This window comes from Fontibacillus phaseoli (assembly GCF_003337355.1).
GTDB classification, from domain to species: Bacteria; Bacillota; Bacilli; order Paenibacillales; family Paenibacillaceae; genus Fontibacillus; species Fontibacillus phaseoli.
The window spans coordinates 1,032,256-1,147,598 of record NZ_QPJW01000001.1 but is presented as its reverse complement, the minus strand read 5'-3'; the positions used below and the strand labels follow the sequence as shown (position 1 = coordinate 1,147,598).

The 115,343-nt window shown below is 48.7% G+C and carries 108 protein-coding genes (2 of these 108 only partly in view); 23 read left to right on the top strand and 85 right to left on the bottom strand.

Annotation, left to right across the window (positions count from 1 at the left end):
- The 3 genes in view from DFP94_RS05660 to pdhA are tightly spaced (at most 44 nt apart) and all read right to left on the bottom strand, a layout consistent with a single transcriptional unit that may run on beyond the window.
- Positions 1 to 716, bottom strand: partial view of a dihydrolipoamide acetyltransferase family protein gene (locus DFP94_RS05660; RefSeq protein WP_114495411.1) — the 5' portion only. It extends 607 nt beyond the left edge of the window; 716 of the gene's 1,323 nt are visible here — the first part of the coding sequence; it begins with the start codon at positions 714 to 716; its stop codon lies off the left edge, out of view.
- Between the two features lie 44 nt (positions 717 to 760).
- Entirely contained in the window at positions 761 to 1,741 is a 981-nt protein-coding gene (locus DFP94_RS05655; protein WP_114495410.1) for an alpha-ketoacid dehydrogenase subunit beta, read from the bottom strand.
- A 36-nt stretch (positions 1,742 to 1,777) separates the two neighbouring features.
- Complete coding sequence (gene pdhA / locus DFP94_RS05650; protein ID WP_114495409.1) at positions 1,778 to 2,845, bottom strand: pyruvate dehydrogenase (acetyl-transferring) E1 component subunit alpha; 1,068 nt, start codon at positions 2,843 to 2,845, stop codon at positions 1,778 to 1,780.
- Between the two features lie 254 nt (positions 2,846 to 3,099).
- On the opposite strand from pdhA, the gene DFP94_RS05645 reads away from it, so the two are divergent.
- Positions 3,100 to 3,828 carry an alpha/beta hydrolase gene (locus tag DFP94_RS05645; RefSeq protein WP_114495408.1) on the top strand — a complete coding sequence of 243 codons (729 nt, stop codon included), beginning with the start codon at positions 3,100 to 3,102 and terminating at the stop codon, positions 3,826 to 3,828.
- A 79-nt stretch (positions 3,829 to 3,907) separates the two neighbouring features.
- Here the strand turns inward: DFP94_RS05645 and DFP94_RS05640 are convergent, their stop codons facing one another.
- Positions 3,908 to 4,543: a trimeric intracellular cation channel family protein gene (locus tag DFP94_RS05640; protein WP_114495407.1), complete on the bottom strand. Its 636-nt coding sequence runs from the start codon at positions 4,541 to 4,543 to the stop codon at positions 3,908 to 3,910.
- 130 nt (positions 4,544 to 4,673) lie between these two features.
- Between DFP94_RS05640 and DFP94_RS05635 the strand changes: the two genes are divergently transcribed.
- Both DFP94_RS05635 and DFP94_RS05630 read left to right on the top strand, forming a co-directional pair.
- Positions 4,674 to 5,315: a thiamine diphosphokinase gene (locus tag DFP94_RS05635; protein ID WP_114495406.1), complete on the top strand. Its 642-nt coding sequence runs from the start codon at positions 4,674 to 4,676 to the stop codon at positions 5,313 to 5,315.
- Positions 5,316 to 5,610: 295 nt separating this feature from the next.
- Entirely contained in the window at positions 5,611 to 6,120 is a 510-nt protein-coding gene (locus tag DFP94_RS05630) for a C40 family peptidase (RefSeq protein WP_114495405.1), read from the top strand.
- Positions 6,121 to 6,217: 97 nt separating this feature from the next.
- On the opposite strand, the gene DFP94_RS05625 is transcribed toward DFP94_RS05630, so the two are convergent.
- From DFP94_RS05625 to DFP94_RS05510, 24 genes are all read right to left on the bottom strand, one after another.
- Positions 6,218 to 6,895, bottom strand: coding sequence for a response regulator transcription factor (locus tag DFP94_RS05625; RefSeq protein ID WP_114495404.1), 678 nt, complete (start codon positions 6,893 to 6,895; stop codon positions 6,218 to 6,220).
- 132 nt (positions 6,896 to 7,027) lie between these two features.
- The gene (locus DFP94_RS05620) at positions 7,028 to 8,059 is read right to left on the bottom strand and encodes a thiazole biosynthesis adenylyltransferase ThiF (protein WP_114495403.1); all 1,032 of its coding nucleotides are present in this window, start codon (positions 8,057 to 8,059) and stop codon (positions 7,028 to 7,030) included.
- Between the two features lie 280 nt (positions 8,060 to 8,339).
- Complete coding sequence (locus tag DFP94_RS05615) at positions 8,340 to 9,329, bottom strand: hypothetical protein (protein WP_114495402.1); 990 nt, start codon at positions 9,327 to 9,329, stop codon at positions 8,340 to 8,342.
- Positions 9,316 to 9,870 (bottom strand): hypothetical protein, encoded by a 555-nt coding sequence (locus DFP94_RS05610; RefSeq protein ID WP_114495401.1) that lies wholly within the window; start codon positions 9,868 to 9,870, stop codon positions 9,316 to 9,318. The genes DFP94_RS05615 and DFP94_RS05610 overlap by 14 nt, the downstream gene beginning before the upstream one ends.
- 16 nt (positions 9,871 to 9,886) lie before the next feature.
- Positions 9,887 to 10,330 (bottom strand): hypothetical protein, encoded by a 444-nt coding sequence (locus DFP94_RS05605; protein WP_114495400.1) that lies wholly within the window; start codon positions 10,328 to 10,330, stop codon positions 9,887 to 9,889.
- A gap of 14 nt (positions 10,331 to 10,344) precedes the next feature.
- Positions 10,345 to 10,836, bottom strand: coding sequence for an ABC transporter permease (locus DFP94_RS05600; protein ID WP_114495399.1), 492 nt, complete (start codon positions 10,834 to 10,836; stop codon positions 10,345 to 10,347).
- Between the two features lie 16 nt (positions 10,837 to 10,852).
- The gene (locus tag DFP94_RS05595) at positions 10,853 to 12,931 is read right to left on the bottom strand and encodes a hypothetical protein (RefSeq protein ID WP_114495398.1); all 2,079 of its coding nucleotides are present in this window, start codon (positions 12,929 to 12,931) and stop codon (positions 10,853 to 10,855) included.
- Complete coding sequence (locus DFP94_RS05590) at positions 12,921 to 14,732, bottom strand: ATPase, T2SS/T4P/T4SS family (RefSeq protein ID WP_114495397.1); 1,812 nt, start codon at positions 14,730 to 14,732, stop codon at positions 12,921 to 12,923. Before DFP94_RS05590 ends, DFP94_RS05595 begins: the two co-directional genes overlap by 11 nt.
- Positions 14,733 to 14,738: 6 nt before the next feature.
- Entirely contained in the window at positions 14,739 to 15,557 is an 819-nt protein-coding gene (locus DFP94_RS05585; RefSeq protein ID WP_114495396.1) for a hypothetical protein, read from the bottom strand.
- The gene (locus tag DFP94_RS05580) at positions 15,554 to 16,231 is read right to left on the bottom strand and encodes a hypothetical protein (protein WP_114495395.1); all 678 of its coding nucleotides are present in this window, start codon (positions 16,229 to 16,231) and stop codon (positions 15,554 to 15,556) included. The genes DFP94_RS05585 and DFP94_RS05580 overlap by 4 nt, the downstream gene beginning before the upstream one ends.
- A gap of 11 nt (positions 16,232 to 16,242) precedes the next feature.
- Positions 16,243 to 17,148: an SAF domain-containing protein gene (locus DFP94_RS05575; protein ID WP_245954590.1), complete on the bottom strand. Its 906-nt coding sequence runs from the start codon at positions 17,146 to 17,148 to the stop codon at positions 16,243 to 16,245.
- A 9-nt stretch (positions 17,149 to 17,157) separates the two neighbouring features.
- The gene (locus DFP94_RS05570) at positions 17,158 to 18,678 is read right to left on the bottom strand and encodes a serine/threonine-protein kinase (RefSeq protein WP_114495393.1); all 1,521 of its coding nucleotides are present in this window, start codon (positions 18,676 to 18,678) and stop codon (positions 17,158 to 17,160) included.
- 183 nt (positions 18,679 to 18,861) lie between these two features.
- Positions 18,862 to 19,935: an SAM-dependent methyltransferase gene (locus DFP94_RS05565; protein WP_114495797.1), complete on the bottom strand. Its 1,074-nt coding sequence runs from the start codon at positions 19,933 to 19,935 to the stop codon at positions 18,862 to 18,864.
- A gap of 13 nt (positions 19,936 to 19,948) precedes the next feature.
- A complete protein-coding gene (locus DFP94_RS05560; protein ID WP_114495798.1) occupies positions 19,949 to 20,290 on the bottom strand; it encodes a cyclic-phosphate processing receiver domain-containing protein in 342 nt (113 codons plus the stop codon).
- A gap of 35 nt (positions 20,291 to 20,325) precedes the next feature.
- The gene (locus tag DFP94_RS05555; protein WP_114495392.1) at positions 20,326 to 21,180 is read right to left on the bottom strand and encodes a deoxyribonuclease IV; all 855 of its coding nucleotides are present in this window, start codon (positions 21,178 to 21,180) and stop codon (positions 20,326 to 20,328) included.
- The gene (locus DFP94_RS05550; RefSeq protein ID WP_114495391.1) at positions 21,170 to 21,988 is read right to left on the bottom strand and encodes an Fpg/Nei family DNA glycosylase; all 819 of its coding nucleotides are present in this window, start codon (positions 21,986 to 21,988) and stop codon (positions 21,170 to 21,172) included. The genes DFP94_RS05555 and DFP94_RS05550 overlap by 11 nt, the downstream gene beginning before the upstream one ends.
- Before the next feature lie 32 nt (positions 21,989 to 22,020).
- Positions 22,021 to 22,830, bottom strand: coding sequence for a TIGR01457 family HAD-type hydrolase (locus DFP94_RS05545; RefSeq protein WP_114495390.1), 810 nt, complete (start codon positions 22,828 to 22,830; stop codon positions 22,021 to 22,023).
- Positions 22,831 to 23,061: 231 nt separating this feature from the next.
- The gene (gene rnz, locus DFP94_RS05540; protein WP_114495389.1) at positions 23,062 to 23,994 is read right to left on the bottom strand and encodes a ribonuclease Z; all 933 of its coding nucleotides are present in this window, start codon (positions 23,992 to 23,994) and stop codon (positions 23,062 to 23,064) included.
- Positions 23,995 to 24,106: 112 nt separating this feature from the next.
- Positions 24,107 to 27,544: a methionine synthase gene (gene metH / locus DFP94_RS05535; RefSeq protein ID WP_114495388.1), complete on the bottom strand. Its 3,438-nt coding sequence runs from the start codon at positions 27,542 to 27,544 to the stop codon at positions 24,107 to 24,109.
- Positions 27,545 to 27,913: 369 nt separating this feature from the next.
- Positions 27,914 to 28,327, bottom strand: coding sequence for a FixH family protein (locus DFP94_RS05530; protein ID WP_114495387.1), 414 nt, complete (start codon positions 28,325 to 28,327; stop codon positions 27,914 to 27,916).
- A 59-nt stretch (positions 28,328 to 28,386) separates the two neighbouring features.
- Positions 28,387 to 29,181, bottom strand: a complete 795-nt coding sequence (locus tag DFP94_RS05525; protein ID WP_114495386.1) for an HAD family hydrolase — start codon at positions 29,179 to 29,181, stop codon at positions 28,387 to 28,389.
- A gap of 52 nt (positions 29,182 to 29,233) precedes the next feature.
- Entirely contained in the window at positions 29,234 to 29,770 is a 537-nt protein-coding gene (locus DFP94_RS05520) for a hypothetical protein (protein WP_114495385.1), read from the bottom strand.
- A gap of 54 nt (positions 29,771 to 29,824) precedes the next feature.
- On the bottom strand, positions 29,825 to 29,998 hold the full coding sequence (locus DFP94_RS05515; protein WP_114495384.1) for a DUF896 domain-containing protein: 174 nt from the start codon (positions 29,996 to 29,998) through the stop codon (positions 29,825 to 29,827).
- A 147-nt stretch (positions 29,999 to 30,145) separates the two neighbouring features.
- The gene (locus DFP94_RS05510; RefSeq protein ID WP_245954496.1) at positions 30,146 to 30,394 is read right to left on the bottom strand and encodes a LysM peptidoglycan-binding domain-containing protein; all 249 of its coding nucleotides are present in this window, start codon (positions 30,392 to 30,394) and stop codon (positions 30,146 to 30,148) included.
- Between the two features lie 295 nt (positions 30,395 to 30,689).
- Here DFP94_RS05510 and lexA point away from each other — a divergent pair, with 295 nt between their 5' ends.
- Together lexA and DFP94_RS05500 are read left to right on the top strand one after the other, a co-directional pair.
- Positions 30,690 to 31,316: a transcriptional repressor LexA gene (lexA, locus tag DFP94_RS05505; RefSeq protein ID WP_114495796.1), complete on the top strand. Its 627-nt coding sequence runs from the start codon at positions 30,690 to 30,692 to the stop codon at positions 31,314 to 31,316.
- Positions 31,317 to 31,725: 409 nt separating this feature from the next.
- Positions 31,726 to 32,274 carry a glutathione peroxidase gene (locus DFP94_RS05500; RefSeq protein ID WP_114495382.1) on the top strand — a complete coding sequence of 183 codons (549 nt, stop codon included), beginning with the start codon at positions 31,726 to 31,728 and terminating at the stop codon, positions 32,272 to 32,274.
- Between the two features lie 36 nt (positions 32,275 to 32,310).
- On the opposite strand, the gene DFP94_RS05495 is transcribed toward DFP94_RS05500, so the two are convergent.
- The 21 genes from DFP94_RS05495 to DFP94_RS05395 form a co-directional block, all read right to left on the bottom strand.
- Positions 32,311 to 33,141: a nucleotidyltransferase domain-containing protein gene (locus DFP94_RS05495; protein WP_114495381.1), complete on the bottom strand. Its 831-nt coding sequence runs from the start codon at positions 33,139 to 33,141 to the stop codon at positions 32,311 to 32,313.
- Between the two features lie 619 nt (positions 33,142 to 33,760).
- On the bottom strand, positions 33,761 to 35,089 hold the full coding sequence (glnA, locus tag DFP94_RS05490) for a type I glutamate--ammonia ligase (RefSeq protein ID WP_114495380.1): 1,329 nt from the start codon (positions 35,087 to 35,089) through the stop codon (positions 33,761 to 33,763).
- Positions 35,090 to 35,107: 18 nt separating this feature from the next.
- Positions 35,108 to 35,518: a MerR family transcriptional regulator gene (locus tag DFP94_RS05485; protein ID WP_114495379.1), complete on the bottom strand. Its 411-nt coding sequence runs from the start codon at positions 35,516 to 35,518 to the stop codon at positions 35,108 to 35,110.
- A 176-nt stretch (positions 35,519 to 35,694) separates the two neighbouring features.
- Positions 35,695 to 36,948: a methionine gamma-lyase family protein gene (locus DFP94_RS05480; protein WP_114495378.1), complete on the bottom strand. Its 1,254-nt coding sequence runs from the start codon at positions 36,946 to 36,948 to the stop codon at positions 35,695 to 35,697.
- A gap of 68 nt (positions 36,949 to 37,016) precedes the next feature.
- Positions 37,017 to 38,327 (bottom strand): GTPase HflX, encoded by a 1,311-nt coding sequence (hflX, locus tag DFP94_RS05475; protein ID WP_114495377.1) that lies wholly within the window; start codon positions 38,325 to 38,327, stop codon positions 37,017 to 37,019.
- A 13-nt stretch (positions 38,328 to 38,340) separates the two neighbouring features.
- Positions 38,341 to 39,318, bottom strand: coding sequence for an AAA family ATPase (locus DFP94_RS05470; RefSeq protein WP_114495376.1), 978 nt, complete (start codon positions 39,316 to 39,318; stop codon positions 38,341 to 38,343).
- Between the two features lie 141 nt (positions 39,319 to 39,459).
- The gene (locus DFP94_RS05465; protein WP_245954492.1) at positions 39,460 to 40,068 is read right to left on the bottom strand and encodes a YdcF family protein; all 609 of its coding nucleotides are present in this window, start codon (positions 40,066 to 40,068) and stop codon (positions 39,460 to 39,462) included.
- A 52-nt stretch (positions 40,069 to 40,120) separates the two neighbouring features.
- Complete coding sequence (locus DFP94_RS05460; RefSeq protein WP_114495374.1) at positions 40,121 to 40,696, bottom strand: ribonuclease FAU-1 family protein; 576 nt, start codon at positions 40,694 to 40,696, stop codon at positions 40,121 to 40,123.
- A 181-nt stretch (positions 40,697 to 40,877) separates the two neighbouring features.
- Complete coding sequence (locus DFP94_RS05455; RefSeq protein ID WP_114495373.1) at positions 40,878 to 43,505, bottom strand: transglycosylase domain-containing protein; 2,628 nt, start codon at positions 43,503 to 43,505, stop codon at positions 40,878 to 40,880.
- Between the two features lie 163 nt (positions 43,506 to 43,668).
- Positions 43,669 to 43,908: an RNA chaperone Hfq gene (gene hfq / locus DFP94_RS05450; protein ID WP_114495372.1), complete on the bottom strand. Its 240-nt coding sequence runs from the start codon at positions 43,906 to 43,908 to the stop codon at positions 43,669 to 43,671.
- A 25-nt stretch (positions 43,909 to 43,933) separates the two neighbouring features.
- Positions 43,934 to 44,908, bottom strand: coding sequence for a tRNA (adenosine(37)-N6)-dimethylallyltransferase MiaA (gene miaA / locus DFP94_RS05445; RefSeq protein ID WP_114495371.1), 975 nt, complete (start codon positions 44,906 to 44,908; stop codon positions 43,934 to 43,936).
- A complete protein-coding gene (locus DFP94_RS05440; RefSeq protein WP_114495370.1) occupies positions 44,898 to 45,677 on the bottom strand; it encodes a class I SAM-dependent methyltransferase in 780 nt (259 codons plus the stop codon). Before DFP94_RS05440 ends, miaA begins: the two co-directional genes overlap by 11 nt.
- 16 nt (positions 45,678 to 45,693) lie before the next feature.
- Entirely contained in the window at positions 45,694 to 47,766 is a 2,073-nt protein-coding gene (mutL, locus tag DFP94_RS05435; RefSeq protein ID WP_114495369.1) for a DNA mismatch repair endonuclease MutL, read from the bottom strand.
- A 625-nt stretch (positions 47,767 to 48,391) separates the two neighbouring features.
- Positions 48,392 to 51,313, bottom strand: a complete 2,922-nt coding sequence (gene mutS, locus DFP94_RS05430; protein WP_114495368.1) for a DNA mismatch repair protein MutS — start codon at positions 51,311 to 51,313, stop codon at positions 48,392 to 48,394.
- 80 nt (positions 51,314 to 51,393) lie between these two features.
- Complete coding sequence (locus DFP94_RS05425; protein ID WP_245954491.1) at positions 51,394 to 52,866, bottom strand: putative amidoligase domain-containing protein; 1,473 nt, start codon at positions 52,864 to 52,866, stop codon at positions 51,394 to 51,396.
- A gap of 166 nt (positions 52,867 to 53,032) precedes the next feature.
- On the bottom strand, positions 53,033 to 53,578 hold the full coding sequence (gene cotE, locus DFP94_RS05420) for an outer spore coat protein CotE (RefSeq protein WP_114495367.1): 546 nt from the start codon (positions 53,576 to 53,578) through the stop codon (positions 53,033 to 53,035).
- 162 nt (positions 53,579 to 53,740) lie between these two features.
- The gene (locus tag DFP94_RS05415; RefSeq protein WP_114495366.1) at positions 53,741 to 54,709 is read right to left on the bottom strand and encodes an aromatic acid exporter family protein; all 969 of its coding nucleotides are present in this window, start codon (positions 54,707 to 54,709) and stop codon (positions 53,741 to 53,743) included.
- A gap of 354 nt (positions 54,710 to 55,063) precedes the next feature.
- Positions 55,064 to 55,810: an ABC transporter permease gene (locus tag DFP94_RS05410; RefSeq protein ID WP_114495794.1), complete on the bottom strand. Its 747-nt coding sequence runs from the start codon at positions 55,808 to 55,810 to the stop codon at positions 55,064 to 55,066.
- 102 nt (positions 55,811 to 55,912) lie between these two features.
- Positions 55,913 to 56,698 carry an ABC transporter ATP-binding protein gene (locus DFP94_RS05405; protein ID WP_245954490.1) on the bottom strand — a complete coding sequence of 262 codons (786 nt, stop codon included), beginning with the start codon at positions 56,696 to 56,698 and terminating at the stop codon, positions 55,913 to 55,915.
- Positions 56,699 to 56,732: 34 nt separating this feature from the next.
- A complete protein-coding gene (locus DFP94_RS05400) occupies positions 56,733 to 57,758 on the bottom strand; it encodes an ABC transporter substrate-binding protein (protein ID WP_114495365.1) in 1,026 nt (341 codons plus the stop codon).
- A 181-nt stretch (positions 57,759 to 57,939) separates the two neighbouring features.
- Positions 57,940 to 59,457 (bottom strand): carboxypeptidase M32, encoded by a 1,518-nt coding sequence (locus DFP94_RS05395; RefSeq protein WP_114495364.1) that lies wholly within the window; start codon positions 59,455 to 59,457, stop codon positions 57,940 to 57,942.
- A gap of 134 nt (positions 59,458 to 59,591) precedes the next feature.
- Between DFP94_RS05395 and DFP94_RS05390 the strand changes: the two genes are divergently transcribed.
- From DFP94_RS05390 to DFP94_RS05365, 6 genes are all read left to right on the top strand, one after another.
- Positions 59,592 to 59,915, top strand: coding sequence for an iron-sulfur cluster biosynthesis family protein (locus DFP94_RS05390; protein ID WP_114495363.1), 324 nt, complete (start codon positions 59,592 to 59,594; stop codon positions 59,913 to 59,915).
- 30 nt (positions 59,916 to 59,945) lie between these two features.
- Positions 59,946 to 60,509, top strand: a complete 564-nt coding sequence (locus DFP94_RS05385) for a beta-class carbonic anhydrase (RefSeq protein WP_114495362.1) — start codon at positions 59,946 to 59,948, stop codon at positions 60,507 to 60,509.
- A 93-nt stretch (positions 60,510 to 60,602) separates the two neighbouring features.
- Positions 60,603 to 61,781: a MalY/PatB family protein gene (locus DFP94_RS05380; RefSeq protein WP_114495361.1), complete on the top strand. Its 1,179-nt coding sequence runs from the start codon at positions 60,603 to 60,605 to the stop codon at positions 61,779 to 61,781.
- Between the two features lie 139 nt (positions 61,782 to 61,920).
- Positions 61,921 to 63,009, top strand: a complete 1,089-nt coding sequence (locus DFP94_RS05375; RefSeq protein WP_181873025.1) for a glycosyltransferase family protein — start codon at positions 61,921 to 61,923, stop codon at positions 63,007 to 63,009.
- Positions 63,010 to 63,042: 33 nt separating this feature from the next.
- Positions 63,043 to 64,092 (top strand): glycosyltransferase WbsX family protein, encoded by a 1,050-nt coding sequence (locus tag DFP94_RS05370; RefSeq protein WP_114495359.1) that lies wholly within the window; start codon positions 63,043 to 63,045, stop codon positions 64,090 to 64,092.
- Between the two features lie 189 nt (positions 64,093 to 64,281).
- The gene (locus DFP94_RS05365; RefSeq protein WP_114495358.1) at positions 64,282 to 65,130 is read left to right on the top strand and encodes a lipase family protein; all 849 of its coding nucleotides are present in this window, start codon (positions 64,282 to 64,284) and stop codon (positions 65,128 to 65,130) included.
- Positions 65,131 to 65,200: 70 nt separating this feature from the next.
- Here DFP94_RS05365 and DFP94_RS05360 read toward each other — a convergent pair whose 3' ends face one another.
- From DFP94_RS05360 to DFP94_RS05345, 4 genes are all read right to left on the bottom strand, one after another.
- Positions 65,201 to 67,270 (bottom strand): ABC transporter permease, encoded by a 2,070-nt coding sequence (locus DFP94_RS05360; RefSeq protein WP_114495357.1) that lies wholly within the window; start codon positions 67,268 to 67,270, stop codon positions 65,201 to 65,203.
- Complete coding sequence (locus tag DFP94_RS05355; RefSeq protein ID WP_220270893.1) at positions 67,267 to 68,025, bottom strand: ABC transporter ATP-binding protein; 759 nt, start codon at positions 68,023 to 68,025, stop codon at positions 67,267 to 67,269. Before DFP94_RS05355 ends, DFP94_RS05360 begins: the two co-directional genes overlap by 4 nt.
- A gap of 79 nt (positions 68,026 to 68,104) precedes the next feature.
- Positions 68,105 to 69,085, bottom strand: a complete 981-nt coding sequence (locus DFP94_RS05350; RefSeq protein WP_181873024.1) for a sensor histidine kinase — start codon at positions 69,083 to 69,085, stop codon at positions 68,105 to 68,107.
- A complete protein-coding gene (locus tag DFP94_RS05345; protein ID WP_114495355.1) occupies positions 69,066 to 69,743 on the bottom strand; it encodes a response regulator transcription factor in 678 nt (225 codons plus the stop codon). The genes DFP94_RS05350 and DFP94_RS05345 overlap by 20 nt, the downstream gene beginning before the upstream one ends.
- Positions 69,744 to 70,348: 605 nt before the next feature.
- On the opposite strand from DFP94_RS05345, the gene DFP94_RS05340 reads away from it, so the two are divergent.
- Positions 70,349 to 70,807 carry a MarR family winged helix-turn-helix transcriptional regulator gene (locus DFP94_RS05340; RefSeq protein ID WP_114495354.1) on the top strand — a complete coding sequence of 153 codons (459 nt, stop codon included), beginning with the start codon at positions 70,349 to 70,351 and terminating at the stop codon, positions 70,805 to 70,807.
- Complete coding sequence (locus DFP94_RS05335; protein WP_220270892.1) at positions 70,800 to 71,705, top strand: hypothetical protein; 906 nt, start codon at positions 70,800 to 70,802, stop codon at positions 71,703 to 71,705. The genes DFP94_RS05340 and DFP94_RS05335 overlap by 8 nt, the downstream gene beginning before the upstream one ends.
- A gap of 480 nt (positions 71,706 to 72,185) precedes the next feature.
- On the opposite strand, the gene DFP94_RS05325 is transcribed toward DFP94_RS05335, so the two are convergent.
- A complete protein-coding gene (locus tag DFP94_RS05325; RefSeq protein WP_114495352.1) occupies positions 72,186 to 73,202 on the bottom strand; it encodes a S66 family peptidase in 1,017 nt (338 codons plus the stop codon).
- Between the two features lie 318 nt (positions 73,203 to 73,520).
- Between DFP94_RS05325 and DFP94_RS05320 the strand changes: the two genes are divergently transcribed.
- On the top strand, positions 73,521 to 74,054 hold the full coding sequence (locus DFP94_RS05320) for a CDP-alcohol phosphatidyltransferase family protein (RefSeq protein ID WP_220270891.1): 534 nt from the start codon (positions 73,521 to 73,523) through the stop codon (positions 74,052 to 74,054).
- Between the two features lie 42 nt (positions 74,055 to 74,096).
- Here DFP94_RS05320 and DFP94_RS05315 read toward each other — a convergent pair whose 3' ends face one another.
- From DFP94_RS05315 to DFP94_RS05260, 12 genes are all read right to left on the bottom strand, one after another.
- Positions 74,097 to 74,660, bottom strand: coding sequence for a GNAT family N-acetyltransferase (locus DFP94_RS05315; protein ID WP_114495351.1), 564 nt, complete (start codon positions 74,658 to 74,660; stop codon positions 74,097 to 74,099).
- 57 nt (positions 74,661 to 74,717) lie between these two features.
- Complete coding sequence (gene ybaK, locus DFP94_RS05310) at positions 74,718 to 75,203, bottom strand: Cys-tRNA(Pro) deacylase (protein ID WP_114495350.1); 486 nt, start codon at positions 75,201 to 75,203, stop codon at positions 74,718 to 74,720.
- A gap of 14 nt (positions 75,204 to 75,217) precedes the next feature.
- Positions 75,218 to 76,390 (bottom strand): alanyl-tRNA editing protein, encoded by a 1,173-nt coding sequence (locus DFP94_RS05305; RefSeq protein WP_114495349.1) that lies wholly within the window; start codon positions 76,388 to 76,390, stop codon positions 75,218 to 75,220.
- Positions 76,391 to 76,550: 160 nt separating this feature from the next.
- A complete protein-coding gene (locus DFP94_RS05300) occupies positions 76,551 to 77,414 on the bottom strand; it encodes a carbohydrate ABC transporter permease (RefSeq protein WP_114495348.1) in 864 nt (287 codons plus the stop codon).
- A 13-nt stretch (positions 77,415 to 77,427) separates the two neighbouring features.
- Positions 77,428 to 78,312 carry a carbohydrate ABC transporter permease gene (locus DFP94_RS05295; RefSeq protein ID WP_114495347.1) on the bottom strand — a complete coding sequence of 295 codons (885 nt, stop codon included), beginning with the start codon at positions 78,310 to 78,312 and terminating at the stop codon, positions 77,428 to 77,430.
- A 30-nt stretch (positions 78,313 to 78,342) separates the two neighbouring features.
- Positions 78,343 to 79,665: an ABC transporter substrate-binding protein gene (locus DFP94_RS05290; protein WP_114495346.1), complete on the bottom strand. Its 1,323-nt coding sequence runs from the start codon at positions 79,663 to 79,665 to the stop codon at positions 78,343 to 78,345.
- Between the two features lie 168 nt (positions 79,666 to 79,833).
- Positions 79,834 to 81,039, bottom strand: coding sequence for a response regulator transcription factor (locus DFP94_RS05285; protein WP_114495345.1), 1,206 nt, complete (start codon positions 81,037 to 81,039; stop codon positions 79,834 to 79,836).
- Positions 80,997 to 82,709 (bottom strand): sensor histidine kinase, encoded by a 1,713-nt coding sequence (locus DFP94_RS05280; protein WP_114495344.1) that lies wholly within the window; start codon positions 82,707 to 82,709, stop codon positions 80,997 to 80,999. Before DFP94_RS05280 ends, DFP94_RS05285 begins: the two co-directional genes overlap by 43 nt.
- A gap of 257 nt (positions 82,710 to 82,966) precedes the next feature.
- The gene (locus tag DFP94_RS05275) at positions 82,967 to 85,984 is read right to left on the bottom strand and encodes a glycoside hydrolase family 2 TIM barrel-domain containing protein (RefSeq protein WP_114495343.1); all 3,018 of its coding nucleotides are present in this window, start codon (positions 85,982 to 85,984) and stop codon (positions 82,967 to 82,969) included.
- A gap of 121 nt (positions 85,985 to 86,105) precedes the next feature.
- Positions 86,106 to 87,257 carry a galactonate dehydratase gene (gene dgoD / locus DFP94_RS05270; protein ID WP_114495342.1) on the bottom strand — a complete coding sequence of 384 codons (1,152 nt, stop codon included), beginning with the start codon at positions 87,255 to 87,257 and terminating at the stop codon, positions 86,106 to 86,108.
- A 13-nt stretch (positions 87,258 to 87,270) separates the two neighbouring features.
- A complete protein-coding gene (locus DFP94_RS05265) occupies positions 87,271 to 87,915 on the bottom strand; it encodes a bifunctional 4-hydroxy-2-oxoglutarate aldolase/2-dehydro-3-deoxy-phosphogluconate aldolase (RefSeq protein ID WP_114495341.1) in 645 nt (214 codons plus the stop codon).
- Between the two features lie 11 nt (positions 87,916 to 87,926).
- Complete coding sequence (locus DFP94_RS05260) at positions 87,927 to 88,880, bottom strand: sugar kinase (protein WP_114495340.1); 954 nt, start codon at positions 88,878 to 88,880, stop codon at positions 87,927 to 87,929.
- Positions 88,881 to 89,142: 262 nt separating this feature from the next.
- Between DFP94_RS05260 and DFP94_RS05255 the strand changes: the two genes are divergently transcribed.
- Positions 89,143 to 89,832, top strand: coding sequence for a FadR/GntR family transcriptional regulator (locus DFP94_RS05255; RefSeq protein WP_114495339.1), 690 nt, complete (start codon positions 89,143 to 89,145; stop codon positions 89,830 to 89,832).
- Between the two features lie 901 nt (positions 89,833 to 90,733).
- Complete coding sequence (locus DFP94_RS05250) at positions 90,734 to 91,069, top strand: antibiotic biosynthesis monooxygenase family protein (protein ID WP_114495338.1); 336 nt, start codon at positions 90,734 to 90,736, stop codon at positions 91,067 to 91,069.
- A gap of 71 nt (positions 91,070 to 91,140) precedes the next feature.
- Here the strand turns inward: DFP94_RS05250 and DFP94_RS05245 are convergent, their stop codons facing one another.
- The 8 genes from DFP94_RS05245 to DFP94_RS05210 all read right to left on the bottom strand — a co-directional run bounded on the left by DFP94_RS05245 (position 91,141) and on the right by DFP94_RS05210 (position 100,517).
- Positions 91,141 to 92,388, bottom strand: coding sequence for an MFS transporter (locus DFP94_RS05245; protein WP_245954489.1), 1,248 nt, complete (start codon positions 92,386 to 92,388; stop codon positions 91,141 to 91,143).
- Positions 92,389 to 92,456: 68 nt separating this feature from the next.
- A complete protein-coding gene (locus tag DFP94_RS05240) occupies positions 92,457 to 94,064 on the bottom strand; it encodes an alkaline phosphatase family protein (RefSeq protein WP_114495337.1) in 1,608 nt (535 codons plus the stop codon).
- Positions 94,065 to 94,174: 110 nt separating this feature from the next.
- Complete coding sequence (locus DFP94_RS05235; protein WP_114495336.1) at positions 94,175 to 95,278, bottom strand: ABC transporter permease; 1,104 nt, start codon at positions 95,276 to 95,278, stop codon at positions 94,175 to 94,177.
- Positions 95,278 to 96,552 (bottom strand): ABC transporter permease, encoded by a 1,275-nt coding sequence (locus DFP94_RS05230; protein WP_114495335.1) that lies wholly within the window; start codon positions 96,550 to 96,552, stop codon positions 95,278 to 95,280. Before DFP94_RS05230 ends, DFP94_RS05235 begins: the two co-directional genes overlap by 1 nt.
- An 11-nt stretch (positions 96,553 to 96,563) precedes the next feature.
- Entirely contained in the window at positions 96,564 to 97,496 is a 933-nt protein-coding gene (locus DFP94_RS05225; protein WP_114495334.1) for an ABC transporter ATP-binding protein, read from the bottom strand.
- Between the two features lie 152 nt (positions 97,497 to 97,648).
- Positions 97,649 to 98,287 carry a response regulator gene (locus DFP94_RS05220; protein ID WP_114495333.1) on the bottom strand — a complete coding sequence of 213 codons (639 nt, stop codon included), beginning with the start codon at positions 98,285 to 98,287 and terminating at the stop codon, positions 97,649 to 97,651.
- Positions 98,284 to 99,435: a sensor histidine kinase gene (locus DFP94_RS05215; protein WP_114495332.1), complete on the bottom strand. Its 1,152-nt coding sequence runs from the start codon at positions 99,433 to 99,435 to the stop codon at positions 98,284 to 98,286. The genes DFP94_RS05220 and DFP94_RS05215 overlap by 4 nt, the downstream gene beginning before the upstream one ends.
- Positions 99,436 to 99,452: 17 nt before the next feature.
- A complete protein-coding gene (locus DFP94_RS05210; protein ID WP_114495331.1) occupies positions 99,453 to 100,517 on the bottom strand; it encodes an ArsR/SmtB family transcription factor in 1,065 nt (354 codons plus the stop codon).
- Positions 100,518 to 100,698: 181 nt separating this feature from the next.
- Here DFP94_RS05210 and DFP94_RS05205 point away from each other — a divergent pair, with 181 nt between their 5' ends.
- On the top strand, positions 100,699 to 101,481 hold the full coding sequence (locus tag DFP94_RS05205; RefSeq protein WP_114495330.1) for a hypothetical protein: 783 nt from the start codon (positions 100,699 to 100,701) through the stop codon (positions 101,479 to 101,481).
- Between the two features lie 51 nt (positions 101,482 to 101,532).
- A complete protein-coding gene (locus DFP94_RS05200; protein ID WP_114495329.1) occupies positions 101,533 to 101,907 on the top strand; it encodes a PfkB family carbohydrate kinase in 375 nt (124 codons plus the stop codon).
- An 86-nt stretch (positions 101,908 to 101,993) separates the two neighbouring features.
- On the opposite strand, the gene splB is transcribed toward DFP94_RS05200, so the two are convergent.
- Positions 101,994 to 103,022 carry a spore photoproduct lyase gene (gene splB / locus DFP94_RS05195; protein WP_114495328.1) on the bottom strand — a complete coding sequence of 343 codons (1,029 nt, stop codon included), beginning with the start codon at positions 103,020 to 103,022 and terminating at the stop codon, positions 101,994 to 101,996.
- The gene (locus DFP94_RS05190; protein WP_114495327.1) at positions 103,019 to 103,282 is read right to left on the bottom strand and encodes a transcriptional regulator SplA domain-containing protein; all 264 of its coding nucleotides are present in this window, start codon (positions 103,280 to 103,282) and stop codon (positions 103,019 to 103,021) included. Before DFP94_RS05190 ends, splB begins: the two co-directional genes overlap by 4 nt.
- 218 nt (positions 103,283 to 103,500) lie before the next feature.
- Here DFP94_RS05190 and DFP94_RS05185 point away from each other — a divergent pair, with 218 nt between their 5' ends.
- The 3 genes from DFP94_RS05185 to DFP94_RS05175 all read left to right on the top strand — a co-directional run bounded on the left by DFP94_RS05185 (position 103,501) and on the right by DFP94_RS05175 (position 105,229).
- On the top strand, positions 103,501 to 103,698 hold the full coding sequence (locus DFP94_RS05185) for a helix-turn-helix transcriptional regulator (RefSeq protein WP_114495326.1): 198 nt from the start codon (positions 103,501 to 103,503) through the stop codon (positions 103,696 to 103,698).
- A 2-nt stretch (positions 103,699 to 103,700) separates the two neighbouring features.
- Positions 103,701 to 104,117 carry a hypothetical protein gene (locus DFP94_RS05180; RefSeq protein ID WP_114495325.1) on the top strand — a complete coding sequence of 139 codons (417 nt, stop codon included), beginning with the start codon at positions 103,701 to 103,703 and terminating at the stop codon, positions 104,115 to 104,117.
- Positions 104,118 to 104,284: 167 nt separating this feature from the next.
- Positions 104,285 to 105,229, top strand: a complete 945-nt coding sequence (locus DFP94_RS05175) for a serine hydrolase domain-containing protein (RefSeq protein ID WP_114495324.1) — start codon at positions 104,285 to 104,287, stop codon at positions 105,227 to 105,229.
- Here the strand turns inward: DFP94_RS05175 and DFP94_RS05170 are convergent.
- Both DFP94_RS05170 and DFP94_RS05165 read right to left on the bottom strand, forming a co-directional pair.
- Positions 105,212 to 106,102: a MerR family transcriptional regulator gene (locus tag DFP94_RS05170; RefSeq protein WP_114495323.1), complete on the bottom strand. Its 891-nt coding sequence runs from the start codon at positions 106,100 to 106,102 to the stop codon at positions 105,212 to 105,214. The two genes, DFP94_RS05175 and DFP94_RS05170, sit on opposite strands and share 18 nt — an antisense overlap.
- 206 nt (positions 106,103 to 106,308) lie before the next feature.
- Positions 106,309 to 106,995 (bottom strand): MOSC domain-containing protein, encoded by a 687-nt coding sequence (locus DFP94_RS05165; protein WP_114495788.1) that lies wholly within the window; start codon positions 106,993 to 106,995, stop codon positions 106,309 to 106,311.
- 147 nt (positions 106,996 to 107,142) lie between these two features.
- Between DFP94_RS05165 and DFP94_RS05160 the strand changes: the two genes are divergently transcribed.
- On the top strand, positions 107,143 to 108,333 hold the full coding sequence (locus tag DFP94_RS05160) for an oxalate decarboxylase family bicupin (RefSeq protein ID WP_114495322.1): 1,191 nt from the start codon (positions 107,143 to 107,145) through the stop codon (positions 108,331 to 108,333).
- Between the two features lie 95 nt (positions 108,334 to 108,428).
- On the opposite strand, the gene DFP94_RS05155 is transcribed toward DFP94_RS05160, so the two are convergent.
- The 6 genes from DFP94_RS05155 to DFP94_RS05130 all read right to left on the bottom strand — a co-directional run bounded on the left by DFP94_RS05155 (position 108,429) and on the right by DFP94_RS05130 (position 113,869).
- Positions 108,429 to 109,244, bottom strand: a complete 816-nt coding sequence (locus DFP94_RS05155; protein ID WP_114495321.1) for a DUF2935 domain-containing protein — start codon at positions 109,242 to 109,244, stop codon at positions 108,429 to 108,431.
- 160 nt (positions 109,245 to 109,404) lie between these two features.
- Positions 109,405 to 110,163 (bottom strand): CPBP family intramembrane glutamic endopeptidase, encoded by a 759-nt coding sequence (locus tag DFP94_RS05150; protein ID WP_114495320.1) that lies wholly within the window; start codon positions 110,161 to 110,163, stop codon positions 109,405 to 109,407.
- A gap of 23 nt (positions 110,164 to 110,186) precedes the next feature.
- Positions 110,187 to 110,669, bottom strand: a complete 483-nt coding sequence (locus DFP94_RS05145; protein WP_114495319.1) for a hypothetical protein — start codon at positions 110,667 to 110,669, stop codon at positions 110,187 to 110,189.
- A 159-nt stretch (positions 110,670 to 110,828) separates the two neighbouring features.
- A complete protein-coding gene (locus DFP94_RS05140; RefSeq protein ID WP_114495318.1) occupies positions 110,829 to 111,932 on the bottom strand; it encodes a GIY-YIG nuclease family protein in 1,104 nt (367 codons plus the stop codon).
- 188 nt (positions 111,933 to 112,120) lie between these two features.
- The gene (locus DFP94_RS05135; protein ID WP_114495317.1) at positions 112,121 to 112,915 is read right to left on the bottom strand and encodes an ABC transporter ATP-binding protein; all 795 of its coding nucleotides are present in this window, start codon (positions 112,913 to 112,915) and stop codon (positions 112,121 to 112,123) included.
- Positions 112,916 to 113,050: 135 nt separating this feature from the next.
- Positions 113,051 to 113,869: a hypothetical protein gene (locus DFP94_RS05130; protein WP_114495316.1), complete on the bottom strand. Its 819-nt coding sequence runs from the start codon at positions 113,867 to 113,869 to the stop codon at positions 113,051 to 113,053.
- Between the two features lie 345 nt (positions 113,870 to 114,214).
- On the opposite strand from DFP94_RS05130, the gene DFP94_RS05125 reads away from it, so the two are divergent.
- The gene (locus tag DFP94_RS05125) at positions 114,215 to 114,874 is read left to right on the top strand and encodes a M23 family metallopeptidase (RefSeq protein WP_245954488.1); all 660 of its coding nucleotides are present in this window, start codon (positions 114,215 to 114,217) and stop codon (positions 114,872 to 114,874) included.
- A gap of 204 nt (positions 114,875 to 115,078) precedes the next feature.
- Here the strand turns inward: DFP94_RS05125 and DFP94_RS05120 are convergent, their stop codons facing one another.
- On the bottom strand, positions 115,079 to 115,343 hold the 3' portion of the coding sequence (locus DFP94_RS05120; RefSeq protein ID WP_114495315.1) for a VOC family protein. Its footprint extends 149 nt past the window's final position; only the last 265 of its 414 coding nucleotides appear in the window; its start codon lies beyond the right edge, outside the window — the gene reads right to left on this strand; the stop codon is at positions 115,079 to 115,081.

The window sequence follows — 115,343 nt, the reverse complement described above, 5'->3', positions numbered from 1 at the left end:
ATGATCGTTACATGAGGAGCCGTGTATGCGGATTTCACCATGGCGTTCGAAATCGCTTTGCGGATACCCTTGAACGGTACGCGTTCTTCTTCTGCGCTTACGCTGACTGCCGAAGCTGCCGGTGCTGTTGTTGCAGTCGCTGCTTCATCTTTGCTGCTTGCAGCTGCAGGCGCTGCTGCCGCGCCGCCGTTTTTGAAGCCTTCCACGTCTTCACGGGTAATCTTGCCGGCGTTGCCTGTGCCGGTTACTTGTGCAATATCGATGCCTTGCTCGCGGGCAAATTTGCGTACGCTAGGCGTAGCAAGCACTTCACGGTTCGGAGCAGCTGGTGCTGCCGCGCCGTTTGCGCCGCCTTCTTTAGCATCGGCCGGGCTGGAAGCTGCAGGAGAATCCTTCGTATCGGCTCCGCCCTTAGCTGCATCGGCTTCTTGTGCGTTAGCTTCTTCATGAGCCGGTTCCTGTTCAGGAACGTCGCCTTCTGCATCGATAACCGCAACTACTTGACCTACGCGGAATACGGCACCGTCGGAACCGAACACTTCGAGCACCGTACCGTTTACCGGACAAGGTACTTCAATGACCGCCTTGTCGTTCTGTACCTCCATCACGATATCTTCGTCTGTAACTTTATCGCCGGCTTTGATATGCATTTTGATAATTTCGCCTTCATGCAAACCTTCGCCCAGCTCTGGGAAGCGATATTCAAATTTTGCCACCTGGAAGACCTCCTGTTATCCATAGTTTTAAAAGTAAGAGTCAATTAAAATTCAAGAACTTTGTTTACGCCGTCAATGATGCGGGCCGGAGTAGGAAGCCATTGATCTTCGATTTGCGCGAACGGATAAACGGTATCCGGAGGCGTAATGCGGAGAACCGGCGCTTCCAAATGAAGAATTGCCTTTTCATTGATTTGAGCGATGATTTCAGCTGCCATACCGGCGGATCTTTGTGCTTCTTGCACGACGATCGCGCGGTTTGTTTTCTTGACGGATGTCAGAATTGTATCGATATCCAGCGGTACCAAGGTACGAAGATCGATGACTTCGGCTTTGATGCCTTTTGTTTTTTCAAGTTCTTCCGCAGCTTTTACAGCGGTGTGAACCATCATGCCGTAAGCGATGATCGTCACATCGGAACCTTCGCGAACCACGTTGGCTTTGCCCAGTTCGACGGTATATTCGCCTTCCGGCACTTCGGTGCGGAATGCATGGTACAGATTAAGATGCTCCATGAAGAATACTGGATCGTTGTCGCGGATCGCGGAGATCATGAGGCCTTTGGCATCATACGGGTTCGAAGGGATTACCAGTTTAATACCCGGAGTTTGCGCAATCAAACCTTCCAGGGCGTCCGTATGCAGCTCGGCCGCTTTTACGCCGCCGCCGTAAGGAGTACGGAACACGATCGGCGCATGGTAACGGCCGCCGGAACGGTAACGCATCCGTGCCGCTTGCACCAAAATTTGGTCCAAAGCCTCGAAGATAAAGCCGACGAACTGGATTTCGGCAACAGGACGGAATCCTTGAATCCCGAGGCCCACCGCCATCCCGCCGATGGCGGATTCGGCCAGCGGCGTATCGAATACGCGATCTTCGCCGAATTCTTTTTGCAAACCTTCCGTTACGCGGAATACCCCGCCGACATTACCTACGTCTTCCCCGAAAAGCAGGACGTTTTGATCCCGATTCAACTCTACGCGCATACCATCGCGGATTGCTTCTTTCATATTCATTTGTGCCATTGCTTCATATCCTCCTCATTAGAACTTCTTCAAGGCTTATTTAAAATCGGCTTTTTGTTCTTCAAGATGTTTAGGCGTTTGTTCGAACATGCTGTCAATCAGACCGGAAACGCTCATTTTCTCGGTTTGTTCGGCCTTCTTGATTTGTTCGTTGACTTTCGCCTTAGCTTCTTCTTTAACACGAGCCGTTTCTTCGTCGGTCCAGAGGCCTTTCTTCTCCAGATATTTGGCAAGACGGGCAATCGGATCTTTCTCGCTCCATTGTCCTTCTTCTTCTTTCGTCCGGTATTTGCTTGTATCATCGGACAAGGAATGCGGACGGAAACGGTAAGTGACCGCTTCAATCAAGGTAGCGCCTTCTCCGTTGCGGGCACGTTCAGCCGCTTCTTGAACCGCGCTGATGACCGCGAACACGTCCATCCCGTCGATTTTCACGCCACGGATCCCGGCAGCAATCGCTTTGTGGGCGATCGAAAGAGCAGCCGTTTGTTTGGAGAATGGAGTCGTGATGGCATAACCGTTATTTTGCACAAAGAAAATAACCGGAAGCTTGAATACTCCAGCATAGTTCAGCGCTTCGTAGAAATCGCCTTCGGACGAACCGCCGTCCCCTGTGTAAGTAATGGCGACTTGTTTTTGTTTCTTCAATTTATAACCCATGGCGATCCCCATGGCATGAAGAACTTGAGCGCCGATAATAATTTGAGGCATAAGTACATTGACGCCTTCCGGAATTTGGCCGCCGTGTTGATGACCGCGGGAATATAGGAATGCTTGATAAAGCGGAAGACCATGCCATACGAGCTGCGGCATATCGCGGTAACCCGGGCAAACGAAGTCATTCTTGTCCAACGCAAATTCACTGCCTACCATCGTAGCTTCTTGTCCGGAAACCGGAGCATAGAAACCGAGGCGTCCTTGACGTCCCAGGTTAATGGCACGCTCATCCCAAGTACGGGTAAATACCATACGGTACATTAGTTCTTTCAATTGATCATCTGTCAAGTTCGGGACTTTATCTTTGTTTACAATTTCACCCTCCGGCGAAAGGACGGACAAAGCCTCGACTTCCTCCGTATATACTTCATAAGGAATCTTGCTCATTTTCTTCACCTCGACAAAATATTTGATTATCATGTTCCGCTGTTATAGAATTATTATACATCTGTTGCAGTCATTTAGTCAAAGGAATTGCGCTGAAATGACTTGATTATTTATTTTTGTTTGTATAACAGACAGAACATAATTATGTAACACAATTTCCGTATTAAAAGTGTATGCGTTTACCTCTCCAACGGTTATCTTAACTTAATAAGAGGTCAAAAGCAAAAATAGAACCCCAAGGAGCGTGCCAAAATATGACGGATTCCCGGTATTTGAAACGGACGATCATTAGAGAGGAAGTGGAGTGCAATAGCTTGGGAGAAAAACGGAAGTTGCGCATTTATCTGCCTCCCGGCTACAACGAAATTTTGAGTTATCCTGTCGTTTATTGTCAGGACGGAGAAGAATTTTTCAACTTCGGCCGCATCGCCACTCACGCGAACCGGCTGATTCTGGACGAAGGAATCGAACCTTTCATCATCGTCGGCATTGAAGTCGATACTTCCATCCGCACAGAAGAATACGCTCCTTTCGGCAATCGGTTTGAGGCCTACTGCACCTGTATTACTGAAGAAATTATACCCTTTGTAGAGCGCAATTATCCGGTTCGCCGCGAGCCGGACCAGCGCGTGCTTGCCGGGGATTCTCTCGGCGGATCGTTTTCGCTTCATCTCGCTATGAAAAACCGGAAGCTGTTTTCCAAAATCATCAGTTTGTCCGGCGCATATTACAATGCGTCCCTTGAGCTCATATCTTCCGAGGAGGATTTATCGTACCTTTCCCTATATATGATTGTAGGATTACAGGAACAGCAGTACACCACCGATACGGGAACTTACAATTTTGTGGAATTAAATCGCCAGGCCAAGGAATTATTGGAGGAACGCGGAGCCAAAGTGAAATACTTCGAAAAAGACGGTAAACATCTTTGGGGATTTTGGCAGCAGGAGTTGCCGGATGCGCTTGTTTATTTCTTGGATTAAAATTTAAAGAGGATACGGGTCTAAATCAGGCCCGTATCCTCTTCTTTTTCTATAGAAGTAATTTATAATAATATTGTTTTTATCCGTTTTCCGATTTCGTACCGATATTTCCGGTTCTAAGCGAACGGCTGGGGAGTTTCCATTTGTAATGAACGGACAGCATGCGGAAGAACACGACCAGAATAAACAGCAGCAAGAGCCCGACGGTGGAAGTAAGAATGCCAAGCCCGATGACAAGTCCGGCAATGATAGCCCATACGGCATAAATTTCATCCCTCAGGACAAGCGGTTTTCGTCCGGCCAACAAATCCCGGATAATCCCCCCTCCGATCCCGGTCAAAACTGCCGCGACCAGAATCGCGCTGATCGGATGTTTCATTTCACTTGCATAAAGTGCCCCTTGAATCGCGAAAGCCGACAAACCGATGGCATCAAAGAGTGCCTCCGTCTTCTTCCAATGGTGAATCCAGGACAGCGGCAGCACGAACGCCACCAGTACGGACAATACCGCCAGCAAAATTAAATCGCCCTGACTCCAAAGCGTCGTTACCGGAACGCCGATCAGTACATTTCTGACGATTCCTCCTCCGAACGCAGTGACGAGCCCCAGAACGAGAACTCCGAGAATGTCGTATTCCTCTTCCATCGCCACAAACGCCCCCGACATGGCGAAGGCGATTGTTCCTATAATACTGAATATATCGAATAAGTGCATTCTCTTGTTCCCCTGTCCTCTCTCTTCTGTTGATGTGTCCATTGTATTCCCGACCCCTTCAATTGTGCAAGCCCAAAAACTGAACTATACTGGTAATAACCGGGCTTTTGAACAGAAAGGGAGTTATTGCATGGAAGGAAATCGAGTGCTAATTTTTGCCGGGGGTAATATTGACCCTAAATTCCTTAAGGATATCCGCCAGGATGACATGATTATCGGCGCTGATCGAGGAGCCTTATTTCTGGTGGAACACGGAATCTCCCCCGACATATCGGTCGGGGATTTCGACTCCGTCAGTCCTCAAGAACTTGATCATATTAAAAACAACAGCAAAGAAATAATCGCCTGTGATGCCGTAAACAAAGATCTGACCGACACCGAGCTGGCGTTCGATCTGGCGATCGAACGGCACGCCGCCGATATCGTAATGATCGGCGTGCTTGGTTCAAGACTCGACCACACTTTATCCAACATACAGATGATGCTTCGGGGCATGCAGCATCAAATTAATAGCGCAATTTGGGATACCAACAACTATGTCACGCTCACCGGAACGAGTTGCGAAGTCGAAGACCGGGGCTATACTTACGTGTCCCTGCTCCCGCTAACACCTGAAGTCACCGGCATTCATCTGGAAGGCTTCATGTACCCACTGGAGAATGCGACGCTGAAAATGGGACAGTCCCTTGCTATCAGCAACCGGCTGACCGATAGAAAAGGAACCGTCCGGATTGAAAGCGGCCTGTTGCTCATCATTCAGAGTAAGGACTAAAGATACAAAGTTTATTAAAAATAAAACATTTTTGTAATCTCTTCGTTACGACTTGGTTACCGTACAAAAAATGAAAGAACCCTTGATATTCCAAGGGTTCTTTCATTTTTTTTTACATTGGAAAATCTGAATTTCTTACTTTTTTGTAAACTTTAATCGTTTTTTAATAATTGCAGTCAAACCCTTGCGTACCAAGAGATTGAGCACCTAATCCCATATTTTAGGAAGTTTTAAACCTGTTATACTTCATTTCGAACCGGTCAACTAAAACAAGAACTTTGGAGGTAAACACAACATGAGAATGCAACATCTATTCCAAAAAGTATTGACGGTAGGTCTCGTCTCAACTATCGGATTCAGTTCCCTGCTCGCCAGCGGCGCTGGAGCTGCACCGGCCCAAGCAGCAGAAAGTGTAGCAACATCCAAAGGAACCCAGGTCGTAAACTACGGCAAAAAATATATGGGTGTTCCTTACAGATTCGGCGCATCGACATCAACTACGAGAGTGTTCGATTGCTCGTCCTTTATGAAGCACATCTTCAAAAAATATGGTGTGAATCTACCGCGGACTTCTTCCGCTCAATCTAAAGCAGGATATGCCGTTTCCAAATCGAATCTCAAAGCCGGCGATCTCGTATTCTTCTCGAGCGGCAGCCGCGCTAACGGCAGAAACGTAACGCATGTAGCTGTTTACATGGGCAACGGTAAAATTTTGCATACTTACGGCAAACCGGGCGTAACGATCTCTAACCTGAACTCCGGCACATGGAAAAGAACGTACCTGAAAGCCCGTCGCGTCCTTTAATTCATCCAATGAAATCATTTTTACGTCTACTACATTATTAACTAATCTAACCCGATAGCCTCTCTATCGGGTTATTTTATTTTCCGTCTGTTGCAACTCACCGAATCAAATACCCTGTTCCCCTAACCGTATGAATCAACTTACGCGATTTTCCTTTGTCGATTTTTTTTCTTAAGTGACGAATGTAAACATCCACAACATTGGTTCCGGTCGAAAAATCATACCCCCAAACTTCCTGCAGGATGTCCTCCCTTTGGCAGACCTGTTCCGCCCGCTTTACCAAATACCGGAGCAAATCGAATTCTTTCGGGGTCAGCTTGATCAATTCATTTCCACGGTATGCCCTCCGCCCCTTCAATTCAATTCGGAGGTCCTCATAAGTTAACTCCGTGAGGTAACCGTCGGCAAAACGTCTGTAGAGGCGGATCAAGCTGCGAATCCGGGCTTCCAGTTCCTCGGTTGGGACGGAATCGCCCACAACCTCATTAACGCCGGCATCCAGAGCGGCCACCACCTCATCGGTATGCCATTTCTGCAATATCACCATGACGGGAAAAGGCAGATGTTCTCCCGCTCTTTCCAGCAGTTCAAATACAGTCCGGCTATACGGCTCCGGGCTCAACACCAGGATCCCCGGAATTTCCTCCTCCAGTACACCGACGGCATCCTCAATTCCGCCAAAAAGAGTAACCTCAAATCCGGCCTGCTCCAATAAAATTTTCCTTTGGGAGCCTGCGGCGTCCTTCTTTTGCACCAGCAGCACGCTGTCCTTCATTTCTTTCCCGCCTCTGCCCTGTAATCTCCGAACCATCGTACTCTTAAGATGGTCAAAATAAAAACAAACCATTCTGCAACCTGCGTGAATGGTTTGTCTCATTATTCCGGACAAAAGCGTCGAACTGATAATTTAACCCAAGTACCGGTCATACATCGCTTTAGCTTCTGTAATATCCTTTGTCCCATGAATCAGCGCCCTTCCATCTTCAAACAAAACCAGTCTTTGCTCCCTGAGCGAAAAAGATAGCAAGAATGGATTGCACTCTACCTTCCCTTCGGACAAACGTTCCAACTTCTCGGCAATTTCCGGCAGTTGCAGTTTTCGTTTAACGGCGGGACGGATCTGGACCGTGTTTCTCCCGCAGAGCACCTCCGATTTACGGTGATTCGCCGCCGACAAGAATGGATACGTGCGGTGGTTTCCGCAGGACAAGCAGTCCTCCCGTTTGGCAGCGCCAACCTTCATCGAGGTTTGTTCGTTCCGCCACAAATCGAAGGTCAGCAAAGTTCCGCGCAGCGCCTCAAAATGTCCGGTCAACAGCTTTAGAGCCTCCGTGACCTGATGGGCGACGACGATTTGTACCGCAGGGGGAATGACGCCCACGGTATCGCACGTATCGCCGCCTAGCGGGATCGTCCCCAGAAGGCAGTTCAGGCAAGGTGTTTCGCCTGGAAGTATTGTATAAGTCATGCCGTAGCTGCCGACACAACCTCCATAAATCCAAGGTATACCATACTTTTGCGAAATATCATTGATCAATAAACGGGTGTCGAAGTTATCCGTAGCATCCATTATTAAATCAGCCTCTTTGGCCAGCGCTTCGATTTCCTCGATGGTTACGTCCATGACATGGCTTTCTATTTTGATCGTGCTGTTAACCGCCCGAAGACGCTCTCCGGCAGCCACGGCTTTCGGCAACCTTTGCAAAGCGTCCGCTTCAGTATACAACTGCTGACGCTGCAGATTGCTCCACTCCACATAATCCCGGTCCGCCAGGACCAGACGTCCCACACCCGCACGGGCAAGAGTTTCTGCGATTCCCGTCCCCAAGGCGCCCGCACCGATGATCAGGACGCTTGATTCGGCCAGCTTTTGTTGTCCTGCCGACCCTATCGGCGTAAACAGCACCTGCCGGGAATAACGGTCTTCATTAGCACTCATCCTTGCTTCACGATCCTTCCGCGGAATATCTCTAGCGGGATCCGGCTTGTCGGATCTCGCTTGTCTGTTTATCGTTATACAAGAACTTATTCTAGCATACGAAAGAGACTGTGGTAACCTCTCAGGACCAAATGTTATGAAGCTTGTATGACTACCGCAAAAAGTAGATTGCAACCTATGGAGCAACCGCTCGGAAACCGGGGATGCGTACTTGCTCCCAGCACTGACCGAACCCGTAATAAATCGGTGAAGAGTCGCAAAGTACGATTATGCTCGAAGTTCAAGGAGCTTCTTCTCTGCACACTGCTTCGAAATAACCGGCCGCCGCCGCATCTCTGGCGTTCCCGAACACTTCATCCTGAAGATATGGGAGCTGACAGCTTTTCTCCGAAGCATATTTCACCCCTGAGTCCGGATTCTTTCCTCCGAAAACCGGCTTATTCTTTACCAATCTTCCCCCGCCAAGCGCGTAGTTATTATAGTACTTGTTTCCCGCCGGAATTCCTTGCAGAAAGACAAGTATGCCTACGTCGTCGATCGTATTGTTCCAATCTTCCTGCGGGATCACCGGCAACGTGAACGTATAGTGAACCCCCAGTTTGCGAGCTACCCGATTATGAGTGTTGATGACCTCTCCCAATTCATCCTCGATGCTATGAACAATAGTGGTCCTTCGCACCTGTTCAAAGGTGTCAGCGTTTCGAAGCAGCGGGATCGACAAACTGGAAGCAAGCGTATTACGCAATCCGCTTACCCGCTCCCCGGTGACCGGATCAATGACGGTGATCTGCTGATCCAGCGTAAAAGCTAAGCTGTTTCCGTCCGAATCCCGGTATATGAAGGGTTTTTTGGGCCGCCAGCGGTGCTCCTCGACATGATCTCCGTCTTCTCCCGTCGACTCTTCCATGGCATAGATGAAATAGCCGTCATAGTCAATAACGACAACCGCGGGTATGTAGAGCATCAACGCTTTAAGCGCAAGAGGGTCGTCGATGATTCCGAAGTTTATGCCCAGCGTGTTCATCAGAACCGAGAGGGCGGCCTCCTTGTCGGCTCGCATAAATTTGTCAGATCGGTAACCGGATTCGTACGCTTGCAGTTCATTCCGGTTCAAACTGACTCCCGCATCCTGTGCCGCAGTCCTTAATGACGCAGTATAACGGATTTGCAGCCGATTAGCTTCCCTGAGATGTTCTGTATCCCAACTGGAAATCCACAATAGAGGTCCTACGATCAGCACAAAGATAATTGCCCAATCAGTAATCTTCATTAAGCACCATGCCTCCATAAACTAAAGCCTGAGTATGACCGTTGCCGGGAAGAAAGCCGGAAATAAAACCGGATAATGCATCGAATGCGGTATGGGATCGCTTAACCAAGGTTACGTTCACGAAGTCACCGGCTTCCAGCTTATACTTGCGCAAAGTGGAGTCACCCACCGGTAAAGATGACGGATACATCTCCTCAAGGAATGCCGAGGTGAAATAGGAATCGTAAACTACACTGAAGTCCTCCTTGAATGTCGCGGGATCCGCAGGATCTTCGTATTCAGGATGATATTTCTTATGACGGTGTTCCAATTCAATATCATAAATGGCTCCGGTCGATTCCAGTTCGCGCGAAAAGTCTTCATACATAACCGGCGAAAGATAACCTTTGATCCGTATAGCATCCGTAAACTGAACGAGACAGTTATACGCCGCCAATAACCGAAGATCCTCCTCCCGCTCAGCATATTGAAACGCCGGAAACAGATACAGCAGAATGACCGCCAACAGCGCAGCCGTTATTTTGGATAATGCATTGCTCATGCTCTGCTCCACCTCATCATCTCAAGAAAAAAGACAGTTTTGATATTCGACCTTGTCCGTCAAGCAAAGTAACCGCCTCGTAATCTCCTTGTAAATCAAGCAAGGTTAGCGCAAACCGCAAATCTTGATCATAGGGTTCCCCTGGCTTCTCCGCGTTTTCATCCTCGGGAGGGATTAATGTACCATTTACGCTTACCTCTGCCCCTTCTGACGTCCAACCCCGAAATCCATGCAAAATTTGCAACCCGCTATATGTATTTGCAGCCTTATTGATTCCAACCTCATTTCCTGATATACCGCCTACCGACGAAAGGCTGACTTTTTGATTCTGAACAAAAGGAATCATATTATTTACAGCCGTTTCATAAAGGCGATTGGAATCCAATGTAAACCAGACAGCTCCCAGACAAAATGAAACAGCGGTACATAACCACATCAGATTTTTTAGGTTATCCAGCATCTCAATTGCCTGTTCTAGGGGGTGACTGTAGTCTGCGTGAAGATCAGTCCCCGAACCACATTAGAATTGTCCTTAATGACTGCGGCTTTAAATTTACCGCTCGGATTCACGTATTCATTCAGCTTTTCGTTCCAGGTGTTGGCGATATTCGCCAGACTGGAGCCGCTAACCGAACCGTATTCCTCATTTGTCAGCGTCCCGCTGATCCGCAGAATGTCCCCGTACCATTGGCCGGTGCTGTTCTTACCGGTCTTGATCTGAATGCCGAACTCGCTCCGGTCTTTGAATTTTCTCAGTGCATTCGTCACCTGGGAGCCGCTCACGGTAGTGTCGTCGTATACCGTAAATGAAGCCTGTGAAAGTTCGGTTTGAATATCCGAGAAATTGTTCTGGGCCGTCTTAGTGGCTTCCTGGGCCGAAACAAACAAAATAACGACGATAGTAATCAAAGCGATTGTCAAAAAAATTCCCGCCGCCACCTTAAGTGCGGATGATGCGTTATTCATAAATTACTTCCTCCTTTTAGATGTGTTGAATTTGTTCAAAATAAATGCTCATTTGCTGAAAGCTCATCCAGACCAGCGGAATGACCAGATAGGCAAACACAAGGCAATACATCGGTGCAAACCCTATGAACCTTCCAATGCCAGCTTTGTTATCCAACGATTTTTCATAATCGATCCGCCTCCGTTCAAAGTGGTAAGCCATCTCGTTCTCCAGCTCGTCAAAAGCGTCGTAAATCGTGATTTTCTCGGCAGCTAGCAGCAGCTTGTCCGCCAACTGACGGAACTCGTCAAGCCCTGCCTCCTCCTTCATTTGCCGCAATGCCTCTTCTCCTCCATGTCCGTAATGAAGCAGACATTTCTGAAGCGGTATTTTAAATATGACGGCGTACGAATGCAGCCATTCCAAGATTTCCTCGACCGATATCCGTTCGAGTTCCCGTAAAATGGTAAGCATATTTTGAAACTGGTATACTTCATGCCGCATGTCCATAAGCCGCATTTTCCGCTGAAACATCAAGACCCATAATGGCGCGTAATACCCGATTACTCCACCAAACAGCGCAAGCAGCAGTTCCCACCATTTCGTATATTCATTATTACTCCGGTCCAGCTTGCCCTTGATCCTTTCAACTATTGAGGCAAGCATACTCTTATCCTTCAGACTGCCTGTTTCTTTCCATGCTTCCGTTACATTTGCGGCAATCATGTCAATATCGCTCGCCTTGGTCTTTCCGATTGTCCGCATCACCTGCTTGTCCAGTTCGACTGCCTTAGCAGCCTCCTTTGCATCTTCCTTTGACATGGTGCCGAAAAAAACATAACTGGCCGGGGGTTCATTCATGATCCAGTTGATGCTTTTCCAATGAAGGAAATAAAGCGTTCCGGACACGACCAGCGTGCAGAGCACGAACATGGCAATCCGCCTAATCTGAAAAAATTCTACGCTCAATTGTTGATTCGTATCCTTCAGCAACCGTTGTACTGAACCATAAGCAGACGAGGAAGGTCTGGGTGCAAACCTCAATGACAGTTTACGCACGAATATCCAGCGGTTTACTCTAATTTCCCACGGCACCTTGCTATTCCCGGCGCGGTAAGCCGTTTCTTCCTCTCCCTTCATCTTTTGGAGCAGCATATAGCAAACCAGGATAATCAGAACCAGTCCGATTTTTATCATCACACCGGCTTTGCTCAAATAAAACTGATCCATGAGCGGAAAATTTCTCCGCGCCCAAATCTCGATCGGTTTCGTAAAAAAGAACGGAACTAGTGCAATCAAATTTAATCCCTTGAGCAAATGGTCGAGCTTGCCGCGGCGGATCAACTCAAGCTGAATTTCCCCCGTCAGACTGGAAAGTCCCCGTAAGTAGAGGGAGCCTTTTTCTTTTTTTCTGTCCCCGAACTCCATTACCATCCGGGATATCCCCGCGAAAGCTTTCAAAAAACGATTGGGTGCAGTTTCATAGTATCGTTCCAATGCCTCGTCCGGTTTTCCGTCACTCAGGGCTTCATAAATCATTGTCGCATGCAAGGCGATTTCCGGCGGGAGCCCTTCTATCGATTCCTCAATAGCATCGCTTACGATGCCATGCCTGTGATAGGAGAGCCTCACGGCGGTGAACAAGTCAAGCATTTGCTCCAGCAGCTTCTTCTCTAACCGGTTTACATATCCGTCAAGCAGCAATCCTTGAATGACGGCCGAGGCGATCAGAAGCGATAAAAGAAAGAATAGGCCGGGGTTCATTGCCGTAAGTACGGCGATAACCGATACAAAAGATCCAGAGAGCAGATAAACGAACTTCATCGTTTCTTTTCTCAGTTCAAATTCATCGTAGACATGAAGAGCGGCTATGCGAAACCGTACTTTTACCACATAATAACGAAGCGGCGGAATCTTCATCGAAATAGCATACGACCTGTGCAGAAATGCCGTAAATTTACCTCGAATCCATTGAATCGTCGTACGGCTACCGCCAGCAACCGGACTCCCATGCTGCTCCTCGCGGCTGGCCATGTAACGCCCGAAGCCGTACAGCAAAACGAAGCCGCAGAGCGAAAGGCCGACAATCAAGAAGAGAAAGTTTTTAAGCTCCAATAGCCTCCCTCCAATTCACGCCCAAAAACTTTTCAAAGTTTGCTGCATCTCCAGGCGTCATGTCTCTGATCATTTCATTCACGCTCCTTGATGATACCGGCTCGACGGGAACGTACGCACCGTTTCTATATTCGACTATCACGCGCTCTCGGTACCCCTCATCCAAACGGTAGCACTCCGTGATTCGCTCGATGTATCTGTTTCCGGATGGATCCTTGCAGAGATGGATATCAAAATCAATTACGCTCGCCACCTGCTGCTCGGCAATCTTTTCATCCCGGAACATGCCGACCTTCAGCAAGGAATTGCGCAATGATTCGATCAAGTCGCGAAACGTTTTCGCATGGTGAGTAAACAGCGTAAACAAACTGGCCACTTGGGCCATCTGCACCATCCAGGCTGCGACTTCGTCGGTCGCCACCTCCCCGAGAATATTCACGGTTCCGTCCGTTTTTTTCTGCAAATCCAGCCCGGCTTGACCGGACACGTATTCCGTTTCGCGGAACGTCAATATGTTTCTCGCGCTATATAGCCTTCGCAAATGAAGTTCAAATGACATCTCCTGAACCCGCAATGTATAAGAAGGATATATATGTTTGACCATGGCCATAAGCAGCGTCGTTTTGCCTGACCCTTGCGAACCCGTAATCGATGTAATCCGGCTTCCTTTCATCAAATATTTCAGCAGCATTACCGGCAAACCGGCATTTCTTCCTTGGATCAACCCTTCCAAAACCGCGCTCTTCACGTCAAACTTGCGGATGAAAAACGCCCAGGTCTCCGCAAATGGAGGGCGCACTACGACAACCCGGGAGCCGTCTTTCATCTCATTTACTTTAAACCCGTTAGCTTCGGACAACTGACCCGGTAAATTGAATTTGTAAATATTTTGGCATACCCGTTTTAATTCGGCCTCACTGCCAAAGGACAAGAAAGATAGACGCAGACTCTTTCCTTTATAAAAAATCCAGACGCTGTCCCAGGAACGGGACAATTCCCTGCCGTCTTGATCCAGTGCAATTTCTTGCCCCCCTGTCTCGCCGGGCTCCTCCATTTGCTGCCAGATGGAACTGTTTCCGGGAATTCCGCTGACGCCGCCGCTCACGCCATCGATGTTCTGTTCCCTAATCGTATCGATAACTGAAAAGCCTTTATACATTTGGTAAACACGTTGAACGACCAAATCTAGCTTTTCCGTAAAAGACAGCAGGCGATATTCCCGGTAGAATACCATGTCTACATCATCGGAGTTTATTTCATAAATCCCGGTGCCGGCTTCCTCCTCACCGGACAACTCCTTATGCTGATCAAGGCCGTAGTCCTCAATCAAAGCGGACAACGCCATACAGCCATGCCTTAGTTCATATAAATAAAGCACGATATCAAACCTATCTCTTGCCGTAAGCCGCTCCCGGTCCTGAAACGGGATGATCCGGCCGATATTCTCCTCCGTAATTCCGTACCCTTTCATCAATAAATCGCGAATGTAGGACTTAACGTATTGTTTATCCTGCTGATCGCCGGATGTACAGCCTCTAAGCGCCTGCCTAAGCTCAGCCCTTATTTTCACCTTTCTCATCCAGGCATCTTCACTCATTCCCCATTCATTGACAGGATTGCGGCTCAGTTCATGAATTTCGTGCTTCACGAATGAAATGAGTTCGGGAAAACAAAAACGGTCGCGGGTATGGGTGCGATAAAAAACATGTTCCCCGGACGAGATGTATTTAAGGCGGAGAATGACCAGACAAACGGCAACCAAGAGAATTATCCCCAGCGTGTTAACCGTTGAATTTTCCATTGAAGGTCAGGCCCCCCTTTTGCCGTTTCTAGCAGTCCCTGTACGACCGGCAGCTAGCTCATGCAAGCCTTCACTAAGACTCATCAAGCTGGGCAGCATTCCTTGTTTCTGAGATCCCTTATTACTCATGAGGCGGTGCAGTCGGAAAAATTTAAGAATGTTTCTATTGTTCCAAGCATCCATAAACTCGGTGCTATGGGGAACGGGATACAAAAAGATTTTGCATTCAAATCGTCTTCTTATGTTGACCGCCGACCAATGAGACGCAGGATCGTAACGCTGGAGTACAATAGCATCGGCAAGAGGTGAAGCCTGGTCCCCATTAGAGAATTCGTCAAAGAACCGCTCAAGTTCAAGCCGATTTTGCCTCAGCACCGCGACACGGATGGGACGATCCGTGCAATCAGAAGGGTATATGGACCGGGTAAAAATCATATCATAGACCTGCTCCGCCACGTCATACAGCGGTCTAGGCATCTTTTCACTCTCAAACTGTTCCTGCTTCTCCTGCAATCCAAACCCGGATACTAGATCGAGTTTATCTTTGATCAAAGGATACGTGTAATCCGAAAAATTCCTCGAAGTCAACCGCTGATTGGCGGCTAAACGCCGAAGCGCATCCATCCCGTATTCCGTCAGCGGCTGGATATTCCCGCCGCATGCATGCTCATGGAAGGAAAAGCCCGACTCGACGCCGGCACCTGCATGATCTTCGTTAAAAAGCAGTATCCGTTCCGGATATGCCAGCGCCATGCAAACTGCTCCTGCGGCAGCAATTTCCGACGAACCGTCATGACCATAATCCCAGAAAACTATTCTGCTCATGCCCTCTTCCTTTCCGCCATGCGAAGCGCTTTTTTCGTAAGCGAGCCGCTCCATCCCGCAAGATCGACGATCAATGACATAAGAGCCTTTTTATATGCTCTTGAAATTCCTCTCATCCGCAGACTTTGGGCATGCTCATTTTCCATCTGCACAATCGCGTTGGTTTCGCTCCAGGGAATTTGCACGGCCTGGCCGCTCCAATAAACCGGTAAATGTTCGACAAAGCCCATAATGTAATCTGCGTTTAAAAAACCGTCAAACGTTCGAATAAAGACAGGCTTTATTTCCAAGTCTTTCAGTTGCGGCCATCTGAGAAATAAATGAGCGAACCACTCGGCACTGCTCTCTACTTCGTACCGGTCATAGGAGGTAACCCACAGCACGGCGTCCGCCCCTTCCCACAACTCTCGAGAACCGAATTGCAACGTCTCCAAATCATACAGACAATAATCGTAATGACCGGCTTCCGCTATGCTGACGTTATCGCATATATCGAATCCGCAAAATTCAGTGATCGGCAGGGAAGCCTTCATTTCACCGATCAAATATCTGTATTTCTTCCCATCCGTCATATCCACGAGCAGCACTCTGTTTCCGGAACCGGATAATACCTTACAAATATAAAGCAGCAAATCACGTTTATCGCTCTTGCCGGTAAATAACCAATTTTCCATCTCAAATCCCCCTATTCCGGCGAACTCATGACAAACTGTTCATGATCACCCACTGCCCCAGATGACTGTATTGGCGGCTTCGTAGCGGAGGATTGCCGGCCGGCAAATTCAGCGGCACTTTGTGCCGAAACCCCGTCAAGATCAGCCTCGAGACCACTACGCGCCGATTCACTTAAAGCATGCTCAGCCCGTTTGACGATATTGGGATCCTTCTTGATTAACTGGAGCACAGCATCATTTGCCGGGTAAGTCGGAATCGCTTTGGCCTGCAGGCTTGGCTCCACATAGAGCAAGGCATAAATCGACGCTTTATGTAAGTATGCATCTACGATTGCGCTGGACAAGGACAGGATTTCCGCTTCATTCAAGGTCATCGTTACCGTACCGGATAAAAGAGACTCCACTTTTTTCTTCGACAGTAAAATGTAATCTTGTCCCGTAGGAAACTGGATCCGGATATCAACGATATCCTGCTCGCCAAGCGCACCGGGAAGCTGGATAAAGCCCATTTCCCGGTAACGCAAATCAGCAGGAGTAGGCTCCTCTTCATACAACAGCGTCCCGGTCAACAGCGTGTTCGGCGGCAGCGCCAGCTTGAGTATTTTTCCGGCAATCTGTTCCCTGGAACCCAGCCAATCCGCAGGCACGGTTCCTTCCGGAAGTTCCACGGGGACGACATCCTGCAATTGGATCACATGTCCCGCCGGAAGCTCTCGCGCAGGTGCCCATCCTTGGATTTTGCCATGAATAGAAGCCAGCTTAAGCGACTGAATCTCATCCTCCAATCGCTGCTGAACTTCCCAGCTCTCATTCTTCAACTGCCTGGTATGGACTACGCCATACCCCGTAAAAATCAGACTCGTAACCATTGCGCCAAGAAATCCGGTCAAAACCAATTGTTTCGTTTTTCTCCTCATTCTGAACACTTAATCACTTCCTCTCCAGAATCTCCAGTTCCACCTTAAACCGCTACTTCCTTGCAAGACGCTCTCCGGAAACAGATCTCCGCACAGTTCGGCGAGCGCAAGCTCCGTCTCCTTCCCCGGAGAAAACGGATTCCTTTCGACCGGCAAGGGATACACTTTACCTGTGCTCATGTCCATCCGGATGCGCCGGACGGCATCCATACTGGCTAAAGGTACACAGCACACCCAATTTCTTTTCGCGGACAACGGTCTCTCCCCGAATGGCATGAGTTCCAATCGTCGCCATTCGGCGGCCGGGCAAACCAGAATCGAAAGATCGGCCCGCGCGAACTCTTCCAACAGGTCCTTGCGTCTGCTGGAACCAAGATCGCAAATGACGCATTCGCAGCTTCCTGAAATTAAGTCAAGCAGTTCCGTCCTCGTGGGTGTCCGGACATAATCCACGCTGCGAAACCGGAAATGTCTCAGCTCGTCCCCTTGCGATGAGTCCCCATCGGCAAGGAGAGCAATGTTTCGGAAAGCGGCGGACTTCGCGTCCATTTCCACGATGGTGATGCGGCGAGCATAGCGGGCCAGCGAATGGGCCAAAACGATGGCCGTATGCGTAGCTCCCGCTCCGGGGACTGCCCCCATCACGGCAATTACGATGGAGCGGGGATTTCGTCGGGAACTCAGTTGCTTCACGCTCTCTTTATGTTGTGCGCCTCCTTCGTTGGCAGTGAGCGAGCGAATGACCGCTTTTAGCGCTTCGCCCGTCTCGGCCGCAGAATGAAATCTTTTCTCCGGTTTCATTTGAAGCAGGCGTGACACTACGGGCTGCAGCGAATGAAGTCTATTTTTAAGAAACTCCGCCTGCGACTCCGACGACCAAACCGAATATTTGCCTCTGGTACCCAGATGCAATAATACTGCACCTAGCGAGTACAAGTCCGTCCTGCCGTCGGTTTGCCTGCCTCCGTACTGCTCCGGTGCGGCAAAACCGACGGTGCCGAGTTTAACCGTATCATCCATACTTTCCTGCTTGTACTTACGAGCGATGCCAAAATCAACAAACCTAATTTCTCCCTTCCCGTCGATCAACAGATTGGACGGTTTCAAATCCCGGTGAATGATCGGCGGATGGAGGCTGTGCAAGTAATGAAGCCCTTCGCAAATTTGGAGACCGTACTTTGCTAACTCCACAGCATTCAACGCTCCGCGTTTCCCCAGGAAATGTGCGTCCAAATGAATGCCTTCAACATAGTCCATCACCAAGTAGGAGTAACCGCCCTCCATCTGAAAAAAATCTGCAATTCTCGGCAGACGGTGATGATTCAAAGAAACGAGCAGTCCGGCCTCCTCCTCCAGCCGGATGCCAAGCTCGGGCATGAACGAACTCTCCTTCACGGCCCAGCGCTTCCCCGGAAGTTTCAGATCCGAAGCAAGATATACCCGGCTCATCCCTCCCTCACCGAGAACCTCTTCCATCCTGTACCGGCCCGCCAAAATTCCGCCAACCTCATAGTTCGGAATAAACGGCAATCGGGATCCCTCCTTCGTAGACGCAAAAAAGGGAAAGTTCCCTGATGTCTCACTTCAGCCATTGAGCCGGAGTGTGACAGGGGGATACTTTCCCTTAAGTCGTTAATGTATAATTTTGGAATCAGTATAGAACACAACCCATCCGTTTGTAAAGCATTATTTCACAATATTTAATTCATGACATTAATATTTTATCATATATAACGTGATTTCATCGCGATTATGAAATAGCTGCTTCGCGCGCTGGACTTGGAGCCGTGCCTCCTGAAACATCCCGATGACTTCCGTAATCAAAGCCATCGGCTTTTTGCTCAATAGCTTTACTGTGACGACGGCAGTGCCTCCCGGAACAAGTGCATATAGCAGATCCGATACCATTCTGGCAGTCAGCTTCGGGCTCCAGCTCATATCGCATACCAGCATATCGAACTGATTATCGCGGAATTTCACGTTATTCGCATTTTTCTTCAAATGAGTCAAACCCGGCGAAGAAAGTACGTCCGGATGTAATTTGGCAGGATCCACGGCTGTCACCCTTAGCCCGCGTTCAAGTAAAAATGACGTCCAACCTCCGGGCGCCGCTCCGATATCCAGAGCTTCATGAAAAGCGGCAAAATCAATGCCGAAGACAGCCTCCGCTTCCAGCAACTTAAACTTCGCTCTGGAGATTTGTCCCTCTTCACGTTGAAAACGAACAGCTCCGCCGTTCCAATCGGACAGATTTTCCTCAGGAAGCGATACCCCTGCATAAATGCTTTCTTTGGCAGCAAAGACAGAGATAATCAACTCGGCATTCCTTACCACAAACTCCGAACCCAACTCCCCGATGCCGCTTTGAACGGCATCTTTTAATTCGGCAGCGCTGCCGGCCCAAAGACTTTGCTCGGTCTTTCGCGTCTGCAAGGCCAGTCTTTTTCCGGATAAGCGGGAATCATTCAGTAAAAATTGCTGCAACGCCGTCATCCAGTCTTCTTGCTGATCTTGCCCGTGGTGATCCTTGTTTTCAGCCTTCCATTCCCATTGGACCGGAAACATATGCCGCAGAAACATAGGTTCAGGATGACTCAATTCTTGGACCACTTGCGGGAACGAAGCTTGAAGCGTGGCGACAAAAACTTCTCCGGGCACTAGAATCGTGCTTTTAACGGCTCCAAATCTTCTTCGCAATTCTTCTTGCGCGTAAGGAGCAAAACCGTGATTGGCCGTACACAAATATCGACTTGCAACCGCCGACTCCCCACGATTTTCCCGTTCCATCTCGTTGTTCAAACTAGCAACCTCCCGCTTTACGTTCAATCTCATCCAACCGGTCAAACGGGATCGGCCCGTTGTGCAGAATGACATGTTCCGGCTTATTCTGGTAAAGAATATCATACATGCTCTTCTTGCCGTACATGCTTGAAGTATGCAAATAAATCTCGCGGGCATACAGGCCTTCGCGCACCATCGCCGCGACCACATCGGAGCCGGTCTTCTCTCCGGGACCCATATCGTAGTCCAAAGATAAAATGTCAACTTCCATCGCGCGAAGCAATTCCAGGCACTCGTCCATGGATCTGGCTATGGTAAAACCTTGCGGACAACGTCGAAAGTCATCCATATATACATGAATCACAGTTGTTCTTCCTTTCCGCGGTATTTCCAGCACTAGGCTTCCACCCACCGCCTTACCCGTTCTATATCTTCTCTATAAGTTCCATCGTCTCCGGTCTCGCTCTCCAAAATCAGCGGTTTTCCCCGTATGCCCTTCATTTCCAGCAGACGAAGAAATCCTTTTTCTCCGATATGGCCTTGACCAACCCTGGCATGGCGGTCCTTGCGGGAGTGCGCCGGGTACTTAGAATCATTTAAATGAATGGCGGTTAAACCGTCCCAATATCCCAGTTCCCCGGCTTTGACTTCAAACCGGTCGTCCTTCTCTCCCGCCCACATCCCGGCTGCAAAGGCGTGACAAGTATCCAGGCAAAATCCAATCTGTGAAGGAGATGCGCACAGCTTGCGGATCTGCACCAGTTCCTCCAGGGTCATTCCCATATCACCATGGTCGCCCGCCTGATTTTCGATCAGCAATTTCGTATGTCCTTGCCAGCCCCGGAGCACTTCATTTATACATTGTATAATATTTTGGTAACCTTGTAAGGGGTTTCTTTCCTTATATGTGCCAAAATGAACAACAATTCCCACCGATCCGCACGCCTCCGCAATCTCCAGATCGTTGCGCAAGGAAAGTACCGTCCGTTCAAACTGTCCGCTCTCTTCTCCCGGATGTGCCGCCAAATTACTGGGGTAAGGCGTGTGGGCTACCGACAGGATGCCATGTTTTTGGCATAATTCACGGCAGCGCTCGGCATCGCGGCGGTCGAAGTTTTTGACGTTCAGGCTGCGAGGATTTTTGGGAAAATACTGAAAAGCCCCGCCTCCAAGCCGGTGAGCGGCATCAGCAGCTTTAAAGAATCCACCCCGGATGCTTAAATGTCCCCCGACTTTCGCCTCAGCGGTCATGCTGGCAACCCGGACTGTAGAACAATTTTCGTCCGTTCATTTCGGCCTTGACGATGCTATCGCCGCAGCGGGGACATGCCTCTCCTTCACGGTCATAAACCCGGCAAAGATCATTCGAGCCGCCGGTCAGCTTATCGTCTTTCGTCAACGGCAGCTCCATGTAACCGCCGGCTTCCGTCATCTCAATCAGGACTTCCCTCATCGCGCTATATAAACTTGAGTAATCCTCTTTGCTCAGGTTCTGCAGTTTGGCCGTCGGTCTAAGCCCGGCTGCAAAAGCAATCTCATCCGCATAGCAGTTGCCGATTCCGGCAATGACGTCTTGATTGACCAGGACGGTTTTAAGGCTGCCGCGACGTTTGCTCAACAGTTTCATAAAAACATCTTCATTCATTTTGCGTCCCAGCGGTTCTATGCCCAAATGGTCCAAAGACTCTTCCGCTTCTTTCGCGCTAAGCAGATGCAAGTATCCCAGCCGCAGACCGATGAAATAGAGTACGATGTCCGAACCGAACGTGATCTCGATTTGTGTTGTCCGGGACGGCCGATCTTCTTTGCTGCCCAAATAGAGAAGTCCTCCCAGCATCAAATGCAAAATAAGACGCCGCCCGTTGTCCAGATGAAACAACAGATGCTTGGCCCTCCGTTCAACAAAGATCACCTGTCTTCCGGTCACTTCGCGGATAAAGGCTTCCTGGGCAACATTCAACGACTTCTCCCGGTTCACAACCACTTCGGTGATCGGTTGATCTAAAATATACTTTGAGAGCTGGATTCTATAGTTTTCCATTTCCGGCAATTCCGGCATGGTTCATCTTCCCTTTCATTCACAATGTTAATTTAGATGGAACTTTGCAAAACCAGCTTGCGAACCTCAGCCAGATTACGGCAGATTACATCCGGATTAACGCCGGAGGATGATACAAAGCTGGGTAAATTCTCCTCGGTCGTCACGCCCGTCAATACCAAAATCGTCCCGCAACCCGCATTAATACCCGCTGAGATATCGGTCAGCATATTATCGCCGATGACAGCGACTTCTTCATTCCGCAGCCCCAGACGATCGATGGCGTGCTTCATCAAGATGTCGGAGGGTTTGCCGATCACAATCGGTTCGATGCCGGTGGCAGCCCGTATAGCCGCTGAAATCGTGCCCGCGCCCGGCATCAGCCCTTCCTGCGACGGCAGCAAAAGATCCGGATTCGTAAGAACGTAACGGGCTCCGCCCAAAATCCAGCGGGCAGCCTTCGTTAAGGTCTCATATGTAAAAGAACGATCAATCCCCTGTACGACAAAATCCGGCGAATCTTCATCAATGATCAGACCGGCATTTATCAACGCCTCAAGCAATCCGGATTCGCCAATCGGAGCGACTTTGGAGCGTGGTTGCTGCCCGGCGATATACTCCGCCGCCGCAACGGCCGAAGTGCAGATTTGCTCCTCTTTCGCCGGGATTCCCATTAGGTTCAGATTGGCGGCGACTTCACCGGGAGTACGGGATGAATTGTTCGTAACGAACAAATAAGGAACTCCCGAATCTTCCAGTTCGCGAATCAAGGTATCCGCCTCTGGTATCATACGGCTCCCATGATATAAAGTTCCATCCAGGTCGATCAAGTATCCCTTCCAGGATATAGTTGTTGTGTTCATGACTTCACCCTCTTGTTTCCCATTGTACATATAATAATAAAGGGCAGGCAAATTTCCCGACCCTATTTTTCTGTGTGCCTGTCAAAAGGCCAAAAATCCATGCATCATTCGTCGAAAGAAATCGAAACAGTCCAAATTCTTGAAAGCATGCCTTAGCAAAGAATGAGACCGCCTGTCAATTCCTGCGCTTTCCCGGAAAATAAATCTCCGGATTTCTCCTCATCGCATCCTTCATTCTCCGCTTCGCAATATCGGGTACAATTCATGTTCCCGAGCCAAACGCGATGACGGAAACACCTCTTCCGCCTCTTGTTTCAGCCGCTGCAATTGGTCTTCATACTTATATCTCGAACTGAAATGAGTAAGATACAAACTCTTGGCTCCTGCCTCCTTGGCGGCTTCGGCCGCCTGTCTTGCCGTACTGTGATGATACGTATAAGCCGTTTCGGCAAGATCATGCAAGAACGTCGCTTCATGGACCAGAGCGTCCGCTCCTTCCGCCAGCGGAATTTCCGCCGGACAAGGACGGGTATCGCCGAGGATCGTTACGACCCTCCCCTTTTTGACCTGGCCTAGCACATCGGCAGGCTGCAGATGTTTCCCTTCCGGAGTGAGTATGCTTTCCCCACGTTTCAGCTTTCCATAGAGGGGACCGGGCGTGATCCCGTATTTTTTCAGCAATTCGGTGTCCAGCTTGCCCGGAAGATCTTTCTCAATCACCCGGTAGCCGTAGCTGGCGATCCGATGATCCAGCTTTGCCGATTCCACCCGGAATGTGGCATCCTCAAACAGGCATCCTCCTTCATGTTCAACGATCTCCAGCTTATAATTAATCCGCGACTCACTAAGCTCTAGCGAAGTGTTCACGTATTTTTTCAATCCCGGCGGACCATAAAGGGCAAGCGGGGTATCTCCGCCTTGATAAGCGCGGCTGGAAAGCAGTCCAGGGAGACCAAAGAGATGATCGCCATGCAAATGGGTTATAAAAATGCATTCCAGCTTGCTCAGCTTCAGCGGGGAGCGGAGAATCTGATGCTGGGTGCCCTCCCCGCAATCAAATAACCAAAAGGAACGCCGTTCATCCAGAAGCCGGAGCGCCAGTGACGTTACATTCCTCTCCAGGGACGGTACCCCCGCGTTTGTTCCCATGAAATACAATTCCATCAAGATGCCTCCCATCCTGCTTATTCAAAAAACTAAATTATACTCAAAAGATATGTACCCGCAGCATTGCCAAAACCCTCCGAATACTCGGAGGGTTCACCGGCCAATGTCTTTAAGCTTTATCCACGTTGAAATATTGGGCCTGCGGATGGGCAAACACCATCGCCGAGACGGACGCTTCCGGTTCCATCATGAATCCTTCGGTCAAATGAATTCCGATATCCTCCGGCTGCAGCAACTCAAACAGCGGCTGCTGGTATTCCAGATCCGGGCAAGCCGGATACCCGTAAGAAACACGGATTCCCTGATACCTTGCGCCATGACGCTGCTTCATCGTCATCTCCTGCGGATCCGGGAAGCCCCAAATATCACGCATAATGTGATGCACCCGTTCCGCAAGCGCCTCCGCCGTTTCAAGAGCCACGGATTGCAGCGCATGGGAACGAAGATAATCCCCTTTTTCTTTCCAATGATCGGACAATTCACGGACGCCTTGTCCCGCCGTTACGACCAAAAATCCGACGTAGTCCATTGTTCCGCTGTCGACAGACTTCAGGAAATCAGCCAGACACAGGAATGGCTCTACCCGCTGTCTCGGGAACGTAAATGTTTTCAGCACCCGGGTCGTATCTTCCGGATCGTAAATGATAATATCGTCGCCCGAAGACTGGGCGGGGAAGAACCGGTACATTGCCTGCGCCCGGATAATCCCCTGGCTGATAGCATCCTGCAAAATCTGATCAACCGTTTCTTTTAACTGCACGGCCTTTTCATCACCCTGGGTCAAGAGCTGTTCCACGGAACCGCGAAGTCCAAGATGATGCCCGAGCAGCATCTGCATATTAATATAAGGAATGATATGATTGATCGGATAATCCCGCAGCACATGCCGATCCAGGTCCGGTGGTATAAAGACAGGCGCATCGGTGGAAATGTTGGATCTCACTGCACGGCTCAACTCCGGCAGCGGCGCTACGGGAGTCGCCTTTTCATCCGCGGCTTTTTCGGCCTCAATATTTTGACGAATAAGTTCCCGGCGGGATGGATCCATCAGCTTGTTCGCCAAGTCGAGTCCATCCATCGCGTCTTTCGCATAAACGACCAGCCCGTTATATTCCGGTCGTATCCGTGTCCTCGTAAATTTGCGAGTCAAAGCGGCTCCACCTACGAGAATCGGGACATCGATGCCCGCATTGCGCAAATCCTGGGCGGTCGTAACCATTTGCTGCGCGGATTTCACCAACAATCCGGACAGCCCGACCGCATCGGGCAGTTCCTCACGGCAAGCTTCGATAATCCGCTCCGGTGGTACTTTTATACCCAAATTCACAATCCGGTAACCGTTATTGGCCAGAATGATTTCCACCAGATTTTTACCGATATCGTGGACATCGCCCTTTACCGTAGCCAGCAATATCTTTCCTTTTACGGATGATTCGTTCTTTTCCATAAACGGTTCCAGATAAGCCACGGACGCTTTCATCACTTCCGCGCTTTGCAATACCTCGGCAACAATAAGCTCATTATTGTTGAACAATCGACCAACTTCCCCCATCCCCTCCATCAAAGGTCCATTGATCACCTCGAGTGCGGTATAGCGGTTCAACGCTTCTTGCAGATCCGGGATTAAACCTTCCTTCGTCCCTTCTACGACGTAAGAGGCAAGCCGCTCTTCCAGCGTTAAGTTGACAATCTTCTCCTGCTTCTCCACCTTTTTGTTCCGGAAAGCGGCCACGAAAGCGGCAAGCGTGTCGTCATTCGTGTTGTAGATTAGCTCCTCGGCAAGCCGCCGTTCCTCTTCCGGGATCGAAGCGTAACGCTCTACCTTTTCCGTATTGACGATCGCGTAATCCAGTCCCGCCTTGGTGCACTCATATAAAAAGACGGAGTTCAGCACTTCACGTCCGGCTTCGGGAAGACCAAAGGAAACGTTACTGATCCCAAGAACCGTATGGCAGGCCGGGAGCGCCTCCTTGATCAGGCGAATCCCTTCAATCGTTTCCTTGGCGGAGCCGATGTACTGCTCGTCCCCGGTACCCACCGGAAAAACAAGTGGATCAAAAATAAGATCCTCCGAATTCAGACCATATTTGTTCACCAGCAAGTCATGCGAGCGTTTTGCTACTTCCAGCTTATCCTGCCGCGTTATCGCCTGCCCGCTTTCATCAATGGTACCTACAACGACGGCCGCGCCGTATTTATGAATGAGCGGCGTCACGTGCTGAAACTTTTCTTCACCGTCTTCAAGGTTAATGGAGTTAATTATAGACTTACCCTGACAATAACTCAGTGCCAAATCCAACACCTTCGGATCGGTCGTATCGATCATCAACGGTACTTTGACCTTTTTGACGACGAGCTCAAGGAATAACTTGATATCTTCTGCTTCGTCCCGGTCCGGATCCTGAACGCAGACGTCGATCACCTGGGCTCCATTCTTGACCTGGGCGCGGGCAATTTCCGAAGCTTCCTCGTATTTGCCTTCCACGATAAGCCGTTTGAATTTGCGCGATCCGAGAACGTTCGTTCTTTCCCCGACCATATAAGGACGATTGGCTGATTCAACATAGACTTGATCGATTCCCGAAATGGCCGGCGGGTGTTCCCCAGCGATCTCCCGAGGTTGATATCCTCTCATCTTCTCGGCCAAAGCCTTGATATGACCCGGAGTCGTCCCGCAGCATCCGCCCGCGATATTCAGCCACCCCTGCTCCGCAAAGGCCGCCATTTTTTGCGCCAGCGAATCCGGCGATTCATGATAGTTACCGTTCTCGTCCGGCAGCCCGGCATTTGGATGGCAGCTCACGCCCGCCTTCGCCATTTCTGACAGCGTACGGACATGGTCCCGCATAAATTCCGGACCTGTAGCGCAGTTCAATCCGATCGTAACCGGCTTTAAATGCTCAAGCGAAATATAGAAGGATTCGATATTTTGACCGGCCAGGGTTGTCCCCATCGGCTCGATCGTTCCCGAAATCATTAGAGGGAGCACTTTGCCGGTCGTTGCAAAAGCACGTGTGATCCCGATACTGCCCGCTTTTACGTTCAAAGTATCCTGTGACGTTTCCAGCATCAGGACATCCACGCCGGCCTCGATCAACACGGCAGCCTGCTCTTCATAACTGCTTATCAGTTCGTCAAAAGTAACCCCGCCCGTTACCGACAATGTTTTTGTCGTCGGTCCCATTGCCCCGACCACATATCTCGGCTGTTCCGGAGTGCTGTATTTTTCCGCTGCTTCAACGGCGATCCGAGCGGCAGCAAGATTAATTTCACGCGTGCGATCCTGCAAGTCGTATTCGGCGAGCACCACGGACGTCCCGCCAAACGTATTGGTTTCAATCAAGTCTGCGCCGGCCTCAAGATATCTTTCATGGATGGATTGTATAATATCGGGACGGGTAAGCACGAGAATTTCGTTGCAACCGTCCAGTTCTTCGCCGCCAAAATCATCCGGTGTCAAATTCTCCTGTTGGATCATGGTCCCCATCGCTCCATCAAGGATCAATATTCGTTCTTTCATTTTGGATTCCAAGCTTGGTTTACTCATGATCAATTCCCTCCCGCAAAACGTTAAGATTTAGTTTATCAGAATGAAGCGTTTAAGGAAAGGGATAATCTGAAATCCTCATCCGGCGCCAGCCCTTCCTTACAAGGGACTGCGCCGAAATGTACAAATCGTCGACAGCCTCGGGATTATCGAAGTTCATTACATTATGCCTTAAACAAAGTAGGGTAATCCCATGGATTCAATGAGAATTACAAACACGAACGATATCATCTCTGTCGAAGAAAAAGTTCGTAAATTGCAAAATCAAAATCAGACCATTTATGATCATTGAAATATATCAAAAAGGCCGCCCTTCCCTTTCGGGATAATGGCAGCCTTTCTTGATGCCGGAATTCAAAGCTAAACGTATTATTCAATGACCTTAAATTCGGCAGAAGGCATAGAGTGCTGATCCCTGGCCGTGACATGGGAGATTACGTGATAGGTCCCGGCCGATTCAAATGCCGTTTCAAATTTGTAGCTTCCGTTCCCGGCACTTTTAACGGACTCCATGCTGTGGCTCTCCTCATTATCGTCGTCTTTCCAAAATTCAAAAACAACCTCTTTGGCGTCGTCGACGGATTTCCCCTGATGAGTCACTTTCGCTTCAAATGTCACTTTTTCACCGGTTTGAACCTGGGTGGGATTGACGGTTAATTCGACCTTAATCGGCTCCAGCGTTTCGTCAGAAGACGAATGACCGTCACTCCCGCTTTTGCCGCATCCGCTAAGCAGCAGAAACAGCAGGGTAAGGCTGACCAGCAGCCAGGTGTTCCTTTTCACGTTATTCCCTCCCTATTACCGGCTAGAACATTGTTTTATGCGCAAGTTATCGTGCAAGCCTAAACTAACTTAGCAATAATATCGTGAAGCTGGGACAGATGTTGAACTTCATAATCTGGAACAATTTCATCGTTACGGACCTTCCCGTCCCGGTTCACCCAAACCGTGGTCATCCCGGCACTTAACCCGCCGCAAATATCGGTAGTCAGCTTGTCTCCGACCATCAGGCTTTCTTCCGGCTCCACGCCGAGCCGTTCCAAGGCGTGACGGAATATCGTGGCATCCGGTTTCCCTCTGCCGTAACTACCTGAAATAACGATTTCGTTAAAATATGTTGCCAACTCAGGCACTCCATCCAACTTTTCCTGTTGCAGGGCCGGACAGCCATTCGTGAGGAGCAGGAGTTTCACATTCCCTTTCAATTCATTCAAAATCATAAAGGTTTCCTCATACACATGCGGCCTGGACCGGCGTTCTCTGCCGAATTGTTCAGCCAGTTCACCCGCCAAAGCTTCATGATCCACGCCCAGGGCCAACAAGCCGCGGCGCCAGGATTCTTTGCGGTATACAGGGGCAAGTTGCTCCAATTGACGGAATTCAGGCTGCTCGCCTGCGGAAAAATTTGCCCACAATCCTTCAAACGGATTAATTCCGATCATTTTAGTAAAAGGGAACGTTTCGTACGATTCGTAAAGCTCTCTCGCTTCCTTCCGGACAGACTCTTCCAGTTTGACCGGATCTATTTCGACTGCATCCTGCGCACTTCGACAAGTCGCTTCAAAAGCTTCCCGGACACTTCGTTCATCCCAAAGCAAAGTATCGTCCAAATCAAAACAAACCGCTTTAATCGCCATTTCTATCTGCACACTCCCCCGATAAAATTCACCGCAGAAAACCGGCTGTCTTCTATTCCTTTTCAAACGTTACGTGATGCACTTTTGCATATTGCTCCAGACGCTCACCCATAGCTTCCGTATCAAAAAGGTTGCGGCCCCGGTAGAAAACCCAATTGGTATCTTTCCCTTTTGGCGTAATGATCACTTTTTGACGAGTTACTCTGATTTTGCTGATATTGCCCGCTTCCAGGATCTTGTCACGATTGTACTTGGAGGTGTACAGCCATCCTTTATTAATCCGCAAATAAGGCTTTCTCAAGAAAATCGTCAAAGCCAAAATGAGATACAGAACGATTGTCAGCCAAAACAAACCCGAGCTCATTTCTGCAGCGCTTCCCACCAAGCCAACGGCTGCATACAACAAGGCCAGCAATACCAGAACGCCAGGCAGAATCATATTCCGTCCCCGAAAAACCTCGCCTTCACCCTTCGCTCCCAGCGAGGTACGTGGATTCTGGTTGCCACGTCCCTTGCCTGCGTTAGGGCCTTTGCCTTTTTTGTTCATTCTGATCTGATTTCTTTCTACCTTTCTGTCAAACGAAGCCATGATCTTTCCTCCTAAAAATGTATGGTTATGTATGCAAGGCCTCACGGCCCAGCATTACTTATCCACGATCTCGATCGACTCTAACTGCTGACGAAAATTGTTGCGGATGTTCTGTAAATAAGTTTCGCGAAGCTGTGCTCTTTCCAGCTTTTCGTCTTCCGTCAATCCTTCGGCTTTATTTTTGCGGGCCAGTTCATTAATGCGATTAACCAATGTATCTATATCCATGGTTTTCCTCCTGTGATCTCAATAAATTTCATAAGGCAACAATTCTTACTTTGACATGAGAAAAAGAGCTTGTCAAGGCGAGTAGCCCTTGGAACCAAGCTCAGAGAAGACATTTATATATATGAAGTAAATTATCGCTGATTCAACTTAATTGGGAAGAATGATCGTATCACCGCTATGAATATTGCTTCCGTTCAATCCGTTGAGCCGGATAATCGACTCCACATAAATTCTTGTATCTTTGCCATGGGGTTTATGATTCACGGCTATCTCCCACAAAGTGTCTCCCGGCTTTACAACGATGGTTGGCAATTCAGAGCGGACATGTCCGTCCGAAGCCGCAGCAAACGCAGTAACCACTCCCGTTCCGGTGATCATCAAAACAAACAGCAACAAACATACTTTCCCGAGCTTTCTGCTCCAACCCGAAACAGTTATAATATTATTCCACGATCTACGAGGCGCCGGTTTATCATAGATACTTTGATATGTACTATATTTAAGCATCATCCATCACTCCAAACAAGTGTTCTTATCGTTGATCTCACTATAACACGAACATTTGTTTGTTTCAATAGTTTTTTCGAACAATTGTTCTCTTTTTTATCTTCTATTTAGAACTTATGTTTGTACGAACGGAAGTTCTATGTTATAATTTTTCCAAACGTTACTAATGGGGTTGATGATCGTTATGTCCAAGGTATCCAGCCGTCAACAGGCAATACTAGAATTTATCCGCAACGAGGTCAGAATGAAAGGCTATCCTCCTTCCGTACGTGAAATCGGCGAAGCTGTTGGACTAGCTTCCAGTTCAACGGTCCACGGCCATCTTGACCGTCTGGAGAAGAAAGGATTCATCCGCCGCGACCCGACCAAACCTCGGGCCATCGAACTTCTGGGCCAGGAAGATTCCGAATCGATCGGAATGTTCGCACATAGCGTAACCCGCGTTCCAGTCGTTGGTAAAGTAACAGCAGGTGTGCCTATTACTGCCACCGAGAACATAGAAGATTATTTTCCGCTTCCACAACATTATTCCGCCGATGGCGAAATCTTTATGCTTTCCGTCATGGGAGATAGCATGATCGAAGCAGGAATCCATAATGGAGACTATGTGATCGTAAGGCAGCAGCAAACCGCCAACAACGGCGATATCGTGGTGGCTATGACGGAAGATGATGAAGCAACCGTCAAAACTTTTTACAAAGAAAAGGATCACATCCGCCTGCAGCCTGAGAATCCGAGTATGGAACCGATCCGGTTGAAGCATGTCAGTATTCTGGGCAAGGTCGTCGGATTGTTCCGGGATCTGCACTAATTCGTACTTAACTTACAGGTAAGAGGCTTCCCTTTAACGAGGGTAGCCTCTTTTCGTTCCTGAGACGAAGTTGCAGTCACCGCTATACGGGCCACATATCGTCATTCAGCAAATTCCTGTTCCTCCCCGCTCGCTCTCCGCGCCATAACTTTCTCAGCCTTAAGCGGTGTCTGTGGTATTTTTTCAAGGCAATCACCATTTCCATCAGCTCCTTGCCCTTAGGTTACCCCAAATACTAAAAAACATCGGAAATTATTCAGTAAGCTTAATTTCTAAAAAATTTACCGGCACAGTAGTTGCCTGAACCTAATAATAGGCTGATCCTATAACAGTTATCTTTTTTATATATTAGATCAATTAAAAGTGCAGTTCTATAATGGAAATATGCTTCAAAGGGAGGGATGAACGGATGCCTGTTTATGATTTCCAGGTGAACACGATTCACGCTGCGCCGGTTTCTTTGTCTATATACCGGGGAAAAGTACTACTCGTTGTCAACACTGCCAGTAAATGCAGTTATTCCGGTCAAATGGCCGATCTTCAAAAGCTATATGAAAAGTACCGTGAGAAAGGGTTTGAAATACTCGGTTTTCCATGCAATCAATTCAACGATAAAGAACCGGGGGACAATGAGGAAATACATAAAACCTGCAAGCTCAACTTTGGTGTGACGTTTCCCTTATTTGAAAAAATAGACGTCAGAGGAGTCTCCGCACATGAATTATTTCACTATCTAACACAACAAGCTCCTTTCCGAGGTTTCGATCCGCAGAGCCCCACGGGTCCATGGATGCAAAATTTTTTACAAGAAAAACATCCCGAGATTTATGCCGGCGACGGAGTCAAATGGAATTACTCCAAGTTTTTGATCCAACGCGACGGCACGGTTTACGGTAGATATGAAACCACGACCGAACCGGCGGATATGGAGCACACTATTGTATCGCTTTTAAATTAGAGTCGGTTCTATTTCTTCGTTAACTAACGATTGGTTTCACATTAGGGACTCCGTTTCCTGAATTAGTTCATGCATTATGTTAAGAGCTTTCTTTAAATGATCAAGATTTTCCGTAATTAAGGTGAAAATAAGATTTACTCTATCGTAGTATTTGCTTGGCACATTGCTAAATGTATCGGCAATAGCTGCGGCGCCCTTTTCGTTCATCAAATAAGTTTCGTTTAGGGCAAACAAAACATGATTTAAGCAAGAGACTGATCTGAAACAACATCCGGCGATATAAGATAAATCATTTTTGGGAATACCCTTATATCCATTTTCAAGCGAAAAGGTTGCTTCCCAGAAAAATTTTTGAATGGTTGCTTTTTGAAACATCGTCGGGTATGGGGTTGTTCTGTTTTTAAGTTCGCCTACAACTCCTGATGGATCCCATAGCGCTTTACACAGGGCAATCTCAGCAAAATATATCGAGTTCACAAATCCGTGGGGATGTCCAGGTTGGTAATTGATAGTGACATCTCCCTTGGAACATTGATCAATGATATGCGAAACTTTGTTTTGATCGCGCAATAAGAGATCCACCGGAGTTTGATCCACCTTCAGCCAGCCTCCGCCGTTAATCCAGGGTCCCCATCCCCCTATTTCCGTCACCAGGTTGTCTCTATGGTCATCATCAAGCATAGCAGCAACTTTACGAAGCACGGCAATGTCCAGGCCATTTTCGGAATCGTAGTAGATACCAATATCAATATCAGAGTCAGGACCTTCCGTCCCTCTAGCCCTTGAACCGCCGAGAACCAGAGCGCTTACTCCGTTAATTTCCTTTAAACTATCGACTATCTTAGAAATTGTACCTTGCACATTCATTCGCCTCTCTCCAATCCAATGTCCGGAATATGATCAATTATAAAGAATACGGCTCTTCGAGTGAAGGGAGAGAAATAAAATAATTAAACAATTCTACTCACTAAAATTGGAAGAGGTTTGTTAAAATGCAATAAACATCACATCCAAGGAGATATTATGGGAAGAAAAACAAGATGCGGGCTAGTTATTTTGTTGCTAATTGCGGTCTTGGGCTGTTCTGCTTTAGAAATTAATAATAATTACTCAGAAGCGAATGACCGGCTCACTAATCTTTTTGGAATAGCTCAAATACCAAATATAGAGGGTAAATATTTACACTTTCAATTACAAAAATAGAGATTGAATTTGCAAATACCATGAAGACCAGAGAAAAGAACGGTTTTGAACGGATGTACACAAAATTTGATAACCGTTTATTGATACATACTCGTCACAATGGACTTTCTTATAGCTCTGAGGGACGTGTAACGGACAAAACTCCCGAAGAAAAACAATTCGAAATGTTTACTGAGGCCATTAAGAACTTAAATAAATAGGAATGTCTGTCTATAAAGCCATTTCCTTCTTTACACGCAAAAAAATCCCTTGAGGCTAACGGCCTCAAGGGATTTCTTATTGCTTAATAAAGCGTCATGTACTGATCGCGTTCCCATTGATGAACTTGGGTGCGGAAGATGTCCCACTCGATTTCTTTCAGTTCATAGAAGTGAGTAAGGGCGTGATCGCCGAGCGCATCGGTGATGATTTCGCTGCGGAGCAATTCGCCGAGCGCTTCCTTCAGATCGGAAGGCAAGCTAGGAATGCCTTCTTCCACGCGCTCTTCTTCGGACATGACATAGATGTTGCGGTCAACCGGTTCCACGAGCGGCAATTCGTTCTTGATACCGTCAAGACCCGCTTTCAGCATAACAGCCAGTGCAAGATACGGGTTTGCCGCCGGATCCGGGTTACGTACTTCAACGCGGGTACTAAGGCCACGGGAAGCCGGAATACGGATCATCGGACTGCGGTTACTGGATGACCACGCCACATAACAAGGCGCTTCATAACCAGGCACCAGACGTTTGTAAGAATTGACGGTCGGGTTGGTCACGGCCGCAAATGCGCGGGCATGCTTCAGAATCCCTGCCATGTAGTGACGGGCATCTTTGCTGAGTCCAAGCGAATCGCTTTCGTCATAGAAAGCATTCACATCCCCTGTAAACAGGGATTGGTGACAGTGCATACCGGAACCGTTCACTCCGAAGAGCGGTTTCGGCATAAATGTTGCATGCAAACCATGCTGACGGGCGATCGTTTTTACAACGAGCTTGAAGGTTTGAATTTGGTCAGCCGCTTTAATGGCGTTCGCGTATTTAAAGTCGATTTCGTGTTGGCCCGGAGCCACTTCATGGTGGGAAGCTTCAATTTCAAAGCCCATTTCTTCCAGTGTCAAAACGATTTCGCGGCGACAGTTCTCGCCGAGATCGGTAGGTGCAAGGTCGAAGTATCCGCCTTGGTCGTTCAGTTCCATGGTCGGATTGCCCTTCTCGTCGGTTTTGAACAGGAAGAATTCCGGTTCAGGACCCACGTTCATGGACGTATAACCCATTTCTTCCGCTTCTTTCAAAGCGCGCTTCAAAATGGCGCGAGGGTCGCCGGCAAAAGGCGTACCGTCAGGCATATAAATGTCGCAAATCAAACGGGCGACGCGGTCTTCGGTAACCCAAGGGAAAATAACCCAAGTGTCAAGATCTGGGAAAAGATACATGTCGGATTCTTCGATCCGGACATAACCTTCGATCGACGAACCGTCGAACATCATTTTGTTATCAAGAGCTTTCTCCAATTGGCTGACCGGAATTTCCACGTTCTTGATGGTTCCGAGCAGGTCAGTAAACTGCAATCGGATAAAGCGAACATTTTCTTCTTTGGCAATACGCAGAATGTCTTCCTTTGAATAACTCAAAATAACATCTCCCAACGTTTATATTTTGAAAAAGCGGGAAAGCTCCCCCTGAATCAATGATACCTGTCCAGGTCTTTTCCCTGTGACGAGCTGCTGTTTTAGCATACGATAAAGTTGTGAATCCGTCATCTCTTTCCGTTTTTCTTCCGTGTCTTTCGTCATGACCGTAGCCTCCTGCGAATCCTTGTTCATCGGATTCATGACCTGTTTGATCCCGGCGATATTGACGCCTTTGTCGATCAAAGCTTTGATCTCGAGCAACCGCTCGATATCGTTCAAGGAAAATAACCGCTGGTTCCCCGAAGTACGGGCCGGCACGATCAGTTGATGCTGTTCATAATAACGAATTTGCCTAGCCGTTAAATCCGTAAGCTTCATTACAATACCGATCGGAAACAAGGCCATATTTCTGCGAATTTCGTCACTCATCGCTCTCAACCTTCCAGTTAAATAATCATGATCCTATTCTATGTTAACTATCCTAACATGTCAATAGAAATGTCAGAATAACTTACAGATCACAGAAGATAATTTTTCAAAAATCTTCGATGTCTTAAGTTTCTACCAAGTATGATACCATCGAAAGAGACCTGGTTGGCATCGTCCTATAGCAGATCACGATCCTTCATGGTTTGCAGAGCGGTCAAAAGCCCGAACTTAACGTGGGAGTATGTTAAACCGCCTTGCATATAGGCGACGTATGGTTCGCGGATCGGTGCATCCGCCGAGAGCTCCAGACTTCCGCCCTGAATGAATGTTCCCGCAGCCATAATAACCGGATGCTCGTAGCCCGGCATATCCCAGGCTTCGGGGACGACATGGCCGTCTACAGCCGCCGCACGCTGAATGCCTTGAACGAAAGCAACGAGTTGCTCCGAACCGCTGAACGAAATCGCTTGAATCAAATCGGTCCGCTTGGCGTCCCAGCGCGGACGGCTCTCAAAACCTGCCCGCTCAAAAGCGGCCGCGGCCAGGACACTGCCTTTAACGGCTTGTCCCACCGTCGTCGGTGCAAGAAACAAGCCCTGATAGATTCCGCGCGTCGTCCCTAGCATGGCTCCTACTTCTCCCCCGATTCCCGGGGCGGTCAAGCGGTAAGAAGCCAGCTCGACCAAATCTGCACGGCCGCAAATGTATCCGCCTGTCTCGGCAATGCCGCCGCCCGGATTTTTGATCAACGAGCCTGCGATAAGATCGGCCCCTACCTGGGTAGGTTCCTGCTCTTCGGTGAATTCCCCGTAGCAGTTGTCTACAAATACGATGCAGTCCGGCTTTATCGCCTTGACTCTGGCAATCATTCCTCCGATTTGTTCCACCGTAAACGAATCTCTCCAGTCGTAGCCGCGGGAACGCTGAATTCCGATAACTTTGGTCTCTTCCGTTATTTTTGATATTACCGTATCCCAATCTACCGAACCGTCTTCCAGCAAAGCTGCTTCATCATAACGGATGCCGAAATCCTGCAGCGAGCCGGTTCCATCCCCTGACTTGCCGATCACTTTATGTAACGTATCATAGGGTCGGCCGGTGATGTATAACAGGCCGTCCCCGGGACGAAGCACGCCAAACAACGCCGTCGCAATCGTATGTGTGCCGGACGCGAAATGCGGACGCACCAGTGCCGCCTCCGCGCCGAACACTTCGGCGTAAACAAGATCGAGCACTTCGCGTCCGCGATCATTATAGGCATATCCCGTGGAGCCGGCGAAATGAAAATCGCTTACCTGATACTTCTGAAACGCTTCGATGACTTTCCATTGATTACGGTCGACAATCCGGTCAATTTCACGAAACTTGGCCTCGGCTTGTACCTCTGCCTCTTCCATCCACTTTACAATACCTTCTGAAAAAACAGCCATTATGTTCTTACCTCTCCCCTGTAACTGCTGATCAATCTAATCATAGTCGATCAAAGTCAATCTTAATGTCAATGCTTCAAATGATTCTCATCTTCCCGGACCGTGAAGGGGGCGAGTAAATATCCGTACTTATCAAAGTCTCCCTGATTCACATCGACCGAATATACGATATCTTCTTCTTCAAATTGCTGTCTCACGACGTCTCCGATCCGGTATAGAACCGGGGTCAGATCGCCGCGCTGTGCCGGAATCCGGAAAGACCGCAGCCCGCCGGACAGCTCCTGCTGAACCGCCTGGCGAATGCGCTCCAAATCGAGCTCATTCAGGGCGCTGATCTTCATCGAGCCTTTCGCGGCAGGCAGCATCTCCAATTGTTCCGGAGCGCACAAATCGATCTTGTTATATAGAATGAGCTGCGGCTTGGCACCTGCACCCAGGTCATCCAAGATCCCTTCGACTACCTCCATCTGTTCCTCGCGCATCGGCGAAGAAGCATCTACCACATGGAGAAGCAAATCGGCTTCATTCGCCTCTTCCAGCGTCGCACGGAAGGCAGCGACGAGATCATGCGGCAGGTTTTGAATAAATCCAACCGTATCGGTCAGAACGACCTCCTTGCCCCCCGGAAGCTCCATCACCCGGGAGGTCGGGTCCAGCGTAGCAAAGAGCCGGTTCTCCACCAGTACGTCCGCTGCGGTGAGCGCCTTCAGAAGCGTGGATTTCCCGGCGTTCGTGTAACCAACTAACGCGAGTTGCACCACGCCGGTTTCCCTGCGGCGCGAACGGTGCAGCTTCCGGTGCCGGGTCACCTCCTCAAGCTGGCGCTTCAGTTCGCCTATCCGGCGGCGGATATGGCGGCGGTCGGTCTCCAGCTTGCTTTCGCCGGGACCGCGGGTACCGATGCCGCCGCCAAGCCGCGACAGATTTTTTCCGTGACCGGCGAGCCGCGGCAGCAAGTAGGTGAGCTGGGCCAGCTCCACCTGGATGATGCCCTCCCGCGTTTTCGCCCGCTGAGCGAAAATGTCGAGAATAAGCTGCGTACGGTCGATAATTTTAGCATCCAGCATTTCTTCAAGATTACGCACCTGCGCCCCCGACAGCTCCTGGTCAAAAATAGCCGTATTGGCTCCCTGATGATCCATCCGCTCCCGGAGCTCGATGACTTTCCCTTTGCCGATCAGATAACGCGGATCGCGTTTTTCGCGGTTTTGGGTCATCACGTCAGTTACTTCCACTCCGGCGGTTTCGGCAAGCTGCACCAATTCCTCCAGCGAATATTCCGGATTTATGCCGGCCTGCTTGGTTTCCGTCGTAATCAGGCTAACCAGTACCGCCCTATCCGGTAAAATAGTCTTTGTCTCGTACGGCGATTTTGACATCGTTCACGGCTCCTTATTTCTTATCCAGCTTCAAATCCTCGGTTCGGATCGTCATCAGCTCCAATTTTCCGGGCGAGCCGCCGCTGTATTGGTTCAGCAAACGGACGGCCTGCTGGCGAATGGATCGCTCGATGATGTTGCGAACATGCCTGGCATTGCTGAACAGATGCTTGCTTTCGCATTTTTCCCGCAGCAAATGCTGCTTTAGTTTGAGTATCGCCTGCGGCATCAGAATATAATCTCGTTCTTTCACCATGCCCTCGGCAATCTGGATCAATTGATCGATCGTATAATCCGGAAATTCCATCTGGATCGGAAAACGGGAAGGCAACCCCGGATTGGTCGCAAGAAAAAAATCCATCTCTTCGGAATATCCGGCAAGGATGAGAATGAACTGATTTTTTTGATCCTCCATCGCTTTTACCAGCGTATCGATCGCTTCCTTGCCGAAATCTTTTTCGCCGCCGCGGGCCAGACTATAGGCTTCATCAATAAATAAGATTCCCCCTAGCGCCTTCTTAATCAGATCGCGCGTCTTCTGTGCGGTATGACCTATATATTCGCCGACCAGGTCGGCCCGTTCCACTTCAATCAAATGCCCTTTGCTCAAGACGCCCATTTTTTGGAACATTTTCGCGACGATGCGGGCCACGGTTGTCTTCCCGGTTCCCGGATTTCCTTTGAACACCATATGATAAACCTGAGCCCCGGACAAAAGTCCGGCCTCGGAACGCATCGTCGCAATTTGTAACAGTGCAAAAATCTCAAACATCAGCTCTTTAATATGATCCAAACCGACCAAGCCGTCCATTTCCTTCTGCAGTTCGGCGAACAATCCTTGCTGCGGCAGAGTCTTGGCCCCAGACAAACTATCGGCCTCGGGAACGCTTTGCGAGACAACCGGCGGCTCGGAACTCCGAAGAATCACATTGATCTGCCTGGAGGGTCTCTCCTCGGAAGATCCGCTTTTGGCCATAACACGCCCTGACATTCTATGAATCACCTCTTTATGGAGTTGGTCAAAAGTCATTCCAAATGTTTTAAACGTGCGACTCTTGAACCTGCAATTGCCGGGAGGGCTTAACTTCTTCTAAAATGTATTCTCTCTCCCGCTCCGATATTAGAAGTTTTCTCATTTCCAGCCAATGGCTATGGCCGCTTGATCCAATTTCCACTTGGAATATGCCAGTACTTCACGAAAAGTTGTCTGCGTCGGCTTCAAAACCGAAGTCTCCGTCAATGACAAGCCGGGGTTGCTGTAGCCGAGCACCTTAGCGATTTCAAACGCGCGGTTGCCGTGAAAAGTATGGGTAATGATTACTGCCGATTCATAGCCCTTTTCTATCATGATCTCTTGGCTGAACTTTAAATTTTCATAGGTACTAGTCGCCTCGTTCTCCAGAATCATATCCGAACGAGAAACTCCGTTAGCCTCAAGATAGTTTGCCATACCCTCCGCTTCGGTATAACGATAATCCGGATGGTCCAGCCCGCCCGTCAGTATAAACACACGAAACTTGCCGTCCTTATAATCCTGCAAAGCAAGCTGCAGCCTCTCTTGTAAACCCGGGCTGGGCCGATCTCCCCACATGGACGCGCCCAGTACGATCCCAACATCCGCCGTTTCAGGATAATCCCGCGAAGCCGCCGGGTTCCTGTCTACACTTCCAATTTCCGCCAGAACATAAAGCGACCAAAGAATTCCCGCAGCCAGACAGCAGACCAGAATCCATAACCACAAGCGCCGAGGTTTCCGTTTAGTTGTCCCAAAAGAGAAACCTTTGGATTTCCTTCTAAACCGTGTCATGTTCGCCTCCCGACCGGGCGATATCGTTCTGGGCGAAGCCAGTGCGGTAATGATCCAGAGACATCGCAAAATAGGGAAATTGATGTTCACGGATACAATGCAGGACTTCCCTAGCCGTTTCGGTGGCCATGTCGTAATCTCGTACGGTGATTAATCCCCTGGAAAGCGCATCATCCAGTTCGTCCTCGTCCAGCAAAAAAACTTCACCATTCTTAAGTACGACAATGTCCAGGTACAAATCATCAAACCATGGCACTCCCTGATCGGTCACCCCCTGGGTTTTGCATACATCGATATACCATTCGACAATGTCTCCCTGGTCGTCAAACATGGCGGTTACTACAAAATGAGCACCCTTTGGATAATATTGCAGCCAGGTGTAACCTTTGTCTGCAATCCGGAACGTATGCCCGCCGTAAGTTTTCCATAGCGGATCTCGCAACGCATGAATACTGTAAGACGTCACATATCCTTTAAACAGCTCACTTTCCACAAACTTGGATTTAAATTGACGCTGCGTAACGCGGCGCCAATTCGCACGGTCTCCGAATTTTCGTTTCATAGGACTGATCCCTTTCAACACAATGTACTTTCAGCTTATCACATTTAAAAGTCAGTCTCAAAAACCAAATTTCAAGAATGTCCGAAAAATGGACTAACTGCAAAAAAACTGCCTCCAAGCATCTTTCGCTTGGAAGCAGTTCTTGCCATCGCTATTTAGAATGGCATGTAGCGTGCAGAGCTTACCCTGAGGTGTTCGCCGGGTCGGCAATTACGCCTTCCGTTTGATTTCCGCTTCCGTCATCCGGAGGCGTGCCGGTTTCCGAGTTGCCGGCCGATCCGTCGCCGGCTCCGTCAGGTGGTGTCCCTCCCTGGTTTTCTCCGGTTCCGGTTCCGGTGCCAGTTCCGTTACCGCCATTGCCTGCGTTGCCGTCCCCATTGCCGTTGCCCTGACCGTTGCCTTGGCCATTTCCGTTACCCTGGCCATTGCCGGTTCCTTGACCGTTGCCGTTATTGCCAGGCGGAGTCGTGCCCTGGTCGGTACCGCCGTTACCCGGATCGCCGATCCAGTCTCCGTCGCCGACCTGATCGGGATCGATCTCGTCCATCGGCGGCTCATCCGCCACCAGCATCACCTGTGCGACGTTCGACCGCTCGCTCTCCACATCATTGACCGCATCGTAGGCGGTAACGTAGTATTCATACCCCGTTCCAACCACAACGCTGATATCCTCTGCAGAAGTAGCTGGTGAATCCATATAATGGGAGAAGTCGGTTTCTGAAGCTTCCCGCCGGTAAATCTGATAAAGGGCGTTAGGCTCACTGACTCCGGTCCAACTCAAAGTAACTACGCCCGTTTCGTTGTTGTAAGCGGCCGAAAGATCTGTCGGCGCTTCAGCCACTTCCTCTTCCGGCGGATCCGCCGGCTTCAGATTGGCCGGAACCGGGAAGTCCTTCACCGGAACGCCTTGCAGCGCCTCGGTCATGACAGCCGAGAACAAAGCCGCGGCCTGGCCGCTACTTCCGTTCAGCAGGTGATTTTTATCCGCTTTATCATAGCCCATCCAAATGGATGCCGTCCATTCCGGGGTGTATCCGACAAACCAGACATCCCGGTTTTTGCTGCTGTTCAACCCTTTGATGCCATGCTGGGTGGTCCCCGTCTTGCCCGCGACCGGACGGTTCAGCTTCGCGCGCTTCCCGGTCCCGTCGTTGACGACATTTTGCATCATTTGGGTCATGTAGTACGCGGTTTGCTCACTGAGCACCCGTTTCGGCTTCGGCGCGTTGTACTTGTATTTCTCCACGCCGTCATGATCCTTGATCATTTTAATCGTATACGGCTGATTGTATTCGCCGCCATTGGCGAATACGCTGAAGGCTCCCGCCATTTCCAGCGTATTCGTCCCATGGGTCAATCCCCCGAGCGCGATGGCCAGGTTCCGGTCGTCTTTGTCCATCGTAATGCCCATTTCTTGGGCATACTTCACCCCGGCACCCACGCCTACCTCATTAAGCAGCCAGACGGCCGGAATGTTTTCCGATTTCGTCAACGCCGTCTTCATATCGATTGTCTTCGAATACCCGTGAAGATTTCTCGGACAATAATCTCCGAAGCACTGCTTCTCATTGCTTAATGGCGTATCTACCGAAAACTTGCCGGATTCAAGCGCCGGTGCATAGGACACGATCGGTTTGAACGCCGATCCCGGCTGGCGGCGGCTGTTCAGCCGGCTGAAACCCTTGCGCTCGTAATCGCGACCGCCAAGCAGCGCTACGAGACTGCCGTTTTCGTGGTTCTGGATGACGATCGAAGCCTGAACCTGCTGGTCATCCTTGCTCTTTTCGAAGAAATCGTCGTTAGCGAACGCTTTTTCGACCGCTTTTTGCGCTTGGGAATCCATCGTCGTGTAGATTCTATATCCGCCACGGTTCAATTGGTCTTCCGAAAGACCGAATTTCTCCTCGGCTTCATTGATTACAAAATCCTTGAACGCCTGATAGCTGTCACTCTTTGCAGGAGGCACATAGTCGTAGTCCACCGCTTTAGCTTCATCGCGTTCCTCGGCCGTAATATAACCTTCCTGGAACATCAGGTCGAGCACGACGGACCGCCGCTGTTTCGACAGCTCCGGATTCGCGACCGGATTGTACTTGGACGGCCCTTTCGGAATAGCCGCCAAAGTAGCGATTTCCCACAGTTTCAAATCGTTCAGATCGCTTTTCCCGAAATAACGCTGGGATGCAGCTTTTACGCCGTAAGCTTTTTGCCCGAAAAAGATCCGGTTAAGATACAGCGTAATAATTTCATCCTTCGTATTGTGGCGCTCCAGCGCCATGGCGATTGACATTTCGGTAGCTTTACGGAAAAACGTTTTGTCGGAATCAAGAAACATGTTTTTGGCGAGCTGCTGGGTGATCGTACTGCCGCCTTCCACCAGGGAACGCGCCATGATATCTTTCACCGCCGCGCGGCCTATGGACCACAGGTCGACCCCGTTATGCTCGTCAAACCGCCGGTCCTCGGTAGCGATAAACGCTTCCTTGACCAGTTTAGGGATCTGATCCGCTTCCACCGGCTCGCTCCGGTCAATGGACAATTCGCCCATCAGCTTGCCGGTCCGGTCATATACCTTGGACGTTTCATAGATAAACAGCTTGTCCCTGTTCTCGTTCAATATTTTTTCACCGCTTACGGTGATGTACATGTACCCCGCAATTCCGCAGAATACAGCAAATGCAATCGTGAAGAATGAAGTCCACAGCACCCGTTTTGCCGTCAGCCTTTTCTTTTTAGGTCCTTTCGGCGCACTCGGCTTGCGTGAAGGTTTGCTGTTCCTTTCCAGTCTGGAAGGTCTTTTGGTAGACATCGTTCTCTGACTCCCTTCATACCAGTTCATTTCATTTGTCTCTGTTTTACTGGTCCGATACCATTTTTAGCCCGGAAAGAAAAGAACAACCTCTCATCAGGTTGCTCCGCTCCTTTTCCTATACCATTAAACGTACTGAATTTAAAAAAGTTTCAATTTTCGCTTAAGCCTCATTCTGGGATTCCTGCATCAGCGACACATTGCGCTGCGGCTGGAACGTAGAAATCGCGTGCTTGTACACCATTTGCTGGCGTCCGTCGCTATCGATAACGATAATGTAGTTGTCAAACGCTTTAATCGTTCCTCTGATCTGAAAACCGTTGGTTAAAAAGACGGTAACAGGAATGCTCTCTTTGCGCATTTGATTCAGGAATGTATCTTGGATGTTAATGGACTTGTTCATTAGCCGTACCCCCAATAGGAATCAATTAGTGTTTAGAATTATATTCAAGATCAGTTGGAAACTTTCCTGCTATTATAGCACGTACGGCCTCGAAATTCGCGGAAAAATTTTTGCCGTCGCCCACATCCACCCAGGATATATCCTTCATGTGGCGGAACCAGGAAAGCTGTCTTTTGGCGAATCGCCGGGTATCCCGCTTCAGTTTTTCCACCGCCAAATCCAGCGGCAATCCATCTTCAAGATGCTCGGCGATCTCCTTGTATCCCAGTCCCTGCATGGAGACGAGATCCCTGGAGAAACCGTCATCCAGCAGCTCGCGGACCTCGCCAATCAACCCAGCGGCAATCATCCCGTCAATACGCTGTTCAATACGGTTATAAAGCATTTGACGGTCCATTGTCAAACCGATGAAGCAAAGTTCATAGGGAGATTGCCTGTTTTGCCGCTCCAAACTGGAAGATAGTGTATCCCCGGTCAGATGGAAAATTTCCAGCGCGCGGATGACTCTCCGGACATCATTCGGATGTAAGCGATCCGCCGATTTGGGGTCGATTTCAGCCAGTTTGGCATGTAGAGCTTCCGATCCCAGACTATCGGCGATAGACTGCTGTTCAGCCCGGAAAGCCTCATCCGCCCCGGCCTCGGTAAACTGGAATTCGTAACAGACGGACTCGATATAAAGCCCGGTTCCGCCCACGATAAAAGGCAGATTGCCTCTTCCATGAATTTCCGGAATCAACTCCTTGCACCAATCCTGAAACCTGGCGACGGAAAACGGTTCATCCGGTTCAAGCACATCAATTAAATGATGCCTGACGCCCTGCATTTCCTCAGGCGTAATTTTTGCGGTGCCGATATCCATGCCCCGGTACACCTGCATGGAATCTCCGGAAATGATTTCGCAGGAAAATTTCTTGGCGATCTCGATGCTCAGGTTGGTTTTACCGACGGCTGTAGGACCGAGAAGTACCAGCAGTTTCGGCTTTGCGTTATTGGTCAAGCGAAATCACTCCGTACACAATTTTGGTATGGGAGCGTGAATGCATCGTAAATCCGAGCCGTTGAAACTCTCCGCTCCCTTTCTTTTCCTTTAGCACCACGCTCTTTCGCGCAACTCGGCAAGCTTGACGAATCGTTTCCCGCTCAAGCGGATCGTTGTTCGCATAGGTACGTAGCGGCGAGATAGCTGACGACTCCTGTATCGGATCACGGAACATCGGGTCGAAATAGACGACATCCGCGCTCTTGTCAGGCAGCCCCCGGAGTAGTTCGAGATGTTCCGCCCGTTTCGCCGTGATCCGGCGCAAAGCCTCGTCAAATTCTTTTACCCCGGATACATAGTAAGCAAAACCTTCCCGCAGCAAACTCCATAATGGAACCGAATCCTCGAGTGCCAGAACGCTTCCTTCAGGTCCGGCGCCAAGCGCAAACACCGCCGTATCCGAACCCAGCCCCGCCGTACAGTCGATAATGGAATCACCTGGCTCCACTCTGGCCGCCTCTAGCATCGGGTCGGTTTCTCCTTTGAGCAGCCGTTTGGCTCTGACAAAAGCCATGCTCGGGTGGAAAAGCATAGTCTCTCCCCCCGGACGGAAAAGCCTTGCCCCGCCTTCCAGGATGACCAGGATATCCTGGTCTTCGTAACGCGATGACAACTTGGACATGGAGGTCCGGTTTCTTGGTATATATCTCGCTCCTGCCTCCACGGACAAGGCGACAGCTCTTCGTACGGCATCCGGGGCAGCATGATCCCCCGTCGTAATAATCACAAACAATTTCCTCCGTTCACATTACCCGTTTAAACAGTTTCTCCAGATCATAGTTGGAAAAAGAGATGACGATCGGCCGGCCGTGCGGACACGTGTACGGCTGCTTGCATGCCGCCAGCCGCTGGAGCAAGGTGCTCGCTTCTTCCTGGGTCAGCTTCTGGTTCGCTTTAATTGAAGCTTTGCAGGATACGAGGATCGAGGATTTCTCGCGCAGCTTGGCAAGATCGATCGCCCGTTCGCTGAGCACCCATTCGGCCATTTCATGAATGATGTCCTCTTCGTCGCCTTGCGGAAACCAGTAAGGATACGAGACGACGCGGAAGGTGCCCCCGCCGAAATGCTCCAGTGTGACCCCGGCGCGCTCAAACCAGGACAGCCGCTCCTTGAGTTTTTCGCTTTCGGCCGTCGTAAACTCCAGCGTGATCGGCAGCAGCAATTCCTGCGACGCATCCGCCGGGTTGCCGAATTTCTCATAGTAATATTCGTAATTTACCCGCTCATGAGCGGCGTGCTGATCGACCAGATACAGCCCGTTTTCGTTCTGGGCGATCAGGTAGGTGCCATGATGCTGTCCGATCAGAGACAGCTCGGGAAACGCCGGCAGCTCCGGCGCTGCGGAAGGCGCGCCATACAGCGCCTCCTGTGCGGCCGGAGGCACGGCGCCGCCCGCTGGAGCGGCCGCGTAGCCGCCCTGGAGCGCGCGGCCGGATGAGCCCTGCGCTTGCGGCGCGCGCGGCGCAAAGGCGCCTTGCGGCGGCTGCGCGGCCGTAGCGCTGCTGTAGGCTGCGCCAGGCGCAGCGGCCTGCTCGCGCAGCGTGAAGCCGCCGGAACCTGCGGAGCTCGCCGGCGGAGGGTAGGCGCCGCTGGCGTTAGCGGCGGCGCCATAGGCGCCCTGCGCGCCTGCTGGCGCGGCAGGGCCAGGCCAAGCGCCGGTAGCCGGTGCGCCGGGGCCATTTGCTGGCGCTGTCCCCGACGCCGGCGACAGCCCGGAGGTCGTCGGCGCCGCCTCCAGCCGGGCGGACGGGAAGTGGAACTGTTCCTGGATCATCGATCCGGAACTCGCCTTCCCGAGCTGCTGCTTGACCACCTGCGGGATCAGCACTTGGTCCGACAGCACGGCCCGGACGCTTTCTTCAACGAAAGCGTTCAGCTCGGCCTCCTTGCTGAACCGAACCTCCAGTTTGGCCGGATGCACGTTGACATCCACCAGCGAAGGATGCATGTCCAGCGACAGGACAATCAGCGGATAGCGATTAATCGGCAGCAATGTATGATAAGCGCGAAGAATCGCCTGTTGCAGACCCTGATTGCGGATAAATCGGCCGTTTACCACTGTAGATATAGCGCTCCGGTTCGAACGGGTCAGTTCCGGCAAGCCGATAAATCCGGAAATTTGGTAATCCAGATTTTCGGCCTTGATCGGAATCATCGATTTCGACGTATTGATGCCATAGATGGAGGCGATGACTTGCAACAAATCCCCGCTTCCCTGGCTTTGAAGCAAGGAATTGCCGTTATGCTTCAGGCTGAAAGCAATCTCCGGATGCGCCAGTGCCTGACGGTACATGACGTCGGAAATATGGCCCAGCTCGGTTTGAATGGTTTTCATATACTTCAGCCTTGCCGGCGTATTATAAAATAATTCCTTCACCGTAATGTCCGTGCCTTGCGGGGCGGCGGTTTCCTCATTTTCCTTAAGTGTCCCGCCCTCGATCGCAATCGCCCGGCCAAGCCCGGTATCATCGCTGGACGAGACCAGCCGGACCTTGGCAACGGCGGCGATACTCGGCAAAGCCTCGCCCCGGAAGCCCAGGCTGCGGATTTGGAACAAATCACGGCCGGAGAGTAATTTACTGGTGGCATGACGGTAAAAAGCGGTTTCGCAATCTTCGGGCTCGATCCCCGAGCCGTTATCCGTCACCCGGATCAGCTCCAGCCCTCCTTCTTCCACCAAGACTTCAATCTTCGTAGCCCCTGCATCGACCGCGTTCTCCACAAGCTCCTTGACCACGGAAGACGGCCGCTCCACCACTTCCCCCGCCGCGATCTGGTTGGCGATATGCTCGTCCAGCACTGTTATTTTAGCCACGGTTTATTCCCTCCCAGCTCACCTGCTTGGCAATTTATAAACAATAAGTATTAGTTACGATCCGTTATAGTCAAAACCCGAAAATCGCAACCGATTCGATTAAATAATCAAATTCGGCTAATAACGCATTCCAACAGACCAAAGCAACTTCAACCCGGACAAAAAAACAATCCGGTCAAATCAACCTCAATCCGGCTGTGTCTATGTTGCGTCCAATAATGTTTCCAATGTTACTTCCAACTGGTCCAAGCATCTATAATAAGGTAATTACTGTAAAAATGCAGCATTTAAGCTATACAACGTCGTTCGCTATTAATAATACTGCAAATGTACAGTTTTTTGGCGCAAAAATCAGCTTATGGTTAGATAAAACCAAATATTAATGTATTATTGCAGGAAATCCGTAATCCTACTGCAAAAATCAATAAAAAGATGCATAATTGCAGCAATTCAATTTTGAAGATGCTTTTTTTTACAAATAAATTCTGCTCCTGTCGCAATACATTCGTTTTCGCCCATCGAATCAACATGCTCTGGAAAAGCCGCGCTATCTAGCACAATAGCATTGCCCAGCAATTTTATAGATCGCACTGATGCTCCGAACCTAAGCCCCTGTCAGACGGAGCTATAGGCTTTTCACCTTTTGTTTTAATTCATTAACCAGTTGCATGGCCTCCAGCGGCGTCATATTCATCAAATCCGCCTCTTTCACCAGGTTCACGATTTGCCGGAGTCCGGCGTCTTCGTGAGCAGATTTTGACTTCTTCGGCGGCAGCTCGTCCGCAAAGATTGAAAGCTGAACCACTTCCTGCCCCTGGAATTCGGCTTGCACTTGATCATGATTTTGCAACGTGTCAGCTTCGTTCTCGTTGACAGTTAGACCTGAGTAAACTCCGGCGGACTTGCCTGAAGCGCTCCCCACATGCTGTAATTCTGATGCAACCGGCGAGAAGGACGTTTCCGTCTGATTGGTATTCTTTTCGGCACTTATTGTATCACTCATATCGGTATTTATAGCACCGTTCTTATCCGTATTTAAAGCTCCGGCCTTATCGCCAGTCATGCCGCCAGAATGCTTGTCCGACAATTCGAGGTTATTTGCTCTTCCCGTCAGCGAAGTCTCGGCTTCGCCTTGAACTCCGGCCGTTACGGCGGCGGCCGCTTGTTCGAAGCCTTGGAGCAATCCGTAGGCGCGTTCGATGATTCCGCCGGGAAGCCCGGCCAAGCGAGCGCAATAAATGCCATAGCTTGTATCGGCCGCCCCCGGAACCAGCTTGCGGAGAAAATGCACCTTCTCCCCGCTCTCCTGCACGGCCATCCGGTAATTCCGCAGCCCGGACAAAGAATTCTCCAGGTGAGCCAACTCATGAAAATGCGTCGAAACCAGCGCTTTACAGCCGATATGATCATGGACGTATTCAATGACCGCTTGCGCGATCGCCATGCCTTCGCTGGTCGATGTACCCCGGCCCAACTCGTCGATGATAATCAGGCTGCGCACGGTAGCTTTGTCGGTCATCACCTGGATGTCGGCCATCTCGACCATAAAGGTACTCTGTCCGCCGATCAGATCGTCGGCGGCACCGATCCGCGTAAAAATCCGGTCTACGAGAGGGATCTCCGCCTTCGCGGCCGGAACAAAGCTGCCGATTTGCGCCAAAATAGAGATCAGCGCTACCTGTCTCATATACGTGCTTTTTCCTGCCATATTAGGTCCCGTGATGAGCAAAATGCCTGCTGCATCCTTTTTCAGCTGCGTTCCGTTGGAGATAAAAGCCGAATCCTTCATCACGGACTCCACGACAGGATGACGGCCTTGCTCGACGACCAGGTCATAGCCGTCCGTTAGAACGGGCTTTACAAATCCGCCGTCGGAGGCGACGGCCGCCAAGGAACGAAGCACGTCGATTTCCGCAATCCGTTCAGCCAGAGACTGGAGTCTCTGGATCTGCGCGGCGATAGACTCTCTAATCTCGTTGAACAGCCTGTATTCGAGATCCGCCATCTGTTCTTCCGCTTCGAGAATGAGCGTTTCCTTCTCTTTCAACTCGGGAGTCACGTACCGCTCGGCATTGGCCAGAGTCTGTTTTCGCTCATAGCGGCCTTCCGGCAAGGATGACAGATTCGATTTCGTGACTTCGATATAATAACCGAACACTTTGTTGTAGCCGATTTTCAGCGACTTGATGCCCGTGGCCTGACGCTCGGCCGCTTCCAGCTCCGCGATCCAGCGTTTCCCGTTGCTGCCCGCTTCCCGTAGTTCATCCAGCCGCGTATGATATCCGCTCTTGATGATTCCGCCGTCCCTGACCGAAACCGGCGGCTCGTCCGAGATTGCCGTCTCGATCAGTTCAGTCAGATCGCCGCACTCATCCATTCCGGCTGCAATCCCCTTTAACGTGGAGGACGGGGATGCCGCACATAATTCCTTAATCGCCGGAATTTGGCGAAGCGAGGACTTCAGGGCGATCAGATCCCGTCCATTCGCGCTGCCGTAGGCGATCCGGCCGGTCAACCGCTCCAGGTCGTAAATTTCCAGCAGCGACAAGCGAAGATCTTCCCGCAAAATAAACCCGCCGAAGAGCGCCTCGACAGCTTCCAGACGTTCCTCGATCCGGCTTCGCTGCAGCAGCGGTTTGTCGATCCAGCGACGAAGCAGCCGCGCGCCCATCGATGTCTCGGTCCGGTCGAGCAACCATAATAAAGAACCTTTCTTGGACCGCTCTCTAACGGTCTCCACTAATTCGAGATTGCGCCGCGTAAACGGATCGAGGATCATGTATTGTTCCGGTTCGTAAGGTGATATTTTAGTCAGTTGTCCTAAGGAGCGTTTTTGCGTTTCGCTCAGGTAGCCGACTAGCAAAGCAATGCATTCCCTGCGCTCGTTCTCGAGCCGAATCCACTGCGATTCGCCGAATTGAGCCCGGCTTTCCTCATCCTTTGTTTTAGCCCAAGGGGTATATACAACCGGTTTGCCGAGGGGAGCGGCTTGCTCCCGGATCCACTCCAGCAATCCCTCATCTCCGATCACTTCCGACGGGTCGTAAAGCCCGACCTCATCGCGCAGCCATTCCTTGCTGCTTGGTGCCGAAGTGACGTACAGTTCGCCGGTCGACAAATCACAAGTCGACAGCGCCATCAGTCCGTCCCGCTCACTCACGCACAATATGTAATTGTTCGCACGCTCGCCGAGAGTTTTCCCCTCCATGACGGTACCGGGCGTCACTACGCGCACGATTTCCCGGCGGACGACGCCTTTGGCAACGGCCGGGTCTTCCACCTGCTCGCAGATGGCGACTTTGTAGCCCTTTTCGATCAACCGGTGAATATAATTTTCCGCCGAATGATAGGGAACGCCGCACATCGGTATTTTTTCCTCCGCACCGCCCTCCCGGCCGGTAAGCGTTATTTCCAATTCTTTCGACGCCAATAGGGCATCATCAAAAAACATCTCATAAAAATCACCCAGCCGAAAAAAGAGAAATGCATCCTGTGCCTGGGCTTTTACACTTAAGTATTGCTGAATCATCGGCGTATAATTAGCCATGTGCAACCTCCAAATTACCATTCGTAAATCTCTCTGGTATAACGATAACAACCTCTATTATAACAGAAAGGCAAGGAGGCTTACGAGTTCATTTGCAGCCGCCACGACCGCCGGATATCGGCGGATTCGTCCCAACTGGTCCCGGATTCCACGGCATCCAAAAAGGGAGCGATATACTCCTCATAGCGGGAATAAGACGGCGCAGCGGTGAGATCGTCGGCCAACTGCGGCCATGCCTGGCGCAACAGGGCTTTGTTCCCGGTATAAAAGGCATGGAACAACCTATCTTCTTGCAATGGATACTTCGTCATTCCCCGGTAGTCCTCAGTAATCAATCGGGCCATGGCGACAACTCCCTTGGTCACAAGCGGCGAAATCAGAAAGCTGGGCAAGGTACGGTACTCGAATCCGTAGCCATGTTCACCGTAGGTTTGCAGCCGGAAGTCTCCTAGAAACCCGTAATACGGACGCCGCCTTGCGCTGCTCGTATCCTCAAGCAGCGCTACGGGAAAGGCAAGATAATTATCCAGCGTGCGAAGCAACTCGCTTGTTAACGGAACCCCGCTGAAATGCAGATGTCCGCCGAGAGGAAAGCCCCGCTGCGGCATGCTTCCGGCTTGCCAGAGCAACCCGCCGTCGGTAATCGCCTCCTGCGCTGCCTGAAAGGCGCGCAGCAGATGGCGAAGCAGCTCGCGCGGCTCGTTTCCCGGCTCGGGGCGCAGCTCGGCCAACGGAAACAGCCGGCGTCCGCGGTAACGCAGAACGTCGCAGCCGGCGATGCCGCGCCGATCCAAATACCGGGAAGCCGGCACCACTTTCCCCGTATTGCCGTTAAAAAGCAGGAACTCCGGATCCATCCCGATCAATCGCTCCCGGGACGGCTGAACGCCAGAGGATTGTTCCAGTTCGAGGAGCATACGCGTCACAGCCCCCGCAACCTGCTCAGCCGAGGACATCCCCCCATGAACCGGTTCCGGATGAATCGTTTCTACGGAGAATTTCCCTTCTTCTCCGGCGCGGATCACGACTTCGCCAAGATCAAGCCCAAAAACGTATAGAGCCCTTACAGCGGTTTTAGCCAATCTCTTCCATAAAGGGGATTCGGGGTCTAATTGCCCGGCGCTTCCGGGAGTCGGAAGCGCCACTCCCCCAGGCTGAAGCGGCGTCGCTCCAAGCGCCTGCAAATGGAATACACTAACCGCATAACGGCGGTAGAATCCTATTCCGGGCAGCTCTTTCCGGCCGTTCAAGGAAGCCGTAAGACCGGCGGCTTCAAGCCGCTTTTCTTTGTTGTTCATCGATGCAGCCCGAAATCTTTCCAAGCTTCCGTTAATGCTCCAGACCTTCATTTTCTGCCCGAAAAATGCCTCCGGCGTTCCGATACAAATCGTCTCCCCAGCCTTTTCCGGGGAACCGGACCTTGATGCAGCCGGATTACGCAATACCCGGTAAGGCCCTCCCGTGTTCTCTAAGGCCCGCAGCAGCCTGCTCCGGAATGCTCCAGGGTCCAAATGGATGTTAATTACATGGATCACAGGATTACACTCGTCCACATGATCTCCTCCCCGCCCGGGCAAGCTGCATGACGGCCGCCCTAAATTTTTCCGCAAAATAAACAAAAAGAGGGCAGCCGCCCTCGACGACGACGCCCCTGCTGCATATAGTAGACCATAACTACTTATTCAATATTGCCGGGAAGGTTAAAACAGCCACAGCCTATTACAGTTCGTCGTCGAGGAGATCCGGATCCAGATCTTCGTAATCGCCGAGCTCGGATCCAAAATCAAAGTCTTTATCTCCGTCGTCCCCGCCTGGCACGACAAGAACATGCAACTTGGTTTCGGCCACCAATTCAACTGCGAACTCACGCTCCACGCGGATCGCTACGCGGCCGTCGCCCGATACGCTTGCTTCGACAGTGCTTGGTTCCTGCGTTGCCTCCGCAGTAACCTCGACCGTTGAAGCCCGGTGTCTGGAATCGAGATAACTCAGCGGCACATTTTCTACATAAGATACCGTCTCTTTAGCTACTTCCGTCTGCGAGTTTCTGTCGTAGGAATACCAGATGTTGATATCGTAAGTACCAATAACTTCAATTCCGTCTCCGGCTGCTACCGCTTCGTACTGGTGGTTGATAATCCAGGCCCCCAGTATGCTCGACGGTTTATGAGGCGGAGTCACGGTATGTGTTACGGTAGAGAACTTACGACCTTTTCCGCAGATCGCTTTCGTGATGATCTCTCTACTTTGATATTTCGATGACATGATTTAAACCTCCTCCATACATCATTCATTACATATGTATGCAGGAACTGGGCGAATGTTGAATAGCCCATGATAAATAAATATGTACGAGTGGAAAAAAAGCCGTCCCCAAAGGAACGGCTTATCATTTTTCATATTATTTCAGCACTATTCCTTCGGCGCCTAGGCCTTGCTGTACAGTTTGAGCGAAGCAGGGGCTTTATCTTTTTTGGCAATATTGAGGTAATTGGACAACTCCCGGCAGAGTTGAAGGATCGCGGAGCGCATTTCGAACTCTTCCCGCGTCGATGGCAGTTCCATTCTCTTAAACTCCTGCTCCAATTCGGCCAGCATGTGCTCGGTCTGCCCCGTATACCCTTCACTGCTTACATCCTCACTGAGACGGTCGAACAGCAGTGCTGTTATTTCTCCTTGCGGCATGCGTTGGTAGACCAAAGAAATCAGCTCAAGCATACTTTCGATGCGGCCTAGTTGTTCCTTTCGCATATAAAAGTAGACGGACCAAGTGTCGCTCGGCGAAATGAGCTGATTCTCCAAGGCACGTATAGCCGAAGTCAATCCGCCGTCCACAAGTTTGGCGGCTTCGATCAGTTCTTTGCCGTCCCACACATGGTAAGGATCGCGAAGCGACTCGGCGATATGACCGAAGATGACCGAAAACAGCCCGTCCACCTTGCGGCGGATCTCCAGCAGCTTGTCCTCCGCTTTCGGCATGTAAGCCAAATTCACCAGCATGGCCGCGCCCAACCCGATGACCAGGAGCTCGATTTGCGTCAGCATCACGGCGAAGCTCAGTTCCTCTCCGCCAAAAACGCGGAACACCACAACGGAACTAGTTACGATTCCCTCTTTGAAGTGGGCTCTTGTGATCAACGGGAAGGCGATCAGAATGTAAACAACCAGCACCCAAATATGAAATCCCAACAAATAAAATAGTGCGAACGCGAGAATTAGACCCAGTGCAGAAGCGAAAAACCGGGAAGAGACGGTGGCGATGCTCCGTTTCCGGGTAACGTCCACGCCGAGGATCGCCAGCAATCCTGCGGACAGAGCCCCCTGAATGCCTACCGCATCCGCTACTATAATCGCCACCAATGTGGCGATCGCCGTTTTTATGACCCTAAACCCCATAAAACCACCCTGTCCTTTACGTCATAAAGTGAAAAGTCTTAATCTTTATCGTACTTGATTTCGTTCAGGCGTACAATACGGGGTAATAACAGTTTTTATGAAGCCCTACCTATGAAATTGAGGATTCACCCGAGGTTCCGCATTAATTGGATATATTCCAGTTAAGTCGCTTCCGAAACACGGAAAAAAATCAGTTGCCTATTCAATACAACGACCAACCGCTGCCAAAGAGTATCGAGTCTATCGGGACTTTATTCCATATCTTTCTTTTCCGGTACGCACTCATTCCATACAGCGATCAATAAAGAACATAACCGCCGGGCCCAGCCTGGCGGCGCTAGCAGAAAAGGAGCATTATCGATCCTTGAGCAACTTTCGTTCCAGATAGACCACAAGCTGATACATCCCGGTCGCCACCACGGCGATGATGACCAGGCTGGACAGTACCAGCGTAAAGTTGAACACTTGAAATCCGTAGACGATCAAGTAGCCGAGGCCGATTTTCGCCACAAGGAATTCCCCTACGATGACGCCGACCCAAGCCATGCCGACGTTGACTTTTAACGTGGACACGATAGCGGGGAACGAAGCCGGAAGAATGGCTTTAGTGAAAATATCACGGCGGTTTCCGCCAAACGTTCGAATGACCTTAACCAGGTTCTTGTCGACTTCAGTGAAACTGTTGTAGACCACCAACGTGGTGACGATCACGGTGATGGAGAGCGTCGTCACTACGATCGCCGTAAACCCGGCTCCGAACAACACGATAAAGATCGGCCCGAGCGCGACTTTCGGCATGCTGTTGAAAACGACCATGTATGGATCAAGCACCCGCGACAGGAAAGGAGACCACCAGATCAATACCGCCAACAGCGTTCCGAGCAGCGTGCCGAGCAAGAAGCCGACGGCCGTTTCGCCTACCGTCATTGCCAAATGCGGCCATAGTTCCCCGTTAAGCGCATCCTTCAAAATTTGCCTGCCGACTTTGGACGGGTAACTGAAGATCAGGACGTCAACCCATCTGAGCCGTCCGGCTAACTCCCATAAGCCGATGAGGGCGATAAGCAGCAGCAGCTGCGTGGACAAAACAAGGCGGCTCATCCGCCGTTTCGTCTTCTTATGCTGATGATACTTCTCACGGATCCAGTCTTTTTGCGCATGACCGGTTTTTTCGGATACCCCTTTATCACGATCTCCCAAAGGCTATTCCTCCTTTTCTTCCAGAGATTCGAGATCCTGCCAGATTTCATGGAACAGGTCGTTAAACCCGGCTTCTTCCCGGGCATAAAACGGCTGGGCGCGAGCGATATTGTCCGGGATCGCATATGTGCTGCGAATTCTGCCCGGTTTGGCCGCCAGCACGATGACCCTGTCGCTAACGGCGATCGCCTCGGAAAGGTCATGAGTAACGAGCACGCCGGTTTTTCCCCGCTGCCTCAGGGTATCGACGACCAGATCCTCCAATTGGAGCTTGGTCTGATAGTCCAAGGCAGAGAACGGTTCATCCAGCAGCAGCAAGTCCGGATTTGTCGCCAATGTGCGGACTAAAGCCACCCGCTGCCTCATGCCGCCGGATAACTGATAGGGATACAGATTCCCCGTATTGCCCAGCCCCATGCCTTCCAGCAGTTCCAGCACCGCCTCCTTGCTGCTCTTAGACAAACGGCCCGTCAGCTCCAACCCTAACAAGGCGTTGTCCAAAATGGTCCGCCACGGAAACAGATAATCCTGTTGCATCATATACCCTACTTCAGGCGAAGGCCCCGAGACAGGCTTTCCATGCACGAGAATCTCCCCCCTGGATGGGGGGAGCAATCCGGCAATGACGGACAGAAGCGTAGTTTTCCCGCAGCCGCTAGGTCCAACCAGGCTGATGAATTCGCCGGGATGGACACTTAAATTCAATCCTTCCAGAGCAAGTAAGGCTTCGCGGTCCGTCACGTACACCAGATCCAGATCTTTCACTTCAACGACAGGAACTTGGATCACTTTCGTCTCACGCTCCTTTCCTTTCTGCAACCTGCTATGGCTTGATTCTCACCGCCGATTCCGCAAAACCATTGTCTACGACCTTAGCGGGCTCAACCCGTGCCTTCAATTCGCCGGCACTCTCCATAATGTCGAGCAGATTGTCCCAGGCTTCTTCTTCCAGTACCGGAGATTCAGCATAGCTGCCTTGCTCCAAGTAACGCTTCACGGCACTGACGATGATATCCTGGTCCGTATCTTTGAAGTAAGGGGCGATGGTTACCGCTGTTTCTTCGGGGGTATGCTCCTGTACCCAGAGCTGGGCTTTATGGATCGCATTCGTAAATTTCTGCACGGTTTCTTTATTCTTATTAATGTAGCTCTGCTTCGTCATGAATACGGTATAGGGAAGCCTGCCGCTTTCCGTGCCGAAAGAAGCAACCACATGTCCTTTCCCCTCCCGTTCAAAAATCGAGGCCTGGGGTTCGAAGAGCTGCACATATTGGCCCGTACCGGACGCAAATGCCGCGGCGATATTGGCAAACTCAATATTTTGTATCAATTCCAGATCGCCCTGGGGATCGATCCCATGCTTTCTCAGCGTAAACTCGCCTGCCATCTGGGGCATGCCGCCTTTCCGCTGGCCGAGGAAGATGCTATCTTTCAGATCGGCCCAGTCGAAACCGCCGGCTTCATCCCTGGACACCAGGAAGGTTCCGTCCGTCTGGGTCAACTGCGCAAAGTTAATGACCGGGTCTTCGGCCCCCTGCTGATATACATAAATCGAAGTTTCCGCGCCTACCAGCGCCACATCGATCGCACCCGACAGCAAAGCGGTCATGGTTTTGTCTCCGCCCGCGGTAGTCTGCAGTTCCACATCAAGACCTTCTTCTTTAAAGAAGCCCTTCTCCAAAGCCACGTATTGCGGTGCATAAAAAACGGAGCGTGTCACCTCGCCGATTTTTACCGTTGTCGTCTTTTTGCCGCCCCCGCACCCGACAAGCCCTCCCGCGAACAGTAGAACTAGTGCCAGCGCCAGAATCGAATATCGCTTAACTAACACGCCACTCACCTCTTTCATGCTGAATAGGAATAAGATTCTGGTTCAGTGTATGCGGCGGCCCAACAAATGGTTAAGGGGTAACCCTGGATGTAAGCCGCTTAATGTACCATAAGTGCACATTAGCTATAAACACAAAAAGACCCCTCTCTTCATAAAGAAGAGAAGGGTCCCGCTCCAGCCCGCAGTGAAGCTAAACGGATTACAATCCGTAAATGCCTTTATACTTTTGCTCCAAATAGTCGGCAAGGTAATCGGGATTCAATTCTTCCCCGGTTACATTCATGATGATTTCAGCCGGTTTAAGGGATTTGCCGTATTTGTAAATTTTCTCGGTAAGCCATTCCTTGATCGGTGCGAAATTCCCCTCGGCGATAAACCCTTCAAACTGCGGCAGCTCATTCTTGAGCGTATTCGCAATTTGCGCCGCGTACATGTTGCCGAGTGCATAAGAAGGGAAATAACCGAAGCTGCCGCCCGACCAATGTACGTCTTGCAACACGCCGAGGCTGTCGTTTGGCGGAGTAAGTCCGAGATAAGCCTTGTATTTCTCATTCCAGACTTTAGGCAGCTCGCTGACGGGCAGTCCTTCGTTGAATATCATTTTTTCGATCTCGTAGCGGATGATGATGTGCAGATTGTACGTTAATTCATCCGCATCGATGCGGATCAGGGAATTTTCCACGCGGTTAATCCCGCGATAGAACTCATCCACGGTAACGTCTTTGAGTTGTTCCGGGAAATGCTGCTGCAGATCGCCGTAATAGCGTTCCCAGAAGTCGCGGCTGCGCCCGACAAAGTTTTCCCAGAAACGCGACTGGGATTCGTGGATCCCCATGGAAGTACCTTGGCTAAGCGGCGTCCCCGCCAGCTCTTTGCTTACATTTTGCTCGTACAGGGCATGCCCGCCTTCATGCAGGTTGCTGAAGATCGAGTTGGTCACGTCATCCTGCACATAGTGCGTCGTAATGCGCACGTCTCCCTGGTTAAGCGTAATCTCAAACGGGTGAACGGTCTCGTCGACCCGTCCGGCCTCGAAATCGTATCCGATCTGTTCCAGCAAAAAGATTCCGATTTTCTTCTGTTGTTCTTTATCATAAAGTTGGTTAAGGAATGGCGCCTGCGGCTTGTGAGGGGCTGAGGTAATGGCGTCCACGACAGGGACCAGACGATCGCGGAGCTTTCCGAACACTTGGTCAAGCTTCTCCACGGTCAGATCGGGCTCGTACATATCAAGTAACGTGTCATACCGCGTTTCTTTAGGTCCCCAGTAATCGATGAACTCCTGCGTGAGCGCAACGATTCGGGTTAAATAAGGTTCGAATCCGGCGAAATCGCCGCTTTCCTTATAATCTTCCCATAGTGTCTCCGCATGCGCGGTCAATTCCGCATACTCCTGGAATTTGGCCGGCGGGATTTTGACGCTGCGGTCATATTCCTCCTGTACCAGTTGCACCAGACGCCGTCCGGTTTCATCCAGTTCACCGAGTACCGTCTGATGATTGAGATAGCTCAGAAATTCGCCCATCGCTGTTGAAGTTTGCAACTTAAAGGCTTCGGTTGAAAGGAGTCCGATCGTTTCCGAACGCGCTTCGGCTCCTTTTCTTGGCGCACCGGTGCGAAGATCCCAATGCATCAACGATACCGCTTCATGATAGCTTGCGATTTTACGGAGAAGCTCAAGAAATGATTTCCATTTTTCTGCCGTTTCCTGCTTCATGACAAGTCCCACCTCTTCTGATGAATTTATCTATTCCTCTTGATGATACTTTTTACAAAACGTATAATCAAATTTTAAGACGACCTTTTCATTACTTTTGAAATATCGTCATCTTTTAAAAGGAGCTGTCTAGGTTGAAAATAGAACTGGATTCCCGCGCGGAACATATGATTCGCGAAGCCCTTGGACAAAAACCCGGACTGATGCGCCTCGTCTATGATACGGAAGATTGCGGATGCGGCATGAGCGGCATTCCAACCTTGCAAATTGCCGAAGCGCCCGGAGCTTATGATATTCCGGTGGAAAATGAACATTTTCACTTTTTGATCGACCGGATGCAAGCCGTCTTTTTTGAAGAACAACTGCTGCTCTCCGGGGAAGAAAGCGGCGGAACGTTCCGCCTGGACGGCGTATCCCAATTTTACAAATCGAATATACGTCTGACCGACCATCGCTAAGTCAATCAAATTCTAAGGAGGAAGATCAGCATGAGCCGACTTCAAACAATTCTCGAATACAATCGCAATTTTGTCGCTAACAAGGAATACGAAGCCTATATTACCGACAAATTCCCGCAGAAAAGAATGGCCATCGTCACTTGCATGGACACAAGATTGGTAGAGCTTCTTCCTAGAGCGTTGAATCTTCGCAACGGGGACGCCAAAATCATCAAAAACGCAGGCGCCGTCATTTCCCAACCGTTCGGGAGCGTCATGCGCAGTCTGCTCGTCGCTATTTACGAGTTGCAGGCGGAAGAGGTGTTTATTATCGGTCATACCGGCTGCGGTATGGCGTCGCTGAACGCCGAGCATATGATCGGGACTATTAAGGAGAGCGGAATTTCCGACGATGTGCTAAACACCCTGGAGAACTCAGGCATCAAGCTCAAAAAATGGTTACGCGGGTTTAATAATGAAAAAGAGGGGGTAATCCATACAGTGGAGATTGTAAAAAATCATCCATTACTTCCCCCCCAAGTACCCGTTCATGGCATGCTCATTGACTCCACTACCGGAGAACTTGAGCTTGTCGTAGACGGATACGATTTGTAACAGACATCTCTTTCTGTTTGACGCGGACCTTCAGCGGTTCGCGTCCTTTTTTAAAAAGGCAATATCTAACCTGAAAGGAAGACGGGATAACTTATGACCTATGAATTTAATGAATTAACCCAGCGCCGGGGGACGCTGTCTTACAAATGGGACCAGGGCCAAGCCTTGTTCGGAGATCCGGAGGTCCTCCCGCTTTGGGTGGCCGATATGGATTTCAAATGTGCCCCTGCGATCGTTCAGGCGGTAACCGAACGTGCGGCACAAGGCATCTACGGATATACAGTACGCCCCGAAGCGTACACAAACGCCATTACCGGTTGGTTTCAAAGACGCCATGGTTGGATCATCCAGGATAACTGGCTTACCGATTCGCCCGGCGTCGTCCCCTCGCTTAGCCTTGCAATCCAAACATTTTCGGAACCTGGGGATGAAGTCATTTTGCAATCTCCTGTATATAACCCGTTTTACGACGTTATTCTGAACAACGGACGGAAGCTGGCCGAAAGCCCGCTGATCCTGAAGGACAGCCAATACGAGATGGATTACGCACGGCTAGAAGCGTTGATGCAACAAGGAGCCCGGCTGCTTATGCTGTGCAGTCCCCAGAATCCCGGCGGACGCGTATGGAGTAAGGAGGAGCTTGTTCGGTTGGGAGATCTTTGCGTCAAATATGACGTAAAAGTCATCGCCGACGAGATTCACTGCGATCTCGTATTTCCGGAACATCGCCATTTTCCGTTCGCTTCGCTCTCGGAGGAGTTTGCACAGCGGTGCATCACCTGCCTTGCCCCTTCCAAAACATTTAACATCCCGGGCCTCGCAACCTCATTTATCGTCATTTCCAACCCGCAGCTCAAACAGCGGTTTGATCAACGGATCAACGCGCTCTCGCTCGGCTCGGTCAACTTCTTCGGGCCGTCTGCCACGATCGCGGCGTACAATGAAAGCGAGCCATGGCTGGACGCTTTACTGGAATATGTCAAAGCCAATCAGGATTATGCCGTTTCTTATTTGTCCAAGCAGCTTCCAAGCGTGGCCCCTGTCATCTCCGAAGGCACCTATCTGCTATGGGTGGATTGCCGCCCGCTAGGTCTTTCTTCCGATGAGTTAAAACAGATTATGTACAAGGAAGCAAAGATCGCCTTTAACAGCGGCTCCATCTATGGCCATGGAGGCGAAGGCTTCCTTCGCATCAATCTGGCTTGTCCACGCGATCTGCTTGCCGAAGCGTTGGACCGGTTTGCGGCTGCCGTGAAGAATAGAACAAAATAGCCGTCCTCAATGCAAAGATCGATCCGCTTTTGCGGGTTGATCTTTTTTTTTCATGGGCTGTACATCTGCCCAATTACAAATACCCTGTACCCACATACAATATCCAGAATAATTGACAGGAAAGGACAGGATGCTGACCATGATGAGAAAAAATCAACGCGTCTCAAAAAAGGCATCCCGGCAGCCGGTCCGATGGTACCGCATCTCGGATAAAGAGCTTGCTAAGATGTTAACCGGTGTGTTGGAGCGGGCCCAAATTAGGGAAGTTCCGATATATGCCCCGCCGAACGGGGGATCCCGGTTCGATAATGTAGATTACAAGAAAATCCGGGTATTGCTGTTATCCGGATTGCCTGCGGAAGATTGGCGGACAGAGCAACTCGTCGCCGAAGAACTTAGACATCTGGTTAAAGAAGTAACTCCGATCAAGACCGGGCCCGGCCTTGGAGCGACAATCTCACTGTTGCAGCCCGAGCTTATCATTTTTCTAGGCCAACCCGAGTTGATCAGTCAAGCTGATCTTGAAGAGCTTACCAATAGCTCCGCCGTCAAAGCGGCCTGGTTAGCGGATTCCACCGGAACCACGGAGGCGACGGGCAGGGCTGCCGCTCATTTTGATGTTGTCATGACCCAGCATACCTCACATATTCCGCTCTATCACAGTACCGGCTGCAAGCGGGTCTTCTATCTCCCCTTCTCTGCCGATACCGAACTATTTTATCCCAAACCTGTTGACGATAATTTCCGCTGTGATCTCCTCGTTATCGGCAACAGTACCAAACACATTCCGTATTTACACACCATTTTGAAAACGGCCGGAAGCCGCAAAACCATCTTGATCGATAATTCATTGCAAGAAACCGATCTTTCGGATATCGGTCATCTTCATTTGATTCAGGAACCTTCCGCTTCCTTATGCGCCAATTATTTCAATGGGGCCGGCATGATTATTCACCTGGAACCACAGCCCCGTCAAATCATCGAAGCTTCCTCCTGCGGAGCTTTTCAAATTGCGGCGGCGCATCCCGACTTGTATGAATATATGGGGCCAGGCGAGGATATCGTGACGTATTATTCGCAGGAAGAATTGGAGGAACAGCTTGGCCATTATCTGGAGCATGCCGATCAGAGACGGGCTTTTTCAAGCCGGGCTCAGTGGAAAAGCCGTTACGACTACTCTTACCTTCAAATGGTTTCCAAACTTCTGTATGTCGTATTTCACCATTAATAATGCACAACACCTCAGGAGGTGTCTGGCCGAATGAAGGTCATCGCATTTCATCTGCCGCAGTTCCATCGAATACCGGAAAACGACGCCTGGTGGGGAACCGGTTTTACCGAGTGGACCAATACGAGCAAAGCGGTTTCGCTATATCCGGGTCATCTGCAGCCCAAAATCCCTTACGAAAATTATTATTATGATCTGATGGATTCGTCGGCGCGCCAATGGCAGGCGATAGCCGCCAAAACATACGGCATTTATGGATTCTGCTACTACCATTACTGGTTCAAAGGGAAGCAATTGCTGGAGCATCCTGTTAAACAAATGCTCTGGTTGGGAGAACCCGGTATTCCTTTTTGTTTGTCATGGGCGAACGAGTCCTGGACCCGCCCCGGGGATGGCGGAGACAATCATATTTTGATGGAGCAAAGCTATGGAGACAAAGAAGACTGGACTCAGCATTTTTACGAGCTTCTGAACATGTTCCGCGACCCGCGTTATATTCGAATCGATGATAAGCCCTTATTCCTCATCTACAGGCCGAGTGATATTCCGCGTTGCGGAGTAATGCTGAGCCATTGGAACCAACTAGCCCGGGAGAACGGGCTGAAAGGGATTTATTTTGTCCGGACCCTGGGCGGGTTTCCCCTCTCCAGCCTGGAAGGGTTTGATGCCGGCGTAGAATTCGAGCCGCATTACACCTTAGCCCATGGCGGATTCAACCAAATCCGGAGGCAGATCAAAGCGGGAGATCGCGATCATTTTGTCATTGATTACGATCATGTCTGGCAAATGATCATTAACCGCTCCCATCGCAGGGATGGCGGTCAAATTATTCCGGGCGCTTTCGTCGGCTGGGACAATACCCCCAGAATGGGTTACCTGGGTCAAAGCACGATTGGAGCCTCGCCGCAAAAGTTCGAATGGTATTTATCCCGTCAAATCGAACGCGCAAAGTCACTGTATAATAGTGAGTTCCTGTTCGTGAACGCTTGGAACGAATGGGCGGAAGGCTCTTACCTGGAACCGGATCAGCACTACGGCTTCCAGTATCTTGAGGCCGTCAGAAGTGCCTTGAAGGCAAATTAAGACCTTCCCCTTGGAAGTCCCCCACCTATTGTTTCGCTTTTGAAATGTTCATTTGTTTTTAAGCCCAGTCCTTGTCCTCCACATGGCTCCAATGTCCTGCAGACGTTTGCAATCTTTGAAGATTGCTTCGACAAGCACCTCTCCTTCATCCTTATCATAAATAAGTAAGAAAGAAGGGCGGGATGAAAGGTGGGGACTCAAAGCGATTTTGAAAAGCGGGCGATTTTTTTGGCAGCGGTTTGCGGACAAACCTATGTACAGTTTGGTAATCCAGCCGGTTCCTTCGTCATACCGATGGATTTTTCGCTCACTCATACGATTCAAGCGAAATCGATTACTAAGGTTTGGGAAGTCTTCGGATTTGTCATCGAATCTCCGCAAGAGATCATTATTGCCTTTCGGGGGACGAGTTCGACGACGGATTGGATTTCCGACGCCATCGCCTCACAAATGAGATTCAAATTTATCAAGGAAGACAGTCTTACGCATCGCGGCTTCACGAAAATCTATTCTTCGGCCCGCGACGGAATCATGTCCGCACTAACCAACTTATCGCCTGACAAGAAGTTGTATATTACAGGACACAGCCTGGGTGCGGCACTCGCTACCTTATGCGCAATCGATCTGGCTGCCAACACCGCATTCTCCTCCCCCATCCTGTATACATTCGGATCCCCTCGTGTAGGCAATCCGGCGTTTGCAAAAGCTTTTACCAATTACGTTCAAAACAGCTACCGCGTTGCCAATCAGTTCGACATCGTCACCTATGCTCCACCCTCCATCTACAAACTGCCGAAACGGGAAAAAAAGTATTATTACAGTCATGTTCGCGCCCTCAACCCGCTGTCTTTCCAGAATGGAGCGGTAGGTCTGAATCACGTGATCTCAAGTTACTTCGACGACCTTTCGCGGCTTGAGCCGGAATTCACCATATGGCTATGTTCCATTAACCCCGGTTTTTGTCCGCCGGCCGAAGCAACATCCAAAGCCGCAAAAAGTGAATATGGCCACAGACAAATTCACACCCCTATTAATTAATTTTTGTAAAAAAGACGCCGGAGAGTTCCAAATCGAGTCTCCGGCGTCTTTTCGTTTTCATCTCCGACCGTTATAAATTCCTGCACAATTCGGAAATATATTTCCTGCGGCTGGCAAAGTAGAACATCACTTGCAGTACAAGGAAGAGTAGTGCAACCCATCCGGCCTTTTCCACTAATCGGAGAACGATATTCTGGTTGCTGAACAAGACATAGAAATAATAGAGCCCCAAACCAACTCCAAAAACACTAGGCAAGAAAAAGGTCATGGCCAGTTCTTTAGAAGCGATCACGATGATTTCCTTCCTTGTCACTCCAATTCTCTTAAGTGAAAGTACCCTTTCTTTCTGATCATCGATATCGGATAACACTTTGTGATACAATACTACGCCGGAAGCAATCGCGAACAAAGCCCCAAGAAAAATGATAATAAAAAAGATGGTTCCGTTGGATTCCAGCTGACGCTTCAGTCCTTCATCCTTATGAACCGGTCTTAATCCCTCCAGTTTCTCTCTTTCTTCATTTGTTTCGTTCAGAAGACTTGATGAAGAGTCCTTCCAGTAAGTAGAGTCCAATCCGTTACGTTCCCTGAGCGAATTCACGAGCGCTTGAAAACCATCTTCGCGGATATCCCCCTTAAGCAAATGAACCTTGTTCATCTGCGATTTCCCTACACCCGACTTGATCTGCTCGTATACCTTGTCGTCTATGACCAAGGCATGGCCAAAATAGGAATTGGCCGTCTGCACGTTGTTGATGTATGGCACCGTAACTTCCTTAACGCTTCCGGTCTTAAATTCCTTGACAGTATAATCTTCCAATGCCCGCAATAAGTCCTCCTTGCTCCCGTCATTCTGGAGCTCCTCGCCGATGACTTCCGGATCCATGACCGCAAGAATTGTATCCGGCGCTACATATTCCCTGTTTTCTTGATGAACCCTTGCGAATAGGGCTTGATCCGGCGATAAGTTATAGCGGGTATTCATATGCCGGTTGAAATTCCCTTCGCTGATGATCATGGTATGAGTATCCCATAGCCCCCAAGATTCGCCATAATACTGAAACCCGGGCACCTGCAAATATTCCAGCGTTTTATTTTGAACGACGTCGCTGCCATTTGCCTTCAGCAGGGATTCGATTTCTCCGGCATCCATATGGTTATATAAATCACTTTCTACAACCATCACGTCAAAAGGATAATCCTGGTCATTGTTCTCTTCGGTCGTGGCGTACATCGCATAAGTCATGCCGATAAAAAAAAGCGCGCCGGCAATCAGCAACGATACAATGTACATCGTTGCTTTAAAAGACAAAAGGCGATGACTCAAATTCGACATCACGATCAAGTTGTTGTTATACGTTTTCTTGAAATGTTTCAGCACCGACTTGATTACGACAATCAGCGTCCCGAAGATGATGTAAGGAGCAACCATGGTCAGGACGATGAGGATAGTAATGATTAACGTGCTGGCATCAGATAATTTTCCGAGCATGAATTGCGGCAAAAGAAAGAGGGATACAGCAAATACGATGATCGCAATAGTTCCCAGCACAGTACTGTATTTGCCGATTTCTCTTTTCTTTGCGGCTTGAAGGACGTCGGTTATCGAAATTTTACGGAGATATAACATGTTGAACAAAAAATTACCCGCAAACACCATCAGGAAAATGCCGCCACTTAATAATAGACTCGCCCCGTTCAATTCAAAAGTGATCGGATTCGCAATCAGAATTTGATTCAAACCCATGAAGAAGAGTTTTCCGAATACGCCGCCAGAAACGAACCCGCTCGCCAACGAGACTGCGACGATGCCTATGTTTTCCAGGAACAGCATCTTGATCAGATTTTTCGTCGTCATCCCAAGCGTGATATACATGCCGAATTCCTTGCCCCGGTATTTCAAAAAAGTAAGGTTGCTGTACGTAATGAAGACGAAGGCGAATAACACTACTCCGACCAATGCAAAGCGGACGATCCCGTAAAGGGACGTATCGCCCACCTGCCTTAAGACGTCCGGATTGTAAAGCAAGCTGCCGAACATGAACAATATTGCAACGGTAAGGCTGTTAACGAAATAGAGAGACAGATACTTTTTGGCATTGTACAGAAAGTTCTTGCGGACGATGGTTGAGAAAGTCATGCTCTCCCCCCTCCGATCACGCTTTGCGCTTCCAAAATTTGATCAAAAAAATGCTTCCGGTCCCCGGCCGACCTGATTTCCATTTCGACGTTTCCGTCTTTAATAAAAATAATCCGTTTGCAGAACGACGCGGCGAAGGGGTCATGAGATACCATCAGGATGGTGCTGCCCCACTTTTCATTCAACGAGGCTATAATGCTCATCAATTGATTGGCCGACTTGGAATCCAGGTTGCCTGTCGGCTCGTCCGCAAATACAACGGCAGGTTCATTAACGATCGCACGGGCCGCCGCTACTCTTTGCTTCTGGCCGCCGGAAATGTGGTAAGGATACTTGTCCTTCAAATCAAAGATGCCCAAAAACTGCATCAGCGGGGTAAGCTTGTCCTCAATGTCTTTCGGGGACTGCTTGTCCAGAATCAGCGGCAATGCGATGTTCTCTTTCAGCGTCAAACTGTCCAGCAGGTTAAAATCCTGAAAAACATATCCGATTCGCTCCCTCCTGAACAGAGCCATCTGATCCTTGGACAGCTTCGTAATGTCTTGCCCATCGATGAATACTTCACCGGACGTAGCTTTATCTACACCCGACAAAATATTCAACAGCGTTGTTTTTCCGCTTCCGCTCGGTCCCATAATGCCTACAAACTCGCCCTTTTCCACATTCAGATTCATTCCGTCGATCGCAGTTACGCCTTTGGCCCCTTTATACCCGTTATAGACTTTGACCAAATGATTTATCGTAATGATGTCCACTTTTGCTCCCCCTCATGGTCAGATAGGAGAAGTATAAAAGGAAAGCTCATCTTCATGAATGCATTTCCCTTTCATAACCTTACATTTTTGCAAGGAAAGAAATGGCGAACGTGCTTCCTATTCCTTTATGCGATTCCATGCTCACGCCATGGCCAAGTCTTTGCGCGATATACTTCACCATATACAGGCCGATCCCCGTAGCGGAGCGATGCTCCCTCCCATTCCGCCCCGTAAAAAATGGATCGAATACCCGCGGCAACTCCTCCGGGTTTATACCGATACCGTTATCTTGAATGATGAGGAGGACGCGATCTTCATTCACCTCACTCCTGATGGTCACCAAGCCTTTCCGGTGACTATACTTGATAGCATTGGACAACACTTGCTCCAGCATATACCCGCACCATTTTTCATCCGTAAATACTTCCAATCCTTCATCAATCTCCACCTTTGGATAAACGCCTTGATATATAAAATCTTTTTTTCTGGCGTTTATGGCCTTCGTGGCGATCAGGTGCAAATTTACTCTCGCCGGCAGATAGTCCCGCGAAAAGTCATCCAGCCTGAGCAGGTTCAAACACTCTTCTAAATTCCGCATCAGTTTGCCGTTCTCTTCCTTAATGTCTTCGATGGCTTGTTGCGATCCTTGTTCCGCAGCCAGGCCAATGATCGAGATCGAACCTTTCATATTGTGAATCCACTGGGAGAACAATGTATTTCTTTCTTTGACGGAGCTTCTAAGTTCATAAATCATGGTATTGTACTGCTCATGGATGTCATTGATCGTCCCGAATAGATGCTTGTCCAGTACATTCGACTCATCCAATTCAACTTGCGGACTAGTCCTGCATTCATTAAGTTTGCCGCTCACTCTGTATAGACCGACTCCAGAAATCGCGAGATATATTGCCAAAATAAAGCTGCTGACAAGAACCGGATACATAATGTCGTTCACGTCATAGAAAATGTAGGACAAAAATACGAGGAGAACCGTATTCAGAACGTAAACAAAGATCATCCCTTTATTTATGCGCAGCATATTAACGATTACTTGGATCAAAGACATAGCCCACTCCCCGTTTGGTCGTAATAACGTTATGAAGACCGTACAGGCTTAGCTTCTTTTTAATCCGGGTGATATTTACGGTCAACGTATTGTCATCGACAAATACATGCTCATCCCATAACGCTTCCAGCAGTTCTTCGCGGGAAACAATCCCGCCCGTATTTTTCATAAACAGGTGCATCAGCCGAAATTCATTCTTGCTCAATTCCACGACCTGCTCTTTACATTGCAGCTTCATGCTGTCATGAAGCAGTTTAAGATCTCCTGCCGAGTGACTTTCTTCCATCCGATGATGGGCGCGCCGGAGCACGGCATTGATTTTCGCCAAAAGGATCCCGATCCGAAACGGCTTCGTCACATAGTCGTCCGCACCGTATTCCATCCCGCGGATCTGTTCCCCTTCTTCGCTGCGTGCAGAAAGAATGATGATAGGGATATGAGACTTTTTCCTTAACACCCGCAAATAATAAAAACCGTCGAAGGTTGGAAGATTGATATCGAGAAGAATCAAATCCGGGTTACTCTCTTCAACCTGGGAAACGACTCGGCCGAAGTCAGTAACCAATTCTACCTCGAAGTCATAAGCTTCCAAATAGTCCTTGATATACTTCTGTAATTTGAAATCATCTTCTATTACTAGTATTTTGTCCATCGTATATGGCCAGGCTCCAGTCGAATAAGATGTTAATATTATAGCTTGAAGAACCAAGAAGAACAGTGATCAAAAAAAGCCCCTTCAATTCATAGTAACGGGTTCTCTTTTCGGGTGCAAAAATCTTTTTGACGAGAAATTGGTAGCACTTTTGCCCCTATAAAAACGATAAAAAGACAGTCTAAAGGCAGTCCTGCATAAGACAGTATAAGAAAACTATATTGTTTATGGGCTACTGCCAAGTAAAATGTCTAAAACGAGCGTATTGTTCAAAGTGGACGATACGCTTGTTTTTTGCTTTTTCTGTCCCAATAATTAGAACGAGTTAAATGTGCAAAGGCTCATAATGCCTATCAATCTGAAATTATGGAACTTCAAAAAGACTATGAGAAACTATGGAAACAATATTCAAAACTCTTGAAACATCTTGCAAAGTTGGTTGTACTTTAAGGCTTCGGGCCAAGTTGGCCCGAGTGTGTGCACACTTGCCCTGCTTGCCGGTTAGCGGATTATACTCATAAGTTGTTATTGGTATAGGTATCGACAATATGCAACCTATTGCTTATAATATAAATACGCAACAGGTTGCATAAGGGGGTTGTACTATGGATCGAACTGATAAGGAAGAATTTATTTTTGGAAGTATCTTATTATTGTCAAATAAATTGCAGATTATGGGCGATCGAATTTTACCCGATTTGACTCTAAAGCAATGGTTTTTACTATTAGTGATTTCTAAAATGGATGCAGATGAAAAAAGCGTAAATACAATATCATCATTTATTGGTAGCACAAGACAAAATGTTAAAAAAATGCTAATTCATTTAGAATCTAAAGGATTTATATTAATTCATAAATCTCAAAAAGATTCAAGAGCTTTGAATGTAGAATTAACAAAAAAGTCATATCAATACTTTATAGATAATGCAAATAATGCTGCTCAAAGAGTTAATTCTTTGTTCTCCGATTTCAGTGATAAGGAAATAGACACAGTTAAAGATTTTTTGGAAAAATTTCATGGCTGTGTTGAGACTTATAATGGGGAGGATATTTCTAATGAATAAACAAGCACATAAAATTACGGCATTATCTATTTGGAGCATGCTTATAATATTGCTTTTATTAGTAGTTACGTTGAATGGAGTTTTATCATTTCCCACATATCAAGACTATCAGATTAGCAATCAATATGGTGAAAAAATACGTATTTATGGGACAGGCGTGTATGCTCACGACTCTTTCTTTAAAGCACCCATTTTTATTGGAACAGATTTTACGATGTTGTTTTTAGTTATTCCTTTGCTAATTATTACTCTTGTAAAGAACAAAAGGAAAAGTGAAATTGAAGCCAAGATTAACCTTTTGGCGATCTTAGGAGTTATTCTCTATTATGCCATGAGCATCTCATTTGGAGTAACCTATAACTACTTTCACCTGATTTACATTATGTTAATGGGAGTATCCTTCTACATGTTTTTTGGGCTACTCCTTAATTTACATACTCTATCCACAGCTATATCTCCGCTATATACATATACAATAACTAGAGGTATGCAGACATTCCTTATATGCTCAGGACTTTCTCTTTTTATTGCATGGTTGCCAGATATCATTTCTTCTTTAATGGCAAACCGTTCTTTAGAACTGATTGAGGTATACACAACAGAGATAACGTATGTTTTGGATATGGGTATTATTAGCCCTCTCATGTTCATTACCCTATATCTATTACGTAGAAAACTCTTTATTGGTTTAGTTTTATTCCGTATGTTACTTAGAACTTGTGAAATTATAGGTATAATGCTTCCTATTCAATCCGTATTTCAGATAATGTCAGGAATTGAAATTCCCCTGCCAGCACTCCTTACAAAAGTATCAATTTTTGTTGCACTTGCTGGGTTTGCTTTATATATTGATATTTCAGTACAAAGAAAAACATCCATAGAAAACAATATATTATAGTGTTAGTCACTTAATGGAAAGAAAAACTGTTGTTTAACGGCTCAACTGTTATGCTCAAATAAGAATATCTAAACGGCGGCTTTGGGAATGGAGGTTTTCCATGTATACAAAGCCATTTTTCATACGACACCCTTCGAGCGATTTCTCGGACTGGTGTTTTTTTGTACCCTTTTTTCACTGACAGCGTATGGGACAAGCCTTGCCACATCGGGCCATGTTGGCCCGAAGTCCGGCCCCACTGTCGTTCCCCTCCTTCTCGGCTAAAATCAACCTACGGGATTATTACCCGTTTTATAATTCGGACTTTTTTGTTGAGATACCTGATGAAATCAAGGACGTTTTACTGGAAGCGGAACGCTTGGAGAAAAATTTCATTCTCCGCCGCTTCATTTTACGCTACGCCATACTTCGTTCAAATACTGTTTTACTAAGGACTACCTAACGGCTGTCTCTTTATCGTTTTATTGGGAATGGGAGTAATTATTGATTAAAAGATTGCTTTACGGAACCTTTGCCATCTCCTACTTCAATCTCAGCATATGCCCCGTTTATAAAAGTTATTTGTGGTGGAACATGACCACAATCAATATCGTAGATTATTGGAATCTGCAATTCCTCATATAGCTCTTTGTAAATATCCTCCACTGTATAATTGTCAATAGGTTGATTTGCATCGCTTCTTCCAAACAGAATACCCGAACAATTATCAAACCAACCTGCTAATTTCATCTGAACTAACGATCTGCGCAAATCAGTTGTCGATAGTTCGCAATTCTCTAAATACCATAAGATGGGTTCATTATTTACACAATTCTTTTGAAAATGTGGTACATCACCAAACGGTGTGCCAATTAAATGTCTTATCACATCGATACATCCACCGAGTAAGCGACCGTATATTTTAACATTAGTATCTTGAATAGCCTTCCATTCTGTTTGTTCTGCTAAATGAAAGACACATGGCGAAGGATCAGAGTGTTTCCATTCCTTTTGATATTTCTCCGATGAATATTGGATGATTGATTCGCCAGTTTTAGTTGATAAGACAGATTGCCACATTGCAGTTGTGTTATCGGAAAAATCTCCACGTAAATCAATAAGGTTTGTACCATGTGCAGTTGCAATACCTGTTTTTAATATTACTGCTAACAATAAAACACTTGTATCCGAATAACCTAAAATCCACTTACTCTTAAAATTATCAAAATCAAGGTATTCAAGGATTTCGATTAAAAGTTCGCCGCCCCAAGGTGGGATGATTAAACCAATCTGATCATCACTCATCATTTTATTCAATTCAATAGCACGTATTTGGGCTGGAGAAGATTTTGCTTTGTTTTGAGTCCAAATCGTTTCTCCATAAATAACGTGGAATCCCTCCCTCTCCATACGTTTGAAGGAAAGTCTGAGCATATCGTGTAATTCGACCTTCACCCCTGATGAGGGTGCTGTTACACCAATTGTTGTTCCTTCTTTCAAAAACGGATATCTAATCATCTGAATCAGCCTCCCTAATTTGCGTTATTATATTGTAAACTGACACTGACATTGACATGAGTTTTTCAGTTTCAATAGATTTATTGATTATGTAAATGTCGTGCCAAAATCTAATCCAAAAATGTGAAGGAAACCGATGAAAAGCTTTATACATAAGGAAAAAGAGACATCCACACTATGGTCAGTTTGAATGTCTCTTTTGTCGTCAATCAAATGCTTTGCACCCCAAAGGGGAATCCGTTAAACTCATAGGGGCTGTACCTGTTTGACGTTATCGTATTCCTAATATACCATCATTTTCAAAGGGGGGGAGATCTGTTGAGACATGCGGCAAATCTCATTTCAATAAGCAGAATGATTCTTGTGGCAACTTTGCTGTTCTTGTTCAATCATGCCGGGTTATTTGCGGTCATTTATCTACTGTCCGGGTTAAGCGACGTGCTTGATGGGATTGTTGCGCGAAAAACGAATACCCAAAGTGAACTTGGAGCCAGATTGGACACCGTTGCCGATCTCATGCTGGTTGGGGTTATTTTGGGATATTTCATCTCACGGCATGGAACCGAAATTCTCTCATTCGCACCTTGGATCATCCTCATTACCCTCGTTCGTTGCGCCAACATGGCAATAGTTGCTTACAAATATCATTCATTTGCCATTCTGCATACTTGGGGAAACAAGCTTGCCGGATTGTTTATTTTTATCGGCCCGCCCTTGTTCATAATTTACCATAACCCGGCCGTATTTTGGCCTGCATGCATCTTAGGGATACTTTCAGCGCTGGAAGAAACCGCAGTTCATATTACAGCCGCCGAGCTTAACGTAAACAGACGAAGTATTTTTTTAGGATAGAATAATTTGAGCCAAATGCGAACTCCAAGAATGGGAATAGAACTACGCTTGCAACGACTTCACCATATAAGCAAAGGTATGATGATGAATGACGATGTCTTTCTTCCATTCAAAACCCAGACGTTCGTAAAGTTTGCGCGCTTTAACGTTGTTTTCTTCGACATTCAGGGAAACGGTACGATAGCCTTGCTCCCTTGCGAGCCGAATTGCCGCTTGCAGCAGCTCCGTGCCGTAGCCCCGGCCTCCGAATTCCGGACTAACGCTCAGCATGTCGATATAATAATCGGACGGATCAGCTTCGATATCTAATCTTGCGGACGTTCCTCCGATACTGTTCCTCAGATGCTTAAGAATCGGGGCGTCAAGGGCCTGAGCGTCTTTGCCGTGATAGGCAGCCACGATTCCGACCGGCTGCTCTCCGACTGTCTTGACCAGACAGTTCCTGTAACTTAACCGGTTGACTTCCTCGCAGAAAAACTTCTCCATCTGCTCTACAACTTTGGTCTTGTTGGATTCTCCCGTCAATGCGATTGCGATATCATGGATCGCGTCGACCATGAGCGCCGCAGCTTTGCTGCAGTCTTCCTTTTTTGCCGGTCTGATCACGATGAAGTACAACTCCTTTACTTTGCTTGTCTTTCTATATGCTGAACCTGATTCCGGTCAGTTATTATCTTCTTTAACAAGCGGCATAAAACCCGCTTTCACCTGCCGGGCGAGCAGCCTTGGGTCCAATTCCATTTGAGTGCCGATTCTTCCTGCGCTTACCGCCATTTTGTCCAAGGCTTCCGCGCTGGCGTCCAGGAATGTGGGATACAGTTTTTTCATTCCGACCGGCGAGCAGCCGCCGCGGATGTATCCGGTCCATTTTAGCAGCTCTTTGACAGGCAGCATCTCCACTTTTTTCTCGCCGGCGGCTTTGGCCGCTTTCTTCAGATCCAGTTCTTCCGCTACCGGAATGACGAACACATAAATCCGGCTCCCCTGGTGCGCAACCAGCGTCTTGAACACGGAACCGGAGGGACGGCCGATTTTCTCCGCCACGGCGATGCCGTGGATTTCCCCGTCTTCGGAATCATATCCCAGAATAATGTAGGGAATACCGGACTTGTCCAATAATCGCATGGCATTCGTTTTGCTCTCCGCCACTGAAACTCCCCCTTTTAAACCGACCATCTTGCCTTGGCAAATTCATAGAAAGCCAAAGCCTCGTCCCTGGTGCCGAAACCCGCCTGGGCCAGTTTGTCGCTCCCGCCGCCTTTGCCGTTATAGCCGCCGAGATGCTCTTTGAAAAACGCCCCGCAGGCAAAGTCTCCTTCCCCGCCATAGGCCATCAAAACTTTGTTGTCCGCACCGGCGGCGAATAGTACGGGAATTCCGTTTTCGGCGGCTAGCCTGGTGGCGAGATTTTGCAAATCCTTCAGGCTTCTATCCTCAAACATATGAGCTACCAGGCCGCCCTTCGACTGGGCTAAAAGCTCATGAAGTACAAACTCGTCATTTTTCTCCCTTTGGGCGTTCAGTTCCCATTGAAGCTGCTTTTGCTCCTGCTCCCATTTGTCCAAACGATCCAAAATTTCATCTTTTCCGGTATTGAATTTCTGCGCCAACGCCGTTAAAATCCGCTGATTCTCGTTAAATTCCTGCAAGGCCCGGTATCCACATAAGAAATAAATCCGCGTATTTCCCTTTTGACGTTCCGACTTTAGCAGCTTGATCATAAAGATTTCTCCGGTAGAAGAGACATGGGTCCCGCCGCAGGCGTTATATTCCACACCTTTCGTTTCAACGATCCTTATTCCGCCGGTTACTTTCGGTTGTTTGACCAAAGGCAGCCTTGCTGCTTCCTCACCCGTTACAAAATAGCAGGCAATTTCATGATTGAGATAAATATGCCGGTTTACTTCCCGTTCAAGAAGAGCAAACCGCTCCGCTAACAGCTCCGGGAGTTCTACATCGATAGTGGCGTAATCGGCGCCCAGATGAAAGCTCAATGTTTGCGCATCGAACAACTCAAGGCAAATGGCCGAGAGCAAGTGCTGGCCGCTGTGCTGCTGCATATGGTCGAACCGTCTGTCCCAATTCAGCCTGCATAGGACGCTTGACTCCACGGGCAGGCTCTCCACCTTATGCCAAATTACTTCGTCCTCCAAGGTTACATCGATCACGTTAATACCGCCGATCGTTCCTTCATCGCAAGGTTGTCCTCCCCCGTGCGGATAAAAGGCGGTTTCTTCCAGGACCACGAATATTCCGTCTTCATTTTCTGAAATTGTACGAATGGAGGTTTGCCATTCGGTTAAATAAGCTGAGTTGTAATAGAGCTGATTTGTCATTTCCGCTGTCCTTTCCATGTCCACTGTTATTATAGATAAGATATAACTAATGGCAGGTATAATTCAACCAGGTTGCTGCAATGTCCCTTGAATCGAGTTAATTATTTGAATCAAATCAAAAAAATACCCCCGAATTTCTTCAGGGGTATTGGCATCGGTATTAGCCTTTTATCGCGCCGTCGATCATCCCGGCAATCAATTGCTTCTGGAAAATCAACACGATAATCAGCAGCGGAAGTACGCTGATTACGGAACCGGCCATGATGAGATGGTATGGCGTATTGTTGCTGTCCTCAAGCGCTTTAAGTGCAACGGATAAGGTCATGTTTTCCTGGGATCTCAAAATAACGGATGGCCACAGGAAGTTATTCCACTGTTTAACGAATAGGATAATCCCCAGTCCGGCAAAGCCCGATCTCAGATTCGGCAGCACGATCTTGCGGAAAATTTTGAATTCGTTACAACCGTCGATCCGCGCAGCCTCCATCATCTCGTCGGGGAGGGACATGCAGTATTGGCGCATGAAGAAGATCCCGAAAGCGTTGGCCAAATCCGGCAGAATCACGCCCCAAATGTTATCGATAAGGTGCATGTTCTTGTAGATCGAGAACAAGGGAACCATGGTTGCTTCATGCGGAATCATAAGCGATGCCAGCACAAGTACGAACAAGAACTGTTTGCCTTTAAACTTGTATTTGGCAAAGGCAAATCCGGCCAGACTGCAAAAGATTAACGCGATTATTGTGGAAGTCGTGGATAACAGGAAGCTGTTCCAGGTAATGATTCCGAACTTCCGTTCCACGAACAGTTCCCTGAAGTTTTCCCAATGCAGCGTCGACGGAATCCAAATCGGCGGATTCACGAAGATCTCGCTGATGTCTTTTAACGATGAACTGAACAGCCAGAACAACGGGAACAAAGTAAACAGGGAGACAACCGTCATCAGTACAAACGCCAGTGATGAGGACCAGATGTGTTTGCTGCCGGAAGTTCCTGCAGCTTTTAATTTAACTGTTTTTTCCATAGTATCCCCCCGCCTACTCTTTATCGTCGAAGATACGCATTTGCAGCAAAGAGATAACCATCATGAGAATAAAGAAGCAGACGGCGATGGAAGATGCGTAACCGAAATTGAAGTTTTGGAAGCTTTCTCTATATAGCATGAGCACCGGAGTCAAGGTGGAGTTCAACGGCCCGCCCTGGGTCAGAATGAACGGCTCGGTAAAGAGCGAGAACGTTCCGATCGTGGACAGCACCGTACAGAACAACAGCATCTTTTTGACCAACGGGATAGTGATAAAAAAGAAACTTTTGATTTTGGTAGCCCCGTCCACGTAAGCCGCTTCATACAAATCCTTCGAAATGTTCTGCAATCCCGTAAGGAGCAGCAGCATATTATAACCAAGCCAGCGGTACAGCACCATCATGGCGACGGAGAACCGGGCCCACCAAGGCGATTCCAGCCATGGAATCGGATTGTCGATCAGGCCGATGCTCTTAAGCACACTGTTAACCAGACCGTCCTGGGTGTTCAATAACAGGATGAAGACGAAGGATACGGCGACGACGGATACGAAATTGGGGACAAACAGCGCCATCCGGAAAAAGCCTTTGCCTACCATCCAGTTGGAATTCAACATGGACGCCAATATTAAACCCACGAACAGCATGATTGGAACATACATCAAAAAGATCAGCGTACTGTTCCACAGGGACAGCCAAAAGTCGTTGTCGCTAAACAACTGCATATAATTTTCGAACCCGATAAATTCTTTCTCCCCGGATCCGTTCCAGTCCGTCAAACTGATATAAATCGAATACAGTATCGGATACAACGAGAAGATGAAAAACAAGATGAAATAGGGCGATATGTAGATGTAAGGAGCAACCAACATCTGCTTGTTCAACTTGGATGCCTTCATATCATTCCCTCCAATCCTATCAAGATGAATTTAGTTTCTCTTTGTTTTGCTGCGGAGTTCATCCGCCATGTCTTTCAGGGCTTTGTCCGAACTGACATTATTAAGGAAGACCTTAGCCCAAACATCGGTCATCAGTTTGTTGGCCATAGGAAAATCGGATGTATACGCAAGCGGATAAGTGTTGGCAAGCGACTCGGCATACACTTTGCGGATCGACTCTTTGTTGAAGTATTCGGACGGATCCTCCAGGGATGCATTATCGCTCAACAACATGGCCGGGAACAGTCCGGCATCCGTCATCATTTTAACTTGGGACTCTTCGCTTCCAAGCATGAATTCAATGAACTGCCAAGCCTCTTCCGGGTGTTTGGAGTTCTTATTAATCGCCAGATTCGCTCCCCCCTGGTTCGCGCCCGTATATTTGTCATCCATGGACCATTTCGGCATCATCGTGACGGACCATTTGCCTTTATCCGCCGGGGAATATTGGTTTTCAATGATCGCATCATGCCAGGAACCGCCGACAACAGTAGCGATTTTACCGTCGCGGATGGCATTTCCCCATGGATCGGTATTTGCCCGGGCGTCGAAGACAAGCCCTTCATTTTGCATCTTGATCAGAAAATCGGCACTTTCCTTGATTTCGGGCGAATCGACGGCAACATTTCCTTCATCGTCGAAATACCATAATCCGCGCTGCCACATCATCGACTCAAACATCCGGTTACTGGAATTCGTCTTGGAATCGCCGTACATCATGGCTCCCGTTTTGTCCTTGATCAATTTCGCTGCCTCATAATAATCGTCCCAGGTTTGGATCTCTTGGGCCACATCGGCAGGGGCGGTAGGCAATCCGGCTTGGGCGAACAAATCGTTGCGGTAGAACATCACGACCGGGCCGCTGTCCCAAGGCATAGCGTACACTTTGTCATCTTTCGTGGCATCTTCCCATTTATAGGCACTCATTTTGTCCTTGTATGGAGCCACGCGATCGGTAATATCAAGCAATGAATCGATTTGAACGATTTGGGACAAGTTGGTCGATTCCACGGTGATAATGTCGGGAACCGCATCTCCCGTACTTGACGTAATCAAGTATTTGGAATACAAATCCGTTGATTTCATCGTCTGGAATTCGACTTCAATATTCGGATACTTGGCCTTGAAAGCCTCCATATTCAAGTCCAGTCCGTCCTTCGCGGTCTCCCAAATCCAGACCACCAATTTCACTTTCTCATTACCTGTAGCCGGGTCTTTGGAATCGGCCTGTTTGTTGTCCGAAGAGCAGGCAGCTGTCAGCAAAGAAACCAACAGACAAGTGATAAGTACGTACAATACCCGTTTTCTTTTCACGAATGATAACCCCCTGTGTCAATTAGATCGTTTGTTACATGATTTATAATAAATCTCTTGAAAAGGCTTTCATACCGACAGATGTTTGATAAAAGTGTCATCTTTTTCGATAAATAAAAAAATGCCCGGCCAAGCCAGGCGGCAGTGTCTATTTGTTTGATAAAGCCGTCATTTTGTTTGCAGGCGGTATTGCCCCGGCGTAACTTCCGCCTGTTTCTTGAACCATTTGGAGAAATACTTTACGTCTTGAATCCCGATTTTTTCCGCGACTTCTTCCGTGCGAATCGAAGTCACGCTCAGCAGTTCCTTCGCCCGTCTCAGCTTGCGCTCCGCAATAAAAGAGATGATACTGCAGCCGGTGGCCTCTTTAAAGATCGTGCTGAAATAACTGCGACTGACGCCGATTACCGCAGCGATATCCGCCGCCCGGATATCCTGGTCCAGATGCTCGTCAATGAAATCGATAGCTTGAATGATATCTTCCTTATGGGCCGTGCTGAACAATCTGGTGCTCTGTTCCACCTGACGGATGCGATGCAGCCGGTTCAAGGCTTCCAGCCAGCCTTCCGCGCTCGTGACGGGTTTGCTTTGCCGCCACTCCAGGTCACGTTCGCTGATTTTCAATTCCACCAGCTTGGATAAGACAAGATCGGCCAGGTCCCTGCTGCAGGCAAGAAACGCGGAATTCCCGCCGAATTCAAGCAATTTCAGTTGGCCTGGATAAGCAAACGACAAATCCTCCCATCGTTTCATCAGCGCTTCAAAAGAGCAATCCCTTTCCGTGGATTGATAGATGTGGATCAGACAGGAAGTGGACAACATCCATTTCCACTCACTCCGCAGTCGCTCCAGCAAAAAGTCTCTGGCCGAGTAACTTTGCTTAACCAGCCATTCATTTATACACTCCTTCGTCCGGTCCGCCGACTTCATTTTCGGTTTCGGAGGAGCGTCCGAATGGTTTATCATTGCTTCCTTATACTTTTGATAGATGAGATTCAAGGATTCATGGATATGATCGTCGTCCATGTCCGTTTTGACGATATAATCGTGAACGTTTAATTGAATGCCGAGCTTGGCATAGTTAAAATCCCGATGGCAGCTCAGAAACAGGATCGAGGTGTCCGGAGATACTTTTCTGATGTTTTGCGCCAGCTCGATCCCGCTCATTTCCGGCATGACAATATCCGTAATCACCAGTTGGGGACGATGCTCCAAAAATTTTTGCCAGCCGATGCTGCCGTTGGAGGCATCATCCACGACGATCATCTGGTGCTGCTCCCAATCGATCGTCATCCGAAGCCCTTTCCTCACCAGTTGTTCGTCATCCACAATTAATACTTTGATAGGGAGTGGGTTTCCGTAGTCTTTGGCCATATCAATGTCACCTTCGTTCCTTGATTTCTGATTGATTCTATCGATAGTCCATAAGCATCCCCGTAATGGAGCTTAAACCGTTCATCGACATTCCGCAGGCCTAATCCGCCCCGTTTACCCGGCACTTTTTGCCCGGAACCGATATACTTCATATGCTCCGGCGTAACCCCTACGCCATCGTCTTCCAGGATCATGTACAAAATATTTTTTTCCTCAAAAATCCTCATTTGAATATGACCCTGCCCGTCCTGAAAACCATGGAAAAATATATTTTCCAGCAGAGGCTGCAGCACCATGCGCGGAATCAGGCAGTCCTCAAGTTCGGGCTGGACCTCCAGCCGGAATGTAAAAGTATCCTCAAAGCGGTAGCGCTGGATCTCGATGAAATGCTTGGCGATGTCTAGTTCCTTCTGCAAAGGAAGAAGTGTTTGCTTGAAATTTAAACTGCCGTCCAGCACCACAATGAGATGCTGCAGCATTTTTTGGATGTCCGGCTGCCTGGCCAGTTTGGCCTTCCATTGAATCGAATTTAACGTATTGAACAAGAGATGAGGATTGATTTGATAGTGCAAACTTTTCAATTCGGCATCGCTCTTAAGTTTTTCGGTCCTGCTGATCTCGTGGACCAGTTCTACGAGTTGTTCCGTCATTTTATTAAACGATTCGCTTAAAAAACCAAGCTCGTCCGACGACTTAACCGGCGTGCGGATCAACAGGTCGCCTTCACCGAACCGGCGCATGGAATGAGCCAATTTCTTGATAGGCATCGTAAAACGGATGGAATAAAAACTGGCCATAATGATACCGAGCAGGATCGCCAGCGCGGAAATGAAGACCGAATACCGCAGGATCACCGACGAGGACTCGTAAAAAGTGTCATACGGGACTCTCGCTTCCACCACCCAGCCCTCCGTATCGAGGACCCTCGACCACACTTTATCGTCTTCCTGACTCACATAGTCCGACGTCGTTTGCAATAAAACCGCACCGGATGCATCCGTGATTTGCAGGTGGGACTTGGTGTCCTTTTCGAATGATTTTATCAACCCAAGCACTGTATCCGCTTTCATATCGATCAACAATCGGCTTCCTTCCGGCAGCCCGAAGGACTTGTTTAACGGAACCACCATGCTGATCATATATTCGTTGCCGGGAGTGGGGTAATAATCCGGGATATGAATCAAAACATGCCTGTTGTTATATTTCGAGATATCGGTCCAGGACGTGGAAGCTGCCAGGCTTTCCGCATTAATGAAGTTATTTCCGATTACCCTGCCCGAAGGCGTAATTACCGCCACTTTAAAAATGTTCGTGCTTTCCAGGGACGCGATGTAATTCTGGAAATCCTTTTCCTCCACATATTGCTCATAAGTGGTCGGGACTTCATCCCCGACAATGATCGAAGAAGCGATTAAGTAGGACAGAATGTTGCCGGTCATATCATCCATTTGCTTGAAATTGCCGTCAACATGTAATTTAAGCTGATCCACCGCATAAATCACGTAACTCCCGAACTGGGAATTTACAACCTTGGACGATTGATGAAAAGAAAAGTAGCTGAGCGCCCCTACAGGCAGCGTAGCCACGATGAAGAAAGCCAGCATGAGCTTCGTTCTGACGGTGCCTGCTTTCCTGACGCGCGAAACCATCCTCTCAATAATATGCTTCATGTTATACCTCTTCTGACTTCGAATAAGAGAATTGGTTACTAAACAATTTGAACTAATAAATAGATGTGGAGGCAAGTACGTAAAATGTTCCTACGATCGCTGTTCTCCGGAATCATTTTACTCCCTTGCCTGCATCTTATCTTTAGTTCATCATTTGTAGTTACTGAATTCTTCACAGTATATCAAAATAACTCTGAAATTTGAATAAATGGTGTCCCTAAAATCTCTCGATCAGGAACACCATTATATGGTATTGTCTAGTCTTCTTTAAACAGAGGCAAGACACTCAGTTCGAAGGTGAACTGTTTCTCGTCCAAGCGATAAGCCTCCAGCAATTCCGGTCCGCAAGAATTGGAACCTACGCCGCTCATCTTGTAATCCAGATGGAGTATCGTTTCAGCCCGGCGGATAAGCTCGTAATCATGCTGAGCCTGGGTTAAATCCTCCGGCGTATAGTGACTCGCATTGAACGAGAAAGGCTGATTACTAGTAAATTTCAACCCCATGCCCTGCTCGTTCGACGCGATTACCCAATCGGTATTATCGTGCGAGCCGTTCTCTTGCGGCATAATATAAGGCGTAAACAACCCATCTACCGTAGTCAGGTATTTGCTTTTGAGACTGCTTTGACTCTTGTCGATATAGCTCTCGTGAGGACCGTTTCCAAAATATTCCACTTCCTCCGTCCCCGCCGGCATCGTGACCTGTAGGCCGAACCGGGGCAGGAATAGCAGATCTTCGCGCACGGTAACCTCCGTTTTCAGCCTGATTTCCCCGTTGCCGGTTACCCGCCAGTAGGCTACGCCGTGCAGCAACGGCGGTTTGATGTACGCTCCAAGGGAATAAGAGACTCGGATTTGTACGGAGTTCTCCTCCCGCTCGGTCACCACCGCTTCATAGATATGAGGGAGCGCTCGGTCATAGCCCTCTTCCATCCACTGCCGTTTCACTTTGCGGTCATTGTCCGTCGGAGCTCTCCAAATATTGAAGCCCAATGGCTTGTGTATCATTTCAACCCCGTGTCTCGTTATGGAGCTAAAGCTCCCCCGGTACAGATCGAACACATGGCGGAAATCGAACCCATCAATCGTTAGCAAATCATCCTTTTCCGTAATCTGAATGGAATGAATCGCAAATTCAGGTGCGGTTTCGGAGCGCTCCCGGATTTCAACCGGCAGCCTGAATTGTTCGGAAATTACTTCATGTCCGGCTGCGGACCAGAGCGTTTTTTCCCGTAGTCGGAAAGAAACGGTAAGATAAAAAGCTTGCTCCGAATATTCCGGCAGATCATAGTCCAGCGTCACTAGCTGTGAGGTGTGTGGTGCAACCTCGCTTACAAATTTCTGGCCCTGACTGTACAGTTCCCCATCTTTTTCAATCGTCCAGTAAAGCGTAAGATGGCCGAGATCTACGAAGTCATACAGATTGGTAATCCGGACAGACCCGGCGGCCAGATCTTCTTCTTCTACCCTTACCGGAGCGATCACTTTCTTGAGTTCCAACAATCCCGGATGAGGAATCCGGTCGGGAGAAACAAGCCCGTCGATACAGAAATTGCCGTCATTCGGCTGATCTCCGAAGTCTCCCCCATAAGCGTAATATGGCGTTCCTTGCGCGTTCTTGGTCAGGATGCCATGGTCGCTCCATTCCCAGACGCAACCGCCCATCAGCTTCGGATACTTATAAATAACGTCCCAGTAATCCTTAAGATCCCCTGGCCCGTTGCCCATCGCGTGGCTGTATTCACACATAAACATCGGTTTGGTGCTGTTCTCATCCTTCGCATAAGCTTCAATATAGGCCGGTGAGGAGTACATCCGGCTTTCCATGTCCAACACTTCCGTATCCGGGCTTCCAAAGTGCCGAGGATCGGAGCCCTCGTAATGAACCGGCCTGGAAGCATCCCTGGACTTCGTCCATCTCGCCATTGCCATATGATTGACGTCGTAGCCGGATTCGTTCCCCATCGACCAGATTATGACCGAAGGGTGGTTTTTGTCCCGCTCCACCATGCGTACGACGCGTTCGACAAAGACATGCTCCCATTCTGGAAGCCGGGTCAGCATATTGAAATTCCCGATCGCATGAAACACCCCGTGACATTCGAGGTCCGCCTCATCGATGACGTAAAATCCGAACTCGTTGCACAGCTGCAGAAAACGCGGATCATTCGGGTAGTGGGACGCCCGGATCGTATTGATATTATGCAGCTTCATCAGCTTCAGGTCCTTGATCATATGATTGATCGGAACCGTCTGTCCCAGCTCGGGATGGGAATCATGCCGGTTGACTCCCTTCAACTTGACGGCAGTCCCGTTAATCTTGAAGACGCCGTCAACGATTTCAACCTTCCTGAACCCGACTGCAAAGTGCAGAACCTCATCCGCAGTTGTAATATAAAGATGGTATAAATACGGGGTCTCGGCACTCCACAGGTTGGGCCGGTCGATTTGAAGGGTCACGCTTCCTTCTCCGACGACGGTAACGGTTTCACTTTGCAGCGGCACTCCGTCCGCATCGGTAAGCTCGAGCTTGGCATCCGCTTGGCCGGCGGCCGTAAGCTCGCAAGTAACCGATCCCGACCCGAAGTCTTGGTCCAGTTCGACCCGGTTGAACACATCAACGATATGCTCGGGACTGCGGGCCAACAAATACACATCCCGGAATATACCCGAAAATCTCCACAAATCCTGATCTTCGATGTAGGAGCCGTCGCACCATTTCAACACCATAACCGCGATCTTATTGCTACCCGAATGAACGTAAGGAGAAATATCGAATTCGGCCGGCATGCGGCTGCCTTGGCTGTATCCGACCCAGATGCCGTTCACCCATAAATAAAAGCAAGAGTTTACGCCTTCAAAAACGATATATTTGCTTTTGTCTTCCCAAGCGCCGGAAATATTGAACTCGCGTACGTACAACCCAGCAGGATTGTCGTTCGGCACAAACGGCGGATCGCAAGGAAAAGGATAATTAACGTTCGTATAATGAAGCTGGTCGTACCCCTTGACCTGCCAACAGGAAGGAACAATCAGGTCGTCCCAGTCGCTGACATCGGCATCAGTACGGTAAAAGGCATCATCTACTTGCCGGACGGACTCCTTGTATTTGAACTTCCAGTTCCCGTTCAGCGTCCGATAATACGGGGAACTCCCCCGCTTTTGCTTGCGGGAAGATTCCGCATCTGCATAAGGAATATAGTAAGCCCTGGGAGCTTCCCGGTTTTTCTCTAGCACGCTCAGATCTTCCCAGTATTTTGGAATTTGGATCATTTTGTTTCTCCCCTCCGAAAAAGTACTTTGGATGGTTTTATTGTATATGAAATGAAAGGGCTCTCAAACCGACTCTTGTCCGATTGCGGAGTCATTTTGTTTGATTCCGAGAAAGGTTCGTTTACCATTCCGCCACCGATCCGTCCTGATGTCTCCAAACCGGGTTTCTCCACCGGTGAGGCGACTCCAGTGCCATTTTGATCACATACTCTTCATTGACGGTAATGCCCAGCCCGGGTCCTTGCGGAATCTTCACGAACCCGTCGTCGTAGGAGAACACGCCGGGATCCACGATGTAATCCAGCAAGTCGTTGCCCGCGTTGTAATGAATCCCCAAGCTCTGCTCCTGAATGACCGCATTGTGCGCCGTCGCGTCCACCTGCAAGCAGGCTGCTAGCGCAATCGGGCCCAACGGGCAGTGGGGCGCGACGGCAACGTCATAGGCTTCCGCCATGGCAAAGATTTTCTTGCACTCCGTAATCCCGCCCGCATGCGATAAATCCGGCTGGATGATATCGACATAACCGTCTTGCAGCAGCGATTTAAAATCCCAACGGGAGAACATTCTTTCCCCGGTGGCGATCGGAGTGCTGGTGTGATTGGCGATTTCACGCAGTGCCTCGTTGTTTTCCGGAAGCACGGGCTCCTCGATGAACATGAGCCGGTAAGGCTCGAGCGCTTTCGCTAATATTTTGGCCATCGGCTTATGGACGCGTCCGTGAAAATCGACGCCGATTCCGAAGTCAGGCCCCGTAGCCGTCCGAATGGCGGCCACGCGTTCCACAACCTGATCCACTTTAGAATAGCTGTCAATATACTGCAATTCTTCCGTGGCATTCATTTTGATCGCCGTAAAACCTGCCTTCTGTTTTTCCAAGGCTGCCAGGCCCACATCGGTCGGACGATCGCCGCCGATCCAAGAGTATACGCGCATGGAATCCCGGCAGGCTCCACCCAACAATTGATGGACCGGCGCGTTAAACGCCTTCCCTTTGATATCCCACAACGCCTGATCAATACCGGCAATCGCACTCATCAGGATCGGCCCCCCGCGGTAAAATCCGCTCCGATACATAACCTGCCAATGATCTTCAATACGCAGCGGATCTTTGCCGATCAGGAAATCCATTAATTCGCTGACCGCTGCCTGCACCGTGTGAGCCTTTCCTTCGATAACAGGCTCTCCCCAGCCCACGATGCCTTCATCGGTTTCGATTTTCAAAAACAGCCAGCGCGGCGGGACGATATAAGTGCTATACTTTGTAATTTTCACGGTTGATCTCTCCCTATTCTCTTGCTTGATGAATCGCTAGAATAAACTGTTCTGCACGTTTCGTGATATCAATATACCGTTCTTCTTCCATGGCTTTCTTGTCGAGCAGCGAGCTGCCCAATCCGACCGCAACGGCGCCCGCCCGAACGAACTCGGCCACATTATCCAGCGTGACTCCGCCCGTCGGCATCATCGGAATATGGCCAAGCGGAGCCGACAGTTCCTTGATATAATTCACGCCGAGAGAAGAACCCGGGAAGATCTTGAGCAGATCCGCACCCAACCGGTAGCCCTTCACGATCTCGGTCGGCGTCATCACGCCCGGAATGGAGATCACGTCATGCCGGATCGTAGTTTCAATCGTTTCTTCATCCAAAATCGGCGAAAAAATAAATTGTGCTCCGGCTTCTATCGCCTTCTCGGCAGTTTCGACGTCCAGAACGGTGCCTGCGCCAACTAATACCTTCTCCCCATATCTTTCGTTTAACGAGGCAATAAGCTCAAAAGCTCTGTCGCTATCCACCGTAATCTCCAGCGCTTTCACCCCGCCCGCTACAAGCGCGTCCGTTATATGGACGGCCTTTTCATAGGGAGGTCTGCGTACAACGGCAACCACGCCGGATTCCTTAAGCAGTTTTAACTTCTCTTGCTTATTCATTTCTTCACCCCTTAGCGTTGAACATTTTGATAGCCAGTTTGTCCGGACAGCATCTCTTGAAGCTCTTCTTCATTGGGAAGGCCTTCGGTATCCCCTTGAACCCCTACGACGATAGCTCCGACTGCATTCGCTCTTGTAACGGCGTTTGCCAAAGTATCCTGACGCAGCAGCCCGCTAATAAATCCGGCGGCGAACCCGTCGCCCGCACCTACGGGATCGATCTCCTGGACGGAAATGGACGGCACATGTCCTCTCTCCGTCAAAGATTGATAATAGGCGCCATCTTTGCCCAGTTTGACGATAACCGCTTTCGAACCCAGCTTAAGAAAAAATTCGGCTATATCCTTCGGTCTCGGCCGGCCTGTCAGGAACTCGCCTTCATCCAATCCGGGAAGAATGTAATCGGCTTTGGCCGCCAGTTCCAGCAGTCTGGACTTCGCCTTGTCGCGGTCCCAGAGTTTCCACCTGATATTGGGATCGAACACAATGCATACTTGATTTCGCTTTGCCGCATCCATCGCATGCATCGTAAGTTCAAAACAACTTTCGCTCAAAGCCGGAGTAATCCCGGTAACATGCAGGATTTTTGCCTGGGCAAGATAAGACTCATCCAGATCCTCTTTGGACATCAAACTGGCCGCGGACTGATGTCGATAATAATAAACCTGAGTCTTTCCGCCGGACCTGCGCTCTTTGAAGAATACGCCCGTCGGGGCAGCGTCTGTATATGTACAACGCGAAGTATCCACGCCTTGGCCCCGAATGCTCTGCAAGATATAGCGGCCAAAGGCATCCTGCCCCAGCTTACTGAACCAACCTGCGGAATGACCTAATCTTGTCAACCCGATCGCTACATTCGATTCGGCTCCAGCCATCTGTTTATGAAACTGGTGAACATACTCCAACGGCAATTCCTGGTCACCGCTAAACAGGACCATCGATTCGCCAAAAGTTACAACCTCCATCCGAAGTTCCTCCTTGGTATCATCGATTGATGGGATGCTTAAGAATCACAAAATAGATCGTATCTATATATAATCTTGAATAGTATTTATATATAAGAACTGATCATTTTTGCATAATTAAGCTTGAAAGTATAAAAATTGACTAATAAACACAAAATAGATAGTATGTTTATGTTGGTATCATAGTATCTTTAATTGGGGTTGTCAATATGCCGTTTTGTTAGCAGAGAACGGTACGGCTATGATAGAATGAGGAGTATATATGAACTTACAGGGGACGCCGACGATGAAGAAAAATACGTTTACAACGACGATAGATTTGCTGAAAAAGAAAATCGTAGACGGAGAATGGCCCGCCGGTTCGAGGATTCCCACCCTCCAGCAGATTTCCAAGGAGTTGGAGGTCAGCGTTACTACCGTCAGAGAGGCCTTGAGGGCACTTGAAAGTCAGGGGAATGTAAGCATTGAACATGGTCGGGGCATGTATGTCCGAAATGATCCGTTATTGTTGGAGGATCCTACCGCTAATCTGAAAGAGCTCGGAGATATATCACTCGTCAAACTGCTGGAAGCCCGATTATTGATCGAGCCGGAACTGGCTGCGTTGAGTGCCGAACGGGCTGCGCATGCCGAGGCTAAACAGCTTCGTGAACTGGCGGACGCAATGGTTCTTCAGATGGAAGACGGAGGCCCGTTCCTGGATACGGATTTGGCTTTTCATCGGCTCATTGCCGAGTCGGCCCAGCATCCCGTCTTGCTGCGGATGATGGAATCGATCTATCCCTTACTTACTGAAGGACGCAAGCAAACGAATACCTTGCCTCATATGCGAACCAAGGCTTCCAACTACCACATCCTGATCGCCATCGCGATCGAAGAGCGGCATCCGGAGCAGGCTAGGCAATTGATGCACTATCACATTAATGACATGCTTCAAGCTTTAACAAAATAATTGCAGCCAAAACGCGTAAATCCCTGCTAGCCTTCGCTACCAGGGATTTACGTATTGATATTGATATTGCTATTCAATTCAATCCATTCCTCCATCAACAATCCATATCCATGACATGGCTATTGTTCGTCATTTTCATCTTTCCCTTTGTACTCCACCTTGGAGTAATGATCCATGTCCTGCATACAGGGGTGAATTCCCGCGTACACGATCTTCACGAGCCGCGTTTTCACGGAGCCTACTCTTCTTGTGAACCATCGTATTTGTACGCTTCGCTAACCTTTTGCATTGGAATCGCCTCCTTCTTGGCAAGCTAGTTCCTTGCGTTGAATGGCATTTCCTTGTTCCTGGTTGTCTTTGGGTTCCCACACACCCACGGTCTGCGAAAAAGACGTTGTCACATCCGCCTTCCTTTAATTTGCAGCCGATTCCGGTATGCTTCGCTTACCTAGATCATCGGGATTCTCTCCTCTCTTAAATCAATCACTTAATTTAAGGTTTGAGCGTATCGCCAATGGCTACCGATCGATTACGGTTCCTTTGGTGATATTTATATATTACCCCACATTATTAAAATTTGAAACTTTCGCAATATGCATTTTTCCGACTATTACTTCGTTATATCTTTTTTTCTTCTCCGCCATATCTCCCTTGTGTTTGAAGAAATGGAGTTTACCCGCTCCAATGATTACTGTGAACGGGAATTTCCGCTATAACGCATTACTGGTCTCCAAACCGTGACCGGCGTGTTTCTGCCGGGCAGCCAGTTCGATTTAAGTGGTTTCAGTTTCAAGAGCCGGAAAATAAATAAAAAAATGAAATAGTTGATAAATCTTTGATTCTTCTATTATATTTATTATTATTTAGCGATTCGAAGATGACCCGAAAAGGAGACCCTGCAATGGATCAAACACCACACACAAGCGGAAACGGATCAATGTATGCCGTCATATTTTCAAGCCAAAGAACTGAAGGAGACCACGGATACGGGGCCATGGCCGATAAAATGGAACAACTGGCCTCCAAGCAGCCTGGTTTCGTCGGCGTGGAAAGCGTCAGGGAATCTTCGGGAGCGGGGATTACCGTCTCTTATTGGGAAAGCCTTGAAGCGATACAAAACTGGAAGAAAAACGAGGCACACTTAATTGCCCAAGAAAAAGGCAAGCAGGACTGGTACCAACACTACAAAGTCCGTATCTGCAAAGTCGAAAGAGAATATGCTTCCGATCAAGCCTAACATAAAGAAGGCTGTCGAGACTTTCTCGACAGCCTGGCTCCCACATATGATGTGGGAGTTTCTATTTTTTATTATGCGGACTCATTCACCACGGACTTCCCCGCTTCAAGCAATAACTTGTTCCGACCCAAGAAAATAGCCAGTACTCCCATGAACAGCCCCGTCCCGATCAGCAGCCATTCAATTTGGATGATATCCGCGATCGGACCGAATATAAGCATCCCGATCGGCATCATCGAAGTCGATATCATTCCGAATACCCCAAAAATTCTTCCCAGATAGCTTTCTTCCACTTTCTCCTGAATTAATACCATGGTCGGGGTATTGAATATAGGCATCGCCACTCCGAAAATCGCCATGAAAACCAGGTAGGCCCAAAAGACCGGGACGATGCCAAGCGCCAAGGTACAAGCTCCCATAAGCAAACTTGCAATCGTCATGGTGTGGACTTTATTGGTAAAGCCTCCCCATGAAGCGATAATCGCGCCCCCTGCCATCATGCCAATCGAAAAAGCAATTTCAATCGCGGTCAAACGCCAGACATCATCCCCGAAAGTACGCGTAACCTGCAACGGCGTTAAAAAGGCGGCCGGTGCCATCAATACAAAGAAGACGGCGAAGAACAGAAAAAAGGTCTTTAAAAAATCATGATTTTTAATGTAAATTATACCCTCTTTAAAATCGGTGAAATAGCTCGTCGACTGCTTTTCAGTTGCTTTCTTATGCACCGGAATTTTAAAGAACAGGAGCAGCGTCAGGATCGCCAGCGCCGCAGTAATTACGTCGATAAAGAAGATGACCTCAATGGATGACAGCGTTAGCAACGCCGCGCTAACCATCGGAGCCACGAACATCATAATCGCTTGCAGCGTGCCGTTGATCCCGTTGACCCGGGTCAGTTGCTCACTTGGAACAATTTGAGGCAATATCGAACCGACAGCCGGGGTCTGAATCCCGGTGCCTAGGGCACGGACGGCCGCCATGACAAAAAGAAGCCAGGTTGCTTTATACCCCGATAAGAAAACGATAGCGAGAATCAGCGTGGCCGTTGCTATGAGCCCGTCGGATAAAATAATGAGCTTCTTCCGGTTGTACCGGTCCGCCCACACTCCCGCGAACGGAGACAAAATAAAGGTGGGGATAAATCCGCAAATGATAAACAAGGTCATCATTACGCCGGACCCGGTAGTAAGCGTCACATACCACATGATCGCGTATTGAACCAAGGCCGAACCGAATAGTGAAATAGTCTGGCTGCTTAAAAACAAAATAATATTTTTCTTCCAATGACTCATATCATGTGTCTCGGTTGAGTCCATCACGGTCACGTCCTTTCTTTCGGCATTTGAAATAGCAAGAATCAAAATTAGAGATCCCCATGCTCACCTTACTCATTATACTGAATTTTTTTCGTAAGCAAATCAAGAAAGTAAGCTTTTAGATCCACAATTCTTAAAAATTGAGGCTTTTGATCGCTTCCGTAGATAATTAAAGGCACGAGGGATTCGGCACTGCGAATGGAACCGTGCCCTCCCCCGCCCTTATGACTCGGTGAGCTTTTGTCCGACAATTCGTACCCCGGTTTGGCGGTAACCACCAAAAAACGGCCTGTTTGGGAATTCATTGCGCTCGACAATCTCTTAAGCACGTCGGGATACTCCCCGTAAATCAAAGTATGGTTGGTATCGTTCGCCTCCACATCCAATACCTTTAAGTCCCCTTCCAATGTCCACGTTTGTTTATATGGATCAGTCAATGTACCGCCAGCTTTGTATCTAAGCTGCTTGGAGGCCGATCCTTGAACGGCATAGACCCACCCTTGATCTTGCCAGGCGATAAAATCGATCCGGGAATCTTGATGCAATAGCGTTACCGCCTCTTCCAGCGAAGCTTTCTCATGGATCGCATATACATAAGCCATCGTCTCATTCACAGCGAGCGTGAACTCCTTATCCTTCGTGGCGGTTTCACCGGGGCTTAATACCCGGACATCTCCCAGGATGGATGGCAGATCGATTTCCGGATTTTGATTCGCGGGGAGGATTTGCGTCATCCCGCTGTCCCCCATGATGACTAGAATAACTTCTTGTAAAGCTTGATCCGGCGAGCCGAACGTTTGCAGCAAGGAGTGAAGCTGGTCGTCCAGCGCCTTTACGCCCTTCAATGAAGAAGGACCGTTCTTATGCAGTTCCTGATCCAGATCGGGCAAATAGACATATAAAAAATCCGGCAGCTTTCCGTCCTTAATCAAATATTTTAATGCCTTCATGGAATAATCATTGTTGATCCCCATTCTATTACCCAGTCCGGTCGGCATATCGATGAACCCTTCAAACGGATTGGATAGCGTACCCAAGGCCAACAGGTCCGGTCCTTTTACGTGAATTTGCTTAGGCAGAGACGAGGGGCCGTGAATCCACCCGGGAACGGATAGCGTATGATTCGCTGAGCCCCGGTAAATCAAACCATTGATTGAACCGGACTTCAGCCCGCTCCTGGCTAAGTCCTCATAAATCGTAGACACTTTGGGGTTTAAATGGGTGCTGTTCAAATGAATGACCGCATCGGCCAACACGGGATCAATCCCTTGCTGCAGCACTTCGAGCGGTCCGGTACCGTAATTGACGGTTTTTCGGTCAGTCCCGGAATACCAGGTCAAACCCGGAATGCGATGACCGTCAGGGTATCGTCCGGTTATCAGGGTGCTATCGATCGAAACGGACATCGTCGGAAACGAGCTGACTAGATCTTTATAATATTGTCCGTGCTCAATCAGGTACCTAAAGGTTGGAAGTTCATTTTGCCGCATTCCATAATCGATAGTCTGAGACATCAATGAGTCGGCCACCAGTAAAATCACTTTCTTGTTATGTTCCCTGTTCACGGATTTGATCCGTATCAAATCTTCTTCCTTCGGTTTGGCATGCTGACAACCGGCAACCAGGGTCCAGAGGAGAATCAGGGAAAGCACTCGTAACCATCTCAATTTCCACATGAAAGTTCACCTGTTTTTAGGTACATTTTGTCACGGAAACCTCGATGTCATTCAACAAATGTCAGAAAAATAATCCCGACCGTTTTCAGATCAGGATTAATTAGGTATCTTTATCTTCGGCGCCGTTCCATCAAGTTAATGCCGACGCCCATGCAAATCACGCCGATAATGCATAGCTTGGCGATCGAGAGAAAAACTTCCTGCCACCCGGCATCGTAGATTGCGACGGCTACAAGCGCATCCAAGGCGTGTTTTAGCGGGAAGATTTCCGATATGCCGAGCAGAAACTTATTCGTAATCGTTCCCGGCGGCATGTATGCTCCGCTTAGCAGCGGCATGACCGGAATGGCGGAAGGGAAGACCATATTGAATTGTTCCGGTGTCTTTAAAATGCCTGTCAGCAGCATGGACATGGCAACGATGCTCAAGGTGTAGATACCCGCGATCAGTATCAGCATCCCGAAACGAAAGCCAAGATCCAAACCGAATACGAAGTTGAATAAAACAAATACGGCTGAAATTTGAAGGAAACCTACTAAAGAGCTGTACATAAGATGTCCCGTATACATTTCGAATTTGCTTACCGGAGAAAGAATGATCCGGCTCCATATCCCCGCTACTTTTTCCATTGAAATGGAGTTGATTTTGTAGCCGACCGTAAACATGGCAAGAAACAGGGAGAACGTAAACAACAATTGCAGGCTCATATTATACTCGATCAATTCATCTCCCTCCGAGGTCCGCAGATTCAACACTAACGGGGGATCTCCTTGGTATTGAGCCATCTCTCTTCGAAACGTTCCGACGTCGTCCGCAAATTTCTCTGCCGCCCTCAGCCTCAGTTCCTCCACAAATACGGAATGAACGTGACGCTCAACAAGCTGTACATTCGGATTATCGATGGCGGCGATGATCCGGTAGTCGTTCTCCATCAATTGCACCGCCGCGTCGGTACGGCCCTCGCGCACCTCCGAACGCGCCTGATCTTCATCCTGTATCACAAACTTTATCGTTTCGCCTTTATTCAAAAGATGCAGCCATGCTTCCGCCTGCCTTGTCTCCATTCCGGGTGCCTTAAAGACGCTTATTTTCATCTGGCTGTCGATACCGAATCCGAACAGCAGGGTTGCAAGGATGCTAAGCCCGCAAAAGCTAAGAATCAATAACGGCGAACGCTTATCCTTCATCCATTGGGCCAGAAATATCGGATTCATTAAATGCGCCCCCTTCTAGGAAAACTCCAGGTCGCTATGGCTATGATCACTAGCGAAAACACGCCCAGTTTTAACATGGATGCGGTCAAGGAATTCATATTTTCGATTTGAAGCCACTCCAGCAGGGCGACGAGCGTCAATCCGTTCGGCGTCCACTCCCCGGCGATTTGCAACCATTCCGGAAGCACATAAACCGGTACAAAACTGCCTCCGATCGTGCCGGCGATAAGGACGGTTATAAAAGTTACGGCATTCGCAACGGAGTCTTCCAGTCGAAAAACCAGCGTGGTAAATAACGAAGCTAATGATCCCATACAGAAGGACAAGACAATCAGGACCACGGTTACTCCGATCCAGAATTGAAGCGACCGGCCATGGAAAATACCGAAGAAGCCATGAGATGCCAGTAATACGAAGACGAGTTGCAACAGGGACAGGCAAAACGTCGAACCCATCTTGCCCGACAAATAATTCAACGGATGCGAACCGGTAAGAAGAATACGTTCAAAGACACGCTCTCTTTTCTCTCCGGTTGCTTTGGAAGCTATCGTCACCGAAATCATCAGCGCGAAGACGATGCTGATCGCCAGCGCATAATATTGAAAGGAAGTCACCATTTCTACGCCAGGCAATATCTCGCGCCCGCCTATTCCGCTGTAATCTTCAAGTATAACTGCTGCCGCCTCTGCATCGACATCCGGCATATGGCTTACGGCGATCTGATAATTCATCGTCCGCAAAACGCCATCGAGTATCCCGGCCATGACATCAACACGCATGGAAGCCTTTTCGGCGGTGATAATCAGTTCCGCTCCCTCGCCGTCATTCAAGATCATTTTGCTTAACGCTGCCTCGGTGAATCCTGCCGGTATGGTAAGAAAGGCCTCGATCTTTTTGTCTTTCAATTGGCGGACTGCTTCATTGGGCTCCAGCTCTTCCAAATGAACAATTTCCTTTACGGAATCCTCTTGAAGCACATTCAAGAGTTGTCTAACCGGAGATTGTTGTTCCATTTGCTCAGCCCGCGCCGTAATCATTTCGTCAGACATTGAAAGCGAGGCGAGGTGATCCCGCAGAGTTTCCAGACCCGCTTCTTCATCATCCAGTTTCACCAGGCCTACCTTCATTTCCAAAGTCTTGGCCGGGTTCTCCACCCAACCGGGTAATGCGAAACCGAGTACCGTAATGAGAACCATAGGCATCAAGAGGGCAATGATAATCTCTTTTCGATCCCTCCAATAAACCAGGAAATCCTTTTTGAAAAATGGAATCAAGCGGCTCCCTCCTAATCTCTCAATGTCCGTCCGGTCAGATGCAAAAATACATCTTCCAGGCTAGGCGTTTGAACATGGATATTGATGAGCTGCACTTGATGTCGCTCGGCCGCCTGAACGACTGCGGATAAGAATTGATTCTGTTTGGCGACGATGAGCTTCAGGCCATTCTCCGTTTCCTCGACTTGACGTACCGGCGAGAGGTTCCTCAGTTCATTTGCCAACTCATGGCTTTGCTTATCCAGTTGGAGCAGCAACGTATCCTCACTGGACAAAATCCGCCGCAGTTCATCCGTGGTTCCGGAAGCAATGATTCGCCCGTGGTCCATGATGTATACGCGGCTGCACAATTGCTCGACTTCTTCCATATAGTGGCTCGTATAAAGTACGGTCGTCCCCTTCTCGCGATTTAATTGCCTGACGGTTTCAAGGATATGGCTGCGAGACTGCGGATCGATCCCGACGGTCGGCTCATCCATAATCACGATTTTGGGATCATGCAGCAGCGCGGCAGCAATATTAATGCGTCTTTTCATGCCGCCCGAATATGACTTAATGAGTTCCTTCTGCCGGTCCTTGAGGCCGACCATCTCCAGCACTTCCTGAATCTTCACTTCCAGTTCCTTGCCCTTCAAGCGGTAAATACGCCCGAAGAATTTCAAATTTTCATACGCGCTTAACGCTTCATATAGAGCAATTTCTTGCGGAACAACGCCAAGCACCTGACGGATCAGCTGCGGCTTGGAAACGATGCTTGCCCCGTTCAGCCTTACATCCCCCGAATTCGGCGTTAACAAAGAAGAAATCATGGAAATTGTCGTTGATTTGCCGGCTCCGTTCGGTCCAAGCAACCCGACCGATTCCCCTTCATCCAGGTAAAGGCTTACGTTATCAACTGCGGTTTTTCCTTTGAATACCTTACGTAATTCGACCGCTTCAAGCATATGTTCTACCTCCCAAATAGGACTCAACCCGTTTGCTATCGCCAGTATACATGGAAAAAGACAGTGCACACACTGTCCTCCGTCATTACATTCTTATCTCCCCATGACTCCAGTCACGGGTGCTTCCGAAAACTGGAATCCGGTTTCCATGCTTAAACGACATTATGGCGAATCGCATATATCGCCATCTGCGTGCGGTCCCGCAAATCCAACTTTTCCATCATTTGACTCATATGATTTTTCACGGTTCCGACCGACAAGCCCAGTTCCTCGGAAATTTCCCGATTGCTGCGGCCCTCCCCTACAAGTTTCAATATATCCAGCTCGCGAGGTGTGATGGACGAATCCACGGTTTTTTCGGCTTCCTCGTTTCCGTGCAGCAAACGAGGAATCACCTTGGCGGCAACATCGTCCTGCAATGACAATCCCCCCGATAGACAGCTGCGAATAGAACGTATTAGCGCATCCGGTTCCGCGTCCTTTAGGAGGTATCCGCTGGCCCCGCCTTTCAAAGCTTCTAACGCATATTCATCATCGTTAAACGTCGTCAGTATAAGCACTTTGCGCTCCGGCCAGCGCTTCCGGATCAGGCGTCCGGCTTCCAGGCCATTCATCACCGGCATTTGAATATCTAAGATAACCAGATCGAACAGATGCCGCTCGTTCAGTTCAACCGCTTCTTTTCCGTTAGCGGCTTCGCTCGTTACGCGCAGCTCGTCATCACTCTCTATCATCATTTTTAATCCTTGGCGGACCATGGCTTGATCCTCGGCAAGTAAAATTCTAATCATCCGGTTGTCTCCTCATAACTTGATGGTATGATCAATGGTATCGTGCCGCGCACGGTAAACCGGTCGCGATTATCAAGGATCTCCAGCCGGCCCTTGAGATTTTCAATCCGTTCCCGCATGGAAGAAAGCCCGAAGCCTTCCCGGAAATTCCCCTGGACAACGCCCGGATTTGAAATCTCGAACCGGAACACGCTGCCCCCCGGAGCTTCAAACATGACATCGGCCTCCCTGGACTTGCTATGCTTCATAATATTCGTCAGCGCTTCCTGTACGGCACGATATACCGCGATGGATTGGTCGTTATTAAGCGGAGCGGATAATGCCCCGTGGTTCACCGAAAAATGGACCTTGATCACGCTCTCCGCCTCGAGTTTCCGGATCAGCCTCATAATGGCCGAAAGGCCGCCCGGCTCATTGTCTTTTAACGCTTTAACCGCACTACGCGTCTCGTACAGGCTTTCCTGCGCCAATTTCTTCAACTTAATTATCTGGTCTTCGGAATCCGCATCTCGTTGCATGCGGAAAACTTCCAACTGCATCATCAAAGCCGTCAGTTTATGTCCGACGGAATCGTGAATATCACGGCCTACCTGGGCCCGTTCCTCCCGGCGGGCCAGCTCTTCATCGCTCGCCATCCTTCTTTTCAATTTCCGGTATTCTCCTAACAACGCTTCATTCCGTGCTTCCGCGGCTGTAGCCCTTTGCGAGACGTTGCGAAACACGGCAAACCCAATCGCAAGCAAAACCGCAAATAAACCTATGTATGCAGGCGGCAGGGAAGGATAGCCCATAGCATATGGAGCCAAAGCGTCAACCGCACAAATCAAACCCAAGATCGAAGCGTGGACCGGCGGCAGCCTGTACGCCGCTTTCCCCGCGAGTACGGACAATATGAGGAGGGTGTATGGATTAAAGTTATCCTCCTTACCAGGCCATAAGACGAAGACGGCAAGGAGAGAAGCGAGCGTCAGATTTAAGCTTAACAGGGCCGGTTTCTGCCGCAAAAGCGGCGATATGAAAAACGCTCCAAAAAATAAGGCACTGCCCAAAATGCTCCAAGGCACCATGGAACTCTCCGGCGATAATTGCAGGAGTGCACAAAGCCAAATCGCAAATAACAAGATCAACCATATCCAGAACGTGCGCATAGGTTTCGTCTCCCGGTTCAAGATTGCTGTAATGATCTAATAAAATCTTCCAGCGGCTTCAGCAGCTTGGAACGGTCGAGGGAATAATAGAACCGGTTATCCGTTCTCGTAAAATTGACCACGCCGATTTGCTGCAAAAAGCCGATATGATAAGAAACCGTCGGAGGCGAAATATCCAGGGCTTCGGCTAATTCCTGGCCAAACCAGGGGCGTTCGGACAACAGGCGAATAATCCCGATCCTTTTCACGTCCGATAATACTTTAAAAAACTGGGCCTGTTTTTCTGCCGCAACGGACTCATTAAACAATAGGTCCGAATATATCCCCAGAACAAACCAATCCGCGATATCCTCCCGATACGAAGAATAAGCATGGCAGCTTACGTATTTGAAGAAACTTAAATGCAGCACGTAACCTCCCGGAGAGTCCTCCAAGCTGTCCAAGTTCAAATACTGCTTAATGAACATTTCGGGCATTTCCTCCAGCAGGAGTTGGTAACGCGGTTTTTCGGCTTCGATAATCTTCCTGATCTCGGACTCGAATGGAGCAAATCCCACATTATAAAACCGGCTCAATAACAAGATAAAACGCTGCTTGACCTCCTCCGGATTTTCCACCGCCTCGAGTATACGGTCCCTTCTTGTTTCGTCCTGAACAGTCGTATCGCCGATCAGATTCAATAAGCCGGGCTTATTTCCCTTAAGCGCAATGTAATCAGGAGATCCCTTGGCGGGCAAGGTGTTTTTGCATACACACTCTATCATTTTGAAGACAAATTCATCACTATTTTCCTGTTGAAGCAGTTCTATGATATCCGTCACCTTGTTTGAAGAGACATGAAAGATTATGTATTTATACAAGACAAATCCCAATCCGCTCGCATCAAAAAAATAGATCAATTCTTGCTGGATGTATTGCGACAGCGGCTTCTTCATTTCTTGAAGCATACCGGTAATCTTATCGTTAGGCTCCAGATCAAAATCCCGGATCAACTCCAAAAAACCTTTATCCGTACCCAAGGCAAACAGGCAATTCAGAAACTCCATCGGGTGATTGATGAGGATCTTCATTTTGGGTTTCATACTTTTTATCCCCCTCGATTCTTCGGGCTGAACATCTTGAATTTGATAACCATCTAACTAATCTTACCCGATTTTAAAAGATCAAGTCAACGAATTATAATTCCATCGAATGTATATTGATTTTATATTTATCTAATGTATAATCTAGTTACATAATTTTCGAATTTTTCGGAGGTGTATTATGAATCGACCTGAGCAACTTTTGGAACGGCTCGACTCCATCGGACAAAGCCTGAGTAAACATGAACATGCCTTGCTTTTGCTGGGTGTAGGTTCGGTAGGAACGGAGCTGGAACGGTTGGACTCCTACTCAGATCTTGATTTCTTTGTCTTCACAGAACAGGGTTATAGTACCGGATTTATTGAAAATTTGGATTGGTTGAACAGTGTCTGTCCTCTCTCCTACCACTTCCGCAATACGGAGGATGGCTGTAAAATTATGTTTGATGACGGCATATACGGGGAATTCGCCGTTTTTGACGAGAACAAAATGACTGAGGTTCCTTGCAACGGAGGTAGGATCATTTGGAGTAAACCCGGCTATAAGCATGCGATTCCTTCCTTGGACCAGCGGGTTTCTGTTGACCGTCCGGTTACGGCCGATTTTGCCCTGAACGAAGCTATAACCAACATTTACGTCGGCCTTTGCAGATTTGCCCGAGGAGAAAAGCTATCCGCTAAAACATTTATTGAAACTTACGCCATGAATCAACTCCTATCCGTCTTGCATTTGTATTTGAAAGAACAGCCCTCCAGGATTGATTCCTATAATAACGACCGGAGAATCGAGCAACGTTATCCCGATTTTGCTATGCATTTTGATCCAATGCTTCAGGGATATGATCGGGTTCCCCAGTCGGCGATCGCTATTTTTTCATACATCGAGCGTATTTTTCCTGTAAACGAGAAAATGTCCCGTGAAATTAAAGATCTAGCCATTCGGCTTGGAGCAACCCTATCCTGAGGAGGAACCCAGCATGATTATGATGGCAGTAACAGCTATCACGAAGATTATATGGAAGCCGCAAATTATTTATTTATGAGTTCGGACAGCATGGAGAATTACAAAAGCGTCATGGAAGCTTTACATCGCAAGGGGAAGAAACTGATTGTTTGTACTCACGGCAAAAAAGGGGCGACCTGCCTGAGCGAAGATGGAGTGTGGATCGAACGCGGCGTGATTGAAAATTACGAATATAAAGATGCCAACGGAGCCGGAGACAGTTTTTTTGCAGGATTCCTGTATGGTTATTTGCATAACAAGCCTATCGAGAAATGCTTGGATTTGGCCACCATTTGTGCCGGGCTCTGCATTACCTCCGAACAATTGGCCTTTCCGGAATTAACTGAGGAACTGATCTGGCAGGAGAATAAGAAATATTTCGAATAAACCTTTTCAGACCGCAAAACCAACAGAGTCGGGCGCCTGCCATATGCATTCGTGTCCGACTCCGCTTTAATCCCTGCAACTAATTTTCAAGTGAAATACTCAAGCTTCGCCTTAGGGAAAAATTTCTCCATATAGGAATAGAGATGGCTTTTCAAATCTTCTTCCTCATCCTTTTGGTAAATGTATTTACCGATCCCGTATTTCCCCCATTTATATCTTCTCTTCTGTTCGTCAAGCTCCAGTTTGGTTAGCGGATAGTTTTTTTCAATAACCCGCTTAGCGGGTTTGGTGAACCGGTGCTGAATGAATTCGAACGTAATGTCGTCCCGCGCATCGGCCGGCAACTCGGCATCCAGCCGTTCAAACATATGATGATACCCTTCTTCCCAACCTTCATGCAGGTAGATCGGGGCCACGATAAATCCGAGCGGATATCCGGCTCTCGCAACTTTCCCCGCCGCTTCTATTCTTTTGTCCAACGGGGATGTGCCGGGCTCAAAGTTTTTGATCACGTAATCCGCGTTGACGCTAAACCGGAATCGCGTTTTCCCTTGATGCTTGGCGTCCAGCAGGTGGTCCACGTGATGAAACTTCGTTACGAACCTTAACTTCCCAAATTCCGATTGCCCAAAATGCTCGATCGCCCGTTTCAGCGTGTGCGTGAGATGATCGATGCCGACAATATCCGAGGTGCAGGACGCCTCGAATCTGGTGAATTCCGGGGCGCGTTCCTCCATGTATTTGTCTGCGGCCTCCAGAATCTCTTCCACATTGACATAGGTTCGAATATAAGGCTTGCTCCCCATCGTCGTTTGCAAATAGCAGTAATGGCAATGGCCCATGCACCCTGTCGCAAAAGGAATGGCGTACTCCGCCGAAGGCTTGGACGTATCGAATTTGAGCGTTTTTCTGATGCCGACGACCAGCGTGGATTTGGCTACCCGGTATCTCTGAAAGTCATTATCGCCAGGCAGGTTTCTTACCTGATTATGAGAAGTCGTGTAACGGATTTCAACGTCCATTTTTTCAAACTTATTCAGCAATTCCTTCCCTAGCGGGTATTCCAAAGCGTCCGGTTCAAAATAGACAAGCTTAGGTGTGAAGGGGTTGTTCATTGAAACGTTCCCTCGGAAATGCCGCCGAAATAATGCTGATAGGCTTGCTCCGCCTCTCCTGCCGTTGCGTAAACAGCCATCTCGCTTGATAAAGGATAGTAGGTCTCATACAGAAACAAAGCGAGCTCACCTGGTTGTTCGGGATGATTGACGACGGCGGCCTCCTGGATATTAGTTACATCCTGAGTATGCGGATTACGGTAAAACACATAGACGATATCGCCGGCCTTGTAGGTCCCGTATTCGTGATTTGAATTCATGCCTTCATCCTCTTTTCTATGATGGTCCTAGTTAAGCCTATTAATATAAAATATTTCCTGCCACTCGACATTTTATTTTTCCTGGTTATGGAAGTGGGTGTTTATTTCAATTTCATTTTCGAAATTTCAATAATGGAAAGTTTACTTGACATTCAGAACGATTATGCTATCTTTTATGTAAAGTTAACTTTCCATTTCTAATTGAAAGGAGTGCACTGGTGAAAAACCGATTAGAACAACTCCGAAAGCAGCGGGGAATTAAGCAGGAAGAGCTTGCCGCCATTTTAGAGGTCTCCAGACAAACGATTGGATCGCTGGAGAACGGACGATACAATCCTTCGATTGTACTGGCCTTCAAACTAGCCCGGTTCTTCGAAACGACGATCGAGGATATTTTTATTTTCGAGGAGGAATAGACGTGTTAAAGAAAAGCTCACTTTATGTCAGTACGTTAATTTTAGGAATGATTCTGATAGGTGTCAGTTTCTTGTTTCCGGGCGAGCATTTAAGAGCATTATCCGGAATCATGATCGGAATAGGTGGAGGCTTGGCAGGATTGAGTGTTTCTAATTTGATCATGAAATATTATGAACGAAAGCATCCGGAAACGGCGAAGCAAAAAACCATCGAATACAAAGATGAGCGGAACACCTTCATCCGTTATCGGGCGAAAGCAAAAGCTGCAGACATCAATCAGTGGTTCATTATAGCGATCGCCCTGATGTTGATCATTATCGACGCCCCTCTTTGGTCCACGTTGGCCGTTGTATTCGTCTATTTGCTGTATCATCTTATTAGCACATGGTTTACGATCAGATATCAGAATGAAATGTAGAGTTTAAAGCTAGAACCGATTATATATAAAAAAGCCTGCAACCAACTCCCAATCGGGTATGGCTTACAGGCTTTATTCATCATTCAAACGGTAGGTTTGCGTGATCGCGCAATTTCAGTTTTAATAGTACATAGCTCACGGCAGATCTTCATTAAAGGAAGGATACTATGGACTTGTCTACACTGGCTGCTGAATTAGCGCCCTTAAATTTAAGAAGCTGTTTAATAAGCCGTCAAGGCGAGATGATCTTTGAGCATTACAGAGATCGACACGCGGCATTAGAGATTGCGAAAACCAATTCATGCACCAAAAGCATCCTGTCGGCGCTTCTCTGCATCGCCATGGATCGCAAGCTGCTACCACAGACTGACACCACGATCGGCGCCTTCTTTCCGCAGGTTGCCACGAACCGCAATCCCCGTGTCCGGGACATTACGCTGTGGCATCTCCTGACGATGACCGCCGGCTTCGACTGGACCGAATTTGGGGGACAAAACTCTTTTCCGCGGATGACCCGGTCACCCGATTGGGTGGAGTTCGTGCTGGAACAACCGTTCCGTGATTCTCCTGGAATCAAAATGGAGTATAACTCCGGGATCTCGCAATTGTTATCCGCCATCCTGGTACAAGCCGCCGGTATGCCGGTTGCGCGGTTTGCCGAGCTCAATCTGTTCGGACCGCTAGGCATCGAATCCTATAAATGGGAGAGAGATCCCCAAGGCATTCATACCGGGGGCTTCGGCTTATGGCTCCGCCCTTCTGACATGCTCAAGTTCGGACAGCTTTTCCTGCACCAGGGAACCTGGGAGAACGAACAGCTCATCTCCAGGGATCTGGCCTTGCAATCGGTACAACCCGCTATTTCTGTAGATGCGCCCCGCCGGGGATTCTATGCCTGGCATTGGTGGGCTGATTCTTACGGCGGAAAACGCGATCATTCTCCGGCGTCGTCTTTCGATTATTTTTATGCGCGAGGGTTTGGAGGACAGTTTATTCACGTCATTCCAGCGCTTGAAACCGTCGTGGTATTAACCGATGATAAAGCAAAAAAAGCACAGTTCCCCGGCGATGTGTTCCGTCAGTTCATTGCGCCTTTACTTCTCCGGTTCTGAAGTAATCCCTGGAAACTTTTGCAGAAAATATTCATTGGCCTTGTTCAGGGATTCCGTATATTCGCGATAGGACGGACTTAATATTACCATATTCGGAATAAACACCTCATAGTAACCTTGAGCCTGCTGAAACTGAACCAACTGTTGTTGAAAAAGGTATGCGGGTGATTGTTTGAATGGTTCGGATTGGCGGAAACGAAGATATTCCGAGATTTCGTGTTTATGGTCTTCAAGGTAATCCTCTATGTTTTCCAGCTTAACGTTTACGGCGGATTGCATGTCTTCTATTTCCGAAGGCGTCATGTTATCGAATGGGTCAAGCCATCCCCGGATTTCCGCAGGGAAGTGCAGTTCCGGCAAATGATCCAGGAAGGTCACGATATGAGTATAAGCCTCCTTTTGTTCCCGGGTCTTGGCGGGCTGATCCAAAAAACGTCCAAAATGGATGGATAAATATAATCCGTAATAGCCCGGGAATGCATTTCGCAATCTCTCCTTAATCGAGAGCAATTCTTCCTCTTCATCTCCCTGATTCCGGCTGCTGGCAGCTATATGCACATAAGCGTAGTCCTCGATTAGCCTTTCTATTCCCGCAAGCCTGCTTGCCCTGACTTGCAAGTCTGCTTTCGTTTGTTGTCGGCATTTTTCCAATACGGCTTTTTTATCCTTACTTTCCATGATGTCGGCGATATCCGCAACGCCGATTCCCAAGCTGCGAAGAACGGCAATTTCCTGCAGTGCCTTGACCTCTTTCTCCGAATAGATCCGGTACCCGTTTTCCGCCGTTTCCGGAGTGATCAACCCCTGTTTTTCATAATACTCCACCGCTTTGCGGGTTAAGCGGCAAACCTCGCAAACTTCCTTGATCTGCATCCCTATCACCTCCGACTCATCTTAAACTATCCCCCAAGGGGCTAGTCAAATGATTTTTGTTCATCACCAGATCGTTGCCTTAGTGAACCCCCACGACCCTTCTTACAGCATTTTTAACAGATATATCGAACAGGAAATCATCCTAAAATAGAGCAAGGAGGCTAAATCTAGCCTCCTTGCTTCTTTTCCCGTTCCGTTTCCGGTCCCTATTCCAAATTCCCGGTCAATCTCTCCGCCGTACTTTTTTCATGGCCTTCGAGCCGTTTAAGAAATGTGATTCTCCAGCTCTCCGACAGTTCCTCCACTTCAAGAATCCTTCTAATGTCGTCGAGGCTGTCTTTTTCACGGTGCATGATATGATTGGCAAAGGACACCGTAATCTCTTTAGGATGGCGTGATATTAAGGTCAGTCCTTCGGATCGGGAGACCCTTCCTTCTTGCAGCACCCGGAAATAATAGCCGGTGAATCCGGTCTCCTGAACTTTCAGCGGCATGTCGGGCGCGCCATATCTGGCTGACAATTTATAGCAAGGCTGCCGCGGCTGGCTCACCTGAACGACGGCTTCGCCAAGTTGATAAATATCGCCGATGCACAGCTCGTTCTCCAGCAAGCCTCTGGTCGTTAAATTTTCCCCAAAGGCCCCGAACTCCAATTCCGAACCCAGTTCACCCTCCCAAAACGAGTAATGTTCATACGGGTAAACGCAAACGGCCTTATCCCTTCCGCCATGATGCACCAGATCCGCCTGTCCGTCACCCTCGAGATTTACCCAGGATAAAAATAGAGCAACTTGTCCGGGCTGCTTGTATATTCCGGAAAGGACTTCCTTTTTTTGATAGGGTATCATTTGGGGTTTGCCCGTATTCAGCGATACGATTTCAACCTTTTTCATGAATATTGCACCTCGAATCTCATTTATCTTTTCTTCCATCATAAAATATCAATTCCATTTATGCACCTAAAATTCTAACCGTATATAATGCCTCAGTTTCACATAAATTGGATAATGCGATAATCTGAAAGAGAGGAAGATCGATGGATGAATAATCTTTCCTGGAAAAAGGTGAAAGTCCCTCAGCCGATCAGGTCTGACGGGGCGGGAGCTGAGGATAAAGGGCCGCGGGATATTTTGCGAGACTTGGAAAATCCGGATCTACTGATTCCCCCCATTACGGATAACGGGCTTATACCTAATATGCGGTTTTCGTTTTCCGACGCCCATATGCAACTGAATCACGGGGGATGGTCCAGAGAAGTAACCGTCAGGGAGCTGCCTATCGCCACGACACTGGCCGGAGTAAACATGTGCTTGACGCCGGGCGGGGTACGAGAGCTTCATTGGCATCAGCAGGCTGAATGGTCATACATGATCTGGGGCAGCGCGAGAATTACCGCCGTGAATCAAAACGGAAAGAATTTTATCGCGGACATAGAGGCTGGCGATCTCTGGTACTTTCCCCCGGGCATTCCACATTCGATCCAGGGGCTGGAGGAAGGCTGCGAATTTTTGCTTGTATTTGACGACGGGAGCTTCTCGGACTTAAATACGTTGTCCATCTCCGATTGGTTCTCCCATACACCGAAGGAGGTCTTGTCCGCCAACTTCGGCGTTCCGGAATCCTCCTTTGCATCTATTCCAAACGATCAGGTCTACATTTATCAGGATACGGTTCCCGGCTCCATTGAAAGTCAGTCCGTTTCCTCTCCGTACGGAGTCATCCCCCTGTCCTTTAAGCATAAGCTTCTGGCGCAGCAGCCGATCATTACTTCCGGAGGCAGCGTCCGACTCGTGGATTCCTCCAATTTCCCGATCTCCAAAACGATTGCCGCCGCTCTTGTAGAGATCAAGCCTGGCGGAATGAGGGAAATGCACTGGCATCCCAATAACGATGAGTGGCAATACTACCTTACCGGTCAAGGACGAATGACCGTGTTCGGCGGAAACGGCGCCGCCCGTACCTTTGATTACCGGGCCGGTGACGTCGGTTATGTTCCGTTCGCGTTCGGCCACTATATTCAAAATACGGGCAGCGAGTCGCTCTGGTTCCTTGAAATGTTCAAAAGCGACCGTTTTGCCGATGTTTCCCTCAATCAATGGATGGCTCTTACGCCTGCGCAGTTGGTCGAAACCAACTTGAATGTCGAGCCCGAGTTCATCGGTGAACTGCATAAAGTCAAACAGCCGGTCGTCAAATTTCCACCGTATAGTTATATGGATGAGCAGGAGTGAAATCTTCCGGGGAGGTCCACCTCTCTCCCCTTCTCACCCAAAAAGAAGATGAACCGACACCGGTTCATCTTCTTTCATGTAAATCGGCAACTGTATCAATGCAAAATTTCTCTTTTGTTAACTTTATGACCGGATAAGGACCGGTCAAACATGTCGAGAATGAACAGGAACCGTTCTGCCTCACGGAATACATGGTCGGCCAATAGCGGATGAATGATGCTTTTAATTCGGCATTCCTCAATCAAATCGCGCGCCGTCTTTTTGAAATCCCGTAACGATTCAACCGAGACCTTGTTCTCGTCGACAAACTGGCTGAGCAAAGGCACGGTTTGCGATTGCGGCCGCATGGAACTTAGATCGATCGCCTGGAATACCAGCTTATCGAAATCGTGACTGAACTCGCGCGCCTGTTCCACTAGCTTACGTTCCGACGGATCCAGCAAATGTCCTATGAATTTGGCATGGTCGGCCATAATTCTTAGGAAGAAAACATTTTCATCAATGATCGCATCCGGCAACGGCTCAAGCGTTCCCGAATTCAGCTCCCCCAACCGGTTACGGAAATAATTCGCTTCCCTGCTGATATGATCCACCAAAAGGGGGAAATTCGTCGCTCCCGGCAATTTGCACTGTAAAATAAGGCCGAGCACCATTCGCTTAAACGCCCATATGTTCGTCGCCGCATTCTGAACCTCGAGGTTAAACTGTCGAATCGTGGCCGGATCGGTCTCCACCGTGTAATCGTACGATCTTCGCTCGATATCTTCAAAAACCCCTTGAAAATACTTCGCTTCCTTGATTAGCTGAGTATCTTCAGCCCTAAACCCTAAACCGAGAAAAAGCGCATGCTCTTTCATGATTCTAGACCAAAACCGGATCTCGTCTAACGAACGGGTAACGAATGCGTCCAAACCTATCCCTCCTGATCATGGAAAAGTACCTAATTAGTCATATGGGAAATATTTTGTCCATATGATAAGATCTTTTAGGCTTTGCAGGAGAAAAGCTGTATCCTCTTCATAGCTATGCAAAACTTTTAAAAAAGGAGAGACCGTCGCCGGCCTCTCCTTTTTATAGGGTGATACTTACTTTTTTCCGGTTGCTCAAAACATAAATCAAATATACTCCATAAGCCAAGTACAGAACATTCAGGATTGAAACCGCGAGCACTTCCTCATCCGCAATGGCATTACTCGTTACCAGGGCCAGGGCATCGAACAAGAAATGGAACACGATCAAAGGGATGATGTTGTTGGTCGTCTCTATTAGCAGAGCCAGTATAAAACCGATCAGCAAGGCATTAATGACTTGAAGTAAAATATGTATAATACCGGTTCCGTTAAACGCATTGGACATATGTAGAATCCCGAAGAATAAAGAAGAAAACACAATATAAAATTTGGGCCCCTTGAATTGCAGTTTTTCTCTGATCATGCCTCTGAAAACCGATTCCTCCGTATAACCGACAAGCAGTGCGAATACCAGAACGACAACTACGTCCACGAAAGACAGTTCCGGATTAAATCCTCCCATCAGCGGCTGAACTAATGCAATAATCAGCAGAGGAATATAGTAAAGCGTTGCTTTTCCGTTACGATCATCAAGTTTGATGAATCCGAAGCTCCCCAACGTGCGGTCTCTCTTCTTCATATACACTGTAACGATGACGGCCATCACCAGAAAGGCGCACCCCTGCGCGATCATGATTCCTCTATCGTCCAGTTCCATCATCGTTGCCGCCGCGGATGCGATCGACACCAGTAATGTCAATCCGATGCCGAGCATGAGTGAAAATAGAATCGGATGACCTTTTGTCTTGGTCTGTTTCATTGTTCTCCCCTTCGTAATGGCTGTCAATTCAGCGGAATCTCATATAATCGAATTGCCAAATTGAGCGATTTGTTAAGCGCACCGATCACTTCAAGCGCCGGATCCAAAGATTCCTCAATGCCGTCAATAAACAGATCGATATGATATTTTAGCGTGGTTCCGAGCTGTCTTCCATAAGGTGAGGAAGGCGGAAGCGCAAACGGCCTCATCTGGATTGCCTTGCCTCCCCGTGCGCAATCCCGTACGAACCAGGCCAGAAATTCGACCGAATGCAGGCTTTCCTGCGAATAATCGGTCTCGAGCTCAAACTGGATAAGCACCTCATTCTCAAGCCCCCCGTTAGTCCGCAGAAGCGCCGCATGAGGCAAATGGGCAAATGGAGGCTGGCTCAACAGCCCGGCTTCCACCGGTTCCAGGTTATCGACCCCGCTTTCGATCCCGGTAATTCCCTTCAACTTTAGTATCGTGTTATGAAAATCCTCAATCTCGTTAGGATAATTACTCATACTGATTTCTTTATTCCCCTTCCATCGATCTTACATGTATTAATTATACGTGCGCCGTCAAGGAAAAAATTTCAAGCCTCTAACGTTTGAAATTGCACTATCTCATGGGCAGTCGAATAAAACTATGGAAAACCTTCCCTGGGCAGTCGACTAGTAAGGTCATTTTGATGGGACCGGAGTTTTCTGGCTGCCAGTCAGCAGTTCGCGAAGCGCTTGGCCGATTTCAGCCGGGTCTCCGCCCTCCAGCCGCTCCCCCGGTATAATGAGATATCTGCTGGAGCTTCCTTGCAAATAGCTGTAAATAATTTGCGCTTCATCGATTTCATCACGGGTCAGTTCATTTGGCCCGGAATCCCCCGATAAACCGTCCTGCCGGAAGCGGGACTGAACAAGCCCCCGAACTGTTGAGCAAAGACCATCGATTTCAATAGCTTTTACCGAAAACTTTTCGCTATATAATATATGGTTGCGTTTGATGAGAAACAACTTGACGGTATCTCCGTCCAAATTTTCAACGACAACGATGTTGCGGTTTTCTTCGGTAAAGCCAATTACCTTTTCCTTATTCAGCAAGAAGTCCACCGCACCAATATAGTCTCTGTATTTTGCTGCGGTTTCGAAGTCAAAGGTTTCGGATGCCTGCAACATCCGCTGTTCCATCGCCCCGTACAGCCCTCGATCACTGCCTTCAAGCAGGGCGATAAAAGAGTTCATAATCGTATCGTATTCCCTGATTGCCTCCCCGCCCAGACACATGCCGAGACATAGACCGAGTGAATGATTCAGGCAGGGAGTTCCCGCGGAAGTTTGATTACAGCTGATTTTATAGCATTCCTGAATCCCCTGGACCGCTTTTTCAATCGTATTCCGATTTGCCGTATAGGGCCCGAAACAAACCTTGTCCCCGGTTTGCAGACAGTTTGTGATGAATATCCGTCTCAGCCCTTTGACGCTTCTAATTACGATATAACTATAGGCTAACGGGTTTCTCATCTTCTTGTTGTAAACCGGCTTGAGTTCGTGTATCAGCTTGCATTCCAGCATGAATGCCTCAAACTCGGTGTCCGTCAATCGAATCTCCAACTCCTTGATATTGTTGACTAGCCGTTTGGTCTTGTTGGAATGCCCCTTGGTATTGTAAAAATAGGACTGGACTCTCTGCTTCAGATTCTTGGACTTGCCGACATATAGGATTCCGCCGCTGGAATCTTTCATAAGATATACGCCCGGCGATGAGGGAAGGCTTTTAAGTTTGTCTTTCATGAATCTTCCCTCCTCATTTCTACATTCTATCAGAACAATTATATCTGCAACATTAGCCCATGAAAAGTAAAATAAGAGCAGCCCGAAGGCGGCTCTTATTTGTCATTCAAGTGTAAAATTAAAACTTATTGTTCTTTGTAAGGCACAACCGTACCGAGCGGATTAAAAGAGTTCCGACAGTGGTCCTACTACTCCGCCCGGTCTTCTTGAGGGATCGTCATCCAGGCGCGCTGATTTTGCCATTGGACTTGAACCGGAGTCTCAAAAAAGGAAGTCAGGTTCTCGCTTGTCAGCATTGCTTCCGAATTTCCTTGCGAATACAATTCGCCTTTACGGATTAAAAGCGTCTTATTGAAGATCGGCAGAATTTCTTCAATATGATGCGTGACAAACAACATCGTCGGCGCGTCGGAACCGGAAGCAAGCTCGCTGATACTGGATAGCAGGGCTTCCCGGGACAGGAAATCCAATCCGTTTGTGGCTTCATCCAAAATCAGCAGTTTGGGAGACGCCATTAGCGCACGGGCGATCAACAGTTTCTGCTTCTCCCCCTGTGAGCAGGATTGATAGCTGCGATCATATAAATGTCCGCAGGACAAGCGTTCCATCAGTTCCTTGGCTTTATCGAAATCCTCTTCGTTCGGTTCGGCGTACAAGCCGATGGAAGCGTGCTTGCCGCTGATGACGATATGCTGACTTTTGTCGGAAGCATATAGCCTTTCCTGAAACGAGGAACTAACCCATCCGATCGATTTGCGGAGTTCCCTCAAATCCACGCTGCCAAAGGGATGTCCCAGTACGGATACCTGACCCGAGCTAGGCCAGATATAGCCGTTAATCATATTTAACAGGGTTGTTTTCCCTGAACCGTTAAGCCCTAAAATAGCCCAATGTTCCCCTTCGTTAACCTGCCACTCAATTTCATTAAGGATCATTTTATGATCTCTGGACCAACTAACTCCGTTCATGCCGATGATTTGCATCTGTATATTCCCTTCTCGTATAACGATTTATCATCATATCATCTGATGTTTGAACCGCAAGAGATTCATCCCTTCTGCATCATTTTCTGCAGTTGCTGTATCGCCCCGTTTAGATTCATCATTGTATAATTTACTTTATTTTGATCCCGATTCCACCAAGTCCGCGATAACGCCGACTTCCCCGGGATATTTCTTTGCCAGCCGTGCTTTGCCTAGATTTGATTTTACGATTTTCCGGAGTCGTTCATCTTTAGAGACCGCATATTTGCCCAGCAGTTCAAAGCCTTCTTTGGGAAGCTTCTCCACAAACAGGCTGACCGCATACTCCAGCCCTTGGCAAAGTACCCGGGTTTCTTCCCGTGACCCTTCAGGTCGACCAGCTGCTAATTCCGTTAAAATCTCTTCCGAGATTTGAAGCGCAAACCGGGCGTTGTCTTCTTTCTGCAAAATAGGCGGATGGGCCAGTGCCGCCACGAAGGCTCGCCTTTCCAATAAAGTCGCTGCGGATAATCTCCGCTCCATATAAGACCGAAGCGCAGCGATATCATCTTCCCCTAACCGTTGCAGCGCCATCGCCGCACCTTCTCTCAACCGCCAGCGGGAGTCATTCATCGCCAACCCGATAAAGGACAGGATTTGGTCTTTGCGCTGTTCCTCCGCCACACCATAATTCGCTCCCATGGCTTGTACTGCGCAAAACGGCAAATATTCGCGAGGATCATTAGCGGGTGCGTCTCCTTCGTTCAGACTCATCCAGTGAACCAATAAACTCCATTGTTCAGGCGAGATGGGCTGGGTCCGAAACTGATCCGCAAACAAAGAGGCCAGGCCTAAGTTGGCTCGCGGTCCTGGAAGCTTGGACTCCTTCAACATCCTATTTTCCAAATCGTCAAAAGTCCCCCTATCTGCCAACCAATTTTTCAAGATCACGGTTGTATTGCTATCGTCACCCATCCATGTTCCTCCTTGCCTCGATTTAAACAGTGGCCATCTAGGTTTCATCTATACATTTATTATATATCAGAGAACAGACATTGGTATCTTTCTGCAGGGTTTCACCTAACTTCTATCGTCATATAAAGAAGAAGCATTATTACATATGGATTGGGAGTTGCAGAAACCTATGAAAAAGCACTTGCGAAAATACGGATATGCCAATGTAGCCCTAGCCGCTATGCCTGGTTTGGATTGAAACTAATCTTTCCCTTTTTGGGGTTGGCATGCCTGATTTTGAACCTCATACTGATCCCCATATTTATTATGAAGAAGAAAAACCTTTTCAGTAGATGGATCGGTCTGATGATAAGCGCTCTCCTTGCATTGCACTTATTATTGACCATGAATATCGTGCTCCTGCCGTATCCGGCCCGTGCACAAACTGTCCAGCCTTCGGTTACCGTCTCTTGGCCGTTTGCCGAGCAAACGGTCGTCGGCTGGGGAGGCGACTCCACCAGTACCAATTTGCCTCACGTGATCTGGCCTTCCGAGCGTTGGGCGTACGATCTGTTAATGGAACCGTACCATATGGGCAGCTCAAATCCGGAAGATTACGGTATTTGGAACAAGGAAGTTCTTTCACCGGTTGCCGGAACCGTGATTGCGGCATATGACGACGAACCGGATATTGAGCCCGGGTCGGAAGAAATTCTCTCCTTGGAAGGAAATCATGTTTATCTTAAAATTCACGAAACGGGAACCTATCTGTTGCTCAATCACCTGAAAATGGATAGTGTGACGGTCAAGGTTGGAGATCAGGTTAAACCCGGAGAGGTGTTGGGACGGGTCGGGAATAGCGGTTCTACTTCGGAACCGCATCTCCATATTCATCACCAGCGCCAAAATCCGGATAAAATGCTGCATCCTGTGCTGGTTGAGGGCCTTCCGCTGTATTTTACAGGAATAAATAGCAATCCCATGCCCGTGAAGGGAACTCTGGTGACGCCAGAGATAAAGGATTAACTAAAGATTAACTAGTCGAACCAAGTCCCAAATAACTTTAACCCAATACGCGATCCTGTCGGAAGAATGGCGAACAAACGAACAAACAATTGAGTATTGGAAACAATTAAATGATTTCTAACTACCTGATTTCAAGTGACCTTCCCCTTTATCCAAACAAAAACCAGTTCCGTCACCGCGGTCCTGGTTTTTGTTACCTGTTACCTATTGCTTTGGCATCCGGCTCATGTCCATGTATAACACATTCCACCGATGGCCGTCCAAATCGGCAAAACTTGCACCGTACATCCAATCCCGCTCTTGCGGTTTGCTTACTAGGGTCCCTCCCGCTTCTACCGCTCTTTTTGCCAATTCATCAACCTCTTCCCGGCTCTCCGCACCAAACGATAGCAGTACTTCGCTCCCGAACTTCGAATCGGGAATTTCGGCACCCGTAAATGTTTTGAATGTGGACTCCGGAAACAACATG

What these genes read in the sequence shown, in the direction of transcription:
- DFP94_RS05655 (WP_114495410.1), bottom strand. Translation starts at nt 1,741, where the DNA reads ATGGCACAAATGAATATGAAAGAAGCAATCCGCGATGGTATGCGCGTA.
- pdhA (WP_114495409.1), bottom strand. Translation starts at nt 2,845, where the DNA reads ATGAGCAAGATTCCTTATGAAGTATATACGGAGGAAGTCGAGGCTTTG.
- DFP94_RS05645 (WP_114495408.1), top strand. Translation starts at nt 3,100, where the DNA reads ATGACGGATTCCCGGTATTTGAAACGGACGATCATTAGAGAGGAAGTG.
- DFP94_RS05640 (WP_114495407.1), bottom strand. Translation starts at nt 4,543, where the DNA reads ATGCACTTATTCGATATATTCAGTATTATAGGAACAATCGCCTTCGCC.
- DFP94_RS05635 (WP_114495406.1), top strand. Translation starts at nt 4,674, where the DNA reads ATGGAAGGAAATCGAGTGCTAATTTTTGCCGGGGGTAATATTGACCCT.
- DFP94_RS05630 (WP_114495405.1), top strand. Translation starts at nt 5,611, where the DNA reads ATGAGAATGCAACATCTATTCCAAAAAGTATTGACGGTAGGTCTCGTC.
- DFP94_RS05625 (WP_114495404.1), bottom strand. Translation starts at nt 6,895, where the DNA reads ATGAAGGACAGCGTGCTGCTGGTGCAAAAGAAGGACGCCGCAGGCTCC.
- DFP94_RS05620 (WP_114495403.1), bottom strand. Translation starts at nt 8,059, where the DNA reads ATGAGTGCTAATGAAGACCGTTATTCCCGGCAGGTGCTGTTTACGCCG.
- DFP94_RS05615 (WP_114495402.1), bottom strand. Translation starts at nt 9,329, where the DNA reads ATGAAGATTACTGATTGGGCAATTATCTTTGTGCTGATCGTAGGACCT.
- DFP94_RS05610 (WP_114495401.1), bottom strand. Translation starts at nt 9,870, where the DNA reads ATGAGCAATGCATTATCCAAAATAACGGCTGCGCTGTTGGCGGTCATT.
- DFP94_RS05605 (WP_114495400.1), bottom strand. Translation starts at nt 10,330, where the DNA reads ATGCTGGATAACCTAAAAAATCTGATGTGGTTATGTACCGCTGTTTCA.
- DFP94_RS05600 (WP_114495399.1), bottom strand. Translation starts at nt 10,836, where the DNA reads ATGAATAACGCATCATCCGCACTTAAGGTGGCGGCGGGAATTTTTTTG.
- DFP94_RS05590 (WP_114495397.1), bottom strand. Translation starts at nt 14,732, where the DNA reads ATGGAAAATTCAACGGTTAACACGCTGGGGATAATTCTCTTGGTTGCC.
- DFP94_RS05585 (WP_114495396.1), bottom strand. Translation starts at nt 15,557, where the DNA reads ATGAGCAGAATAGTTTTCTGGGATTATGGTCATGACGGTTCGTCGGAA.
- DFP94_RS05580 (WP_114495395.1), bottom strand. Translation starts at nt 16,231, where the DNA reads ATGGAAAATTGGTTATTTACCGGCAAGAGCGATAAACGTGATTTGCTG.
- DFP94_RS05575 (WP_245954590.1), bottom strand. Translation starts at nt 17,148, where the DNA reads ATGAGGAGAAAAACGAAACAATTGGTTTTGACCGGATTTCTTGGCGCA.
- DFP94_RS05565 (WP_114495797.1), bottom strand. Translation starts at nt 19,935, where the DNA reads ATGGAACGGGAAAATCGTGGGGAGTCGGCGGTTGCAAGTCGATATTTG.
- DFP94_RS05555 (WP_114495392.1), bottom strand. Translation starts at nt 21,180, where the DNA reads ATGACCGCTGAGGCGAAAGTCGGGGGACATTTAAGCATCCGGGGTGGA.
- DFP94_RS05550 (WP_114495391.1), bottom strand. Translation starts at nt 21,988, where the DNA reads ATGCCGGAATTGCCGGAAATGGAAAACTATAGAATCCAGCTCTCAAAG.
- DFP94_RS05545 (WP_114495390.1), bottom strand. Translation starts at nt 22,830, where the DNA reads ATGAACACAACAACTATATCCTGGAAGGGATACTTGATCGACCTGGAT.
- rnz (WP_114495389.1), bottom strand. Translation starts at nt 23,994, where the DNA reads ATGGAATTGTATTTCATGGGAACAAACGCGGGGGTACCGTCCCTGGAG.
- metH (WP_114495388.1), bottom strand. Translation starts at nt 27,544, where the DNA reads ATGAGTAAACCAAGCTTGGAATCCAAAATGAAAGAACGAATATTGATC.
- DFP94_RS05525 (WP_114495386.1), bottom strand. Translation starts at nt 29,181, where the DNA reads ATGGCGATTAAAGCGGTTTGTTTTGATTTGGACGATACTTTGCTTTGG.
- DFP94_RS05520 (WP_114495385.1), bottom strand. Translation starts at nt 29,770, where the DNA reads ATGGCTTCGTTTGACAGAAAGGTAGAAAGAAATCAGATCAGAATGAAC.
- DFP94_RS05515 (WP_114495384.1), bottom strand. Translation starts at nt 29,998, where the DNA reads ATGGATATAGATACATTGGTTAATCGCATTAATGAACTGGCCCGCAAA.
- lexA (WP_114495796.1), top strand. Translation starts at nt 30,690, where the DNA reads ATGTCCAAGGTATCCAGCCGTCAACAGGCAATACTAGAATTTATCCGC.
- DFP94_RS05500 (WP_114495382.1), top strand. Translation starts at nt 31,726, where the DNA reads ATGCCTGTTTATGATTTCCAGGTGAACACGATTCACGCTGCGCCGGTT.
- DFP94_RS05495 (WP_114495381.1), bottom strand. Translation starts at nt 33,141, where the DNA reads ATGAATGTGCAAGGTACAATTTCTAAGATAGTCGATAGTTTAAAGGAA.
- DFP94_RS05485 (WP_114495379.1), bottom strand. Translation starts at nt 35,518, where the DNA reads ATGAGTGACGAAATTCGCAGAAATATGGCCTTGTTTCCGATCGGTATT.
- DFP94_RS05480 (WP_114495378.1), bottom strand. Translation starts at nt 36,948, where the DNA reads ATGGCTGTTTTTTCAGAAGGTATTGTAAAGTGGATGGAAGAGGCAGAG.
- hflX (WP_114495377.1), bottom strand. Translation starts at nt 38,327, where the DNA reads ATGTCAAAATCGCCGTACGAGACAAAGACTATTTTACCGGATAGGGCG.
- DFP94_RS05470 (WP_114495376.1), bottom strand. Translation starts at nt 39,318, where the DNA reads ATGTCAGGGCGTGTTATGGCCAAAAGCGGATCTTCCGAGGAGAGACCC.
- DFP94_RS05460 (WP_114495374.1), bottom strand. Translation starts at nt 40,696, where the DNA reads ATGAAACGAAAATTCGGAGACCGTGCGAATTGGCGCCGCGTTACGCAG.
- DFP94_RS05455 (WP_114495373.1), bottom strand. Translation starts at nt 43,505, where the DNA reads ATGTCTACCAAAAGACCTTCCAGACTGGAAAGGAACAGCAAACCTTCA.
- hfq (WP_114495372.1), bottom strand. Translation starts at nt 43,908, where the DNA reads ATGAACAAGTCCATTAACATCCAAGATACATTCCTGAATCAAATGCGC.
- mutS (WP_114495368.1), bottom strand. Translation starts at nt 51,313, where the DNA reads ATGGCTAATTATACGCCGATGATTCAGCAATACTTAAGTGTAAAAGCC.
- cotE (WP_114495367.1), bottom strand. Translation starts at nt 53,578, where the DNA reads ATGTCATCGAAATATCAAAGTAGAGAGATCATCACGAAAGCGATCTGC.
- DFP94_RS05415 (WP_114495366.1), bottom strand. Translation starts at nt 54,709, where the DNA reads ATGGGGTTTAGGGTCATAAAAACGGCGATCGCCACATTGGTGGCGATT.
- DFP94_RS05410 (WP_114495794.1), bottom strand. Translation starts at nt 55,810, where the DNA reads ATGAGCCGCCTTGTTTTGTCCACGCAGCTGCTGCTGCTTATCGCCCTC.
- DFP94_RS05400 (WP_114495365.1), bottom strand. Translation starts at nt 57,758, where the DNA reads ATGAAAGAGGTGAGTGGCGTGTTAGTTAAGCGATATTCGATTCTGGCG.
- DFP94_RS05395 (WP_114495364.1), bottom strand. Translation starts at nt 59,457, where the DNA reads ATGAAGCAGGAAACGGCAGAAAAATGGAAATCATTTCTTGAGCTTCTC.
- DFP94_RS05385 (WP_114495362.1), top strand. Translation starts at nt 59,946, where the DNA reads ATGAGCCGACTTCAAACAATTCTCGAATACAATCGCAATTTTGTCGCT.
- DFP94_RS05380 (WP_114495361.1), top strand. Translation starts at nt 60,603, where the DNA reads ATGACCTATGAATTTAATGAATTAACCCAGCGCCGGGGGACGCTGTCT.
- DFP94_RS05375 (WP_181873025.1), top strand. Translation starts at nt 61,921, where the DNA reads ATGATGAGAAAAAATCAACGCGTCTCAAAAAAGGCATCCCGGCAGCCG.
- DFP94_RS05370 (WP_114495359.1), top strand. Translation starts at nt 63,043, where the DNA reads ATGAAGGTCATCGCATTTCATCTGCCGCAGTTCCATCGAATACCGGAA.
- DFP94_RS05360 (WP_114495357.1), bottom strand. Translation starts at nt 67,270, where the DNA reads ATGACTTTCTCAACCATCGTCCGCAAGAACTTTCTGTACAATGCCAAA.
- DFP94_RS05345 (WP_114495355.1), bottom strand. Translation starts at nt 69,743, where the DNA reads ATGGACAAAATACTAGTAATAGAAGATGATTTCAAATTACAGAAGTAT.
- DFP94_RS05340 (WP_114495354.1), top strand. Translation starts at nt 70,349, where the DNA reads ATGGATCGAACTGATAAGGAAGAATTTATTTTTGGAAGTATCTTATTA.
- DFP94_RS05335 (WP_220270892.1), top strand. Translation starts at nt 70,800, where the DNA reads ATGAATAAACAAGCACATAAAATTACGGCATTATCTATTTGGAGCATG.
- DFP94_RS05325 (WP_114495352.1), bottom strand. Translation starts at nt 73,202, where the DNA reads ATGATTAGATATCCGTTTTTGAAAGAAGGAACAACAATTGGTGTAACA.
- DFP94_RS05305 (WP_114495349.1), bottom strand. Translation starts at nt 76,390, where the DNA reads ATGACAAATCAGCTCTATTACAACTCAGCTTATTTAACCGAATGGCAA.
- DFP94_RS05300 (WP_114495348.1), bottom strand. Translation starts at nt 77,414, where the DNA reads ATGGAAAAAACAGTTAAATTAAAAGCTGCAGGAACTTCCGGCAGCAAA.
- DFP94_RS05295 (WP_114495347.1), bottom strand. Translation starts at nt 78,312, where the DNA reads ATGAAGGCATCCAAGTTGAACAAGCAGATGTTGGTTGCTCCTTACATC.
- DFP94_RS05285 (WP_114495345.1), bottom strand. Translation starts at nt 81,039, where the DNA reads ATGGCCAAAGACTACGGAAACCCACTCCCTATCAAAGTATTAATTGTG.
- DFP94_RS05280 (WP_114495344.1), bottom strand. Translation starts at nt 82,709, where the DNA reads ATGAAGCATATTATTGAGAGGATGGTTTCGCGCGTCAGGAAAGCAGGC.
- DFP94_RS05275 (WP_114495343.1), bottom strand. Translation starts at nt 85,984, where the DNA reads ATGATCCAAATTCCAAAATACTGGGAAGATCTGAGCGTGCTAGAGAAA.
- DFP94_RS05265 (WP_114495341.1), bottom strand. Translation starts at nt 87,915, where the DNA reads ATGAATAAGCAAGAGAAGTTAAAACTGCTTAAGGAATCCGGCGTGGTT.
- DFP94_RS05260 (WP_114495340.1), bottom strand. Translation starts at nt 88,880, where the DNA reads ATGGAGGTTGTAACTTTTGGCGAATCGATGGTCCTGTTTAGCGGTGAC.
- DFP94_RS05255 (WP_114495339.1), top strand. Translation starts at nt 89,143, where the DNA reads ATGAACTTACAGGGGACGCCGACGATGAAGAAAAATACGTTTACAACG.
- DFP94_RS05250 (WP_114495338.1), top strand. Translation starts at nt 90,734, where the DNA reads ATGGATCAAACACCACACACAAGCGGAAACGGATCAATGTATGCCGTC.
- DFP94_RS05245 (WP_245954489.1), bottom strand. Translation starts at nt 92,388, where the DNA reads ATGGACTCAACCGAGACACATGATATGAGTCATTGGAAGAAAAATATT.
- DFP94_RS05240 (WP_114495337.1), bottom strand. Translation starts at nt 94,064, where the DNA reads ATGTGGAAATTGAGATGGTTACGAGTGCTTTCCCTGATTCTCCTCTGG.
- DFP94_RS05235 (WP_114495336.1), bottom strand. Translation starts at nt 95,278, where the DNA reads ATGAATCCGATATTTCTGGCCCAATGGATGAAGGATAAGCGTTCGCCG.
- DFP94_RS05225 (WP_114495334.1), bottom strand. Translation starts at nt 97,496, where the DNA reads ATGCTTGAAGCGGTCGAATTACGTAAGGTATTCAAAGGAAAAACCGCA.
- DFP94_RS05220 (WP_114495333.1), bottom strand. Translation starts at nt 98,287, where the DNA reads ATGATTAGAATTTTACTTGCCGAGGATCAAGCCATGGTCCGCCAAGGA.
- DFP94_RS05215 (WP_114495332.1), bottom strand. Translation starts at nt 99,435, where the DNA reads ATGCGCACGTTCTGGATATGGTTGATCTTGTTATTTGCGATTTGGCTT.
- DFP94_RS05210 (WP_114495331.1), bottom strand. Translation starts at nt 100,517, where the DNA reads ATGAAACCCAAAATGAAGATCCTCATCAATCACCCGATGGAGTTTCTG.
- DFP94_RS05205 (WP_114495330.1), top strand. Translation starts at nt 100,699, where the DNA reads ATGAATCGACCTGAGCAACTTTTGGAACGGCTCGACTCCATCGGACAA.
- DFP94_RS05200 (WP_114495329.1), top strand. Translation starts at nt 101,533, where the DNA reads ATGGAAGCCGCAAATTATTTATTTATGAGTTCGGACAGCATGGAGAAT.
- splB (WP_114495328.1), bottom strand. Translation starts at nt 103,022, where the DNA reads ATGAACAACCCCTTCACACCTAAGCTTGTCTATTTTGAACCGGACGCT.
- DFP94_RS05190 (WP_114495327.1), bottom strand. Translation starts at nt 103,282, where the DNA reads ATGAATTCAAATCACGAATACGGGACCTACAAGGCCGGCGATATCGTC.
- DFP94_RS05175 (WP_114495324.1), top strand. Translation starts at nt 104,285, where the DNA reads ATGGACTTGTCTACACTGGCTGCTGAATTAGCGCCCTTAAATTTAAGA.
- DFP94_RS05170 (WP_114495323.1), bottom strand. Translation starts at nt 106,102, where the DNA reads ATGCAGATCAAGGAAGTTTGCGAGGTTTGCCGCTTAACCCGCAAAGCG.
- DFP94_RS05165 (WP_114495788.1), bottom strand. Translation starts at nt 106,995, where the DNA reads ATGAAAAAGGTTGAAATCGTATCGCTGAATACGGGCAAACCCCAAATG.
- DFP94_RS05160 (WP_114495322.1), top strand. Translation starts at nt 107,143, where the DNA reads ATGAATAATCTTTCCTGGAAAAAGGTGAAAGTCCCTCAGCCGATCAGG.
- DFP94_RS05150 (WP_114495320.1), bottom strand. Translation starts at nt 110,163, where the DNA reads ATGAAACAGACCAAGACAAAAGGTCATCCGATTCTATTTTCACTCATG.
- DFP94_RS05145 (WP_114495319.1), bottom strand. Translation starts at nt 110,669, where the DNA reads ATGAGTAATTATCCTAACGAGATTGAGGATTTTCATAACACGATACTA.
- DFP94_RS05140 (WP_114495318.1), bottom strand. Translation starts at nt 111,932, where the DNA reads ATGAAAGACAAACTTAAAAGCCTTCCCTCATCGCCGGGCGTATATCTT.
- DFP94_RS05135 (WP_114495317.1), bottom strand. Translation starts at nt 112,915, where the DNA reads ATGCAAATCATCGGCATGAACGGAGTTAGTTGGTCCAGAGATCATAAA.
- DFP94_RS05130 (WP_114495316.1), bottom strand. Translation starts at nt 113,869, where the DNA reads ATGGGTGACGATAGCAATACAACCGTGATCTTGAAAAATTGGTTGGCA.
- DFP94_RS05125 (WP_245954488.1), top strand. Translation starts at nt 114,215, where the DNA reads ATGATAAGCGCTCTCCTTGCATTGCACTTATTATTGACCATGAATATC.